Annotated in this window: 109 protein-coding genes, 1 pseudogene and 1 riboswitch (2 of these 111 running past the window's edge); of the genes and pseudogenes, 69 read left to right on the top strand and 41 right to left on the bottom strand. The window is 47.1% G+C overall.

Features of this window, described 5'->3' with window-relative positions; all coding sequences use genetic code 11:
- The 3 genes from L8G48_RS09390 to hslU all read left to right on the top strand — a co-directional run.
- Positions 1–401: the 3' portion of an SPOR domain-containing protein gene (locus tag L8G48_RS09390; RefSeq protein ID WP_248264351.1), read on the top strand. Its footprint begins 166 nt before the window's first position; the window shows 401 of its 567 coding nt (coding positions 167–567); its start codon lies off the left edge, out of view; its stop codon occupies positions 399–401.
- A gap of 83 nt (positions 402–484) precedes the next feature.
- The gene (hslV, locus tag L8G48_RS09385) at positions 485–1042 is read left to right on the top strand and encodes an ATP-dependent protease subunit HslV (protein WP_248264350.1); all 558 of its coding nucleotides are present in this window, start codon (positions 485–487) and stop codon (positions 1040–1042) included.
- Between the two features lies 1 nt (position 1043).
- Positions 1044–2405: an ATP-dependent protease ATPase subunit HslU gene (hslU, locus tag L8G48_RS09380; RefSeq protein WP_248264349.1), complete on the top strand. Its 1362-nt coding sequence runs from the start codon at positions 1044–1046 to the stop codon at positions 2403–2405.
- 21 nt (positions 2406–2426) lie between these two features.
- On the opposite strand, the gene L8G48_RS09375 is transcribed toward hslU, so the two are convergent.
- The gene (locus L8G48_RS09375; RefSeq protein WP_248264348.1) at positions 2427–4496 is read right to left on the bottom strand and encodes a putative bifunctional diguanylate cyclase/phosphodiesterase; all 2070 of its coding nucleotides are present in this window, start codon (positions 4494–4496) and stop codon (positions 2427–2429) included.
- A 161-nt stretch (positions 4497–4657) separates the two neighbouring features.
- Between L8G48_RS09375 and rraA the strand changes: the two genes are divergently transcribed.
- Positions 4658–5143, top strand: coding sequence for a ribonuclease E activity regulator RraA (gene rraA / locus L8G48_RS09370; RefSeq protein WP_248264347.1), 486 nt, complete (start codon positions 4658–4660; stop codon positions 5141–5143).
- Positions 5143–6192, top strand: a complete 1050-nt coding sequence (locus tag L8G48_RS09365) for a formimidoylglutamase (RefSeq protein ID WP_248264346.1) — start codon at positions 5143–5145, stop codon at positions 6190–6192. Before rraA ends, L8G48_RS09365 begins: the two co-directional genes overlap by 1 nt.
- Here the strand turns inward: L8G48_RS09365 and hutI are convergent.
- Complete coding sequence (hutI, locus tag L8G48_RS09360; protein WP_248264345.1) at positions 6143–7381, bottom strand: imidazolonepropionase; 1239 nt, start codon at positions 7379–7381, stop codon at positions 6143–6145. The genes L8G48_RS09365 and hutI overlap by 50 nt on opposite strands.
- 122 nt (positions 7382–7503) lie before the next feature.
- Here hutI and hutC point away from each other — a divergent pair, with 122 nt between their 5' ends.
- Genes hutC through hutH form a run of 3 tightly spaced genes read left to right on the top strand, consistent with a single transcriptional unit; the run spans position 7504 to position 11424 of the window.
- Positions 7504–8205, top strand: a complete 702-nt coding sequence (gene hutC, locus L8G48_RS09355) for a histidine utilization transcriptional repressor HutC (protein WP_248264344.1) — start codon at positions 7504–7506, stop codon at positions 8203–8205.
- A gap of 3 nt (positions 8206–8208) precedes the next feature.
- On the top strand, positions 8209–9885 hold the full coding sequence (hutU, locus tag L8G48_RS09350) for a urocanate hydratase (RefSeq protein ID WP_248264343.1): 1677 nt from the start codon (positions 8209–8211) through the stop codon (positions 9883–9885).
- Between the two features lie 9 nt (positions 9886–9894).
- A complete protein-coding gene (hutH, locus tag L8G48_RS09345) occupies positions 9895–11424 on the top strand; it encodes a histidine ammonia-lyase (protein ID WP_248264342.1) in 1530 nt (509 codons plus the stop codon).
- 30 nt (positions 11425–11454) lie between these two features.
- On the opposite strand, the gene L8G48_RS09340 is transcribed toward hutH, so the two are convergent.
- The 3 genes from L8G48_RS09340 to L8G48_RS09330 are packed head-to-tail and all read right to left on the bottom strand — an operon-like array spanning position 11455 to position 13709.
- Positions 11455–12357, bottom strand: coding sequence for a bifunctional GNAT family N-acetyltransferase/hotdog fold thioesterase (locus L8G48_RS09340; protein WP_248264341.1), 903 nt, complete (start codon positions 12355–12357; stop codon positions 11455–11457).
- 5 nt (positions 12358–12362) lie between these two features.
- Positions 12363–12800 carry a D-aminoacyl-tRNA deacylase gene (gene dtd, locus L8G48_RS09335; RefSeq protein WP_248264340.1) on the bottom strand — a complete coding sequence of 146 codons (438 nt, stop codon included), beginning with the start codon at positions 12798–12800 and terminating at the stop codon, positions 12363–12365.
- Between the two features lie 54 nt (positions 12801–12854).
- Complete coding sequence (locus L8G48_RS09330; RefSeq protein WP_248264339.1) at positions 12855–13709, bottom strand: virulence factor BrkB family protein; 855 nt, start codon at positions 13707–13709, stop codon at positions 12855–12857.
- Positions 13710–13778: 69 nt separating this feature from the next.
- On the opposite strand from L8G48_RS09330, the gene L8G48_RS09325 reads away from it, so the two are divergent.
- Positions 13779–14498 carry an SDR family NAD(P)-dependent oxidoreductase gene (locus tag L8G48_RS09325; RefSeq protein WP_248264338.1) on the top strand — a complete coding sequence of 240 codons (720 nt, stop codon included), beginning with the start codon at positions 13779–13781 and terminating at the stop codon, positions 14496–14498.
- Between the two features lie 106 nt (positions 14499–14604).
- Positions 14605–15111 (top strand): NADPH-dependent FMN reductase, encoded by a 507-nt coding sequence (locus tag L8G48_RS09320; RefSeq protein WP_248264337.1) that lies wholly within the window; start codon positions 14605–14607, stop codon positions 15109–15111.
- Here the strand turns inward: L8G48_RS09320 and L8G48_RS09315 are convergent.
- Positions 15100–15729 carry a TetR family transcriptional regulator gene (locus L8G48_RS09315; RefSeq protein ID WP_248264336.1) on the bottom strand — a complete coding sequence of 210 codons (630 nt, stop codon included), beginning with the start codon at positions 15727–15729 and terminating at the stop codon, positions 15100–15102. The genes L8G48_RS09320 and L8G48_RS09315 overlap by 12 nt on opposite strands.
- Positions 15730–15912: 183 nt before the next feature.
- On the opposite strand from L8G48_RS09315, the gene L8G48_RS09310 reads away from it, so the two are divergent.
- Together L8G48_RS09310 and trhA are read left to right on the top strand one after the other, a co-directional pair.
- The gene (locus L8G48_RS09310) at positions 15913–16194 is read left to right on the top strand and encodes a DUF3081 domain-containing protein (RefSeq protein ID WP_153850151.1); all 282 of its coding nucleotides are present in this window, start codon (positions 15913–15915) and stop codon (positions 16192–16194) included.
- Positions 16191–16856, top strand: coding sequence for a PAQR family membrane homeostasis protein TrhA (gene trhA / locus L8G48_RS09305; RefSeq protein WP_248264335.1), 666 nt, complete (start codon positions 16191–16193; stop codon positions 16854–16856). The genes L8G48_RS09310 and trhA overlap by 4 nt, the downstream gene beginning before the upstream one ends.
- An 80-nt stretch (positions 16857–16936) precedes the next feature.
- Here trhA and typA read toward each other — a convergent pair whose 3' ends face one another.
- Entirely contained in the window at positions 16937–18778 is a 1842-nt protein-coding gene (gene typA / locus L8G48_RS09300) for a translational GTPase TypA (RefSeq protein WP_248264334.1), read from the bottom strand.
- A 304-nt stretch (positions 18779–19082) separates the two neighbouring features.
- Here typA and glnA point away from each other — a divergent pair, with 304 nt between their 5' ends.
- From glnA to L8G48_RS09270, 6 genes are all read left to right on the top strand, one after another.
- Positions 19083–20492 (top strand): glutamate--ammonia ligase, encoded by a 1410-nt coding sequence (glnA, locus tag L8G48_RS09295; RefSeq protein ID WP_248264333.1) that lies wholly within the window; start codon positions 19083–19085, stop codon positions 20490–20492.
- Positions 20493–20516: 24 nt separating this feature from the next.
- Entirely contained in the window at positions 20517–21635 is a 1119-nt protein-coding gene (gene glnL / locus L8G48_RS09290) for a nitrogen regulation protein NR(II) (RefSeq protein ID WP_248264332.1), read from the top strand.
- A complete protein-coding gene (gene ntrC / locus L8G48_RS09285; RefSeq protein ID WP_248264331.1) occupies positions 21625–23031 on the top strand; it encodes a nitrogen regulation protein NR(I) in 1407 nt (468 codons plus the stop codon). The genes glnL and ntrC overlap by 11 nt, the downstream gene beginning before the upstream one ends.
- A 75-nt stretch (positions 23032–23106) precedes the next feature.
- Positions 23107–23787, top strand: coding sequence for a response regulator transcription factor (locus L8G48_RS09280; RefSeq protein WP_248264330.1), 681 nt, complete (start codon positions 23107–23109; stop codon positions 23785–23787).
- Positions 23784–25145: a sensor histidine kinase gene (locus L8G48_RS09275; protein WP_248264329.1), complete on the top strand. Its 1362-nt coding sequence runs from the start codon at positions 23784–23786 to the stop codon at positions 25143–25145. The genes L8G48_RS09280 and L8G48_RS09275 overlap by 4 nt, the downstream gene beginning before the upstream one ends.
- A complete protein-coding gene (locus L8G48_RS09270; protein ID WP_248264328.1) occupies positions 25142–26143 on the top strand; it encodes an alpha/beta hydrolase in 1002 nt (333 codons plus the stop codon). Before L8G48_RS09275 ends, L8G48_RS09270 begins: the two co-directional genes overlap by 4 nt.
- Here the strand turns inward: L8G48_RS09270 and fieF are convergent.
- A complete protein-coding gene (gene fieF / locus L8G48_RS09265; protein WP_248264327.1) occupies positions 26133–27062 on the bottom strand; it encodes a cation efflux pump FieF in 930 nt (309 codons plus the stop codon). The two genes, L8G48_RS09270 and fieF, sit on opposite strands and share 11 nt — an antisense overlap.
- Positions 27063–27116: 54 nt before the next feature.
- On the opposite strand from fieF, the gene trmL reads away from it, so the two are divergent.
- Positions 27117–27581 carry a tRNA (uridine(34)/cytosine(34)/5-carboxymethylaminomethyluridine(34)-2'-O)-methyltransferase TrmL gene (gene trmL / locus L8G48_RS09260; protein WP_248264326.1) on the top strand — a complete coding sequence of 155 codons (465 nt, stop codon included), beginning with the start codon at positions 27117–27119 and terminating at the stop codon, positions 27579–27581.
- On the opposite strand, the gene L8G48_RS09255 is transcribed toward trmL, so the two are convergent.
- Complete coding sequence (locus L8G48_RS09255; RefSeq protein ID WP_248264325.1) at positions 27565–28869, bottom strand: transporter substrate-binding domain-containing protein; 1305 nt, start codon at positions 28867–28869, stop codon at positions 27565–27567. The two genes, trmL and L8G48_RS09255, sit on opposite strands and share 17 nt — an antisense overlap.
- 297 nt (positions 28870–29166) lie before the next feature.
- Between L8G48_RS09255 and L8G48_RS09250 the strand changes: the two genes are divergently transcribed.
- Complete coding sequence (locus L8G48_RS09250) at positions 29167–30843, top strand: cyanophycinase (protein WP_248264324.1); 1677 nt, start codon at positions 29167–29169, stop codon at positions 30841–30843.
- 193 nt (positions 30844–31036) lie between these two features.
- On the opposite strand, the gene pyrE is transcribed toward L8G48_RS09250, so the two are convergent.
- Together pyrE and rph are read right to left on the bottom strand one after the other, a co-directional pair.
- Positions 31037–31681 (bottom strand): orotate phosphoribosyltransferase, encoded by a 645-nt coding sequence (pyrE, locus tag L8G48_RS09245; RefSeq protein WP_248264323.1) that lies wholly within the window; start codon positions 31679–31681, stop codon positions 31037–31039.
- A gap of 36 nt (positions 31682–31717) precedes the next feature.
- Positions 31718–32431, bottom strand: a complete 714-nt coding sequence (rph, locus tag L8G48_RS09240; RefSeq protein ID WP_248264322.1) for a ribonuclease PH — start codon at positions 32429–32431, stop codon at positions 31718–31720.
- A gap of 136 nt (positions 32432–32567) precedes the next feature.
- Here rph and smrA point away from each other — a divergent pair, with 136 nt between their 5' ends.
- The 5 genes from smrA to L8G48_RS09220 all read left to right on the top strand — a co-directional run bounded on the left by smrA (position 32568) and on the right by L8G48_RS09220 (position 36705).
- Complete coding sequence (smrA, locus tag L8G48_RS09235; RefSeq protein ID WP_248264321.1) at positions 32568–33155, top strand: DNA endonuclease SmrA; 588 nt, start codon at positions 32568–32570, stop codon at positions 33153–33155.
- Between the two features lie 30 nt (positions 33156–33185).
- Positions 33186–34049 carry a YicC/YloC family endoribonuclease gene (locus L8G48_RS09230; protein ID WP_248264320.1) on the top strand — a complete coding sequence of 288 codons (864 nt, stop codon included), beginning with the start codon at positions 33186–33188 and terminating at the stop codon, positions 34047–34049.
- Positions 34050–34244: 195 nt separating this feature from the next.
- Positions 34245–34979 carry a tyrosine-type recombinase/integrase gene (locus L8G48_RS13630; RefSeq protein ID WP_443986720.1) on the top strand — a complete coding sequence of 245 codons (735 nt, stop codon included), beginning with the start codon at positions 34245–34247 and terminating at the stop codon, positions 34977–34979.
- A complete protein-coding gene (locus L8G48_RS13625) occupies positions 34864–35412 on the top strand; it encodes a tyrosine-type recombinase/integrase (RefSeq protein ID WP_443986719.1) in 549 nt (182 codons plus the stop codon). Before L8G48_RS13630 ends, L8G48_RS13625 begins: the two co-directional genes overlap by 116 nt.
- Before the next feature lie 141 nt (positions 35413–35553).
- Positions 35554–36705, top strand: coding sequence for a Fic family protein (locus L8G48_RS09220; protein WP_248264319.1), 1152 nt, complete (start codon positions 35554–35556; stop codon positions 36703–36705).
- Positions 36706–37444: 739 nt separating this feature from the next.
- Here the strand turns inward: L8G48_RS09220 and L8G48_RS09215 are convergent.
- The 3 genes and pseudogenes from L8G48_RS09215 to L8G48_RS13530 all read right to left on the bottom strand — a co-directional run.
- Positions 37445–38233 (bottom strand): hypothetical protein, encoded by a 789-nt coding sequence (locus tag L8G48_RS09215; RefSeq protein ID WP_248264318.1) that lies wholly within the window; start codon positions 38231–38233, stop codon positions 37445–37447.
- A 55-nt stretch (positions 38234–38288) separates the two neighbouring features.
- The gene (locus L8G48_RS13535; RefSeq protein WP_348983653.1) at positions 38289–38405 is read right to left on the bottom strand and encodes a hypothetical protein; all 117 of its coding nucleotides are present in this window, start codon (positions 38403–38405) and stop codon (positions 38289–38291) included.
- Positions 38406–38513: 108 nt separating this feature from the next.
- Positions 38514–38930 (bottom strand): annotated as a pseudogene (locus L8G48_RS13530) (Fic family protein); the annotation flags it as partial.
- 495 nt (positions 38931–39425) lie between these two features.
- On the opposite strand from L8G48_RS13530, the gene yjjJ reads away from it, so the two are divergent.
- Entirely contained in the window at positions 39426–40802 is a 1377-nt protein-coding gene (gene yjjJ, locus L8G48_RS09200; RefSeq protein WP_248264316.1) for a type II toxin-antitoxin system HipA family toxin YjjJ, read from the top strand.
- 84 nt (positions 40803–40886) lie between these two features.
- Here yjjJ and L8G48_RS09195 read toward each other — a convergent pair whose 3' ends face one another.
- On the bottom strand, positions 40887–41651 hold the full coding sequence (locus L8G48_RS09195) for a phytanoyl-CoA dioxygenase family protein (protein WP_248264315.1): 765 nt from the start codon (positions 41649–41651) through the stop codon (positions 40887–40889).
- 220 nt (positions 41652–41871) lie between these two features.
- Between L8G48_RS09195 and L8G48_RS09190 the strand changes: the two genes are divergently transcribed.
- From L8G48_RS09190 to L8G48_RS09180, 3 genes are all read left to right on the top strand, one after another.
- Positions 41872–42168: a hypothetical protein gene (locus L8G48_RS09190; protein WP_248264314.1), complete on the top strand. Its 297-nt coding sequence runs from the start codon at positions 41872–41874 to the stop codon at positions 42166–42168.
- 176 nt (positions 42169–42344) lie between these two features.
- Positions 42345–44213 (top strand): DUF885 domain-containing protein, encoded by a 1869-nt coding sequence (locus L8G48_RS09185; protein ID WP_248264313.1) that lies wholly within the window; start codon positions 42345–42347, stop codon positions 44211–44213.
- Between the two features lie 116 nt (positions 44214–44329).
- A complete protein-coding gene (locus L8G48_RS09180) occupies positions 44330–44566 on the top strand; it encodes a diguanylate cyclase domain-containing protein (RefSeq protein ID WP_282444825.1) in 237 nt (78 codons plus the stop codon).
- Here L8G48_RS09180 and L8G48_RS09175 read toward each other — a convergent pair.
- From L8G48_RS09175 to L8G48_RS09165, 3 genes are read right to left on the bottom strand one after another with little or no spacing between them, the layout of a single operon-like run.
- Complete coding sequence (locus L8G48_RS09175) at positions 44520–44663, bottom strand: DUF2256 domain-containing protein (RefSeq protein WP_248264311.1); 144 nt, start codon at positions 44661–44663, stop codon at positions 44520–44522. The genes L8G48_RS09180 and L8G48_RS09175 overlap by 47 nt on opposite strands.
- A gap of 35 nt (positions 44664–44698) precedes the next feature.
- Complete coding sequence (locus L8G48_RS09170; protein ID WP_248264310.1) at positions 44699–44977, bottom strand: peptidylprolyl isomerase; 279 nt, start codon at positions 44975–44977, stop codon at positions 44699–44701.
- A gap of 25 nt (positions 44978–45002) precedes the next feature.
- Positions 45003–45437: a nuclear transport factor 2 family protein gene (locus tag L8G48_RS09165; RefSeq protein ID WP_248264309.1), complete on the bottom strand. Its 435-nt coding sequence runs from the start codon at positions 45435–45437 to the stop codon at positions 45003–45005.
- Positions 45438–45752: 315 nt separating this feature from the next.
- Here L8G48_RS09165 and L8G48_RS09160 point away from each other — a divergent pair, with 315 nt between their 5' ends.
- Together L8G48_RS09160 and L8G48_RS09155 are read left to right on the top strand one after the other, a co-directional pair.
- Positions 45753–45956, top strand: coding sequence for a GNAT family N-acetyltransferase (locus L8G48_RS09160; protein WP_248264308.1), 204 nt, complete (start codon positions 45753–45755; stop codon positions 45954–45956).
- A gap of 77 nt (positions 45957–46033) precedes the next feature.
- The gene (locus L8G48_RS09155) at positions 46034–46924 is read left to right on the top strand and encodes an LOG family protein (RefSeq protein WP_248264307.1); all 891 of its coding nucleotides are present in this window, start codon (positions 46034–46036) and stop codon (positions 46922–46924) included.
- An 18-nt stretch (positions 46925–46942) separates the two neighbouring features.
- Here the strand turns inward: L8G48_RS09155 and pgsW are convergent, their stop codons facing one another.
- The 5 genes from pgsW to L8G48_RS09130 form a co-directional block, all read right to left on the bottom strand.
- The gene (gene pgsW / locus L8G48_RS09150) at positions 46943–48094 is read right to left on the bottom strand and encodes a poly-gamma-glutamate system protein (protein WP_248264306.1); all 1152 of its coding nucleotides are present in this window, start codon (positions 48092–48094) and stop codon (positions 46943–46945) included.
- A 14-nt stretch (positions 48095–48108) separates the two neighbouring features.
- Positions 48109–48684: a poly-gamma-glutamate biosynthesis protein PgsC gene (gene pgsC / locus L8G48_RS09145; RefSeq protein ID WP_248264305.1), complete on the bottom strand. Its 576-nt coding sequence runs from the start codon at positions 48682–48684 to the stop codon at positions 48109–48111.
- Positions 48681–49886, bottom strand: coding sequence for a poly-gamma-glutamate synthase PgsB (gene pgsB / locus L8G48_RS09140; protein ID WP_248264304.1), 1206 nt, complete (start codon positions 49884–49886; stop codon positions 48681–48683). Before pgsB ends, pgsC begins: the two co-directional genes overlap by 4 nt.
- Before the next feature lie 129 nt (positions 49887–50015).
- A complete protein-coding gene (locus tag L8G48_RS09135; RefSeq protein WP_248264303.1) occupies positions 50016–51224 on the bottom strand; it encodes an alkaline phosphatase family protein in 1209 nt (402 codons plus the stop codon).
- A 21-nt stretch (positions 51225–51245) separates the two neighbouring features.
- Positions 51246–51584 carry a zinc ribbon domain-containing protein YjdM gene (locus tag L8G48_RS09130; protein ID WP_248264302.1) on the bottom strand — a complete coding sequence of 113 codons (339 nt, stop codon included), beginning with the start codon at positions 51582–51584 and terminating at the stop codon, positions 51246–51248.
- A gap of 306 nt (positions 51585–51890) precedes the next feature.
- Between L8G48_RS09130 and L8G48_RS09125 the strand changes: the two genes are divergently transcribed.
- Positions 51891–52838, top strand: a complete 948-nt coding sequence (locus L8G48_RS09125; RefSeq protein ID WP_248264301.1) for an ATP-grasp domain-containing protein — start codon at positions 51891–51893, stop codon at positions 52836–52838.
- 62 nt (positions 52839–52900) lie between these two features.
- Here the strand turns inward: L8G48_RS09125 and L8G48_RS09120 are convergent, their stop codons facing one another.
- Entirely contained in the window at positions 52901–55039 is a 2139-nt protein-coding gene (locus tag L8G48_RS09120; protein WP_248264300.1) for a TonB-dependent receptor family protein, read from the bottom strand.
- Positions 55040–55332: 293 nt separating this feature from the next.
- Between L8G48_RS09120 and L8G48_RS09115 the strand changes: the two genes are divergently transcribed.
- Both L8G48_RS09115 and L8G48_RS09110 read left to right on the top strand, forming a co-directional pair.
- Positions 55333–56274 carry an META domain-containing protein gene (locus tag L8G48_RS09115; protein WP_248264299.1) on the top strand — a complete coding sequence of 314 codons (942 nt, stop codon included), beginning with the start codon at positions 55333–55335 and terminating at the stop codon, positions 56272–56274.
- Positions 56275–56452: 178 nt separating this feature from the next.
- On the top strand, positions 56453–57727 hold the full coding sequence (locus L8G48_RS09110) for a metal-dependent hydrolase family protein (RefSeq protein ID WP_248264298.1): 1275 nt from the start codon (positions 56453–56455) through the stop codon (positions 57725–57727).
- 13 nt (positions 57728–57740) lie between these two features.
- Here the strand turns inward: L8G48_RS09110 and L8G48_RS09105 are convergent, their stop codons facing one another.
- Both L8G48_RS09105 and L8G48_RS09100 read right to left on the bottom strand, forming a co-directional pair.
- Positions 57741–58631, bottom strand: a complete 891-nt coding sequence (locus tag L8G48_RS09105; RefSeq protein ID WP_248264297.1) for a MaoC family dehydratase — start codon at positions 58629–58631, stop codon at positions 57741–57743.
- A gap of 112 nt (positions 58632–58743) precedes the next feature.
- Entirely contained in the window at positions 58744–60786 is a 2043-nt protein-coding gene (locus tag L8G48_RS09100; protein WP_248264296.1) for a BCCT family transporter, read from the bottom strand.
- Positions 60787–60917: 131 nt separating this feature from the next.
- On the opposite strand from L8G48_RS09100, the gene L8G48_RS09095 reads away from it, so the two are divergent.
- A complete protein-coding gene (locus tag L8G48_RS09095; protein WP_248264295.1) occupies positions 60918–62105 on the top strand; it encodes a sensor domain-containing diguanylate cyclase in 1188 nt (395 codons plus the stop codon).
- Position 62106: 1 nt separating this feature from the next.
- On the opposite strand, the gene L8G48_RS09090 is transcribed toward L8G48_RS09095, so the two are convergent.
- Together L8G48_RS09090 and pyp are read right to left on the bottom strand one after the other, a co-directional pair.
- On the bottom strand, positions 62107–63360 hold the full coding sequence (locus L8G48_RS09090; protein WP_248264294.1) for an AMP-binding protein: 1254 nt from the start codon (positions 63358–63360) through the stop codon (positions 62107–62109).
- A 1-nt stretch (position 63361) separates the two neighbouring features.
- Entirely contained in the window at positions 63362–63739 is a 378-nt protein-coding gene (gene pyp, locus L8G48_RS09085; RefSeq protein ID WP_248264293.1) for a photoactive yellow protein, read from the bottom strand.
- Between the two features lie 143 nt (positions 63740–63882).
- On the opposite strand from pyp, the gene L8G48_RS09080 reads away from it, so the two are divergent.
- Positions 63883–64473, top strand: a complete 591-nt coding sequence (locus tag L8G48_RS09080) for a TetR/AcrR family transcriptional regulator (RefSeq protein WP_248264292.1) — start codon at positions 63883–63885, stop codon at positions 64471–64473.
- Here L8G48_RS09080 and L8G48_RS09075 read toward each other — a convergent pair.
- Positions 64457–65704, bottom strand: coding sequence for a cyanate transporter (locus L8G48_RS09075; RefSeq protein WP_248264291.1), 1248 nt, complete (start codon positions 65702–65704; stop codon positions 64457–64459). The genes L8G48_RS09080 and L8G48_RS09075 overlap by 17 nt on opposite strands.
- 77 nt (positions 65705–65781) lie before the next feature.
- Between L8G48_RS09075 and gmk the strand changes: the two genes are divergently transcribed.
- From gmk to L8G48_RS09055, 4 genes are all read left to right on the top strand, one after another.
- Positions 65782–66417, top strand: a complete 636-nt coding sequence (gene gmk / locus L8G48_RS09070) for a guanylate kinase (RefSeq protein WP_248264290.1) — start codon at positions 65782–65784, stop codon at positions 66415–66417.
- A 65-nt stretch (positions 66418–66482) separates the two neighbouring features.
- A complete protein-coding gene (gene rpoZ, locus L8G48_RS09065) occupies positions 66483–66752 on the top strand; it encodes a DNA-directed RNA polymerase subunit omega (RefSeq protein WP_248264289.1) in 270 nt (89 codons plus the stop codon).
- 103 nt (positions 66753–66855) lie between these two features.
- The gene (gene spoT, locus L8G48_RS09060) at positions 66856–68961 is read left to right on the top strand and encodes a bifunctional GTP diphosphokinase/guanosine-3',5'-bis pyrophosphate 3'-pyrophosphohydrolase (protein ID WP_248264288.1); all 2106 of its coding nucleotides are present in this window, start codon (positions 66856–66858) and stop codon (positions 68959–68961) included.
- A gap of 1 nt (position 68962) precedes the next feature.
- Positions 68963–69355 (top strand): RidA family protein, encoded by a 393-nt coding sequence (locus L8G48_RS09055; RefSeq protein WP_248264287.1) that lies wholly within the window; start codon positions 68963–68965, stop codon positions 69353–69355.
- Here the strand turns inward: L8G48_RS09055 and L8G48_RS09050 are convergent, their stop codons facing one another.
- Positions 69356–70696: a Na+/H+ antiporter NhaC family protein gene (locus tag L8G48_RS09050; RefSeq protein ID WP_248264286.1), complete on the bottom strand. Its 1341-nt coding sequence runs from the start codon at positions 70694–70696 to the stop codon at positions 69356–69358.
- Between the two features lie 122 nt (positions 70697–70818).
- Here L8G48_RS09050 and L8G48_RS09045 point away from each other — a divergent pair, with 122 nt between their 5' ends.
- From L8G48_RS09045 to hemB, 11 genes are all read left to right on the top strand, one after another.
- Entirely contained in the window at positions 70819–72348 is a 1530-nt protein-coding gene (locus tag L8G48_RS09045; RefSeq protein WP_248264285.1) for a bifunctional GNAT family N-acetyltransferase/carbon-nitrogen hydrolase family protein, read from the top strand.
- A 226-nt stretch (positions 72349–72574) separates the two neighbouring features.
- Positions 72575–74656 (top strand): ATP-dependent DNA helicase RecG, encoded by a 2082-nt coding sequence (recG, locus tag L8G48_RS09040; RefSeq protein ID WP_248264284.1) that lies wholly within the window; start codon positions 72575–72577, stop codon positions 74654–74656.
- Positions 74657–74697: 41 nt separating this feature from the next.
- Positions 74698–75453 carry a bifunctional demethylmenaquinone methyltransferase/2-methoxy-6-polyprenyl-1,4-benzoquinol methylase UbiE gene (gene ubiE / locus L8G48_RS09035; RefSeq protein WP_248264283.1) on the top strand — a complete coding sequence of 252 codons (756 nt, stop codon included), beginning with the start codon at positions 74698–74700 and terminating at the stop codon, positions 75451–75453.
- A complete protein-coding gene (locus L8G48_RS09030; RefSeq protein WP_248264282.1) occupies positions 75453–76058 on the top strand; it encodes a ubiquinone biosynthesis accessory factor UbiJ in 606 nt (201 codons plus the stop codon). Before ubiE ends, L8G48_RS09030 begins: the two co-directional genes overlap by 1 nt.
- A 2-nt stretch (positions 76059–76060) precedes the next feature.
- Positions 76061–77722 (top strand): ubiquinone biosynthesis regulatory protein kinase UbiB, encoded by a 1662-nt coding sequence (ubiB, locus tag L8G48_RS09025; protein WP_248264437.1) that lies wholly within the window; start codon positions 76061–76063, stop codon positions 77720–77722.
- Positions 77723–77742: 20 nt separating this feature from the next.
- Positions 77743–77967 carry a twin-arginine translocase TatA/TatE family subunit gene (gene tatA / locus L8G48_RS09020; protein WP_248264281.1) on the top strand — a complete coding sequence of 75 codons (225 nt, stop codon included), beginning with the start codon at positions 77743–77745 and terminating at the stop codon, positions 77965–77967.
- The gene (tatB, locus tag L8G48_RS09015; RefSeq protein WP_248264280.1) at positions 77968–78324 is read left to right on the top strand and encodes a Sec-independent protein translocase protein TatB; all 357 of its coding nucleotides are present in this window, start codon (positions 77968–77970) and stop codon (positions 78322–78324) included.
- Positions 78321–79055 (top strand): twin-arginine translocase subunit TatC, encoded by a 735-nt coding sequence (gene tatC, locus L8G48_RS09010; RefSeq protein WP_248264279.1) that lies wholly within the window; start codon positions 78321–78323, stop codon positions 79053–79055. The genes tatB and tatC overlap by 4 nt, the downstream gene beginning before the upstream one ends.
- Complete coding sequence (locus L8G48_RS09005) at positions 79045–79836, top strand: TatD family hydrolase (RefSeq protein WP_248264278.1); 792 nt, start codon at positions 79045–79047, stop codon at positions 79834–79836. Before tatC ends, L8G48_RS09005 begins: the two co-directional genes overlap by 11 nt.
- Positions 79829–81607 carry a sensor domain-containing diguanylate cyclase gene (locus L8G48_RS09000; RefSeq protein ID WP_248264277.1) on the top strand — a complete coding sequence of 593 codons (1779 nt, stop codon included), beginning with the start codon at positions 79829–79831 and terminating at the stop codon, positions 81605–81607. Before L8G48_RS09005 ends, L8G48_RS09000 begins: the two co-directional genes overlap by 8 nt.
- Positions 81608–81623: 16 nt before the next feature.
- The gene (gene hemB, locus L8G48_RS08995; RefSeq protein ID WP_248264276.1) at positions 81624–82631 is read left to right on the top strand and encodes a porphobilinogen synthase; all 1008 of its coding nucleotides are present in this window, start codon (positions 81624–81626) and stop codon (positions 82629–82631) included.
- On the opposite strand, the gene L8G48_RS08990 is transcribed toward hemB, so the two are convergent.
- Positions 82628–83554, bottom strand: a complete 927-nt coding sequence (locus L8G48_RS08990; protein ID WP_248264275.1) for a Ppx/GppA family phosphatase — start codon at positions 83552–83554, stop codon at positions 82628–82630. The genes hemB and L8G48_RS08990 overlap by 4 nt on opposite strands.
- 1 nt (position 83555) lies before the next feature.
- Positions 83556–84836, bottom strand: a complete 1281-nt coding sequence (gene rhlB / locus L8G48_RS08985) for an ATP-dependent RNA helicase RhlB (RefSeq protein ID WP_248264274.1) — start codon at positions 84834–84836, stop codon at positions 83556–83558.
- Between the two features lie 91 nt (positions 84837–84927).
- Here rhlB and trxA point away from each other — a divergent pair, with 91 nt between their 5' ends.
- The 9 genes from trxA (at position 84928) to L8G48_RS08940 (ending at position 94254) form a co-directional block, all read left to right on the top strand.
- The gene (trxA, locus tag L8G48_RS08980) at positions 84928–85257 is read left to right on the top strand and encodes a thioredoxin TrxA (protein WP_248264273.1); all 330 of its coding nucleotides are present in this window, start codon (positions 84928–84930) and stop codon (positions 85255–85257) included.
- 245 nt (positions 85258–85502) lie between these two features.
- The gene (gene rho, locus L8G48_RS08975; RefSeq protein ID WP_248264272.1) at positions 85503–86771 is read left to right on the top strand and encodes a transcription termination factor Rho; all 1269 of its coding nucleotides are present in this window, start codon (positions 85503–85505) and stop codon (positions 86769–86771) included.
- Between the two features lie 7 nt (positions 86772–86778).
- Positions 86779–88251, top strand: a complete 1473-nt coding sequence (gene ubiD / locus L8G48_RS08970) for a 4-hydroxy-3-polyprenylbenzoate decarboxylase (protein ID WP_248264271.1) — start codon at positions 86779–86781, stop codon at positions 88249–88251.
- On the top strand, positions 88252–88953 hold the full coding sequence (fre, locus tag L8G48_RS08965; protein ID WP_248264270.1) for an NAD(P)H-flavin reductase: 702 nt from the start codon (positions 88252–88254) through the stop codon (positions 88951–88953).
- Between the two features lie 65 nt (positions 88954–89018).
- Positions 89019–89117, top strand: a riboswitch (TPP riboswitch).
- Between the two features lie 49 nt (positions 89118–89166).
- On the top strand, positions 89167–91296 hold the full coding sequence (locus L8G48_RS08960; protein ID WP_248264269.1) for a TonB-dependent receptor: 2130 nt from the start codon (positions 89167–89169) through the stop codon (positions 91294–91296).
- Between the two features lie 11 nt (positions 91297–91307).
- Positions 91308–91565, top strand: coding sequence for a YkoF family thiamine/hydroxymethylpyrimidine-binding protein (locus L8G48_RS08955; protein ID WP_248264268.1), 258 nt, complete (start codon positions 91308–91310; stop codon positions 91563–91565).
- Positions 91558–92172, top strand: coding sequence for a nicotinamide riboside transporter PnuC (gene pnuC, locus L8G48_RS08950; RefSeq protein WP_248264267.1), 615 nt, complete (start codon positions 91558–91560; stop codon positions 92170–92172). Before L8G48_RS08955 ends, pnuC begins: the two co-directional genes overlap by 8 nt.
- On the top strand, positions 92169–92918 hold the full coding sequence (locus L8G48_RS08945) for a phosphotransferase (RefSeq protein ID WP_248264266.1): 750 nt from the start codon (positions 92169–92171) through the stop codon (positions 92916–92918). Before pnuC ends, L8G48_RS08945 begins: the two co-directional genes overlap by 4 nt.
- A gap of 10 nt (positions 92919–92928) precedes the next feature.
- On the top strand, positions 92929–94254 hold the full coding sequence (locus L8G48_RS08940) for an MFS transporter (RefSeq protein ID WP_248264265.1): 1326 nt from the start codon (positions 92929–92931) through the stop codon (positions 94252–94254).
- Positions 94255–94269: 15 nt separating this feature from the next.
- Here the strand turns inward: L8G48_RS08940 and L8G48_RS08935 are convergent, their stop codons facing one another.
- Complete coding sequence (locus tag L8G48_RS08935) at positions 94270–94467, bottom strand: DUF3185 family protein (protein WP_248264264.1); 198 nt, start codon at positions 94465–94467, stop codon at positions 94270–94272.
- Positions 94468–94645: 178 nt separating this feature from the next.
- On the opposite strand from L8G48_RS08935, the gene L8G48_RS08930 reads away from it, so the two are divergent.
- Positions 94646–97102 carry a TonB-dependent receptor plug domain-containing protein gene (locus L8G48_RS08930; protein WP_248264263.1) on the top strand — a complete coding sequence of 819 codons (2457 nt, stop codon included), beginning with the start codon at positions 94646–94648 and terminating at the stop codon, positions 97100–97102.
- Positions 97103–97181: 79 nt separating this feature from the next.
- Here L8G48_RS08930 and L8G48_RS08925 read toward each other — a convergent pair whose 3' ends face one another.
- The 4 genes from L8G48_RS08925 to L8G48_RS08910 all read right to left on the bottom strand — a co-directional run bounded on the left by L8G48_RS08925 (position 97182) and on the right by L8G48_RS08910 (position 100520).
- Positions 97182–97658 carry a Dps family protein gene (locus L8G48_RS08925; protein ID WP_248264262.1) on the bottom strand — a complete coding sequence of 159 codons (477 nt, stop codon included), beginning with the start codon at positions 97656–97658 and terminating at the stop codon, positions 97182–97184.
- A gap of 145 nt (positions 97659–97803) precedes the next feature.
- Positions 97804–98727: an oxygen-dependent tRNA uridine(34) hydroxylase TrhO gene (trhO, locus tag L8G48_RS08920; RefSeq protein ID WP_248264261.1), complete on the bottom strand. Its 924-nt coding sequence runs from the start codon at positions 98725–98727 to the stop codon at positions 97804–97806.
- Between the two features lie 137 nt (positions 98728–98864).
- Entirely contained in the window at positions 98865–99920 is a 1056-nt protein-coding gene (locus L8G48_RS08915; RefSeq protein ID WP_248264260.1) for a CNNM domain-containing protein, read from the bottom strand.
- Positions 99921–99935: 15 nt separating this feature from the next.
- Entirely contained in the window at positions 99936–100520 is a 585-nt protein-coding gene (locus L8G48_RS08910; protein WP_248264259.1) for a YqaA family protein, read from the bottom strand.
- Between the two features lie 133 nt (positions 100521–100653).
- On the opposite strand from L8G48_RS08910, the gene hemH reads away from it, so the two are divergent.
- Genes hemH through L8G48_RS08895 form a run of 3 tightly spaced genes read left to right on the top strand, consistent with a single transcriptional unit; the run spans position 100654 to position 102795 of the window.
- Positions 100654–101748: a ferrochelatase gene (gene hemH, locus L8G48_RS08905; protein WP_248264258.1), complete on the top strand. Its 1095-nt coding sequence runs from the start codon at positions 100654–100656 to the stop codon at positions 101746–101748.
- A gap of 44 nt (positions 101749–101792) precedes the next feature.
- Positions 101793–102263, top strand: coding sequence for a retropepsin-like aspartic protease family protein (locus tag L8G48_RS08900; RefSeq protein ID WP_248264257.1), 471 nt, complete (start codon positions 101793–101795; stop codon positions 102261–102263).
- 19 nt (positions 102264–102282) lie between these two features.
- On the top strand, positions 102283–102795 hold the full coding sequence (locus tag L8G48_RS08895) for a type VI secretion protein (RefSeq protein WP_248264256.1): 513 nt from the start codon (positions 102283–102285) through the stop codon (positions 102793–102795).
- 113 nt (positions 102796–102908) lie between these two features.
- On the opposite strand, the gene L8G48_RS08890 is transcribed toward L8G48_RS08895, so the two are convergent.
- Entirely contained in the window at positions 102909–103538 is a 630-nt protein-coding gene (locus L8G48_RS08890) for a peroxiredoxin (protein WP_248264255.1), read from the bottom strand.
- A 127-nt stretch (positions 103539–103665) separates the two neighbouring features.
- Between L8G48_RS08890 and L8G48_RS08885 the strand changes: the two genes are divergently transcribed.
- The 3 genes from L8G48_RS08885 to gdhA all read left to right on the top strand — a co-directional run bounded on the left by L8G48_RS08885 (position 103666) and on the right by gdhA (position 106741).
- Positions 103666–104109 carry a YaiI/YqxD family protein gene (locus L8G48_RS08885; protein ID WP_248264254.1) on the top strand — a complete coding sequence of 148 codons (444 nt, stop codon included), beginning with the start codon at positions 103666–103668 and terminating at the stop codon, positions 104107–104109.
- A gap of 2 nt (positions 104110–104111) precedes the next feature.
- A complete protein-coding gene (locus L8G48_RS08880) occupies positions 104112–105308 on the top strand; it encodes a GGDEF domain-containing protein (RefSeq protein ID WP_248264253.1) in 1197 nt (398 codons plus the stop codon).
- A gap of 80 nt (positions 105309–105388) precedes the next feature.
- Positions 105389–106741, top strand: coding sequence for an NADP-specific glutamate dehydrogenase (gene gdhA / locus L8G48_RS08875; protein WP_248264252.1), 1353 nt, complete (start codon positions 105389–105391; stop codon positions 106739–106741).
- Between the two features lie 54 nt (positions 106742–106795).
- Here the strand turns inward: gdhA and L8G48_RS08870 are convergent, their stop codons facing one another.
- Entirely contained in the window at positions 106796–109669 is a 2874-nt protein-coding gene (locus L8G48_RS08870; RefSeq protein WP_248264251.1) for an insulinase family protein, read from the bottom strand.
- 140 nt (positions 109670–109809) lie between these two features.
- On the opposite strand from L8G48_RS08870, the gene L8G48_RS08865 reads away from it, so the two are divergent.
- A complete protein-coding gene (locus tag L8G48_RS08865; RefSeq protein WP_248264250.1) occupies positions 109810–110484 on the top strand; it encodes a hypothetical protein in 675 nt (224 codons plus the stop codon).
- Between the two features lie 296 nt (positions 110485–110780).
- Here the strand turns inward: L8G48_RS08865 and L8G48_RS08860 are convergent, their stop codons facing one another.
- Positions 110781–112484: a putative bifunctional diguanylate cyclase/phosphodiesterase gene (locus L8G48_RS08860; RefSeq protein ID WP_248264249.1), complete on the bottom strand. Its 1704-nt coding sequence runs from the start codon at positions 112482–112484 to the stop codon at positions 110781–110783.
- Positions 112485–112834: 350 nt separating this feature from the next.
- Here L8G48_RS08860 and L8G48_RS08855 point away from each other — a divergent pair, with 350 nt between their 5' ends.
- Positions 112835–115150 (top strand): methyl-accepting chemotaxis protein, encoded by a 2316-nt coding sequence (locus L8G48_RS08855; protein ID WP_248264248.1) that lies wholly within the window; start codon positions 112835–112837, stop codon positions 115148–115150.
- A 143-nt stretch (positions 115151–115293) separates the two neighbouring features.
- Here the strand turns inward: L8G48_RS08855 and gorA are convergent, their stop codons facing one another.
- A protein-coding gene (gene gorA, locus L8G48_RS08850) for a glutathione-disulfide reductase (RefSeq protein ID WP_248264247.1) crosses the window boundary here: on the bottom strand, positions 115294–115343 show its final stretch. It continues 1303 nt past the right edge of the window; only the last 50 of its 1353 coding nucleotides appear in the window; its start codon lies off the right edge, out of view; its stop codon occupies positions 115294–115296.

The following is a 115343-nucleotide window of genomic DNA, read 5'->3' as shown; positions in this document are numbered from 1 at the left end:
TTCTGGTGCAAATTAGCGGTAAGTCTGAACAGGTTGAACAGCCACAGGTGCAACCACCACCGGCCGACTTACTTCCCGAAAAGTCGGCTGAACGCTGGCGTTACATTGAAGAGCTGAAAAGCAAAGAAGTACAAGTGGATGTACCCGAACTTGAAGTGGGCCCGCCAAAGCTTATGCAATGCGGTTCTTTTCGCCAGCAGTCCGACGCTGAAAGATTGCGCGCACAAATTGCTATGGCTGGTTTGGAATCTCAGGTGCGGGCAACCGAGGGCAGTAATAGTCTTTGGTACCGGGTTATTCTGGGTCCTTATGAAACCAAAAGGGATGCTGAACGTGACCGCCATAAACTGCAGCGGAATCAAGTATTTGGTTGCGCTATCTGGAATTGGAACATCGATTAGTCGGCACTCACCATTGAAAAATACAATAGAGACCCTCAAATACTTATCATTGACGTCACTAAGACAAACAAGAGGGTCTTGATTTGACTACTATCGTATCTGTTCGCCGCGGCGACAAAGTTGTAATTGGCGGGGATGGCCAGGTTTCTCTGGGTAACACCGTAATGAAAGGCAACGCGCGCAAAGTGCGTCGTTTATATCACGATAAAGTGCTGGCAGGCTTTGCCGGCGGAACCGCAGACGCTTTCACACTCTTCGAACGCTTTGAATCCAAACTTGAACAACATCAGGGAAACCTGATGCGCGCCGCCGTGGAGTTGGCTAAAGACTGGCGTACCGACCGCGCTTTACGCCGGTTAGAAGCACTGTTGGCGGTTGCTGACAAAGAAACGTCACTAATCATTACCGGTAATGGTGATGTGGTGCAGCCGGAAAATGACCTGATTGCAATTGGCTCCGGCGGGCCTTTTGCCCAATCAGCGGCAACAGTTTTGCTGGAAAATACCGATTTGAATGCTCGCGATATTGTGCAAAAAGCGCTGGCTATTGCGGGCGATATTTGCATATACACCAACGGCAACCAGACCATTGAAGAAGAAGAGTCGATTGCTGAAGACAAAACCAAGCAGGGGAAAAAATAAGATGTCTGAGATGACCCCAAGAGAAATTGTTGACGAATTAAATCGACACATTATTGGTCAGGATAAAGCAAAGCGTGCGGTTGCCGTTGCCCTGCGTAACCGTTGGCGTCGTATGCAGCTGGATGACGAGCTGCGTCAGGAAGTAACCCCTAAAAATATCTTAATGATAGGCCCAACCGGTGTTGGTAAAACAGAAATCGCCCGGCGTTTGGCAAAGTTAGCGAAAGCGCCTTTCATTAAAGTAGAAGCCTCTAAGTTCACGGAAGTGGGTTATGTCGGTAAAGAGGTTGAGTCCATTATTAAAGACTTAACCGACGTTGCCGTGAAACAGACCCGTGAAGAGATGATGCAAAAGGTACGTTACCGCGCTGAAGAAGCCGCAGAAGAGCGCATTTTGGATGTGTTGTTGCCACCGGCTAAAAAATCTTTTTCTGGCTGGGCTCAGCAGCAGCAGGAAGAAGGCGAAAGCAAAGGCAATGAAGACGAGCGCGGTACGCGTCAGATATTCCGTAAAAAATTACGTGAAGGTCAGCTGGATGATAAAGAAATTGAAATAGATTTAGCCCTGCCACAAATGGGCGTTGAAATTATGGCGCCGCCGGGCATGGAAGAAATGACCTCGCAGCTGCAGAATATGTTCCAGAACATGGGTAATGAAAAAACTAAGCCGCGGAAAATACGGATTAAAGACGCTTATAAGCAGCTAGTGGAAGAAGAAGCAGCGAAATTACTGAACCCCGACGAGGTGAAAGAAGCAGCGATTGAGTCGGTAGAACAAAACGGTATTGTTTTTTTGGACGAAATTGACAAAGTGTGTAAGCGCGGCGATACCAGCGGACCGGATGTTTCCCGCGAAGGTGTGCAGCGTGACTTACTGCCTTTGGTTGAAGGGACTACGGTAAATACGAAGCACGGTATGATCAAAACCGATCATATTCTGTTCATTGCTTCGGGCGCGTTCCAGATGAGCAAACCGTCGGATCTTATTCCTGAGTTGCAGGGGCGTTTGCCAATTCGGGTCGAGCTGGACGCGTTAACCAGCGGTGACTTTGTTCGTATCTTGACCGAGCCCAGTGCATCACTGACCACTCAGTACCATGCACTGTTAAATACAGAAGGGGTTGAGGTCAGCTTTACTGAAGAAGGCATTCAACGCATAGCCGAAGTGGCGTTTCATGTAAACGAGACCACCGAAAATATCGGTGCGCGTCGTTTACACACGGTACTGGAACGATTAATGGAAGAAATTTCGTTTCATGCAACCGACCACAATGGCGACAAGCTGAAGGTTGACGCTGATTATGTTAACGAGCATCTCGGCGAGTTGTCGCAGAACGAAGATTTAAGCCGCTTTATTCTGTAGCAGCGTTGTCCGTCAATAAAGCTAAGCCGTTGCGAACTCCCCCGGAGGCAACGGCTTTTTATTGTCCTGCATTTGACGCTCAATTAATTGCTCAGCAAATTGCAGTCTCATAGGTGGTGAGTAAAAGTAGCCTTGCATCATGTCGCAACCCAGTTTCTGCAGTATGTCTTGCTGTTCCTGAGTTTCGATACCTTCAGCAATAACCCGTTTCCCCAAACCATGTGATAGGCGGATCATGGCTTTTAATATGGTTACATCGTTATCGTTTTGCTGCAGTTCACTGACAAAACTGCGGTCTATTTTAATTTTGTTGATGGGCAGTGAGCGAAGATAAGCCAGTGAAGAATGGCCAGTGCCAAAATCGTCAATGGAGATACCAAAACCCATTTCCCGCAGTCGCTGGATAACACTCATGCCATTGTGTAAATCGGACATAGCAACGTTTTCGGTAATTTCCAGCTCCAGCCATTCGGGAGAAATGTTGTAGTCTTGCAGTAGCCGTTTCATTTTTTCAATAAGCTGAAAATGCTGAAATTGGGGTGCCGATAAATTAACGGCAACGGGCCAACAACATCCAAACTTTTCCTGCCACGAAGTCAGGATAGCGGCGGCATGGTCTAGTACCCAGTCATCTAACTCGGTGGAAAGTCCTAATTGCTCAATATAGGGTAAAAATTCCGCCGGTGTCAGTAAGCCTCGTTCCGGGTGCTGCCAACGAATGAGCGCTTCAAAACCACAAAGTTGCTGATGATCAAAATCGAATTGGGGTTGCAGATACAGGGTAAATTCATTTTCCCGCATGGCTTTACGTAACACTGGCTCCATATCAACCAGATAAGAGTACATCTCATCCATGCCCCGTTGATAAATGGTAACAATGGGCTGGTGCGACTGCTTAGCCTGAGTGAGTGCTATGGTTGCTTTATTGAGCAACACTTCGGAACGACTGCCGTGTTGAGGATACCGGGAAACTCCAATCCCGGCGGCAATATTCAGGCTCTTTTCACCAATGTCAATTGGCTTGCTGAGTGTATCCTGAAGTTGCGATGCGAGTTCTTCTATCAAACTTCGGCTTTTTAGGTGATCAAACGCAATGGCAAACACATCGCCGCTAATGCGTGCAACTGTCAACGGTTGTTTAGCGAAATTTTGCAGGCGTCGGGCTATTTCTTTCAGAACCTGGTCTCCCCCGCGAATGCCTATATTTTCGTTGATCACTTTAAAACGGCTGATACCAATGAGTACGATGGTTAAGTGGCGATTGTTACCGCGGCAATATTCAATAAACAGAGGGATTTTACTGACCAGCTGTTCGCGATTGGAAACGCCGGTGAGGGCATCGTGGGTGTGTAAATATTCGGCTCTCTGGATGGCGCGAACAGCGGTATTTCGTTCCGACTCTAACAACCAGATAATAATGCCGACGATAACCACCGCAACAATAATAACGGTTAACAGTGACTGAAAACTAAGGATCCAGTCAACGGCACTACCGGATAGTGAAAACATGGCGGCTAAGACCAGAAAATTCTTTAGGCCGATACTGAGGAAACCGGCCGAGACCAGTTTAGGTCCAACTCCCGCTCCCAGTTTCCGCCACATAATGAGACCAATGACTATCAGAGTAGCTCCGGTCACTAAAAAACGCATGAAGCCAGAACTAGGGGTGCTGCCTACAGAGCTAATGGCGGGATCCAGCCAAAAATAAGAAATAATGCCGGCTAAAAGTGAGATGCCATAAGCTAAGTATTGCCAGTATTGTTGCGGTTTACTATTGAAAATGGCACAAGTTGCACCTAACACAACGAAAGAAATTGCCAAATAATGAAAGGTTAATGATATACCCTGTAAACCGCTGGACCAGCTAAGGGCTGATTCCGGGGCTATTATCGCGCTGCCGGCCAGAAAGGCCCGGATCAGCTCACTGGGGCCAAAGGCAAAGCAGGCAAACGACCAGTATTGCAAGTACTCACGCCGATAGTAGCGATGGTAATACATGAGTAACAATGCGAAACCGATAAGGAAAACCGCCTGAATGGCGTGCGCAAAAGTCTCTATTGCCAGACTTGTTATTAGGTCAAGCTGAGGCATGAAAATAGCTATTCACTTTATTATTATTTTAGTTGGTTAGATTAAACGGGTTTTTATTCTATAATTCAAGGGTTTCGTTACTTCTGTCTGGCTTACTTTTGTCGACGCCGGATAGCAGGTATACTGCTTGTTACCGCTATAGCAACGTCAGGAACACAACCATGGAATACAACACTTCAGAACTTTGCGATTTATACCCCGATATGGTCGATGTGGTTGAACCTATGTTTGAGCCTTACGGAGGCCGCAGTTCTTTTGGCGGGCGTCTGGTTATTATTAAATGTCACGAAGACAAAGGCCTGATTGAAGAGACTGTTGCGGCAGATGGCGGTGGTAAGGTGCTATTAATTGACGGTGGCGGTTCCGCTCGTCGCGCGCTGGTTGATGCCGCCATTGCGGAACAAGCCATGGATAACGACTGGGAAGGTATTGTTTGCTACGGAGCCGTGCGTGAAGTCGACGCGCTGGAAGAGCTGGACATTGGTATTGTTGGGGTTGTCTCGATTCCTGTGGGAGCGACTAGCGACGGTGTCGGTGAACTGAATGTGCCGGTTAATTTTGGTGGTGTTACATTCTTGCAGGATGATCACCTCTACGTTGATACCACCGGTGTTATTTTGTCGCCGGAGCCATTAGATATTGAATAATGATGACTGAGATTTCATTTTTAGAATTAACCGACCCGGCAAAATGGGTAACGGTACGCGAACAGGAAACTAAAATTGGTCAGGCCATTCGAGGGCTCTCCGAGCAGGGAACTTACGAAGAGAGTGTGGCTGCGTCATGGGAAGACGGCCAACGGGTCGCGCTAGTGGGTATTCCGGAAAGTATTGGCGTGCGCGCTAATCTTGGTCGTGCCGGTGCGGATGATGGCTGGCAGTCATTTTTAAAGAGTTTTCTGAACTTGCAGAAAACCGGCTTACTGTCGACGCATGAACTCCTGCTGGTTGGTGCGGTGAACTGTGATGATCTAAATGCTGAGGCGGCTGAACTGGATGCGTCAAACGCGCATGACTTAGCCGCCTTAAGAGAACTTTGCGCACAGATTGATGCCCGGGTCGCAAAAGTTCTGACGCCATTATTTGAGCAAGGTTTTGAGGTTATTGTTATCGGAGGGGGGCACAATAACGCGTATCCGTTATTGAAGAGCTTGCATAATGTTACCGGTGAAGCCTGTGGTGCGGTTAACTTAGACCCGCATGCCGATTTTCGTCCGCGAGAAGGTCGCCATTCCGGTAACGGGTTTAGCTATGCTTATATGGAGGGTGCGCTGGAGTTTTACCATATTGTCGGCCTGCATCAGGGCAAAAACTCCGCCAGTAGTCTGCGCCAACTGCAGGATGCCGGCATGCGCTATCATACGCTTCATCGCTTGTATGAACGTCCATTTGCTGAAGTCATGGACGAAGTGGTGGCAAAAGCGGTTGCCTGGCAGCGACCATTAGGTATCGAAGTGGATGTGGATTCATTAAACGCGGTACCTGCCAGCGCAGTGAACTACGTTGGCTTGAGCCTTGCGCAAGGGTTTCAGTATGTTAAACGCCTGGCGGAGGAAAAAGAAGCGCGTTATCTGCACCTGGCCGAAGCCGCGCCGTCTTTATGCAGCGCTGGCTTCGACGAAGGCATGAAAATTTGCGGGCAGTTGCTTAGCGAGCTGACCACGGCTTACTTACACGGTCGTGAGCGACGCCGTTAAACCATAAGGTTTTGAGCGGGTTAACACCAAACTGGTAGGTTAACTCAGCGGCGTCCTGACATTGCCACAACGCTAAATCGGCATAGCAGCCTTTGGCAATAACCCCACGCTTGGTTTCACCTAAGGCTTTGGCCGCGTTTCTTGTTACCCCACGCAAACACTCTTCCGGCGTCATATGGAAAAAAGTGGCTGCCATTTGTAGCATTAACGGCAAGTTGTGGATAGGCGATGAACCCGGGTTAGCATCAGTGGCAATGGCCATGGGGACACCGTGTTTGCGAAGTAATTCAATTGGTGGTTTTTGCGTATCTCGCAGAAAATAAAAGGCGCCGGGTAGTAACACCGCCACAGTGCCACTTTCCGCCATAGCCATAACGCCTTCTTCATCTAGCTGCTCCAGGTGATCAGCCGATAACGCCTGGTATCCTGCTGCCAGTTTTGCGCCATGCTGGTTGGTAATTTGCTCCGCATGAAGCTTAATGGGTAAGCCCAGCTCTTTTGCCGCTTTAAACATTTTTTCGGTTTGTGCCGGGCTAAAGCCAATGCTTTCACAAAAGGCATCAACGGCGTCGACCAAACCTTCGTTTGTCAGGGTTGGCAAAATAGTCCGGATAATCTCATCAATGTAGCCGTCGGCGTTATTGTTGCCATTCTCGCTAAACTCCGGTGGCACCGCGTGCGCTGCCAGTAAGGTTGTCCTGATGTTGACCGGTAACTGCTCGGCTAACTGGCGTGCCACGGTTAACTGTTTACGTTCATTTTCTAAGTCCAGACCATAACCGGATTTTACTTCAATGCTGGTAACCCCTTGTGACATGAGTGCCTCTGCACGATTTAGGGCCAGTTCCAGTAATGTTTCTTGTGAGGCTTCGCGAGTGGCTTTTACCGTACTTTTTATGCCGCCGCCCTGTTCTGCAATTTGCTGATAACTGGCACCATGCAGGCGTTGCGCAAATTCGTTGGCACGAGAGCCTGCCCAGACTAAGTGTGTGTGGCAGTCGATGAGCCCGGGAGTTAACAAACCGCCGTTGCCATCAATGACTTCTGCAGTGGGAGTAGCGGGGGCATCAAAAGCGGCTCCGACAAACTCAATTTTTCCTTTACTAATAATGACTGTAGCGTTCTGGATAAGGCCATAACCTTTATCGTCGTTCATGGTCGCTGCGTTGATATTTTCTATACGTTGCATAACAGTCCTTAAATATTGGTTTTGATAAAAGAATAGCAAAAGCAACTTGTATAGACAATTGCTTTGCACTAAACTTTCACCCTCATAAGTATTGACTCATGTAACCTTTTATTGGGGTCGGGATGAATAAATTTTCAAAGATAAAACAGCATATTTATTTGAAGATTGAGTCCGGTGAGTGGCCTGAAAACCACCCCGTCAGTTCAGAAAATGCGTTATCAACACAGTTTTCGGTGAGTCGTATGACCGCGCGCAGAGCCTTGCAGGAACTGGCCGATGAAGGCCTGGTGATACGTACTCAGGGTTCCGGCACTTACGTTGCGCCCATTAAGTCACAGACCTCTTTTATGGCTATTCGCAATATTGCTGATGAAGTGCGTTCGCGCAGTAATTATTACCGCGCAAAAGTGCATTTGTTAAAAGAGCAAATTGCTACAGCTCAGATAGCGGAAGCGCTGGAGCTGGACGAAGGCAGCCCGGTTTTTCATTCGTTGATCACTCATTATGAAAACGACCTGCCAGTGCAACTGGAAGAGCGCTTCGTGAACCCCAAACTGGTGCCGGATTATCTTAAACAGGATTACACCAAAGTGACCCCACATGAGTATTTATGCGTGGTCAGCCCGCTAACCGAAGCCAGTCATCAAATTGAAGCCATTCTGCCGGTTAGTACTCTATGTCAGTACTTAAATATCGACCGTCACGAACCTTGTCTCAGAATTTTACGCCGCACCTGGAGTTCAGGTGGCGTGGTCACCTTTGCCACACTGACCCACCCGGGCTCCCGCTTTAAGTTGGGCGGCCATTTAACGTTTAAGGAGTAACCTATGTCATTTACTCGTCTGGATAAAAGCCGCAAGATAAGCGCGCCACATGGAACCGAACTAACCACTTGTAACTGGCAGGTGGAAGCTGCAAAGCGCATGCTGATGAACAACCTGGATGATGAAGTTGCGGAACACCCGCAGGCATTGGTTGTTTATGGCGGTATTGGCCGTGCAGCCCGCAGCTGGGAATGCTATGACAAAATTATTGAAACCTTAGAGCGTTTAAAACCCAACGAATCTCTACTGGTCCAGTCAGGCAAGCCGGTGGGTGTATTCCCGACTCATGAAGACGCACCACGCGTGTTGATTGCAAACTCGAACCTGGTGCCGGAATGGGCGAACTGGGAGCACTTTAACGAGCTGGATAAAAAAGGCCTGATGATGTACGGCCAGATGACCGCCGGTTCCTGGATTTACATTGGTTCGCAGGGCATTGTGCAGGGAACCTACGAAACTTTTGGCTCGGTGTCGCGACAGCACTTTAACGGCGACGCTAAAGGCAAGTGGGTGCTCACTGGCGGACTGGGTGGTATGGGCGGTGCTCAGCCATTGGCAGCTACCATGGCTGGCTTTTGTATGCTGGCGGTAGAGTGCGACGAGTCGCGTATCGACTTCCGGTCACGTACTGGCTATGTGGACCATAAAGCCACTAACTTAGATGATGCGTTAAAACTGATTAACGACGCCATGGCAAAAGGCGAAGCTATTTCAGTGGGTTTATTGGGTAATGCGGCTGATGTTTATGCGCAGCTGCAAGAGCTTGGCGTAACCCCAGATGTGGTGACTGATCAGACATCGGCGCACGACCCGCTACACGGTTACTTGCCCCAGGGTTGGACACTGGACGAATACAAAGCGAAGCAGGAAAGCGATGCCACCGGCACGGTAAAGGCGGCGAAAGAATCAATGGCGGTGCAGGTGCGCGCTATGCTGCACTTCCAGCAGGAAGGCGCAGCGGTACTGGATTATGGCAACAACATTCGCCAGATGGCGAAAGATATTGGTGTGACAAACGCTTTTGACTTCCCGGGCTTTGTGCCGGCTTATATTCGGCCATTGTTCTGCGAAGGCATTGGCCCATTCCGTTGGGTAGCGCTTTCCGGTGACCCGGAAGATATTTATAAAACCGACCAGAAAGTGAAAGAACTGATTCCCGATAACGAGCACTTACACAACTGGCTGGATATGGCCAAAGAGCGCATTAGCTTTCAGGGGTTACCGTCACGTATTTGCTGGATAGGCCTGAAAGACCGTGCCCGTATTGCCCGTGCGTTTAACGACATGGTCAAAAACGGCGAACTGAAAGCGCCGGTGGTTATTGGCCGTGATCATCTGGATTCTGGCTCAGTTGCCAGCCCTAACCGCGAAACTGAAGCCATGCAGGACGGTTCTGATGCGGTATCGGACTGGCCGCTGTTGAATGCGTTGTTAAACACTGCAGGCGGAGCCACCTGGGTCAGTCTGCACCACGGTGGTGGTGTGGGTATGGGCTACTCACAGCACGCCGGTGTGGTTATTGTTGCCGACGGTACTGAAGAAGCCGATAAGCGCTTAAGCCGGGTACTTTGGAACGACCCGGGTACGGGCGTTATGCGCCATGCCGACGCTGGCTATGATATTGCGAAAAACTGCGCCCGCGAACAAGGGCTCGATTTACCCATGCTGGATACGAAATAAGGAGGTTGCATGAGTCATTTTGGATTACAGCCAGGAAAATTGCAGCTAAGCGAACTGCGCCACTGGTTTTATCAGCATCAGACATTAAAGCTTTCTGATGAAGCTAAGGACAACATTGCGACCTCGGCGAAAACCGTTGCCGATGTGCTGCAACAGGGGAGTGTGGTTTACGGTATCAACACCGGTTTTGGGCTGTTAGCAAATACCCGTATTCCACCGGAACGTCTGACCGATTTACAACGTCGTATCGTATTGTCGCATGCCGCCGGCGTCGGCGATTATCTGGAAGATGCGGTGGTACGTTTAATGCTGCTGCTGAAAATTAATTCGTTATCGCGTGGTTATTCGGGTGTACGCCAAGTGCTGGTTGATGCGCTAATCAAGCTGTTAAATTCTGAAGTCTATCCGTGCATTCCCGAAAAGGGTTCTGTTGGCGCATCCGGTGATTTAGCGCCATTAGCGCACATGGTATTGCCTTTAGTCGGCGAAGGCTCTGTGCGCCATAACGGTGAGGTGCTTAGTGCTGAGGAAGGCCTGAAAATAGCAGGCATTGAGCCGTTTGAGCTGGCGCCGAAAGAGGGGCTGGCTTTATTGAACGGCACTCAGGCTTCTACCGCACTGGCGCTGGCGGGTTTGTTCCGTATTGAGCGTAACTATCACGCGGCCATTGTAGTAGGCGCAACGTCTGTAGAAGCTGCCATGGGCTCACGGGCGCCATTCGATGAACGGGTGCATGCGGTGCGCGGACAACCGGGGCAGATTAAAACAGCGGAAATGCTGCGCCATGTGCTGACTGACAGCTCAGAAATAGCTAAAGATCACGAAGACTGCGAAAAAGTTCAGGATCCCTATTCGCTGCGTTGTCAGCCTCAGGTTATGGGCGCGGTATTAGACCAAATTGAGCACGCGTCGGGTATTTTGGCGCGCGAAGCCAATGGCGTAACGGATAATCCGTTGGTGTTCAGTGAAGAACAGGACATTATTTCCGGTGGTAACTTTCATGCTGAGCCTGTGGCGATGGCGGCCGATATTCTGGCCATTGCAGCCAGTGAAATCGGTGCTTTGTCGGAGCGCCGCAGCGCATTATTGATAGACAGCCACTTAAGCAAACTGCCTGCATTCCTGGTAAACGATGGCGGTGTGAACTCGGGCTTTATGCTGGCGCAGGTGACCGCAGCTGCATTGGCGTCAGAGAACAAAACGCTGGCGCACCCGGCTTCGGTGGACAGCCTGCCGACTTCAGCAAACCAGGAAGACCATGTGTCAATGGCAACTTTTGCTGCCCGCCGATTAACCGACATTGCGAAAAATGTCAGCGACATTATTGCCATTGAATGGTTGGAAGCGGCGCAGGGTCTGGACTTCCGTCGTCCGTTGAAAGCTGCGCCGGCAGTGGAAACGGCATTTAACTGCTTACGTGAGCAAGTTGGGTATTATGCGGAAGACCGCTATTTTGCGCCCGACATAAAAGCAGCCAGCGACTTGATTCAAAATGGTGAATTAGCGGCAGTGGTGAAACTACCGCATATTTTATCTTAAGTGTCTTTGCCCGGCATCTCAGTGTCGGGTTTAATCCCGTTTAGCCAGCACTACAAAGCGGCCGGTAAATTCAGCGACCGGCCGCTCTTCGTCAAGAATTTGCGCTTTGATAGTCAGACGAGCATTTTTACCGTCTTTTAAAGCCGAAAAGTCACCCGTTACATCACTTAGGCGCGCTATCGCCCGGGGCTCTTGCGTTACTGGTTTGTGGTAGTGGATGTTGCCATCGCCTAACACAACCGAACCTTCTAACTCCCGCTCCAGTAATTGCAAATGCAAGAGTCCCCAGCAGGTCAGAGTGCCTAACGAGTATATACTGCCCGCAAACATGGTTCCGTGGACATTAATATTACGGGATAAAATTGCGCGGGTTTCAAACACACGCCCCGTGTATTGATGAATTTTAATGCCCATGGCATCGGAAATAGGAATGTCTTTCTGCCAGGTTTTCTGCAGTTCTGCACACCATTCGGGCCGATAAATAATGCGGTTATACTCAGTGAAAGACTTGCGTAAATGGTGTTCTGCCAATGGGTTATTAACGGTGTCGGCTTCTTCGTCAACCTCGTAGCCACACTTTTTATAAAAGCCAATGGTGTTGTCTCGTGAGTTGATCACGACATGTGTGGCACCTTCTTTGCGCGCAGCAAGCTCCAGCGCGTAGATAATAGCCACCCCGTGCCCCTCTCCCCGGTATTCAGGTGCAACCGCCATAAAACGGATTTGAGCCTCTTCCGGGCTGTTGAAATGAAGCCGGCCGACAGCAACAGCTTCCCCGGCTTCATTCACCACCATGCGGTGATGACCCACTTGATCGTATTCGTCTTGTTCAGAACCCAACGGACGTTGAAACGGCTCACGCAACACTCGCCAGCGAAGGTAATAATAATGCTCTAGCTGTTCGTCCGTTTCCGGTGTAATAACACGATACATGGCAGTTATACCTTTAATTCAAATGTGACCGGGCCGTCATTAACCAGCTCAACTTGCATATCTGCGGCAAAACGTCCGGTTTCTACCGGGACACCCTGGGCTGCCATCTTTTCGCAAAACACTTGGTAGAGATGTTGAGCCTGATCGGGCGTTGCGGCTGATGAAAAGCTGGGGCGGCGACCTTTACGGGTATCGGCCGCCAGGGTGAACTGAGAAACGACCAGTGCTTTGCCTTGTTGGTCAATGACGCTGTTATTCATTTTATCCTCAGCATCACTAAAAACACGATAATGAGCAATACGCCGGGCTAATTTCTCAGCACTGGCTTCGTTATCCTGATGCTCAACGCCCAGTAAAACCAACAGGCCGTGATCGATGGAGCCGACGATGTCATTGGCAACAGTTACCTTGGCACGGCTAACGCGCTGAATCAGTCCTATCATGCTACTTACCCTTCAAAAACAGAACGGCTATGGTCGGTGAAAAAGCAAAAGAGGTCAATCAGACTTTGGCTCACACTGTTGTAACTGATACTCCTCTAAGCTAACGGTTAAAACGGCTCCAATGAGCACAATCAGCCAGGAAAGATAAATCCAGACGATAAGTATCGGGACGGTCGCCAGCGCCCCGTAAATAGCCTGGTAGGTTGGAAAAAAGGTAATGTATAAAGAAAATAATTGTTTACTCAGCTCAAACAGGAGCGCTGCAATAACCGCACCAAAGCCGGCGTAACCAAACTTAACCTGACGATTAGGTACCAGCTGATACATAAGCACGAAAAATACAAAGGAACCGACGACCGGGACAAACCACAACATAAAGTTCTGGACGCCGGAAACATACTCATCAGCAAACTGGCTGAGTGAGATAAAATAGGACGTTGCCGCCAAACCAGAGCCTATTAAAATAGGACCTAAGGTGAGCAACATCCAGTAAACGGCAAAGGAGACCAACCAATGCCTTTTACTGGAATCCCGCCAAATGTTGTTGAGTGCCTTATCAATAGCTGACATGAGCATAATGGCAATAACAAACAAAAAGCCGATACCAATGGCGGTCATTTTTGAGGCGTTGGTGACAAATTCGTTAAGGTATTCTTCCAGTTGTTCGCTGGATGTCGGCAACAAGTTAGCAAACAGTGCCTGTTCGAGGTTTTCCCTTAGCTCGTTAAACATGGGAAAAGCGGAGAAAACCGTAAACATGACGACCAATAAAGGAACCAGAGACAACATGCTTACATAAGTCAGGTAACCGGCTGTGATGTTGGTATTGTCACTGTTAAACCTCTGGCCAAAGTATTTCAGAAAACCCAGGGTGTGGTCGAAGTACCATTTCCAGTCAAGTTGCATCATGGCGTATTGAGCTAATCCAGTTTTATTAACGTAGGTAAGTATAAACTATCATGATAGAGAGCAGCACAAATGGCAATAGTGGTATTAGGTGCCGGCGGTGGACTGGGCCGGGCGATCACTCAGGAATTAAAAAAACAGTTTCCTGAACAGAGAATAATGGCGTTATCGCGGCAGGCTGTGGAACCCTGCAATTCAGGCCAGATAACTTACTGTCAGATAGCGGATTACGATGAAAATTCGCTCAATGACTGGGTGAGTGACTTTAAGCAAAGCGATGAGAAGTTGACCGGGGTTATCTCAACCATAGGTATGCTGCATGACGATGAGACTTTTCCGGAAAAAAAGCTGTCGGATATTACGGCGGATAACCTGACTAAGTTATTTTCAGTTAATGCGGTAAAGCCGCTATTGATACTGAAGTCGTTTTTACCCATTCTTGACAGAAAGAACACGCATTTCTGGGTACAGTTATCAGCGAAAGTCGGCAGTATTGAAGATAATTATTTAGGCGGCTGGTACGCCTATCGGTCAAGCAAAGCCGCGTTAAATATGTTGCTGAAAACAGCGTCGATAGAATTAAAGCGTACGCATAAGAGTTTGGCTGTGGCGGCGATACACCCGGGCACAACGGACACCCGGTTATCGGCGCCTTTTCAGGAAAGAATTTCAGCCGACAAGCTGTATTCGCCTGAACTGTCCGCTGAACGAATTGTGGCAGTAGTGAAAAACTTAAAACCGGAGCAGTCAGGTAATTTATGGCACTGGGACGGTAGCCGCTTACCTTTCTGATGAAGTGGATGAGGTAGCGATTGAAGACATGGGAGCGGCGGTAACTGAATCAAACCGCTTTATTGAAGCAATGCAAAATGCTAACTTTTACTGTTAAGGAGAAACTATGACCGTTTTATTTATTGGTGGCAGCCGTCGTAAAGACTCGCTTAATGCCAAGCTCAAACAGCGTTTGGCAGAGGTCGCAGATAAACACGGTATTCGTTATGATTTAATGGATGCTGACGAACTGGATGCGCCTATTTACCATGGTGATCTGGAAGCGGCGGACGGTGTGCCTGAGTCGATGAGAAAGCTCGGTGACAAAATTAAATCCGCATCAAAAGTGGTATTAGTCAGCCCGGAGTATAATTCCTCGGTTTCGCCATTGATCAAAAATGCCATCGATTGGGTATCGCGCCTTGATAATAAAGCCTGGTCGGGTAAAACCGTGCTATTGGCTGCTGCGTCTCCCGGTGGTTTGGGTGGACTGCGTGCAGTAAGCCATCTGCGCGATATACTGGCTAATGTTCAGGCCTGGACGGCTCCTTTGTGCGCCAGTTGTCCCAACGCCAGCGACGAAGCTATTGCGGCAATGGATGAAAGCTTTTTAAAACAGTTTTTAGAACAATGAGCCTTCGCGTGTTAGCCCGTTAATGTAGCTGTCGATGGCCTGGTTGCCGTACTCTACTAATGGAAAATACTCTGGCGCGAGTAGCCAGTTGTAAATTAATCCGTCGACTAACGAGAAAAGACCAATCACGGCAATTCGGGCATTCAGGGTGGATGATAAATCCCCTTTTTCTACGGCAGACTGAAAAAGCTTTTCAATATCACAGATACATTCATTACGGCCGCTAACATGGCGTAGCTTAATGGGGTTTACTTCGTCAATATACTCGCATTTATGCAGTAATATACTGGCCAGAGAACGAACTTGGGAATCATTTTGAACGCGGCTGATAAATTCCTTCGAACGTTCTTTAATTTCGACCAGAGGGTCAAATTCACAGCCTTCAGCGATTTGCTCACGCATTTCGTCAATAGGCAGTTTGACCCGCCCCATCAACGATTCAATGAGATTCATCTTGTTCTCAAAGTGATGATAAATAGCACCGCGGGTGACACCTGCTTTTTCAGCCACCTGCATCATAGACGTTTGAGTCACACCATTTTCACTGAATAAAGCCTCAGCAGCATCTAATAGCTTGGCGCGGGTCTCCATTGCGTCTTCTTTTGTGCGTCGAACCATTTGGGGCTCCAGTTTCTTAACATTCGTTCATTATTATAACGGCTTTTGTTTAATCATGCATCAATGTATGTATATTCTAATACAAGGTTTTCAAAACAATTCGATAAAAGCGGTTGTGGAATGGCATTTCGACCCTAATAATAAGGGTATACATTTAGTTGCTAACAGACACTGAGGTGTGTGATGAAAAACGAACTTGATAACAAATTGATGTTGGATGCGTACGAGAAAATTCACACGCATGGTGAAGCCCGTCAGGGTCGCCATTATTTAGATGGTATCGAAGCTTATACTGATCACGACGGTTATACCGTCTTTTTGGAAGGGCATGGTGTTACGCTTACCCTGCAGTTCCATAATTCGTATAACCTGAAATACGATAATGAACGACAGTACGACCAATTTATACGGGCACTTAAAAACATCAGTAAAGGTTATGAAACACCAGGACTGGAAAGAGGATGAGCCAGCATAAAGCCTATACGGCAATGGAAGAAGTGGCCCACGCGCTGACTCATGGCGTTGGCGCAGTTTTAAGCATTGTTGCTTTGGTTATTATGCTGGTATGGACATCGGCATACGGTAATATATTTCATGTTGTCGCCGTCAGTGTTTACGGTGCAAGCCTTATTCTGCTGTATACCGCATCCACACTTTACCATGCGTTTCCGTGGCCAAGGGTCAAAGCGATGTTTCAGCAGCTTGATCATGCGGCTATTTATGTTTTGATTGCCGGTACCTATACCCCTTTTGCGCTCATTAATTTGCGCGGTCCCTGGGGTTGGACACTGTTGGGTGTTGCCTGGGGCATTGCCCTGGTGGGGGTAGTGGTTGAGCTTTCTATGAAAAAGCGGGCACAATGGCTATCGCTTAGCCTTTATCTTGGTATGGGATGGATGGCTGTTATTGCTATTAACCCGATGATCGATAACGTGGATACCGGTGGTTTAATGTTACTTGTCGCCGGCGGTTTAGCTTACACGTTTGGCGTTATTTTTTATGTCTGGAGTTCATTGCCGTATCACCATGCCATCTGGCATTTATTTGTTTTGGCTGGCAGTGTGTTCCATTTCTTTTCTATCTTTTATTTCGTTCTGCCGCAACCGGAGTTGCTTAGCGTAAGATGACTTTTTAATTAAGCTTCAGATATAAAAAAGCCCGCTTCGGTTATCAAAGCGGGCTTTTTTGATAAGAGTTTTTGAAACCCTTATGCGTTTTTCGGCTCACGGCCTAAACGTTTACGATCGTTTTCTGTTAAAGCACGTTTACGGATACGAATAGATTGTGGCGTTACCTCAACCAGTTCATCATCGTTGATAAATTCCAGTGCTTGTTCCAGAGTCAAACGAATCGGTGTACTTAAGGTTTGCGCTTCATCTGTACCAGAAGCACGAACGTTAGTCAGCTGCTTACCTTTCAGGCAGTTTACGGTCAGGTCATTTGAACGGTTATGAATACCGATAATCTGACCTTCATAAACTTCATCACCATGCGATGCAAATAACTTACCGCGTTCTTGCAGGTTAAATAACGAATAGGTCAGTGATTTACCCTGCGCGTTAGAAATCAGTACACCGTTGACGCGTTGGCCAATAGTGCCGCCTTTGTGCGGGCCGTAATGGTCAAAGGTGTGGTACATAAGGCCGGTACCTGAGGTCAGTGTCATGAACTCTGTCTGGAACCCAATCAAACCACGGCTCGGCACTTCAAAGTCAATGCGAACGCGGCCTTTGCCATCTGGCGTCATGTTGGTCATTTCAGCTTTACGAAGGCCTAATTTCTCCATGACAGAACCCTGATGCTGCTCTTCAATATCCACCGTCATCGTTTCGTAGGGCTCTAATTTCTGACCATCTTCTTCTTTCAGAATAACTTCTGGACGAGAAACGGCTAATTCAAAACCTTCACGACGCATGTTTTCAATAAGCACACCTAAGTGAAGCTCACCACGGCCAGATACACGGAAGCGATCCGGGTTGTCTGTTTCTTCAACGCGTAATGCCACGTTGTGAACCAGCTCTTGCTGTAAACGCTCAAGAATTTGGCGAGAGGTGACAAATTTACCTTCTTTACCGGCAAACGGCGAGGTGTTGACTTGGAAAGTCATAGTAACCGTAGGCTCGTCAACGGTCAGAGGCGTCATAGCTTCAGCTTCGCCCACGGCACAAACGGTGTCGGAGATTTTCAACTCACCCAGACCGGTAATAGCGCAGATATCACCTGCAGCAGCTTTGTCCGCTTCGATGCGATCCAGCCCTAAATAGCTGAAGACTTTACCGACTTTACCATTGCGCTCTTTGCCGTCGGCGCCAACAATAGTGACCGGCTGGTTAACTTTAACGCTACCGCGGGTAACACGGCCAATACCAATAACGCCTAAGTAGCTTGAGTAATCCAGCTGTGACACCTGCATTTGCAGGTCACTTTCAGGGTCTGCATCCGGGTGACTCACCTGGTTTACGATAGTTTCGAACAATGGCGTCATGTCGCCATCCTGATCTTCGATATCCAGAGATGCCCAGCCATTAAGCGCCGATGCGTAAACGACCGGAAAGTCCAGCTGTTCGTCAGTAGCGCCCAGATTATCAAATAAGTCGAACACCTGATCCATGACCCAGTCAGGACGAGCACCGGGACGGTCAACTTTGTTAATCACCAAAATAGGGTTCAAACCGTGAGAGAAAGCTTTTTGCGTGACAAATCGAGTTTGCGGCATAGGCCCGTCAACGGCGTCAACCACTAACAATACCGAGTCTGCCATAGAAAGTACGCGTTCAACCTCACCACCGAAATCGGCGTGTCCTGGCGTGTCCAGAATGTTAATGCGGTAATCCTGCCAGTTAACCGCTGTGTTTTTGGCGAGAATGGTAATACCACGTTCTTTTTCAAGATCGTTGGAATCCATAATACGATCTTCTATCTCACCACGGCTTTCTAACGTGCCGGATTGTTGTAACAGCTTGTCAACGAGGGTGGTTTTACCATGGTCAACGTGAGCGATGATCGCGATGTTGCGAAGTTTTTCTATATCAAATACCTGAATTGTCATTAAGAACTGCCTGTAGTTGTCCGGGAGTGAAACCCGTCCAAGGGGTTTTATGAAAAATAGCGGCGTATTCTACCTTTTTGAGTCGAATTAAGAAAGGCCTGATTGTTTTTTGTTCGCCGTACTCTTAATGTTACTCTTTTTAATAATGCACTAATTTTGTGCGCGATGCGCTATACTGGTGCATATTAATTTTAAAAATCCACAACTAATAAAATTAACCTTTTGAAATGTATAAGGAAAATTAGTTGGCACAGGCTTTGCTATACTTAGATTGTATTTTTAGACACTGTCTACGGAGGACAACATGTCAGTTAATAAGATTGTCGATACCATCAAAGAACACGACGTAAAATTCGTCGACTTACGTTTTACCGATACAAAAGGTAAAGAACAACACGTCACTATTCCGGTGTCGCAAATCGATGAAGACTTCTTTGAAGAAGGCAAAATGTTTGATGGTTCATCCATTTCCGGCTGGAAAGGTATTAACGAATCAGACATGGTGCTGATGCCAGACAATGAATCTGCTGTGCTGGATCCTTTTACCGATGAAATCACTCTGAATGTGCGTTGTGACATTCTCGAGCCCGAAACCATGCAAGGCTATAGCCGTGATCCGCGCTCAATTGCTAAACGCGCGGAAGATTTCCTGCGCTCGTCCGGCATTGCTGACGACGCCTACTTTGGGCCAGAACCTGAATTCTTCCTGTTTAATGATGTCCGTTTCCACACCGATATGAGCGGTTCGTTCTACAAAATTGATGCGGAAGAAGCAAAATGGAACTCTGGCCGTGAATATTCAGAAGGTAACCTGGCTCACCGTCCTGACGTAAAAGGCGGTTATTTCCCGGTACCTCCGGTTGATTCCGGCCATGATATTCGTGGCACTATGAGCCTGGTGATGGAAGATATGGGTATGGTGGTTGAAGCTCACCACCACGAAGTGGCAACGGCCGGCCAAAACGAAGTGGCTACCCGCTTTAACTGCCTGACGAAGAAAGCCGATGAGCTGCAAATGTATAAGTATGTTGTGCATAACGTTGCGCAATCTTATGGCATGACGGCAACCTTTATGCCGAAACCGCTGGTGGGTGATAACGGTTCCGGTATGCACGTACATATGTCACTGAATAAAGGTGGCGAGAACTTATTTGCCGGTGACCAGTACGCGGGCTTAAGCGAAACGGCGTTGTACTACATTGGCGGTATTATCAAGCATGCGCGTGCCATTAACGCTTTTGCTAACGCATCCACTAACTCGTACAAGCGTCTGGTTCCTGGTTTTGAAGCACCGGTTATGCTGGCTTATTCAGCCCGTAACCGCTCAGCGTCTATTCGTATTCCGTTGGTCTCCAGTGCGAAAGGGCGCCGTATTGAAGTACGTTTCCCTGACCCAAGTGCGAACCCATACCTGGCCTTTACGGCATTGTTAATGGCGGGCCTTGACGGAATTCGCAACAAGATCCACCCAGGCGATGCTATGGACAAAGATTTATACAATCTGCCGCCAGAAGAAGCGAAGGATATTCCTACCGTTTGTGACTCGTTAGAAATGGCGCTGGAAGCTCTGGACAAAGATCGCGAGTTTCTCAAGCAAGGCGGTGTTATGGATGACGACATGATTGATGCGTACATCGATCTTAAGTACAACGAAGTAGAAACACTGAAGAAGACTACCCACCCGGTAGAATTCGATATGTACTACAGCGTTTAATGGTTATTGGCCGGGTAAGGTGTCTTGCCTTACCCGGTTGCACCAACTTGGTGCGTAACTTATCCTGCCTTCGTGACCGATAGCGCGCTACTTAACCAACTACTCACAGGCATACTCATCCTTGATGATCGCCTGACCATTCGTTACGTCAACTCATCCGCTGAATCGTTACTGGATCACAGTGCAAAACGCTTGCTGGGTGAGCCTTTTACGGCGGCTTTTTACCAATGTTCTCTGGCCTCAGAAACACTGAAGGACTGTCTGAATAGTGAGCAAACCGTGCTAAATGCAGAGGTTCAGTTCGCCTTGCATTCGGGGCATGACATTCGGGCGGAGACCAGTATTCAGACGGTCGACAAGGAATTTGGGCGGGCGTTGCTACTGGAATTAAAACAAGTAGACCAGTTACGCCGCATAAACAAGGAAGATCAGCAACGTAATCAGTTGTTTGCGACTCAGCATTTGTTGCGCGGTATGGCGCATGAAATAAAGAATCCGCTGGGTGGTTTGCGCGGTGCGGCGCAGTTATTGGCAAGGCAGCTACCGGATAAAAGCTTAACCGAGTACACGGATCTTATTATCAGTCAGTCTGATCGGCTGCGTTATCTGGTTGATAGGTTATTAGGCCCCGCTAAACGGGGGGAGTCCCGGGAAACTAACATTCACGAGGTGCTGGAGCGAGTTGCCCGGACGTTGATGTATGAATACGGTGACTCACTGAAGCTTATCAGGGACTATGATCCGTCTTTGCCCGACATTGAGGTGGTTGCAGAAGCCTGTGAGCAGGTGTTCCTGAATATTGCGCAGAATGCAGCACAGGCAATGTCCGGCGAAGGAACTATTGTATTCAAAACACGGGTCGAGCATCAGCTAACGCTGTTTGGTCAGCGCTACCGGCAATGTGCAGTAGTGACAATAACGGATAATGGCCCGGGTATACCTGCGGAGCTGCATGACACATTATTTTATCCGTTGATCAGTGGGCGTGCCGAGGGCACCGGTCTGGGCTTGTCATTGGCACAAAATTTAGTGCATCAGCACAAAGGTAAAATTGATTTTGATTCCAGTCCTGGAAAGACGCAATTTTCAGTGTATTTGCCTTATATTTCAGAGAAGGGTTTTGAGGTGAACAATGACCAATAATGCTCAGTTATGGATCATTGACGACGATGATTCTATCCGTTGGGTGCTCGAAAAAGCATTTGCAGACAGTCGTTACCAAGTGCGCAGCTTTGAGCATGGAGAAGACTTTTTTGCAGCACTTAAACATGACAAACCCAGTGTGGTGTTGACTGATATTCGGATGCCGGGAAAAGATGGTCTGGCGGTGCTGGATAAACTGCAGCAGGAGCAGCCGCATCTGCCTGTGGTAGTGATGACAGCGCATTCTGACTTAGAAACCACCGTAAAAGCCTTTCAGGGCGGCGCGTTTGAGTATCTGGCAAAACCTTTTGATATTGATGAGGCCATAACCGCGGTTGACCGGGCTCTACAGCATGGCAGGCAAAGTGATTCTTTGCCTGCTGAAACTGAGCAAGACTCAGTACCTGAGCTTATTGGTGAAGCCGCCCCCATGCAGGATGTTTTCCGTGCCATCGGGCGGCTGTCTGGTTCCAGCGTCAGTGTATTACTGACCGGAGAAACCGGTACCGGTAAAGAAGTTGTCGCACGCGCTTTGCATAAGCACAGCCCCCGTTCCGATAAGCCATTTATTGCACTTAATATGGCGGCTATTCCGGCTGATTTAATTGAATCGGAGTTGTTTGGGCATGAGCGCGGCGCATTTACCGGAGCTGACCGTAAACGCATCGGTCGTTTTCAACAGGCGGATGGCGGAACTTTGTTCTTAGACGAAATTGGCGATATGCCATTATCGGTTCAAACGCGTCTGTTAAGAGTTTTAGCCGAAGGACAGTTTTATTCGGTGGGGGCGCATCAGCCGATCAAGGTTGATGTTCGTGTTATTGCCGCTACTCACAGGGAGCTTGAAGCATTAGTGAATCAGGGCAAGTTCAGGGACGACCTCTATCACCGTTTAAACGTGATTCGATTAAGGCTGCCTCCGTTGCGGGAACGTAAGGAAGATATTTCGACTCTGGCAAAGCATTTCCTTAAAAAATCAGCTGAAGAGTTAGAAGTGACGCCAAAAGCACTATTAAATGAATCAGTTAGCCAATTAAAAAGTTACACCTGGCCGGGTAATGTCAGACAATTGGAAAACACCTGTCGTTGGTTAACCGTAATGGCTCCCGGACAACAAATCCGTGTTAATGAGTTGCCTGAAGATATCTTACTGCCAGCTGAGTCCGTTTCGACACAGGCGGGCGATGGAACTAACTGGCTGTACTGTTTCCAAACAGAGCTGGAACAGCAGCCGCTCGCATCTCAGGATGTCTTGCAGCGTTATCAGCAACAGCTGGAGAAAATTGCACTGCAAACCGCCTTAAATCGCTTTTCCGGACATAAGCAAAAAGCAGCGGCTTGGTTGGGCTGGGGAAGGAATACCTTAACCAGAAAATTGAAAATTCTGCTACAGTAAAAGTTGTGTAAAGAAGGTCGTATCCAATCCCGGCTTTTTGGATCATGGATTTATTTCAAAAGAGAACAACAAGTTATGAGACATTCCGTACTACTCATTGACGACGATACTGAAATGTCTGTCATGCTGACAGAATTATTTAAACGTGAATCTGTGGACCTAAGTGTTGCTGAAGATGGTGTGACCGGCCTTGATAAAGCGCTTAATGGCGATTATGAGTTAATTTTGCTGGACGTTATGTTGCCGGGTATTGACGGCATGCAACTGTTACAACGGTTACGTCAGCAACACCGGGATACCGCTGTGCTTATGCTGACAGCCCGGGGCGACGATGACGACCGCGTTATGGGTCTGGAACTGGGCGCCGATGATTACCTTCCCAAGCCTTTTAACCCGCGGGAACTGATTGCCCGGGTAAGAGCTTTACTGCGCCGTACCCCTAATACCACCATGCAAAACGAAAGTTTAACCGTGTGCGGTATTGTATTGGATCCGGCGACAACCGATGTAAAGTGCGATGATGCTGAACTGATACTGACACCAACCGAGTTCGATATTTTGCGTTGTTTAATGCAGCAAGCGGGTCAAATGGTCAGTAAAGATCAACTGTCAGTTGCAGCACTGGGACGTAAAATGGAGCCTTTTGATCGCAGCTTAGACGTTCACATTAGTAACATCCGCAAGAAGTTTCCGACTAAACCTGACCGTATTCAAACCATACGTGGTCGTGGCTACAGACTGATTGCAAGTTTATGAAGCAGCGGCGTACGCGATGGTATCGATCGCTTACCCTAAGATTACTTTTTATTTTCTGGGCGTTGTTGTTGGTCACAGCGGCCAGCGGCTATTTACTGGCGGTGTGGAATAAACCAAAAGCAGAGTTAAAGCCGCTGGAGCCGGAAATTTATCAAATATTGCAGCCATTATTGAGCGATGCAACAACCTTCCTGTCGTTGCAGCCCGGCCGGCTAATTGCCGGTAACTACCGCGTTGCGGCGCAGTTATCTGTTCAAGGCAACGAAAAGCTACTAATGGATGAGATGCTACGCGTCAGTCATGGTTCCACCTTGCTTCGTATGCTGAGTCAGAAGTCCCCCCAACAAATTCCTCTTGATGAACGTTTATTAATGGGCCCGTTTGAACTGGATGGGAATAAAATACTGGTCACTAAACCCTTAGGCATTGAAGAGCAAGTTGACCGTGAACAGCGGGAAAGAGAATCAACACATGCGCGTATACTGACTTTGCTGGTCGGCAGCGGATTACTTGCCGTGCTGTTGGGTATATGGCTAATTCGACCTATACGCAGGATGACTCTGGCCATGCGGGAAGTGGCTGAGGGCAGCGCGACACCTGAACTAAAACGCTTACCTAAGCGCGGTGATGAAATTGGTGAGCTGGCACGGGCTTTAGCGCAGGGAGCCTTTGACTTAGCGACGTCCCGTGATGCCCAGCGACGTTTATTAAGCGATGTGTCGCATGAGTTACGTTCACCTATGGCCCGTATGCAGGTTGCATTAGATTTAAGCGACTGCAGCGAAGATGACCCCAACTGGCAGCAATTACGGCGGGACACTGAACGTCTCAGCGTGATTATTGAACGTATTTTGTCGTTGTCACGGTTGGAAAATGGTTTAGTTGAACTGAATCATGAAAGTTTAGACAGTGGTGAGCTCGTGCAGCAGCTTATCGGTGATATGTGCTACCAGGAACCTGCAGTCAGCGAACGGCTGGTGCAAGAAGGCAGTAACTGGCCTGTTATTGATACCGATGCGGAATTGCTCAGGCTGGTATTGGAGAATATTGTTCGTAACGCACTACATTACACCGATGGTGACGTTGAATTGTCATATGATGACTATGGTGATAAGTGTCAAATTTACATTCGGGACCATGGTCCCGGCGTTGATGAAAGCACCCTGGATACACTTTTTGTGCCATTTTACCGTGGCGACCCGGCGCGTCACCATAAAGCAGGTGTTGGTCTGGGGCTGGCTTTGAGCCATCGCACCGCCGCTGTTTTAGGGGGTGAGTTAAAAGCCAGTAATCATTCTGAAGGGGGGCTGGAAGTCGTGTTAGACTTACCCAAAAGTCAGCCTGAGCAGACAGAATGAAGCAACCAGACAAACAACAGCGACCTGCCGATGACACCCCTGAGTGGCAGACGTTTTTCAAAACCCAGGTAAAACTCTTCTGGGAACAGCATGTTATTTCTGAGTATTTCACCGCATTCGATGGCATTCAGCTGCACTATGCCTACTATCAGCATAGCGCTGAAGCACCGCTGGTCGTTATTGCTCCGGGCCGGATTGAATCCGCGCTTAAATATGAGGAATTGTTCTTGGAACTGGCGCAACAGGGTTTTTCTGTTGCTGCACTGGACCATCGCGGCCAGGGGTTATCCGCACGCTTAACGCAAAACCCTCATCAGGGACACGTAGAAAATTTTAACGATTTTGTCAGAGATTTTGCGGACTTTAGCGACCAGTTAACGAGGTTATTGGGCACCGTACCCAAAACTCTGTTTTCTCATTCTATGGGTGGCACTATAGCGACTATTTACTGCGCTACTTACCAACACCCTTACCGTAAACTGATACTTTCCGCGCCGATGTTTTCGATTGAGACGGGGGCGGTACCTTATTGGCTGGCGCGAGGGGTTGTGGCAGTGGGAGCCTGGCTTAACCGCTATGTAGCAAAGCCCTGGTATTTTTTCGGTATGGGTGACTATCAGGCTGTTCCCTTTTCAGACAATGTTCTGACCCACAGCCAACAACGTTATCAAGCCTTTCGTAGCGCATACGATAATATGACCGAGATGCAATTAGGAGGCCCTACCTTCAACTGGTTGTATGAGGCCGTTAGTGCGGCAATGAAAGCGCAGAAGCTGGCTAATGACATCAGCATTCCGGTTCTCCTGTTTCAGGCGGGTAACGATAAAGTCGTGTCTGCTTCCGGGCAGAAAAAAGTGCTCGAAATGGTAACCCGGGATGACTTTAAATACGAAAAAATTGAGGGTGCTTATCACGAGCTGATGATGGAAGCGGATAAGTTTCGTCAGCCGGTGCTGGATGCCATTATTCAGGAAACTCGTGAACTGGCTAACGTTTAAGTGACCCCTCAACTACCGCGACTATTTCAGGATCCATGTGAACAATAATGTCCGCTCCCGGAAAAGCCTTCATAAGCTGAGCCTCAACATCGTCGGCAATGGCGTGAGCGCGTAATAAGGATAACTCGTTAGCCAGTTCAATGTGTAATTGAATAAACCGCACCGGGCCCGCTTCTCTCGTACGCAGACCATGAAAACCTCTGACACCTTCCACTGCCATAGTGAGATTACCAATTTGCTCTTGTAGCTCTTCTGATAACTCGCGATCCATGAGTGCCTGAAAAGCACTCCAGCCAATACGAATAGCACCGATGATAAGATATACCGCAATGCCCATAGCAAAAATGCTGTCAGCCCAAAGCCAACCGTAGCTGCTGAGAACCAAGGCAACAATAACGGCTAAATTCAGTAAAATGTCAGATTGATAATGAAGGTTGTCGGCCTGAACAGCCTGCGAGTTGGTGCGTCGTATTGCCATGCGCTGAATAACAATCAACACAAAGGTAATGACAATAGCAATGGCGGAAACAGCAATACCATAACCCACTTTAGGTACGCTGCCACCTTGTATAAACTGTTGTACGCTGTGAAAAATGAGCAACATGCTGGAACCGGAAATAAAAGCGCTTTGCGCTAAAGCAGCCAGTGATTCTGCTTTGCCATGTCCAAACCGATGTTCTTCGTCGGCTGGTTGTAAGGCATAACGAATAGCAAAAAAGCTGAATATGGAAGCACCGCTGTCTAATATTGAATCCGTTAAAGAGGCAAGCATACTGGCCGATTCAGTCTGGAACCAGGCAAACAGCTTAATGCTGATAAGGATCACAGCTACGACAACCGATGCCATACTGGCCAGCCTCACCCAAAAAGCATAATTTTGTTGATAGTTTTTCTGGTTTACCACAGCACCGATACACATTTATAAAATATATTCTGCTATTCTACCGCTTTTACTGAAACGATGAAAACGGCCATGTTGCACCTCGTATTGTTTGAACCCGAAATTCCCCCTAATACCGGTAACGTTATTCGTCTGGCGGCTAACACCGGAATGTCTCTGCATTTAATCGAACCGCTGGGGTTTGAGCTGGATGAAAAAAAAGTGCGCCGTGCGGGCCTCGATTACCACGATTTAGCGTCAGTGAAAATCCATAAAAACTGGCAGAGCTTTCTGGATAACACGGAAGTTAATCGTATTTTTGCGTGCACAACCAAAGGTCAAACCAGGTATTCAGAAGTGAGCTATCAACAAGGGGACGTGCTGCTGTTTGGCCCTGAGACTCGGGGTTTACCTATGGCGGTGCTGGAAACTTTTCCAAAAGACAATTGGTTGAGACTTCCCATGGCAGATCGCAGTCGTAGCCTGAACTTATCAAACTCGGTCGCTATTTTTGCTTATGAAGCCTGGCGGCAGAACGACTTTAAAGGGGCGTTTTAACCATTGTATTGTCAAACAGATGCCGTAACACGTGGCCTCGGCTGTTGTCCGGAAAAGCCATGAACAAAGGCTGAGGGTCTGAAAGTTTCTTTTTCTTATAAGGCTGCTCGGTCCAGTCCGGTAGATTCGCTTTATAATCGATAACCGCACTAACTCTGCCCATATCTAAGAGCGCAAAGCAGTCCAGTGAGTCCGATGTGCGGTAGAAAGGCCGTTCGGAATTAACCAGAGTTTGCATAAAACGCGGACCGGATATACAGATAGGCCCCTCATGATCCGGTTCAAGACTGAACAGGAAAATACTGTCATCGTAAGCAATATGGTATTTCGACAAAATAATATTCTCTATTTTTTGATCGGACCTTATGCCGATTAAAGCGTCCGCTCTACCTTCTTGCAGTAACTGAATACTGCGTTGCCAACTGCTGACCACGGTATTGAGTTGTTCGGTAAACGCTGGAAAAACGGATTTAGCCACGTTCCACAGCGTGCCGGTACCGTCTGCATTGAGTAAGCCGGGGTGTATGGCTCCGACCACGGTCAGTTGTTCAGGTGGGGCAATCGGCTCTATCGGTGTTTCCGGTTTAATGCCATGGTGTACCCGCAACTGTTGCATACGGCCACTTTCGTGCATTCCCTGCAAGTGATAAGTCAGTTGAGGAATAAGTCGTGCATGTTCCTCGTTGAGATAATGAAATCCTACTTCAGTTGATAGTTTATGGGTAATCAAATGGGGATTATCACTGAGTTCAGAGCTTTTGAACTGGAAGTCGGTCATGAATGCGAACTGAACTCTTCCTGAAGCCAGTAATTTTAAGACTTGTTCGAGATCAATAGGCGTTACAACGGATGGTTCTTGAGGAAGTTCAGTAACGGCTTTGGTAATAGAGTCCATGCCATCGACATAAGCCAGGCTCTCTATTTTCGACAGGTTGCAGAAACCACAGTCGCGTCGGTCAGCAATGGCAATAATATCGAAGGTAAACAGGGGGAACGGAACGCGGCGGAGATCTCGACGCTTTTCTTCCAGCAGTGCGGTGCGGCCTAATTCGCCAGCTATGGTTCCTTCGGTCGCTAATTGTTCACCTCGTACCCGGGGCAGTTCGATGTACTCAAGCTTAATACCCAATTTAGCATAAGCTTCTTCAAGCACCGCTGTTACGTATTGTGTAAAAGGACCTTCATCGGGCGCTCGAAAAACGAGCTTCTGTTGTAAGACAGCCTGGCTGGTTATTGGCATTAAACCGAACAGCAGTAGTAAGGCGCAAAGGCGCAACGATGACTTCATAACAAAAGCGGGATCTTAATTTGCGAAACAAAAGCTAGTATAGCAGTGTTATAATAGCTATCACGAGCCCTAAAAGTTTTTTATTTTCATAGTGTTATCTATATTAACAGTGGTGCTACTAGTGGTTATTACATACGTTAATACAGTGAGGTTTTTAGGTTTACCGACAATAAATACGTTAATCTATTGTCTGATATTTAACAGCCGCGTCGTTAAAGCTCTAGCGTTGTGGCTTCTCGGTTCTAAGAATTGAAATAATTTAGCGGTAAAAGCCGTCGGTAACTAGGGGTTCTATTTATGGTTAAGTCGTTGTTTTCATTGATCTCATTGGCGGTGATGTCATCCGTGCTTTCAGCGCCGTCTAACGCTGCCGCTGAGGATACTTACCGGCATTTATTGCTGGCGGGCGGCGGATTAAAGGTCTGCTCAAGTTTCGCATCCGATAATTGTGATGATGTTGACTGGATAGATAAAGACACCATGCGTACCGACCGGTATTTGAATTTGTCGAAAAAGTTTCGTTCCAGGGCAACAGCTGAATCTGTCTGGCCGACTTATCGCGAGGAAACGCGTAAAAAAGTCGCTGATGCGCTGGAGTTAATTCATGACCGCTTAAAAGAAGACATTGTACCGGAGCGAGTATTCTTGCGTGAATTTACTCGTCGTGCCACGCAAAAGCTCTACAACTCGCTGTCAGATGCAGAGTGGAACCGGATTATCGACATCATTGAGCTTCCCGTTCCGGATGCTGCTCGCGAAGTCGCTAATCTGGATGAAAACCTGAACGACGAATCTAAGGTGATTTTCAAGCGTTTCGTTGAAATGGCTCAATCGGTTGCTGATAATAAGCAAAAACCGACAATTTACTTCCTGACCTCAGCATCGCGTAACCCTTACGATGCTATCGACTTTTACAACAGTGTTTTTGAGCAGTTAGGTGCCGAAGCACATTGGCTGCCGCTGGATTCGGCATTGGTTAAAGCACAGCGTGAAGGTCGCTGTGATGAACTGGCGAAAGTGCAGCAAGAAGAGCGGGGTACCTACGAGCGTGATCGGGTTCACAGAGAGCGTTATCAGCAGCAAGTGGCATTTTGCAAAGATTCCGATGCAGCCGCAGAAATGATAGCCGATGCCGATGGACTATTTTTTAACGGCGGTGACCAGAACTTAACCCGTTCAACCTTTGTGAAAGCGAACAATGAACCCAGCGATGTGCTCAAAACTATTATTGCAGCGGTTCAGCAAAAAGAAGTGGTTGTTGGCGGAACCAGCGCGGGTACTGCGGTGATGACCTCTAAGCCTATGATTTCTAATGGTACTACCGCGCAGGCTATAAAAGAAGGGGCTCTGGCTTCTGATCCGCCGCCGTTTGGTTGTGACCTGGATACTACTTGTCCGCCTAATGTTGAACCGGATAGCCTGACTTACCATCCGTTAGGTGGACTCAGCCTGTTTCATTACGCCACTTTGGATACACATTTTTCTGAACGTGGACGGCAGGGGCGCTTAATGCGCCTGGCGGCGTCCAGTTCAACGCCGTTGTCTATTGGTATTGATGAAAATACGGCAATGGAAGTGAACCTTGAAAGTGGCGCATTTAACGTTATTGGTGAGCGTGGCGCGTTCTTTTTAGAAGATGCACAGGGAACCGAGAGTGCTGTAGCCGGCACCTTCCATTATCTGGTTGCAGGCGCTTCAGGTGTTATTTCGCCTTACGGGTTACAAACGGCGGAATTTGCGGAAGGCGATGACGTAGTACAAACCGAACCGACAACAAATTTCCTGACTGATCGTGGCTTTATCGATTCCATGCGGATTCTTTGCGGTGAGCGTCAGCAAGTCAACTTGCTGAATAAGGATTATCGGTTAATTGCTCAGCGCGGCGAGTCCAGCCGAGTGCAGTCTTCAGGCGGAGAATGTCAGATTATAAATGGCAGTATTGGTATTGCCTGGCAACCACAGGAAAAGCTGTAATTTGGTAGGGAAAGCGGAGAAACGAGCGCTGAGGCTACAAGGCGTCTTTTGGAGGACGCCCGTGAATACATCCATGTAGGGCTTGGGCAGCGCCATCCATGGCGCTGCACACCTCCATAAGACGCCTCGCAACCGTCGGCGCGCTCTTATTCTCCGCTACCTACAAGATGGTATCCACGCTCGCTAAATTGAATTAAGCGACACCAAATGTGGCGCGGTAAGCTTCAACTTTGGGCAGATACTCTTTGAAGGTATCGTCATCTTTCAAGAAGTTGATGACATCGTTCAAGCTGACAATACTCACTACCTGAGCGCCAAAATCGCGTTCGACTTCCTGAATAGCGGATAACTCACCCTGACCTTTCTCCTGACGGTCTAGCGCAATCAGCACGCCGGACAGTTCTGCGCCGTTTGCCTTGACGATATCCATGGCTTCGCGAATAGCGGTGCCGGCGGTTATCACGTCGTCGACCAGCATGACTTTGCCCTTTAATGCAGAGCCTACTAAATTACCGCCTTCACCATGGTCTTTCTTTTCTTTACGGTTAAAGCAGTATGGTGTGTCCTGATTGTGCTGATCGTACAAAGCAACAGCGGTAGCGGTGGCAATAGGAATGCCTTTGTAAGCGGGACCAAACAGCACGTCGAAATGAATACCGGAGTCAACCAGCGCGGCGGCGTAAAAACGGCCTAAACGGGCAAGGTCAGAGCCTTTATTAAACAACCCGGCATTAAAAAAGTACGGGCTGGTGCGGCCGGATTTTAAGGTAAATTCACCAAACTTTAATACGCCACGCTCTATGGCAAACTCAATAAACTCTTTTTGATACGCTTTCATTACTGGAGGGTTCCTCGCTTACTGTTTTAACTAAACTTACGCTAGCGCTTGCTTCTGAATATCAATTAACTCACGAATACTGTGACGCGCCATATCGACCAGGCTGTTCATTTCTTCCAGACTGAAGGCTTCGCCTTCGGCAGTGCCCTGTATTTCGATGAACTTGCCGGCTTCGGTCATAACAATGTTCATGTCAGTGTCAGCCTTTGAGTCTTCAACGTATTCCAAATCGCTGACCGGTTCACCGTCTAAAATACCGACTGAAATGGCTGCGACCATTTCTTTTAGTGGGTTCACTTTAACCATGCCTTTACCGCGCATCCAGTTCAGGGCGTCAACTAATGCCACACATGCACCTGTAATTGAGGCTGTGCGGGTGCCGCCGTCGGCCTGAATGACGTCACAGTCGATAGTAATGGTGTGTTCACCTAATGCGCTCATATCAATGCAGGTACGCAATGAGCGGCCAATTAGGCGCTGAATTTCTAAGGTACGACCGCCTTGCTTGCCGCGAGACGCTTCACGAGCAGAACGGGTGTGTGTAGCGCGGGGTAACATGCTGTATTCAGCGGTGACCCAACCCTGGCCTTTACCTTTTAAAAAGCGCGGAACGCCGCGTTCTACTGACGCATTACAAAGCACTTTCGTTTCGCCAAACTCAATTAACACTGAGCCTTCGGCGTGTTTGGTGAAATTACGGGTAATGGTTACCGGTCGAATTTGTTGTGCCGTACGGCCACTTGGACGCATGTCATCTCCTTACTGAGTGAATGTCGCAATGTATAAATTGAGCGTAATTGTAGCAGAATTGCACAATGAATGGATCGCGATTCGCGCGCTAACGTATTACACTAAACCCAATAGCAAAATATGGACGGGAGGCAGTATGTCGCGTTCAGATGATGAAGAGTTTGAGTTGTTTCGTCAGGAAATGACGGACGTTACACCATTAGCCGGTGAAGACGTTGCTGATATTAAGCAGGCATTTGAGCCGACGCTGGCACAAAAAGAGCGTCGCCGTGTTGCTGAAGCGGAGGAAGAAGAAAATGCGAACTTCCTGTCCACAGAATATGTGGATTTGGTTGAGCCTAACGATGTTATTGAGTTTCAACGTGACGGGGTTCAGGCTGGTGTATTTAAGCGCCTGAAGCAGGGTCGCTATACTATGGAAGCTAGTCTGAATTTGCATCAGCATAGCCTGGTAGAGGCGCGCACGGCTTTGTTTAATTTTGTGCAAGACTGTCATAGTGCCGGAGTACGCACCGCTTTAATTATTCATGGTATGGGCAAGCACTCAAAGCCGCACCCTGCGTTAATTAAAAGCTATGTGAATAAATGGCTGCGGGAGCTGGCGCCGGTACTGGCGTTTCACAGCGCGCAAAGACCTCATGGTGGTCGTGGGGCAGTTTATATCATGATGAAGAAGAACGCAGAACAGAAACAAAAGAACCGTGAAAAGCACGCCAAGCGGTAACTGAGAAACGATTCGTTGAAAGGAACTGACATGATTCAAAGTATGACTGGCTATGCACGTTACGAACAAAAAGCCGACTGGGGCACCGCCGTTTGGGAAATTCGCTCAGTTAACCAGCGTTATCTGGAAACCTATTTCCGTTTGCCGGAAACCTTCCGCTCGCTGGAAAACTCATTACGTGAGCAGTTTCGTAAAAAGCTGCAACGCGGCAAAGTGGAATGCAAACTGAGCCTGCAGGTAGACGAAGCCCAGCAAAGCGCCTTGTCGATTAACGAAGATCTCGCAAAAAGCGTGATTGCCAGCGCCAAATGGGTGAGCCAGCATTCGGCCGCCGGTCAGTTAAATCCTATTGATGTTCTAAAATGGCCCGGCGTGGTTGCCGCGCAGGACGAGGACATGGATAAGCTGCAAAAAGACGTTCTGGCCGCATTAGAGCAGACCACCAGCGACTTTATTGAAAACCGCAAAAGCGAAGGCGCCGCCATTGATAAAATGTTGCAGGAGCGCCTGGACGGTGTAAGTACGCAAGTCGCTTTTGTACGTGAACGCATGCCAGACGTTATGAAGTGGCAACGTGAGCGCTTACTGACCCGATTTGAAGAAGCGAAAGTAGAGCTTGACCCACAACGCGTAGAGCAGGAAATGGTCATGCTGGCACAAAAAACCGACGTAGCCGAAGAGCTTGACCGTCTCGACGCCCACGTAGAAGAAGCCCGCAAAATACTAAAAAAAGGCGGCCCCTGCGGACGTCGCCTGGACTTTATGATGCAGGAGTTCAACCGCGAAGCGAATACTCTGGCCTCTAAGTCAATTAACGCTGATATCACCTCAGCGTCGGTGGAGCTAAAGGTTTTGATAGAGCAGATGAGGGAGCAGATCCAAAACATCGAGTAAATTTCTCTACCCTATCTGATATTTTCCTGATGCTTCCAAAGTCCTTTTAAATAAAGGACTTTGTTGTTTCTGGAGCTTCCTGGTTTTCCTATACGTTGCAAAATTCTGGGGAGTGCTGCGGTGAGTTTGAAACAGTTGTGCAAAACCAGAATGGTGAGTACCTTTCTACCCATAGACTGAATAAAGGTACACACCATGGCAGCGCTTACCGCAACAAAAGTTGCTTCACTGGATCGTTCAAAGCAAAACGGTAAATACGCCGATGGACTAGGGCTTTACTTTGTCGTGCCGAAGAAAGGCCATTCTTACTGGTCCTATCGTTACACCGTCCACGGCAAGCGTCGTGAAATGACGTTGGGTAAGTACCCGTTTATGGGGCTTGCAGATGCGCGTGGCGAATTGATGCTGAAGAAGCGCGAACTGATGAGTGGATTAGACCCTTTGGTTGCGCGCAAAAAGGAAGCCTGGTCGGGGATTGAAACCATGAACCACCTGTTCGAGGACTGGTTTACGAATGACATTCAGCCAAGATTGAAACACCCGAACATTCCTGCTCGGTTGTATCGAAAAGAAATAAAGCCGGTTATGGGTGATATGCGTATTGAGCAGGTGAATGCACGTGACGTGCGCGAAGTGTTGCAGCGAATTAAGTTAAGCGGTCGACCGAGTATCGCCAATGATGTGTTGATGTATATGAAGCAGCTTTTCCGCCATGCGGTGAAGTTGGATTTGACGCTAAATAACCCCGCAGCTGCATTTGGTACAAATGATGCGGGCGGTGTGGAGAAATCACGCGACAGAGCGTTATCGCTCGATGAAGTCAAAGGTGCGACCGCGATTTTCCGAAAGCATATGGATCGCTTCGGTATGGATAATTACCTTTCTGTTTGCTTATATCTGGTGCTTGGAGTGCGTAAGGGAGCTTGCTGAGGCCCCTTGGTCTGAATTTGACCTCGTTAAGGCTGAATGGGAAATTCCAGACCACCGTGTGAAAAAGGGTAAAGGTATTATCATACCGCTACCAACTCAGGCCGTTGAATGGTTGCACATGCTTAAAGCACGTTCTTTCGGTTCAGAGTATGTACTGCCTGCACGGAGAGGTTCAACGAAGCCATATATCGGTTCCGATACAATAAACCGCGCCATCAATAAAATGTTCGGCATTGAGCAGGGCCGCAAGAAACCCGGACCGAATTACATGGGTGATATCGCGCATTTTACCGTACACGATCTGCGTCGCACGTTTCGTAGCCAAGTATCTGCTTTAGGTTTCAGTGGTGCCGTTGGCGAACGGGCTATAAATCATAGCCTGAAAGGCGTAGAAGGTATTTATGACCGGTATGACTACTATGATGAGCGGTAGCAGGCGCATCAGAAGGTTGCGGATGTGATTGAGCCGCTGGTTTGGATTGGTTTTTAATTGTCTCAGGCGATTCTGGTCAATAGTAAACGCAAAGGTTAAAGTAAGTTCATTAGCGAGATTCCCTCGGAAGGAAGTCAATCAATGAAATTTGAAGAATTTACAAGTGGTGAGAAAAAGCAGCAATACCAATACAAAAGCTTTTCACCGGTCACTGTAAACCGGGAATGGACTTGGGAAGATCCCGTAATTAACACTTTGCTCGAACGAGCGTCGCGTGCATTGGCAGAGCTAGATGCCTTTACGCTTATTGTGCCTGATGTGGATCTTTTCATTCAGATGCATATTACAAAGGAAGCTAATAACTCATCGCGTATTGAAGGCACTCAAACTCAAATTGACGAAGCAGTATTGGATGCCGAACAGATATCGCCAGAAAAAAGAGATGACTGGGGCGAGGTACGCAATTATGTTCAGGCCATTAATGAGGCGATAACAGAGCTTGAGCAAACTCCATTATCTAACCGGCTTTTGAAGCATACCCATGCTATTTTGATGCAAGGAGTTCGAGGTGAAAACAAATCACCGGGTGAGTTTAGAACAAGCCAAAACTGGATTGGTGGTAGCGGTTTAACCGACGCAGCATTTATACCGCCGCATCAAAGCGAGGTAGTCGACTTGATGAGCGATCTTGAAATGTTCTGGCACAATGAAAATGTCAATGTGCCTGAGCTGATTCGAATTGCTTTGAGCCACTACCAGTTTGAGACGATTCACCCGTTTTTAGATGGTAACGGACGTATTGGACGGCTTTTAATTACTCTTTACCTGGTGAATAAGGGATTACTAAGAAAACCATCACTATATCTCTCAGAGTTTTTTGAGCGAAACAGGGGCAGTTACTACGATGCGTTGACACGCGTTAGGGTGTCCAGCGATATCATCCATTGGGTAAAGTTTTTTCTCTCCGCAGTTATTGAGACAGCCAATAGAAGTAAAAAAACGTTTGAAAATATTCTTGTACTCAGGCAAGAGCTCGATGCACTGATGTTTACGTATGGTCGACGTGCGGAAAATGCTCAGACGATCATCAGACAACTCTATCGTAAGCCAGCGATTACAGTGAATGAAGCAGCCAAGATCTTGGGATTAACTCACACCGCAGCAAATGAGCTTTTGAGAAAAATGGTTGCCGATAGTGTTCTTGAAGAAATTACAGGTTATCAAAGAAACCGTGTATTTATGTTCACACGATATCTTCGTTTGTTTGCTGATCACGTTAGTGATGATCGTTAAGTAGCCTTATGATTTTCATAAAATCGCGTGAGAATGGTAATTTCCTTTGATGTGGTGTGTTCTATGCGTGATTTACTTCCATAACTTTGTATACAGGTAATATATCAAAGTTTGAGACGCTCAATCTTGCATAAGAAGTGTCTTAAGGAGTTTTAAAGGTCTGGGAGCATGATTTAGAGAAGACTTTAGAGCGCTAAGAAACTTGCACACAAATATTTATATGCAAGTTTAGGTAGCTTTAATTTGCATATGGATTTTTTAATGCAAGTTTTAAAGACCAAAAATTTTATAAGCTTACCCGCAAAGCCTTCGACAAAACATTGCATATTAGCAACTTGAGCGTAAAATATAACGCAACATAGCCGCCACGCTTAGTGCTCGAGAGGGTAACGCGAAACCTTGGCGGTTTTTCTTTTATAGACTTACCATTAAACGCAATGAAACTCAGATTCAGTATCTCAAATCAACTCACCAAGCTATGTAAGCTGGACTTGCCCCGGTTTACTGATGTGAACGGCGAAAATCCCGGCGTACAGCCAGTGGTAACAAATAGCGTGCCGGGTAATCGTTGTGGGCTCAATCCCCACTGACTCTACAAAGTGAACGAACATCAGATCAGCAAAGCTGCTGTATATGACCCAACTTAAATCGCTATTACAATGCAGGGCTTTAAGAAGTGGGGTTAGTTTTGCTCTGGGGTGATTGATTTTTTTAGTGAGTAATAGTTCTATAGCATCCTTTATATCCGCACCTTGATGAACCAGTTTATTTCGAATCTCGATGAAGACTCTGCAGTTGTTTGAGATACACCCAAAACCTTACTTACTTTGTCTTTTTGCAAAGTTCTATCATCGAGTAGAGCTTCGAGAGCAACGAAACCATTTAAAAGTCGATCATCGATAGTGCCGCTGTTTCCCACCATTTCAATCAAAAACCGTAAATATGTTCGAGATTCAGGATTTTTCTGAACGAAGGCCTTTATATTTATGAGTGAATGACTAGCGTTTGAATTTAGCGCACTGTAACTAACAGTTGAGTGGTCTATGAGGTTGATAGTGGCTTTGTTAGCACTCAATTCAGCTACAAAACTAACTTTCTGTCGAAGATAAAGCTCAATAGTTAATCTAAGTGCTTCCTGATGTTCTAGAGAAATTGGCATAGCGGAGTCGACAACGATAATTCCCGCTAGAGATGGATGTGATTGACCATACGAATGAACTTTTATGTTCTGATTATCGAGCGATAGACTCGTCTGGAAACGTTGATTGCTTTGAGCTGCCCCAATAAACATCAATTGATAGTTCTGAATGGGTTCAGAGGGTGTAAAGTCGAACGTTAAACTCGATTCGCTTAAATTGAGGTAACTAGTTTCAAAAGTTAGCGTATGTTGCTTTCCCGGCTGCCGTGCAAGCTGAGTAATTAATAGCGGTCCATCGTCGTTGAATGAAGATTGATAGTTTAAATGCACATTGGCTAAGTGCTGAGCAGACAATGTTCCCGCCGCGCTTTCGATTTTAACATTTTTCAATGCAGGACTCTGCGCACTATGAGCCAAGTGATATAAGCGAACGAGTTGACCCGCATCAACCGGTGAGCAATGAATACGTGTTCGTGTAGGGATGGTGAAACATATTGTTCAGTAAATCTTGGCGATAGATCTTGGGTAATTGTTGTCGCATGCGGTGTTTTACGTCTGTCATCAACACCTTCATTTCTGAAATTAAGGCTATTGTGTTTTTAGCGGTATCAATGATGCCGTCCAGTATGTAGAGAAGCCAAGACTCCCAGGTTCCGGTTTCTCGACCTGTCCGGCCGTTACCATCGTAAAACGGATGAATACTTTCGAACTGGTGGTGGACAATCGCCATTTTTACCAGTGGATCTGCGTCGCAGAGTTCTTCGTCGTTAATGTACTGAACAAGATTGTCCATTAACGATGAAATTTCATCGGCTTTTTGTGGTGGCGTGTAGACGACTTCGCCAGTATTAACGTTTTTTAATTCGGTCCCGGGTAAACGTCGCAGGCCTGCATTGTTGTGCTCAAGATGCTGTTGCACGACCAGAATATCATGTAGCCGAATAGTTTTTGTCTTGTGTATCGTTGCGAAAGCTTGTTTTAACGCAATAGCGTAGTCTTGAACTTCTTTAGTGGCAGGGTTAACGAGTGCGTCCTCGAAAAGGTTCGCTTTATAGAGTTCATCGTGAGTGGTTACAATATTTTCGACTTCAGAGCTGTCATATAGATATTAGCCTTTTCTATGTATTCGATTCGATATATGTATAAAAAATCGTGAATATTATATTAAAAACTATTTATGTATAGAAAAGTTTATTTTTTATACATAATTTAGACTAGTTTCAGCGGCGATGCTGTTTCTGCCCACGGCCTTAAGAAAAAAGGCACCCTATCAGAATAAGCTTTTGTGACTTCAAAATAACGAATTACCTTGCAGGTATTTTGGTATGGGGCGCATAAAAAAATCAAAGATTGTCAATCTTGGATAGTAGCGAAGGCAATAGGTGCTGACAAACTGACTATTACCTGCTATAACATATAAACAGATACATTAAATCACTGCATGAAAGCCTGCAATAAGCTGCTGTTTTCCATGAATAATTGTTTTTTAACAATGCATTAAGTTTAATTTAATCCCTGCATTTCTTATGCGGTTTTTAGGTTTTCACTGCTTTTTCACCAATTAACGAGAGCAATGTAGTCCATGTCTGAGCTTGCTGATAACATAATTTCATCATTGAAATCTGGGCCGATGTCGGCGGCTGAACTTGCTCGTGGTTTGCGGGTTGATGCAACAACGGTTACACGGCAGATGAGTCGCTTGGGTTCACAAGTTATTAAAGCAGGCAAGGGGCGTGCTACGAGCTGGCTATTAAGGCGTAATTTACCCCTGCTGCCGAAGCAAACTGTGCTGCCAATTTATCGTATTAATGGTGAGGGGCAGGCGGAGAAAATGGCGCTGCTAAATATCGTGTATCCCGATGATAGTTATTTGGTGGAGTATTTTCGGGCGGATGACGCCAGCGGTGAAGTGGTCTCGGAGTGGAAGTTTTATGATTCCTTGCCATGGTGGTTGTCCGATATGAGACCACAAGGGTTTTTGGGGCGTTCTTTTGCTCAACAGCTAAGAAATCAAGGCGAGCCACTTGATTCTGACCCTAATAAATGGTCGGAAGATACGGTACTTGCTGTGCTGGCGAAGTTTCCGCAAGATCATGTTGGCAACCTCATAGTGGGCGATGCGGCTTACACCCGGTGGTTGGAAACTCCTCAAGAAGCAGTGATTAGCGAGGAGCAGGCCGGCATTAAGGCCGAAGCTATTGCGCGTGGTGAGCATTTCGATTCATCGGCTAAAGGTGAACAGCCTAAATTCACTGCAACGCTTGGTGAGGGGGAATGTATCGTTAAGTTCTCTGGCCGGGTGACGCAAACTGAGGTTGATTCAGTGGCGAATCGTTGGGCGGATTTACTCCACGCAGAAGCGCTTGCTGCTGAGGCATTGAATACTGTGATTCCCGAAGAGGCTGCCCATAACCGAAGTTTTAATGTTGATGGACGAACGTTGCTTGCTTCAATGCGGTTTGACCGAACCCAGAGGGGTGGGCGAGTGGGTGTCATATCGTTTGCGAGTTTGGATTTAGAATTTGTGGGGAAAGCTAATGGGCATTGGCCTGAAATTGCAGATGCCTTATATCAGGAAGGTGTTATTACTGAAAAGGCAGTGACGCGTTGCAAGGTTGCCCGGGCTTTCGGCCAACTTATCGCAAATTCCGACATGCATTTAGGTAACGTCTCCGCACTTAATATTGGGGGGCGACCTTATGAGTTGGCTCCGGTTTATGACATGCTGCCGATGCATTATTCACCAACTAGCGCGGGTGACTTGCCATCGGAAACTTTCAATATACGTGTTCACCCGAATGTTCCACAAATATGTTGGCAAACAGCTTATGTTGCGGCACATGAGTTTTGGGAAAGCGTGCTGGAAAGTACCGTTATTAGTCGTCATTTTAAAAGTTTGGCAAGCCAGCAGCTGCAAGTAGTTAAGGACTATGAAGCTACGATAGCAAAGATGGCTTAGGGTGCCTTCAAAAAAATAATAAGGGCTGGCCAAACATGGTATGGCAGCAACAGCAGTTGGTACCGCCAATCACTTTGCTATGATTTAAATAGCGTCAGGGTAATGCTCTTTCAGTAACTCATTGACAACAGGCAGGTTTTGTCCGAGTTTCTTTAGCCCAAGCAGACGAGTTTTGCTGAACCTGGCATCTTTGGGCACAAGACGCATGATATAGGCCGAGCGTTTGCCCTGGTGTACATCCTCTGACTTGTGGAAAAAGGCGTTACAAAAAAGAAGCGCATCGCCGGCGTCGACTGAAGGCGTAACCTTGGTTCGCTCTAAGTAGTCATACTCTTGCTGAGTTATTTGAAACGGCATGTGTTCGGGCACTGATGAGTCGACGACGCGCACCAGAGAGTGCAATTGGTTTGCTTCCCGAATGAGAGATAATCGAACGGCTCCCTCCTCCATGACAATGGATAGCTGTCCGGAGCCTTCCTCTTTGACCGGCGTTAAAGGAATCCAAACTGTCAGCATGTCTTCCGGATGCTCCATAAAGCCGATAGAGTCAAAGTCGGTGTGGAAGGGGAACCCTTGGTCATCGGGTGTCTTCTCCAGGTAAAGATCGGTCAAAATACGGTAATTGGGTAAGAGCTCCTCAATGGTCTCGATGATGCTTAACTCTTGGTCGCGGAACACCATAGGCCCATAGATAGCCTTCTGGTAAATATCGGCGTACCACGTCTTCCCGTTTGGCATCGCATCCAGCTTGGTGGCCAATGCCGCTTGTGTTTCTTTGCTTAGCACGTTGTGTAACACCTCACCATGATGCGGAGAAATGTTCTTCAGAAAATCGGGACGATTGTGCACATGAACTCCTTACTGGATGACTGAGGAGAATAAATAACAACAAACATAGTTTAGCAATTAGGAAAATACTTGGCTAAAATTTAGCTGAGCAACAACTAGACCCTACCAACATAAAGCATCGTAATAAGTACGCTTTCAACGTACTTTCGGTCATGGTGTGATAGATTGATCCGTCGCAATGTGTGCCTTGAAAAGAACACCTCTATTTAGGGAGATTCCAATGCGAAAAACGGACAAGAAGCTAGAGCGTGAAATTATCCGCGAACTCACTCAGGTTTGCGAAACGGCCAAGTTTGAGCATGAAGGCTTTAGTTGGCTGACCCACGAGGTGGATTACCAGCGCTTTCCACAAAGCTTAAAGGTAACGCTGGTTTTTAATGAACAGGTGAGTGAAAACGTTATGCGGTCAGAGTTCAAAAGCCTGATTCCAGAAGTGCAGTCTGCGCTTAGACCAATAATTGGTGCTATGCTACCGGTTGAACAAATTGAAGCTCGCTGTGAACATAGGCTTCAGTAAACCGTGTCTGCAAAAAGTCTGGTGGTTTATGAGCTTGCCGATAACGTTATCCGACGAGTTTATTACTCGCCTGCAGATTAGCGCGTTTAGCGCAGCTCTGGCTTCTGCTATCGCTCTTGCGTTGACATCTAACCCCGTAACCGTTATCAAGTTAACAAAACAACAGGAGACAAGTAATGTTTGAATATAAGAAAATTGCACTGGCAGTTTCGCTAGTACTAATGACAACGGCGTGCTCTGACGCATCCAAAGAAGAAGCAACCAAAACCACTGCTGAGGCTCAAAACGCAACCGCACAAAATGGTACCCAGCATACGGCGCAAACCGAATCGGAAAAGGCCAATAAACTGTTTGAAGACATTTTTATGGAAAATGTCATGCGCAGCCCAATGTACCAGTCTTATCTCGGTATTAAGGAAGATCAGGACAAATGGGATGATATTTCTGAAGCCGCTGCTCAGGAAGAACTTGAGCTGCAAAAAAAGCAGCTTGACCGCGTAAAGGCACTTGATGAGTCAGAGCTTAATAAGCAGACCAAAATAAGCTTTATGCTGATGAAGCAGAAGCTGGAAAATGATATTGCTGATTTTAAATGGCGTCATCATAACTACCCGGTCAATCAAATGTTTGGCATGCATTCGAGCGTGGCATCGCTACTGATTAACCAGCATGGTATTAGCAGTGTAGATGATGCGGAAGACTACATTTCACGTCTCAACGGCCTGCCGGGATTATTCGATCAGTTGGCAGAAAACTTAGAACTGCGCGCCGAAAAAGGCATTATCGCACCTAAATTCGTTTACCCATACGTAATAAGCGACAGCGAAAATATCATTACTGGGGCACCATTTGATGACGGCGAAGCCAGCGCTTTATGGGCGGACTTTTCAAAGAAAGTCGATGAATTAGATGTTGACGATAGTCAGCGCGATGAGCTGTTAAATTCAGCTAAGAAAGCCTTGCTGGAGTCAGTACAACCGGCTTATGAAAACTTAATTACCGCCGTAGAGGGTATTGCTGAGCAGGCCACTACTAAAGACGGTGCGTGGAAACTTCCGAACGGCAAAAAATTCTATAATAATGCATTAAAACGTACCACCACGACCGACCTGACTGCTGATGAAATTCACCAGATTGGCTTAGATGAGGTCGATCGTATTCATGAAGAAATGCGCGGCATTATGAAAGAAGTTGAATTTGATGGCACGCTGCAAGAATTCTTTGTACACATGCGCAACAGTGAAGAGTTTATTTACCCGAGCACCGAAGAAGGCCGCAAGCGCTATTTAGATGAAGCGACTGCCTACATCGACAATATGCGCGGGCGTCTGGATGAGTTGTTCATTAACAAACCCGAAGCGGGCTTAATTGTAAAAGCAGTAGAACCTTTCCGTGAGAAATCGGCCGGTAAAGCCTTCTATCAGCAGCCATCAATGGACGGCACGCGTCCGGGTACCTACTACGCCAACCTGTATGATATGTCCTCAATGCCAACCTACCAGATGGAGGCATTGGCTTATCACGAAGGTATTCCCGGGCATCACATGCAAATTGCTATTCAGCAAGAACTGGAAGGTATTCCTAAGTTCAGACGTTTCGGGCGTTACACCGCTTACAGCGAGGGCTGGGGACTTTACACCGAGAAACTGCCAAAAGAGATTGGTCTTTACGAAGACCCGTACTCTGACTTCGGTCGCTTAGCTATGGAACTGTGGCGTGCGGTCCGCCTGGTGGTTGATACCGGTATTCATGACAAAAAATGGACGCGCGAAGAAGGTATTGATTTTTATGTCAACAATACGCCAAACGCGAAAGCCGACGCTGTGAAGATGGTTGAGCGACACGTTGTTATGCCAAGTCAGGCGACTGCCTACAAAATTGGCATGATGAAGATTCTGGAGTTACGTGAAAAAGCGAAGACAGAACTTGGCGATGCTTTTGATATTCGTGAATTCCACGATGTTGTCTTAGGCAGTGGCCCGGTACCGCTTAATATTCTGGAGCAATTCGTTAACGACTATATTAAAGAGACGAAAAACTCTTAACGGCGAGTCGGCAAGAACGACAAGATCAGTGAAATATTCAGCGCATCACCTTTTAACAAGGTGGTGCGTTTTTATAGAAACCATTCATTCAGTCCTCTCTATAGAAGTTCCAATCTCTGCAAAACCGCGCTAGCATAAGAAAAAAGCAGAAAAAGCGATTTATGAAATATTGGCGTAAATATCACCCTACTATTGGTATTGCGACCGCATCAGGTAAGAATGAAAGTCCTAGTGCGGAGCTGCTCTTGCAAGCGGCTGATAAAAATCTTTATCAGGCCAAAGCGGATGGCAGGAATACGGTTGTGACTAGCTGTGACGACCTTGCTTTCGGCACCGCTCAGAGCAGTATTTAACCTCTTCCCAGCAATTTTTCCATTTTTTACGCCAGGTAAACGGGCGTTGGCAAACTGCGCACACTTTACTTGGCAAGTGGGGTTTTTGATGCGCCAATTGAAATACTCCTATCTGAAGTAATGCAGAGCGTTTTAACTGCGCGACAACGTCTTAATTAAATGCCAGCCAAATTGAGTTTTTACCGGACCATGTACTTCCAGCGTGGGTTTACCGAACACCACTTTGTCAAAAGCAGGAACCATTTGTCCGCGGCCAAATTCGCCTAAATCACCACCCTTCTTGCCTGAGGGGCAAACTGAGTGCTTACGGGCTAAATCGGCAAATTTAGCGCCTTCTGCCAGTTTTTGTTTTAGCTTCCCGGCTTCATCTTTGGTTTTTACCAGAATATGTACTGCGTGTGCTTTTGCCATTCTTACCTCCGTTGGCTTGTCGACCTTATTCATGGATTTTGGTCGCGGTCCAGTTAACGGCTTGCCAGAGACCATCGCGCTCAATTAAAACACCGGTATTGTAATAGTATTGAGTGACTTTTCCCTCTTCTTCTGCGGTGAGCGTGAAATTAAATACCACAGTGTCGCCGAACGGTTTTACTTCGATATCTTCTGCCCCGTACCAAACGTTAACCTCTCCAGGATCTTTCGGTCCAGCACCGTCTAACTCTGACATCAGATACGCTTTGCCGAAGCGATTTCCGCTGGAGCTGGTGTAAGTTAAGTCTTCTGCCCAGAAACGCTCATGAGCTTCAGGGTCATTAATGCTGGCGCCATACAAGAAATCTTCAACCGCCTTAGTTGTCGCTTCTTCAACGCTTTCTTGCGCAAAGGCGGAGGTGCTGAATAACAGAATAAAAGCCAGTATTAGGTAGCGCATATCATCATTCCTTTAAGTTGGTCGATTGTTTTAAGTATGCTGTAAGCATATGGCAAGCTTTCATGCACAGCAAACAGGTTTACAATGCTTATCAAACAAACGGAACTTCAACTAAAAGCGCAGCCGCATGGCTTTCACTTGACCTAAAGCGACTAATAAGAAAGGTAAGACGTGCTGGTGTTGTCTCATGGGCATGACGTTACTCCAGTTAATGAACTAACACGACGTTGAGGTTTATTTTGTGATAATTTATTTTCAAAACCTATTGTCAGAAAAAAGCGATGTTAAAAAAAGCGGTAATAGACGAGTTGAAAATTGCGTTATTCTCGAGGTCAAGGGTTTGGCAGAGCGTTTGTAGTAGCTCTACTGGAACAGGCCTGGGTTCAGGAGCACCTACAATTTATTACGTTAAATGTGTACCCCGAAAACGCACCCGCCAGAGGGCTTTATCGAAGCCTGGGTTTTCACGAAGTCGGTGAAAATCAGGGGATGGTCGCCATGCGGTTAGAGAAAAAATAATGCAACGAACTTTGCTTTGTACTTGGTATAAACGAGCCGTTATCGGCTGCCATTAAACCCATTCATACGGACTTCCCATGACAGATAATGAGTTGCATCGGCGTCGCTTAATTTCAGCAACACAGTCGGAAGAATCTATTGCAAAAATAGAGGGGCAAGGCTCGTTTAAGCTGGCATTTGCCGATAATGAATTCTTACTGCAAGACAATTTGCGAGCGGTACGCTTGCAACTGGAGTATCTAAAGCCTGAGCTGACCCTGGAAAAGCACCAGATAGACGCCACAATTGTCGTGTTTGGAAGTGCTCGGTTTTTATCCCCTGAGCAGGCTCAGCACGACCTTAGTATTGCGGAACAAGCTTTAGCAGCAGAGCCGAATAACGACAGCTTAAAAGACAAGCTAAAAAACGCTCAGCGGGCATTGAAAAATAGCGCTTACTATCAGCAGGCTATGGACTTTTCGCGTATAGCGACGGAGCATAATCTTCGGCATCATGAGGAGAACCTGATGATTGTCAGTGGTGGTGGTCCGGGCATTATGGAAGCCGCTAACCGCGGAGCTATGGAGGCCGGTGGTAAGAGTATCGGGCTTAATATTGTCTTACCTCGCGAGCAAAAACCGAACCCTTACATAACGCCGGAATACTGCTTTCAGTTTCATTATTTTGCTATCCGCAAAATGCATTTTTTACAACGTGCCCGTGCGTTAGTTGCCTTTCCCGGTGGTTTTGGCACGCTCGATGAGTTGTTTGAAACCTTAACTCTGGTACAAACCAAAAAGTCAGAGCCGGTACCCATTGTGCTGGTTGGCTCTGAGTTTTGGAGCAGACTGATAGACTTTGACTTGCTGGTAGAAGAGGGCACGATTGCCGAGCAGGACTTAGCTTTGTTCCAAATATTGGATACCGCTGAAGAAGCCTGGCAGGCTATTTGCCATTATTATGACTTAAAAAATGGGAGCAAGACTTAACTTGCTCCCAACATGGAGTTAAACCATAGGCTTTGTGCTTTTACCGCTCTCACCGGTGCGGCGCCACAAGCTGGTGATACGCGCTGAGCGAACGATAAGCCAGGTCATGGCGAACAATCCGACACCTAAGCCAAGCGCTAACCAACGGTTATAAATAGTGGCCGAATAAACGCCGCCGTTACCAACAGGAACGACTTCGGGGGGCATTAACGGCAGCCCGTGGCGCTCGGCCATGGTTTTAATACCAATGAAATGAATGCCCGGAATATCTTCCTGTAAGAAATAACCCATTACGGTATCCACAGCAAAAGCGCGTGAAGGGGCGTCTTCCTGTAAGCCTGACTTGAACAGGTCATCAATACCCGGAGGACCGACAATGGTCGCGCCACCGCCCGCGTTGACGAACGCTTTGTACTGACGATCGGCCGAATACTCACGGAAGATGGCAATACGATCAGCAACCGCTTCTTGATAGTTGGCTGGCTCAATTAAGTTAATGCCAGCATTCTCAATACTATTACGTATTGAATTAATACCGTCTTCAGGGATACCAATGCCACGGTCTTCAATACCGCCGATAGACGCATAAACCGGCTTTAAAGAGAGCACTCCGGCGTTGCGAAGCTCGCGCTCCATATCCAGCCACAGGAAATTGGGTACGTTAGCCCCCCATTGTGACGATGATGCGGATGCAATAATTACGGCTTCGGCTTCCATTGCCTCAATGGCAGAGTAAACGGCAAGGTTCAGGGCAGGGAAAGAGCCTGATACGGTAACGGCAACTAAATCTCCCTGTTTTACGCCGGCGTCTGCCATCAGTTTAACGGCTACAGCGGCCCAGTTGGGATTAACGGTGGTTTGTTTTGATTCGCGTCCGCCATGATTGGTCGTAACAATACTGTTTTCTAAACCAACGAAACCAGAGCGTTGCGGATCAAATTCAGGGTTAATGGGGGCTATTTGCGCTCGCAGTGGCTTTAGAACCTGCATGCCTTCGCGCATAATTTTTGCAGCGTTAACCATGGTTGCGTAGTTGTCATCTACTACCGGGTCACGTTGTTTTACGTTTTCCGCGGCAACCATAACAATGACCGACAGCACGATGAGAAAAATTAACCCCCAGGTTGGTACGCCCGAAGAACGCCAGTAAATCTTTGTGAAACTACTCATAATTGGTCCTCCTGTTACCAGCCCGGCATCTGAAAGGCTTGGCTTGCTTCGTACATTTGTAATGATTCCGGCATAATCACAATAAGTGCCAGTCGAACCAATACGGCGGTTACCGCGAGTCCACATAAGGTTTGTAGAACGCCTTGCCGGTCAAACCAAATAGCAATAAGCCCGGGAATAATATAACCAATGATGCTGCTTTCCATAATTGACATCATAAAGCTGGATTCCAGCGTGGCGATTTGAGCCTGAGCATCATCGCCGCCTGCAATCATTTGCAAATCTACCCAATTAACGAGGTTGCCAAGGAAAAAATCCATCAAGCCGGCAATGAGATACCCGGTAAGAATCATAATAATAGTTTGGCGACGGCCATAGATAATAGCGAAGCTGGCAATAATTCTGACAATGAGATAGGTGATTAGCGCAGCAACAAGCGTGATAGCCAAGCTTAAAGGGTCAGTCAGCTGTAATGCAACATAACCAGGGACAACCAAGCCGCCAGCGGCCAAGCCCAAGGTTTGAGTCAGTAATAAGGTAAAAAATAAGCCGACCCCAATGGCAACGGCCAGAATGTTTAATGCAATCATAGATCTTCCTCCTTGATTGCCCGGTTCTGGAAGAAGCGAGCGACTTCTTCGCCACCGCCATGAATATTGCACATGCCAACAACTAATGCGCTGCTGCCGGACTCTTCTAAAATTGTTTCGGTTATTTCGGTCATATGAGCATTTTCCATGACTAATAATTTTTCTGGGTCCATGCCATATTTCACGGCATTACGGACAAAGATAAAGGTGCCGGAGCCCATCAGCAGATACTTGTCAGCCTGGCTCCAGTTGACGGCGTCTTCGGCCATTTGCTGAGAACGATGAGGGCGGTCGGCGCGGCAGTTAATCAAGACGATTTTGCGGCGGCCTTGGCCATATTTCTCCAGCATGTTTTCCCAGATACGACCGGTAGATTCAGGGTCGTTGGCAGCAAAAGCGTTAACAAACACAATTTCGCGTTTGAAATAATTAACATGAAGAACCTGCATAGCACCGGCCTCGGGTTCTAGTGCAACCATGCCGTCTAAGGCTTTTTCCCGGTTTACGCCAAGGTGTTCGCAAACATTGAGTGCCAGTGCCACATTCTCCGCATGCTCTGCATAGCGGAAACGCTTCATGGTTTCTTCAGTGATACCATTCACTTCGTCTTCTGTTACGCCATGCAACTGGCTTTTACGGTCTTTGCAGGAGTGTTTAAATACATCGAGTAAGTCGCGTTCGGCGGTGAATAAGTCGCCTTTAATGGGGGTGCTGCCTGCCAAAGCTAAGGCTACGTCGTTTTCTCCCGGACCCATAACATCTAAATGGTCCGCGCGAGCGTTGGTAATGACACCAACTGTTGAACGCACCATGCGTAATTCGCTGAGCGACTGGTACTGGGGCTGCAGTGCCATACATTCTATAACCACAATTTCAGGTTTTAATGCAGCCATTCTTTTTAGGGTACGCATTTGTTCAATAATATTGGCACCGCTAATGCGGTAAATAGGAAATTCCCGGCCTTCGGGGTCGGTAATAGCGGCTGCTGAGCCGGTTGTTTTGGCGCAGATTCGTTTCCCGCCACTACGCAATCCGGCAGCGATTAACCGGGTAACGCTGGTTTTTCCGCGGGTACCATTAACATGAACCCGAACCGGAATTTTCCGAACCAACGCCCAGTGCCGAACGGCCTCGAAAAAGCCGGCAATGACAAGAACAACCCATAGTGCAGCGACAATGGTCAGCATATTGGGTATTTCCACAGTCCCTCCTCCTGAAGAAAGTTGCTTAAAACAGGACTATAGTTACAGGGAACGCCTGGCGCTATTGTTTTTAGAGATCTTTACAAACGGACAATAAGAAAAGCCTAAAACACCGCAACTTGACGATAATTAATCGGTTTCAAGAATTGGCTGAAGCACGTCTGCCCGCCCATCAATTTCGGTAAGAAGTTCTAAGCCAAGCAGCCCGGCAAGCATGGGGTAAATATGGATGTTCTCAAAACGCTCAATTTTTTTGTTGTTATCCAACGCAGGACCCGTCGCAACGAAAAAACCATCCATCTCCCGCGTACCGTAATAGCCGTGGGTACCGCCATCTGAGCGCTGCTCTGCTGGTCGGGTGGCAAAGGTATCAGGGGCTTTAGTGCCTAATACAATAGCCGGTACGCGAGGGCCGTCGGTAAAGTGTCTTTTTGCCAACTGTTTTTCTGACTCTACATGAAACGCCATATTTGTCATCTCAGTAAGGCGTGTGCGTAGCGACTTAACCTGTTGCTCAGAGGTTCCTTGGTTGGCGTAAATAAGCAGACGAGTCTGAGCATTAATAACAGTGAATAAATTGTCGTCAATGCTCAGCTCGTCAACTTCCATCATTTTATCGGCGAGAATAGGTGCCATGCCGTGATCGGAAACCAGCACCAGGTTTACTGATGGGTCTACTTCAGTTTGCAGACGTTGCCATAACTCGCCAATAAGCTCATCAACATGTTTTACCGCGCCTTTAACCTGTTTAGAGTCCGGACCAAAACGGTGTCCCATACTGTCAACCACTGAAAAATACCCGGTGACAAGTCTGGGACGAGCTTGTTCCGGTAATTGTAACCATTCAATAATTTGATCGACTCGCTGGCGATTAGGAACGGGAGTACTGTAATGATAGAAATAACTGGGCGTCCGACCATTAATACGAGCATCAGATTCAGGCCAAAAGAAAGTCGCTGCTTTAACACCTTGGAATTCCGCAAGGTTCCACAAAGGTAACGCGGTTATCCAGCTGCTGTCTTCTAAACCATCACCCATACTGTATTTTTGCTGGCGCTCGGTGTCGTAAAAATTATTATCGACCAGACCGTGGTTCGTGGGATAACGCCCAGTAATAATAGATAAATGATTAGGAAAGGTCTTTGACGGATAAACCGGAATAAGGCCTTCACTTCGAACGCCCTGTTCGGCCAGCTTAGCGATGTTCTTAGCATCGTGCTTTTCAATGTAGTCATGACGAAAGCCGTCAATTGAAATAAGCACCACAGTTTGCTCATTACTTTTACCGAAGGTAAAGGAAGAAAAAACGACGAGACAAACTGCCAACAGTATTTTCATAATAAATTCCAGTATCCGATTTTAGACCTTTTTAACAAATTCAGATTTCAGTTTCATGGCACCAATACCATCAATTTTACAATCGATGTCATGATCACCTTCAATTAAACGGATATTTTTAACTTTCGTGCCGACTTTAACGACTGAAGAAGAACCTTTAATTTTAAGATCTTTAATAACAGTGACTGTATCGCCGTCTTCGAGCGGTGTGCCGTTAGCATCACGAAAAGAGGGGGCGTCATTGGTGGTTTTCGGCTCATTTTCAGACCATTCATGTCCGCATTCGGGGCAAATTAATAAGTTACCATCATGGTAGGTGAAGCTTGAATTGCATTCAGGACAGGCCGGAAAACTGCTCATATCAGATCCTTTAGAGGCGATGAAAGAGGGCGGATTATAGCCTGTCACAGTTGCTGGCCGCAATTGGCGCTATAAAGACCGCATGGTCGTTCAGTGCCTTCACTGTTTTATGTATTATGGCATTACCAATCTGGCAGCGCTGAAAGTCACAAAAAGTGATCGTTTTGTGCCGAAATGGGTACCCGTAATAGGTTTGGTCAATTGTTTTGGGTTGGCCGTTTTTTGCCGTGGCAGGTGTTTTTGTCGGGCGTTATTTTTATTGTCTTGATTCTGCTGATACATCAGCTGAGACGTTAAGAGGTCTACATGCGAGATATTGTTATTCTGCACGAAAATGAAGAGTGGCTGGTACCGCTCAGAGCAGAGTTTAAAAAGTGTGGCGTAGAAGCGAAAGAATGGTTTCTGGACAGCGGAGTTGTTCCTTTTTCCGAGCTTCCGGAAGATGCGGTTTACTACAACCGCATGAGTGCTTCGTCGCATACCCGAGGACACCGGTTTGCACCGGAGCTGACTCGTATGGCATTAACCTGGTTAGAAAATAATAACCGAACGGTGGTGAATGGTACCCGAGTGCTGGCGCTGGAGGTCTGTAAGCTGTCGCAGTATGCCGCGCTGCAAAAAGCAGGGCTCAACGTACCTAAAACTCAGGCCGTAGTTGGCAAAGAGCTACTTGCTCAAGCGGCTGAAAAATTTGCTCAGTGGCCGTTAATTTTAAAACCTAACCGTGGCGGTAAAGGTTTAGGGGTTATTAAGTTTGATGATGTTTCTGGTCTGGAAAGTTACCTCGATAGCGATGATTATGAAGAACCTTTAGACGGTATCTGGCTTTTACAAGAGTACATTCAGCCGAAACAGCCGCACATTACCCGCAGTGAGTTTGTTGGTCAAAAGTTTGTTTACGCGGTTAACGTTAATACAGAACAGGGCTTTGAGTTATGCCCGGCCGATGTATGCAGCGTGGATGATGCGTTTTGTCCAACCGACGAAACTCCGGCTGAAGACAATCAACCCAATAAATTCACTATTACGCAGCGCTTTAATGACCACGAAATTGTTTACGCGCTGGAAGCTTTTCTAAAAGCCAATGACATTGATGTGGCAGGTATTGAATTTATCGAAGACGCCAAAGGCGAGCTTTACGTTTACGATGTGAATACCAACACCAATTATAACCAAAGTGCTGAGCGTGAAGCCGGTGTTAAGAAAACCGGAATGGGTGCGTTGGCCGATTATTTGGTGAACTTAGCTAAATAAGAGTTGGCAAAAAAATAGCCCCATAAAAATGGGGCTATAAAGAACCAGGGAGAGACTGGTTTTTAGAACGAGTATTCTACGCCCAGAGACGCGGTTTGAGGTTTGTTTGGACGCGCACCGTGAGGTAAGCGAGCAACAATTTTCTGCTGATCGAACAAGTTCTCAACTTTGAAATAAACCGCCATGTTGCTGTCAACTTCATAACGGCTGACAAAATCAGTCACAAACAGTGATTCGGTTTTGTTAAAGCGATTGTTGTCACGGTTACAGCCAATATCAACGCACATTTCGTCAGCGTATTTGGCAACGACATAGTTTACCCAGCCGTTGTTGTTGTCCAGAGCAACGCGAACGCTGAAGATGTTTTGCGGAATATCACTTAACTCATCGCCGTCGATAAAGCCTTTTACCGCATTATCTTCACTGATTTCACCCTTAGTGTAGGTATAAGCAAAATCAACGGGCATAAGGAACTGGCCGACTTCAAATGTGTTACTTGCCTGCAATTCCAGACCGGTTACCGTTGATTCACCCAGCACAAAAGAACCGGACTCAGCACCGTTATCACACGGGGTAGAAATTGAGCATTGCTGCGTTTTGTTACTGAAGTCACTGTAGAACCCTATAGCTTCTGCAAAGAACGAGCCTTGATTAAAGCGAAGGCCGGCTTCGTAGTTGTTGCTGGTTTCTGGCTCCTGGAAATTTTTTGCGCCGCCACCTAACGGTGAGAATCCTTTGTGCGCGCCAGCCAGTACTTGCCAGTTGTCGTTCACGTCATAAGTGAATGAAACACCCGGTAACCATTCGTCGCTGTCGTTTGAACGAGTGCCGTCAAGTTCTGTACGTGAAGCATTGGCAAACTGATTGCGAAAGGACTCGACGTCTTCGTAGCGCAGTGCGAAGTGCACGTTAAGATCTTCGGTTGCCTGCCATTGGTCAGTGATCCACAAGCTTGTTGCATCAGCACCTTCTAAACGGTTATTGCCACCGCTTGGCATAACTTCGCCTTGAAAAACGAGGCTGCCGTTAACCTGGTCATAAATTTCAACCGGCTGGAAGCGATCCATTTCGTCGGTATGATCACGAACCCCCACTTCCAGATTATGAGTGCCTAAAGCGAACTGCGCGTTGGCTTCAACACCTTTAGACTCATAAGCTCGGTTATTGTTTTTGTAGTTTAAGCCTGCTTCGTCCTGCACGCCGTGTAAGATAGCTAAAGCATCCGCGTCGCCCTTATTTGCGTTGTTGATGTATGCATTGCCACCATCGAGTTTGAACCAGTTACGGGCAAATTCGTTGTAGTAACCCAAAATATTGATGGTTAGGTTATCGGTTGCGTCAAAGGCATAGTTTAAGCTGTAACCGGTATGCGAGTTATCCATCTGATCAATTTCAGACAGCCCATAACGGCGATTTTCATTCTGAGCAAAATCGGCGTCTGTTAAACCGAGGTAAGTTTCATTGGAGATTTCTTCTGAATACTGCACTTTAGCCAGCAGGCTTTGGCGATCACCGGTCCACTGAAGCTTGGCTACGTAGTCTTCAATATCAAAGCCAGTATCACGACTGCTGCGGTCAATGTTTTTAAAGCCGTCGCTGCTGCGCTGAACGGTTTCTAGTAAAAAGCCCCACTGGCCTTCAGTTCCGCCAACATGAGCGTGAATGTCACGACTGCTGTTCTCGCCAAACTGAGTCAAAACCTGACCGCTGAAGTCTTCAGGAATCGGCGTTGAAACTAAGTTTAAAACACCACCGGTTGTTTGTGGGCCATGGCGTAATAACGGCGCGCCTTTTAGGACTTCAACCGATGACATGCGGAAAGTCGTTGGGAAGTAATAAGCCGCCGGGTTGGAATAAGGAGCCGGCGCCATCATAACGCCGTCTTCCATCAGAGTGACCTTTTCGACACGCTTTGCAGTTGCTGCACGAATACCAATGTTTGGACGCAGGCCTTGGCCATCCTCTTCACGTACGTAAATACCCGGGATAGTTTTCATCAATTGATTAATATCGCTGGGTACTTCAATACGCATTTGTTCTTCATCGACAACAGCGCCAGAGCCTGCGATTTGGCGGGAATCGGCTTTATTGCCAATGATTTTGATTTGCTCAATTTCAGTATCGACAACAGCGGCGTTATTTGCCAATGCCGGAGCCGCAAGAGCGGTAAGTATGGTGCTAGCTAAAATTGTTTTTTTCATATTGGGGTCAACTTATTTTTTGAAAAGTGATTTAAGTTTTCGTGAATTAGGTGACAAGAATGATAATTAAAACAAGAATGATTCGCAATAAAGATTTTTATTATTTTTTTAATTTAAAGTATCGTTTTTTAGAATAGTTATGCGCCAAGCACATTCATTTAATCAAATGATCGAAGGGCAAGACTGTCTTCTTTCAAAACCAATTCATCAAAAAGAATTTGAGGAGCTCGTGCAATTACCTGCACATTCTATAGAATCCTACCTTAACAGCTAACAATAACAGGATGGCAAGTATGCCCGGTATGACTATTAAAGGAAGTGTCTCTACTTTCGCTGCAATGCTGCTGTCAGGTTGTGCACTTTTATCGCCAGCAGAGAACGCGGAAACCTATTATCAATGTGGTGCCAGTGAATTCAGTGTGTTGCAACAAGAGCAAACCGTTCTGCTCAACTATGGCTCTGAGCTGGAAACACTTTCTCAGGCGGTCAGCGGTTCCGGCGCTCGTTACTCGAATGAGAAAGAGCCTGTTACTCAGTATTGGAGCAAAGGGAATGAAGCGGATATCACCTGGCGTGGCCAGGAAATGCCGTTATGCGTTGAGCGCGGTACCTTACCCAAACATTTTACCGCCAGAGGGAACGAGCCGTTTTGGCAAGTTGCAGTAAACCCACAACATATGGCGCTGACGACCCCGGCAAGTGAAGCTATTATTGATTTACAACCAGCCGAAGTTGTGTCAGAACAGCCTTATGAGTGGCGCATTGAATCGACTACCGATAAACACTTAATTGTTATTGATAGACTCTGTCGCGATTCAATGAGTGGTCGTTTGTATCCATACCAAGTGGATTTGCAAGAGTCTGATCGTATGTATTCTGGTTGTGGTGGTGATAGCGAATGGTTGCTGCAGGGAGCTAACTGGGAACTGGTTGAATTTGAAGACTATGCACTCAACTCGAAGCCTGCAACCATTCAGTTTTTAGAAAACAGTCAACTCGCCGGTTTTAATGGCTGTAATCGCTATTTCGGCAGCTACAATATGGGCGGTGAACTGGCTCAGCTCAGAATAACCGGTAGTACTAAAATGGCTTGCAGCAATGCAGCAGATAAGCTTTCCAGACAGTTTAGTGAGGTACTGGAGCGTGTTTATCACGTTAATATTGATGACAACGGTCGCTTGGTACTGAGTACCCGGGGAGGTCGTAAAATGGTGTTTAAGCAAAAAAACGACTAACGGTTAGGGTCTCATTACTGACAAACGACGCACAAATCAGAGAGCTTTGGGGAACACCCGTTCAGGTAACTGTCGATAAAGACTAACCTTTGGTCGCAATGGCACTTGCTATCGTTGCAATTGGTTTCGGTTCGGAGTATTAAAGATAGAAAGAGTCGAACGAATATTTGGGGTCAGTATGTTAAAAAAAATAGCGATGGGTTTAACAGTAGCCTTGGCGGGGCATTCGGCACAAGCGGGCGAGTGGCTGCATTGTGGAAATGTTTTTGATAGTGACAGCGGACGCCTGGCAGGTGAACGTTATATTGAAGTGACCGATAACAAGATTACCGCTATAAAGGTGAATGGGCCAGGTGGCGACGCCTCAGTAACCGATTTAAGCACGCATACTTGCTTACCGGGCTTTATTGATCTTCACGTGCATCTCGACGGGCAGTCGGGCCCTGATTCTTATATCAAGCAGTTTACTGAAAACCCGGCCGATTTAGCCTTAAAAGCCCAGCACTATGGTTTGAAAACCTTAAACGCCGGGTTTACCACCGTAAGAAACCCGGGAGGTTCCGACAACGTGACAATTGCGCTGCGTAATGCGGTGAATGCGGGTGTCGTTGAGGGCCCAAGAATTTATTCGGCGGGAAAGTCTCTGGCAACTACGGGCGGTCATGCTGACCCGACTAATGGCTGGAAAGAAGAGTTAATGGGGCGGCCTACCGCTAAAGATGGTGTAATTAACAGTGCCGCCGATGCACGTGAAGCTGTGCGTCAGCATTACAAAGATGGTGCTGATTTTATCAAAATCACCGCAACTGGTGGAGTTTTGAGTATGGCCAGCAGCGGCGACAATCCTCAGTTTACGGATGACGAGCTCAAGGCATTGGTTGATATAGCTGACGACTACAACTTTCATGTTGCCGCACACGCTCATGGTAAAGCCGGTATGTTGCGCGCTGTTAAGGCTGGAATTGCATCGGTTGAACATGGCACCTATATGGACGATGAAGTGATAGCGGCAATGAAAGAACGTGGCACTTATCTGATTCCTACTATTACGGCCGGAAAGTTTGTTGCCGAAAAAGCTGAGATTGATGGCTACTTCCCGGAGGTTGTCAGACCCAAGGCGCGTGCAATAGGTCCTCAAATTCAGGATACTTTTGCAAAAGCTTATAAAGCGGGAGTGAACTTTGCCTTTGGTACAGACAGTGGTGTATCAGCGCATGGTGACAACGCCCTGGAGTTTCAATATATGGTTGAGGCCGGTGTACCGGAAGCTGAGGCCATTCAGTCCGCAACATCAATTGCAGCGACGTTTCTTAAAAACAACAACATTGGTCATCTTGAACAGGGTAAGCTGGCGGATATTGTCGCGGTAAAAGGTAATCCTTTAGATGATATTACGTTATTGCAGAATCTTAGCTTTGTGATGAAAGACGGTCAGGTTTATAAGCACCAGTAATAAGTGGTCAGGGTCAGTCAAAGCGGACTGACCCTTCTAATTTTAACGACGTATGGTCGCTACTGCGAACCTCATACTTTGTTTTGTCAGCTTCTTCGCATGCCCATAACTGCACTCGTGCAGGCAGAATAACCGGACGTTTGAAAGCCACTTCAATATAAGTCACCGCTTTTTGCTGACGCTTTTCCAGCTCAGCCTGAGCTCTTGCCATCATGTACATGCCATGAATAATCGGTGTTTTAAATCCAAACCAACGCGAAACCAGTGGATGTAAATGAATCGGGTTAAAGTCACCAGAGACGCGTGCATAGCGCCTGCCCATGCCACTACCCAATTGCCAGTGGCTCAGGTTTTTCCAGCCTGTTTCCGGCTTAAATGATTTTATTGGGGGCGCTGTCTTTTTGGCCGGGCCCGGGTTTTGACCATTCATAACCTGGTAGACACTCGAGCAGGTTGCTACCTTTTCGTTATTCTGCCAAAACTCAACCACAAACCGCGGGCGTAAACGTCGTGGCGAAACATCCGGGCCACGTTTGGGAACTGTGACGGTCGAAACAAGTTGAAAAGGTGCTTGTGTAGAAATAATCTGGTGACGTTCTATTTTATTACTAACGTGAACTAATCCGGGTGCTGGCCAGGGGAAACTGTCATCCAGCATTTGCGATAAGTGTGCTCTTTGAGCGATGCAATACAGCATAGCTAAAGGAATATCGCTAACGAAACCGTTGAATGCTTGATGGTAATGGCTCAGGTGCTTAGCGGTAGGAGCCGCAATGGAGTACTCTTTAAGCAAAGTCTCTGACTCTGTTTGAGCGTTATCTCTGCGTTTCAAGGTCAGTAAAGAACGTAGCAGCATGCCCGGCATCGGGGCGAGCTTCTGTGGGCTGGTATCAACACGTTCCATAGTGATCGTTAAACTCCATACTGACAATACGGTAATTCTCGCACATGTCTGAAGCTATCAACAGTCCGACCACTAAAAAGCCGCTCCGGTGGAGCGGCCTTTTACTGCGCGTTTACTTTTTTGTATCGAGGTTTTCGTTTAAATCTTCGTCGTGTTTTTCAAGGTCCCAGGGCAAGACGCCCGGACTGTGATGACGGAAATGAAGATAGTTTTCAAACTGATTAATAACGTCATTGATAATATCAGTTGGCTCATAGCCGAACAGATCGTATGACTGACCGCCCTGTCTAAGGAAAACTTCCGCTCGATAATACACTTCTCTGTTCTTGTCGTTACTTAAAGCGAATTCCGGCAATAGATAGTCTCTTAAACGAATTTCGTAAGAAAAATCAATATCATCATTTCGTTTAACATTGAGAATAATGCGGCTATGCTCCTCGTCGGTTTTAAATTCAGCCGGCCAGTCCTGAGTTTTTAATTCGTCCCGGACATTCTTCATACTTTCTGTGGCTGGCTCATTGATAAACTCAAGCACCGATGCTTTATTCGGAAAGTCAACTAAACCGGCCAGGCGTTTCTTCCAGTAATCGGGGCCTTCATTAACCCCTTGGCGATGAGAGTGACGGTGGCTTTGAAGACTATTAGATTGATACCCTTCAATGACTAAAGCGCGCCACATACCTGCCGCTGAGATCAAAATAATGATGGCAAAAGGTAACGCACTGGTAATTGCAGCCGTCTGCAGCGCCCCTAAACCCCCGGCAATCAGCAGCACTGAAGCAACAATTCCTTCTGTGCTTGCCCAAAAAACACGTTGCCAAACCGGGGTTTCCATCATACCGCCCGAGGATAAAGAATCGATAACCAAGGAGCCGGAATCTGACGAGGTAACGAAAAAGGTAATGATTAATAATACCGTCAGAAAGCTTAAAATACTGGTCATTGGTAAGTTTTCGTACAGTTTAAACAGCGCTATTGCCTGATTATCCTGAACTTCAGTAATTAGTGCGCTATAACCTTGGTTCATGATCATGCTTAAAGCTGTATCACCGAATACGGCAAACCAAAAGAAGGTAAAGATAGTCGGTACCAGCATAACGCCGAACACAAACTGACGAATAGTACGTCCGCGACTGATTTTGGCAATAAACAGCCCCACAAACGGAGCCCATGCAATGGTCCAGCCAAAGATAAACAGAGTCCAGTTACCAATCCAGTCACTGCGCTCATAGGCTTGCAAATTAAAGGTTCGTTCTACAATGTTACTTAAATATGCTCCGGTGTTTTGCAGGAAAGTTTCTAAAATATGAATGGTCGGGCCAACGATAAAAACAAACAGGAGTAGAAAAATAACCAGGGTCATGTTGAGTAGTGATAGTCGTTTTATCCCTTTATCCATACCCGCGACCACTGAAGCTATTGCAGCTAAGGTAATGAGACCAATGGAAACAACCTGAATCATTGTTCCGACAGGAATGTCTTCCCATAAGTAATTGAGGCCGGCGTTAATTTGAATAACGGAAAGCCCAAGCGTGGTGGCGATACCAAACATGGTGCTGAGAATGGCAAAAGTATCTATTGTGTGACCAATTGGGCCGTTGATTTTGTCGCCGATAAGTGGGTAAAGAGTAGAGCGCATAGTAAGCGGTAACCCATGGCGAAATGAAAAATAAGCCAGAACCAACCCCACCAGTCCATAAATTGCCCAAATGTGGAACCCCCAGTGGAAATAGGCAATTTGCATAGCTTGTTTAGCCGAACCGACGGTTTCAGCGGCTCCTGCAGGAGGCTCGGCGTAATGCAATATGGGTTCGGATACGCCAAAAAAGAGTAAAGCAATACCGTAACCTGCGGAAAAAAGCATGGCAAACCAGGACGTGAAGCTGTATTCCGGTTCACAATGATCAGGACCCAGCTTAATTTTCCCCCAGTTTGATACGGCCACGCCAACAATGAACATAAGAAACAGCGCGACCGCTAACATATAGAACCAACCGAAGTTGTCGGTGATACCGGCTAGTGTCCAGTCAAATAGATCACCGGCTTTCTGCGGTGCACTCAGAGTGCCTATAACCAGCAGAGCTATGACAATAACCGCAGGAAGAAATACCGGGAATAAAATTGCAGAATGCCATTTGCGCTTTTCGGCTGACATAAAAGCTCCTGTTTTTATTATAGTTTGTCTATATATAGCCTACTTAGAACGGTTTGTAATGGGTCACTTTCTATTTATTGGCTGTTTACTTTCTGGGCGCTGGGGTATCATTGGAATTGTTGTAGCAGTAAATGATGAGTGACTTAGTGGTTATGAGTGCGGACAAAAATTCGGTCAATTTAGAGCTGTTAGCAAATGCTGTTCCTGGTGCGCTGTATCAGCTGGAGCGCTCGCCTGACGGTGAATTAAAATTTAATTATGCGAGTCAAGGCGTAGAAGCCATTTACGGCTGTTCTGCCGATGCATTAGCAAATGATATCCGTTTGTTAACCCACATTATTCATCCTGACGATTTACAATCCGTATTAACCAGCATGCACGAGTCTGCACGTTACCAGTATTTGTGGGTAAAAGAGTACCGGGTCATTCGAAACGGCAAAGAAGCCTGGATATACGGACATGCGGTAACTAACAAACAGGAAGACGGAAGCACTCTGTGGAATGGACAGATGCTGGATATTACCGAAAGAAAGCTGCTGGAACTAAAAGCTGAAGAACAGCAGCGTAATCTGATGCAGGCGGAACGAGTGGGCAGACTCGGTCATTGGCAGTTGGATTTGGAAACGGGGCTGTCGCAATGGTCAGACACTATGTATGGCTTGCATGGTCTGAAGAAAGCAACCACCGAGCCTTCGTTAGCTTTGGTTTTAGAGAAGACTCACCCCCAGGACCGAGATGTTTTAACCGAAGCCATTGAAGCCGTTAAACAAGCCGGAGCACGAGATGTTGAACACCGGGTGATGCTAGATGATGGTGAAATCCGGTGGCTAAGAGAATCGGGTATCTACCGCATTAATCAAGCGGGCCGCGAGGTTATTTTTGGTATCACACAAGATATTACGGATTATAAAGAACTGGAGCTTAAGCTAAGGCAAACGGGGGGTAACGATGAGTATACCGGGTTTTATAACCGTCGGCTTATGCTGCAGTCCTTGCAAAGGCGTTTTAGCCTATTTCAGGCGCATTCAGAGTATCAATATTATGTATTGGTCGTGCATGTTGCCGATAATGCAACAACGTTAAAAGTGGCGAGTCAAATTGTGCGTGAGAATATTCGCGACTACGATACTCCGGGTAGCTTAGGTAATGGGCTCATCGTGGTGTTGATGTCGACGCTGTCGGCAGAACAGAACACAGACTGTCTGGAGTCTATTCGGGAGCAACTGAATCAGCATGGTGTTGAACATAAAACTGCTCTGGAGTGTGCTCAGGTAACGGATCTTCGGTTCGATGATATTTTGATACGAGCGCTGCGTTAATTTAGCGATTTATCGGCTTATCGATAGGCCAGTCACACGCTTTACCCATGGCGTTAAGAGGCAGTTGCTCACCGAAACTGATGTGCTCGGGTATTTCCGCAGGCGCCAGACGTTCAGCCAGCCAATTTCTAATGCTTTGCGCGGTCTCTTCAGTATCATTGCGCAGAACAATAAAAGCTTTTAATCCACTACCCTCATCGGGCGTCATTGGTCTTACATCGGTATCGATAATGGCGGGATGTTGGCGTAAAGACTCGGCAATCCGTGCCGGAAAGACATTGATTCCCCGTATTGATATCGCCTTATCGAGTCGTCCGGCAATTTTAAATTCATTGGCCGTTTGCCACTGCGCTTTATCGGGTATTTCGTAGACGGTCTGACTTTGTTTTTCAATTAACTGCTGTGGGTTATTCGTGTCACTGCGCCAACGCGGCAGTAAGTGATAGTTATTTTCTGGTTCACAGCGATAGCCGATACCCGCGGTTTCAGAGCTTCCGTAAATTTCAACGGCTCGCGCGGCACCCATGGCATACAATTGGTGCAGTGTACGCGGTGGGCAGTACCCGGTAGAGCTAATAAAAAGCATTGCTGGCGGTAGTGGTGGAATTTCTGTCGCAATTTGAGTTAAAAGCTCAGGAAACCCGACAACAATGTCTCCGGTCTGTAATCCACCGTTACGCACATGGCTGTAGGCTTTAAAGCCTCGTAAAACCGGAACATCAATCACATTAGGCAATAACACCGTGAACAGAAAACCATAGATATGGTGACTGGGTACTAAGGCTACAATGCGACTGGGAGATATTTCATACTCATTATTAAAAATATGGATAAATTCATTCACTTCCTCAACCAAACAACTCCATGAGTGTTCACAAGGTTTTGGCTGGCCGGTCGTACCAGAGGTTGTCACTGTTATATTCCGGGAATGAACTTCCCGTGATTTGATAACAATGTCAGCCCATTCAGAGAGGCTATGGCGGCGTAACAAGTAGTCTTCGACACCGCTGTCTCCCATATCGAAGAATTGAACCACGCGACCTGCCAGTGCCAGTCTTTCCAGTGAATCAACCGCTACTGCATCTGCTTTGTCATCATCTTTTGAGGCTTGGTTTTTGGGGATTAAACAATCATCTTCATGCCACTGACGACGCTTCCACTGCTCACTTTCGGAGGGCCTCATTCGCGCAAGTTCATCGGCGATAAGATCGCCGATGACGGTTACGATAAACTGATGCTTAAGTGTCTGTGTCACGTTACAGGCGCTTGACAAACACCCAGTAGCTGTCACCGGCCAAGGCTTTTTTCATATGAACTTTAACCTTGGTCGGCTTCATTTCGTAGTCAAAAACGTACTCAAACATGGTGTTTAAATTACCATTTTTGACACCTTCGTCGAAACGACCTTTAAATTCAGGGCTATTGGTGCAAGGTGCAACTTCGTTGAAGAAGCTTTTACCGACTACGGCACTCGGATCGCGGCCGGTGATATCACCTTCGGCTGCGTTGTACTGAATGATTTTGCCATTGCCGTCTAACTGTATAGCGCCAAAGGCAATGTCATTTAATTTATCATCTGACATGTTAGCTAAGCTGTTTTCGATATCACTGGAACCAAATTGAACGATTTCCATACTGCTTTCCTCATTTTTAAATGTACCACTTAGTAGTGCGGTAAAAAGTATTTAGATCATCTTTTTTCTTAACACTTCTTAAAGTGAAATTGAAAGCCAGCAGGTCTATACTGGTTATCAGGTACTCAGCTAAGGATAAAATAATGCCCAGAACGCCTAAATTTCACCGGGAAACGGCGCTTAATAATGCGCTAAAGCTTTTCTGGCGCAAGGGATACCATGCGACCTCAATGAAAGACATTGAAGAAGAAATGGACATGAGGCCGGGAAGTATCTATGCGGCATTTGGTAATAAAGAAACCTTGTTTAAGGAAACGCTTGAAGAGTATTCAGTGCTTGCAACCAATGACTTTAAGCAGACTTTAGCGCAACGGTCTTCAATTTTGCAGGGGCTCAGTTTATACCTGCGTCATTTAACGGCAGAAGACCCCAGCTGTGAGCCAACTAAAGCCTGCATGCTGGTGAAAACTTTGCTGGAGTTTACCCCCGAAGATAGAGCTTTTAGTGAGCCTGCCCGTACTTATTTGAAAAAGTTTGAAGAGCTTCTTACAGAAAGCTTTGAATTGGCACAGCGGCGTGGAGAAATTGGTCGCTCTCAATCGCCGGGACGTCTTGCGCGCTTATTGCAAACCAATATTATCGGTTTAAGGACAATGTCCAGGCGAGGGCTTTCGCAGCATGAGCTGGAAAACTTAGCCGACGATATTATTGCGAGAATTATTCCCGCAAGTTAAATAAACCTTTGTAAGCTTTAGGGTCAAAGCGCCAGGTAATCAGTAAAATTAATACACCGATAATGATGTGTAATTGCCAGCCTAAACTGTAGTCGCCTGAGACATCTCTGAACCAGCCGGTTAAAAGCGGCATCAGGCTGGCAAACGTAAAACCAATACCCTGCATAAAGGAAACCAGGCGGCCGGCCTGCACCGGGTTATCGATGTGATCCAGTGCAATGACAATACATAAAGGGAAGGCACCACCTAAACCAAAACCGCATAGCGCTGACCATAACCAGGGGGCGTCTGTCGGGAACCAGCTTAACCCGGCAAAACCAACCATTTGTGTCAGCACGGCTGCCATTAGCCAGAATCGTCTGTCTTGTGTTCGTGATAAAGCGGGCAGTAACAAAGCGCCGATAACCTGAACTAGAGAAAACAGTGCCAATAAGTTGCCGGCTTTTTGAGCGGGCCAGTCAAACTCTGCGTAGAACGGCGCTACCCAGGCAATAAACCCCGCATAACCGGCATTGACCAACGCAAAATAAATACCCAGCAGCCACGCTCTGGGGTATCGATGAGCACGCAATAGCAGGTGTCTTGGCGGAATACTGGCTATCGGCACGCGGTTAAACGGAAGGTACCAAATAACGAGCACCAGTAAAGCCAGTAAAGACCAGCTTCCCAGAGCCTGAAACCGCTCAGGTAATAAATTGGCAACCCACGGGGTAGCAACGGCACCCAATGCAGCTCCACCCATTAGGGCCGCAGACCAAAGGCCGGTTACCCTACCTAAACGGTTCAAATATTTCTGCTTGGTCAGTTCAGGAATGACAATATGAAGCAGAGCAATACCGACACCGCCAATCAGAGCGCTGCTAATCAAACTCACGTTTGTTGGTTCAAATAAGCGTGTTATTAATCCGGCGCAAAGTATCAGCAAACCAAGGCCTATTCCCTGCTTATAACCTAAAGCAGTGGTCACGCGACCGGCAAATAAAGCCATTAAGCCAATCATTAGAATGGGGAGCGTAGTAAGTAACGAGACTTCACTAAAAGACAGCCTGGTGATGGTTTGAAGTTCCTCGGTGAGAGGACCGACCGAAGTCAGTAACGGACGCAGGTTAAGCCCCAGCAATACTAAAACCAATAAGCCCAAAAGCAGAGGAAGTTTTGAACGTTGCGTCTCAGGCGTTGATGGAGTCTGCAAATTATTACCACGAGTTTGTAAAAACCATACTTTACTCAATTTTCATCGCAGTGTGAAACCGTGTTATTATTTCGCGCCAACAGTGAATGTTCGTTTCTTAGAAAAGAGAACCCGTTATGACCGCGTCTCCGGTGTTAGGGAATTTGTTTATCATTGCGGCCCCCAGTGGCGCAGGCAAGTCGAGCCTGATACGAGCTTTGTTGGAAAAACACCCTGATCAATCTATGCAGGTATCTGTGTCCTCTACGACACGCGCCCCGCGCACCGGTGAAGTGCAGGGAGTCCATTACCACTTTCTCAATACTGAAGAGTTTGAGCAGCGGATTGATGCGGGCGAGTTCTATGAATGGGCGTGCGTGTTCGGAAATTATTATGGTACTTCGCGCAAAGTGGTCGAGTCGTTATTAGCACAAGGCAAAGATGTGTTTCTGGATATAGACTGGCAGGGCGCTCAGCAAGTTCGGGAGCACCACCCCGATGTTCGCTCGGTTTTTATTGTGCCACCAAGCTTAGAAATTCTGGAACAGCGTTTGCGTTTTCGTGGCCAGGATTCGGACTCGGTTATTGCCGAACGTATGGCCAAAGCACAGAGTGAAATGTCGCATTATCATGAGTTTGACTACCTACTGGTTAATGATGATTTTGACCGTACTTTGGCATTGCTGGAGCATATTGTTTTAGCACAGCGGCAAAAAATGCCGCATCAACAAATAAGATATTCAAAGGTATTGAAGGAATTGCTTGGATCATAGGCTTTAATTCCGTATAATTCTTAGCCTTTCGAAAAATACGACTCACGCTTTATTGGGAGTAAACCATGGCTCGCGTAACTGTAGAAGATGCTGTAGACCGTGTTGGTAACCGTTTTGATTTAATTTTGTTAGCCTCACGCCGCGCGCGTCAATTGGCTAATGGTAAAGAGCCACTCGTTGAAACAAAAAACGAAAAACCAACTGTTATTGCTTTGCGTGAAATTGAGCAAGGTTTAATCGATAATGATCGTTTAGACATTGAAGATCAGGCCGCTCAAAAACGACAAGACGCCGAAGAACTGCGAGCGGTAGACGCGCTGCGCGGTATTGAATAAAAAATTCTGTTCGCCAACGGTATCAATGCCGTTGGCAATTCCGTTAAATCCCCTTATTCTGAGAGTATATTCATAAGTCCGGTGTGACCCGGGGAGTTATCTGGTGTACTTATTTGAAGGCTTAAAGGCTCAAATTAGTGAGTATCTTCCATCTGAACAGGTGGAACGTATTGGCAATGCCTTTGTGGTAGCAAACCAAGCCCACAGTTCGCAAAAACGCAGTAGTGGTGAGCCTTATATTACTCACCCGGTTGCTGTGGCCAGTTTGCTTGCTGATATGAAGCTGGATTGTGAAACGCTGATGGCGGCTCTACTGCATGATGTTATTGAAGACACCGAAACTAACCGGGAAGATTTAGCCGAGCGCTTTGGTGCAACGGTTGCCAGCCTGGTAGAAGGTGTTTCTAAACTGGATAAGCTGCAGTTTAATTCCAAAAAAGAAGCTCAGGCTGAAAACTATCGCAAGATGATCATGGCGATGGTGCAGGATATTCGGGTTATTCTGATTAAGCTGGCTGATCGTACCCACAACATGCGTACTATTCAGCACCTCCGGCCCGACAAACGTCGCCGCATTGCCCGCGAAACATTAGAAATTTACGCTCCATTAGCACACCGTTTAGGCATGCACGACATTAAAAACGAGTTGGAACAACTCGGTTTTTGGGCACTTTATCCGTGGCGGGGTAAATTACTGGAATCGGAAGTTAAACGGGCACGGGGCAACCGTCGTGAGTTTACCGAGCGGGTTCAAAGTGAGATCAGCTCAAGGCTCGAAGGCAATAACATTAAAGCGCGGGTGTTCGGCCGCGAGAAACACCTGCATAGCATTTATCGTAAAATGCAGACGAAAGAAGTCAAATTTGAGCAGGTGATGGACATCTATGCGTTCCGCGTTATTGTCGACAGTGTGGATACCTGCTACCGAGTTCTGGGGGCACTGCATAATTTGTATAAGCCCATTGAAACGCGCTTTAAAGATTATATTGCGATACCGAAATCTAATGGCTACCAGTCCTTGCATACCTCATTGAAGGGCCCGCATGGGGTGCCGGTTGAAATTCAGATACGTACCGAAGAGATGGACCTCATGGCCGATCGCGGTGTTGCAGCACATTGGATGTACAAGCAATCTGATGACTCGAGTACAACCGCCCAGGTGCGTGCGCGTAAGTGGATGCAAAGCCTGCTTGAGCTGCAGCAAAGTGCTGGTAATTCCTTTGAATTTATTGAAAACGTCAAATCAGATTTGTTCCCCGATGAAATCTATGTATTCAGTCCGGACGGCGGCATTACTGAATTACCTCAGGGCGCTACGGCTGTAGACTTTGCTTACGCCGTGCACACTGATATCGGTAATACCTGTATTGGTGCCCGGGTGAATCATCGCACTTATTCATTGAGTAAGCCCTTAGAAACCGGACAAACGGTAGAAATAAAAACAGCGCCAAACTCGCGCCCTAATATTGCCTGGCTTAATTTTGTGGTTACCGGTAAGGCGCGGGCTAAAATTCGTCAGTACCTCAAAAGTCAGGAGGCAGACGAAGCGCAACAGTTAGGCGAACGTTTACTGCGCTCGGCGTTGGGTCAGGTCAGTTACGACGAAATTCCTGAATCTGAGTTTGCCCGGGTGCTGCGGGAAACGAAGATGGACACTCGTGAAAATTTATTGAAGCAAATTGGTCTGGGCAACATGATGTCAATTGCCATTGCTAAGCGTTTGTTGGGTGATTTACAACCCATTAAAGACGATAACGCCTCGCATAAAAGCCTTTCCATTAAAGGTGCTGAAGGTTTATTGGTGAGTTTTGCAAAATGCTGCCGGCCTATTCCGGGTGATGACATTATTGCTCATGTCAGCCCGGGTAAAGGGTTGGTGATCCATCGTCGTGAGTGTAAAAACGTACGTGGACACGAAGATGACCCGGGTCGTTACTTTCCGGTTGAATGGGATAATAAACCCGAGGCTGAGTTTATTTCAGAAATTCGCATTGAAATAGTTAACAATCAGGGAGTATTGGCTAAGTTAACGTCGTCAATTGCGACCACGGGTTGTAATATTGATGGTCTTCAGACCGAAGAGATTGATGCCAACATTTATTTTATTGATGTGGCCTTAACCATAAAAAACCGTAAGCATCTAGCGGACGTGATCCGTCACATTCGTAAGATGCCGGATGTTCAGCGTGTGACGCGCTTAAGGAAGTAAGATGTCTAAAGTCATTATTTCAACAGAGAAAGCGCCTGCTGCCATAGGCACTTATTCGCAAGCCGTACAGATTGGTACCACCGTGTATCTTTCTGGGCAGATCCCTTTGGTCCCTGAAACCATGGAACTTGTCAGTGAGGATTTTACCGCTCAGGCCGAACAGGTGTTTAAAAACCTGACTGCGGTTTGTGAAGCCTCGGGCGCAGAGCTACAAGATATGGTGAAAGTGCAAATCTACCTGACCGACTTGGGTCAGTTCGCCATTGTGAACGAAGTGATGGCCAAACATTTTAAAGAGCCGTATCCAGCTCGCGCGGCTATCGGCGTAAGGCAATTGCCGAAAGGCGCGCAAATTGAAATAGACGGTGTTATGGAGCTGCCCAGCACCAACTAATTAAGCGGATTCTGGTGTCGGTTCCCTGTCTTCCAGGGGCCGACGCCAGATAATAATAGCAATGGCCACTGCCGCCAGAATAAAGCAATACCCCGTGTGCAGACTGACCGATAACGGCGATATTTTGAAGCTGGCGCCCATCAACAGCGCTTGCGCTCCATAGGGCAGCGCACCTTGTACAACACAGGCAAAAATATCCAATAGACTGGCACTCTGGCGCGGCGCTAAGTTACCCACCTTGGCTAAACGCTTGCTGACCTCACCGGCTAATAAAATGCTGACGGTGTTATTGGCGACACAGAAGTTGGTCAAAGCAGTCAGTGCGGCAACACCAATGGCCGATGCGCGCTGTTTGTGCTTACTGACCTTGTTGGCGGCGCTTTCGACAAAAGCCGCTAAGAAAGCCAGTCCGCCTTGTTGGCGAATTAACGCCGATAAACCACCAATTAGCAACGACAGTAAGAAAATCTCCTGCATACTGGCAAAGCCGTCGTAAATATCCTGACTAAAAGCCACCCACTCATAGCCAACCGAGAACATGCCAAAAGCGGCGGCTAAAACAATACCAAGCCCCAGCACGGCAAAAACATTAAGCCCTATAATTGCCAGCACAATAATGGCGAAGTAAGGCAGAGACAGCCAGAGGTTGGCTTCAGGTATCTCTAAAGGTACCTTACTGGTGTCGTAAGTAATGAGCCAAATAACGGTAAAAACAGCCGCTGGTATCGCAATTTTTAAGTTGGCGCGAAATTTATCCCGCATGGTACAGCCCTGCGTACGAGTAGCTGCAATAGTGGTGTCCGAGATGATTGATAAGTTATCGCCAAACATCGCGCCGCTGACCAGCACCCCGGCAAGTAACGGCAAGCTAATGTCAGTCGCCTCGCCAATGCCCAGCACCACCGGAGCCAGGGCGGCGAGTGTGCCCATAGAGGTGCCCATGGCTGTGGAGATGACACCGGCAATAATAAACAGCCCCGGTAACAGGAACGACGCGGGAATAATGTTCAGGCCTAAAGCGACCATGGCGTCAACGCCGCCGGTTGCCTCTGCTACCGTAGAAAAGGCACCCGCCAGCAAATAAATCAAACACATGGTAATAATATTATTGTCGCCAACGCCGCCAACAAAGGTTTCAATACGTTGTTCAAACTGTTGCTTACTGAGCAATATGCCCAGCACTATCGCCGGTAAAATAGCAACCGGACTGGGTAATTGATAAAACGCGTACTCGACCCCTTCGCTTTGAAAGTACAGTCCGGTTCCTAAAAACAGAACTAAGAATAGCGCGAGAGGTAATAGCGCTTTAGCGCTAGCCGGTTGTGGCGAAGCATCGGTCATGTGTCAGCCTTTTGTGTTTGTTTGGACGTCCAGAAGTTTATACAGCTAATTATCCTGATGCAACCTTATTCCAATTACGTGTAGACTGTCGGCTAAGTTGTTTTAGATCAGGATATACAGATATGAGCCCCGATGAACTGCATTTACAAATACGAAACTTGCGCTTAGAAGATTACGACCAATTAAAAGCGCTAATGGACACTGTTTATAAAGATATAGGCGGTTCCTGGACTCAGTTTACGATAGAAAAACTGATAAAAGACTTTTCTGAGGGGCAGTTTTGCTTAGAGGATAACGGACGTATCGTTGGCGTGGCGCTAACGGTAAAAGTGGCTTATACCAAGTTCTCTAACCCCCATACTTATGATGATTTACTGGGGCATAAAGAAGCGATTCTCAATAATAAAAAAGGTGATGCGCTTTATGGGCTGGATGTTTTAATACATCCTGAGTATCGCGGTTATCGTTTGGGTCGCCGCTTGTACGATGCGCGAAAAGAGTTGTGCCGACAGGCTAATTTGCGGGCTATTCTAGCGGGGGGGCGTATTGTTAATTACTATAAATACTCAAATGAGCTGACGCCCAGCCAATATCTGGATAAAGTACAGCGCCGCGAAATTTACGATCCTATTCTGACCTTCCAGCTGGCGAACGACTTTAGCGTCAAACGTTTGTTAGGGAAATATTTGCCCGAAGACGAAAAATCACGAGGCTTTGCGACCTTACTGGAATGGAATAATTTCTTGTACGAACCGTCGGACAACATTCTGACCACCCGAATTCAAAACGTGCGGGTAGGCGCAGTGCAATGGCAAATGCGGCCGGTTAGTTCGGTAGAAGAGCTGTTAAAGCAAGTTGAGTATTTTGTTGATGCTCTGTCGGGTTATCAAAGTGATTTTGCGGTATTCCCGGAGTTTTTCAATGCGCCTTTAATGGGGCTAACTGATCAAAGTCAGCAAATGGATGCTATCCGCTTTTTGGCCGGATACACCGAGCTTTTCAAGCGCGAAATGTCGCAAATGGCGGTAAGTTATAACATCAATATCATTACCGGTTCGATGCCGCTTCAGGATGGCGAGAGTATTTATAATGTATCGTATTTGTGCCGTCGCGATGGCTCTGTGGAAGAACAATCTAAGCTGCACATAACCCCGCATGAAAAGCGCGACTGGGTTATTGAAGGCGGTAATGAGGTTAAGGTGTTTGATACCGACGCCGGGCGTATTGGTATTTTGATTTGCTATGACGTCGAGTTTCCTGAGTTGAGCCGTATAATGGCCGATGAAGGCCTGGAAATTTTGTTTGTCCCATTCTGGACGGATACGCGCAATGCTTATTTGCGTGTACGCCATTGTGCTCAGGCTCGTGCGGTAGAGAACGAATGCTATGTGGTTATTTGTGGCAGTGTGGGTAACTTGCCGGAAGTCGAAAGCCTGGATGTGCAATACGCGCAGTCAGCGGTCTTTTCACCTTCCGACTTTGCTTTCCCGCACGACGCTATTATGTCGGAGACAACGCCGAACACAGAAATGCTGATGTTTTCAGACTTAAATCTGGATGAGTTGCGTTATTTGCATCACGAAGGCTCGGTGACGAATAAAAAAGACCGTCGTACTGACATTTATGAGGTGTCGCGTAAGCTCTCGCTTTAGATCCGCATTAAAACAAGGCTAAACGGCATCATTGGCTGGCATCAATATAGAGTTGGGCAATGTCGCTGCCGTTTAATTTTTGTTTCAAAGGGTGCTGGATAAACGTCAGTCAGGCCTGACGGCAGTTATGGAAAACCGGGATAAAAATCATAATTTTCCTGCGGTGATCCGTTCGGCAGATGCGATAGGTGTTCATGAAATGCGCGCAAAAAATTAAGGAGCCGATGTGGCGGTAAAAGGACTGCAACACATTCCACTGACCGTACTTAAAGGTGTTGGTGAAAAGGTGGCCATTAAGCTGCGTAAGCTGGGCCTGGCCTCTGTTAGTGATGCTCTGTTGCACCTGCCGCTGCGCTACGAAGACCGCACAAAAGTAACCCCGGTTGCAGATTTACACGCGGGTGTCGCCACCAATGTGCTGGTAACTGTGCGGCATGCCGATATTAAATATGGACGTAAGCGCATGCTTATCTGTCAGGCCAGCGACGAAACTGGCAGTATCAGTTTGCGCTTTTTTCAGTTTAGTGCTGTCCAGTTGAAGCAGTTTGCGCAGGGTACGCAGATTTTAGCTTTTGGTGAAGTGCGCCGCGGCATGACCGGCTGGGAGATCATCCACCCGGAGTATCGGGTCGTAAAAGCCGGTGAGCCACTGAACATGCAGGAAACCCTGACACCGGTTTACCCGATGACCGAAGGTGTCACTCAGGGGCTATTGCGTAAAATTATTGCGCAGGTACTGACTTATTTACAGCCGGGCTCGTTACCGGAACTGCTGCCCGAAAATTTAAGACCCCATCAACTCTCTTTAGAGCAAGCTATTTCAACCTTACACCGGCCACCGGTAGACGTGTCCTTGCAGCAATTAGAACAAGGTGAGCATCCGGCACAGCAGCGGCTGGCATCGGAAGAGCTTATTGCACACCAGTTAAGTCTGCTGCAATTACGCCAGTCCCGACAGGCTCAGGCGGGCTTTACCATTAAAGGGAATGGCCGGTTACAAACGTCATTCTTACAGCAACTGCCTTTTTCTCCTACTGGTGCACAGGAAAGAGTTGTTAAGGAAGTTACAGCCGACATGGCGCAAGGCCAGCCAATGATGCGTCTGGTGCAGGGCGATGTTGGCTCGGGTAAAACTTTGGTTGCTGCGCTCAGTGCTTTGGCTGCAATTGAAGCCGGCTATCAGGTGGCCCTGATGGCTCCTACTGAATTGCTTTCCGAACAGCATGCAATTACCTTCAGTCAGTGGCTAATGCCGTTAGGCATTAATGTCGCCTGGTTAAGTGGAAAGTCCAAAGGCAAGTCCCGGCAGCAGTTACTGGGGCATCTACAGCAAGGTGATATTCAGCTGTTGGTGGGCACTCATGCGTTGTTTCAGGCGGATGTTGCGTATCAACGGCTGGCACTGGTTATTATTGACGAGCAGCACCGTTTTGGTGTTCATCAACGGTTACAATTACGTGAAAAAGGGGTTCAGGCCGGTGTGCATCCGCACCAGCTAATCATGACCGCAACACCAATTCCGCGAACTTTAGCTATGACAGCCTATGCAGACTTGGCTACCTCGGTTATTGATGAATTACCGCCGGGCAGAACACCCGTTACCACAGTGGCTATACCGGATACCCGCCGGCAGCAGATAGTGGAGCGCGTGCGTGAGGTTTGTTCGACCGAGGGCCGTCAGGCTTATTGGGTGTGCACGCTAATTGAAGAGTCGGATGTACTGGAGTGTCAGGCAGCAGAAGATACCGCCAACGATTTGCAGCAACAATTGTCGGAGTTGAGTATTGGTTTAGTGCATGGGCGGCTTAAGCACGAGCAAAAAGAGCAAGTCATGCAGGCCTTTAAAGCCGGAGATATTGATCTATTGGTGGCTACGACGGTTATTGAAGTGGGTGTGGATGTTCCAAATGCGTCGTTAATGATTATTGAAAACCCGGAGCGACTGGGGCTGGCGCAGTTGCATCAGTTACGCGGGCGAGTCGGACGGGGCTCGGTCGCCAGTCATTGTGTGCTGCTTTATCACAGCCCCTTGTCGCAGACTGCGCAACAGCGGCTGAGTGTTTTACGGCAAAGTAACGACGGTTTCGTGATTGCGCAGCGAGATTTAGAAATTAGAGGGCCGGGTGAGTTACTGGGTCACCGGCAAACCGGGTTAGCCGAATTAAAAGTGGCAGACTTAGAACGCGATCAAGCTTTAATTCCAGAAGCCCAAAATATTGCGGAGCACGTATTAAAGTATTACCCGCAAAGTGCGGAGGCATTAGTTGAGCGTTGGTTACCACGTCGTGATCACTATGCTCAGGTGTGATCATCAAGTACACTAGTAAAAAATCAGTTCGGGATAGTTAAATGAACGATAAAAACCAAGAGTCTATTGATTTCGGTTACCAAAAAGTAGCTCGTCACCAGAAGAAAAATCTGGTCGCTGACGTTTTTCAGTCAGTAGCAGCAAAATACGATGTGATGAACGACTTAATGTCCTTTGGTGTCCACCGTTTGTGGAAGCGTTATACCATTGACTGCAGTGGTGTTCGCCGTGGTATGAAAGTACTGGATATCGCGGGTGGAACCGGCGATTTAACCGCTCAGTTCTCGCGCCGTGTTGGTAAAGAAGGTGACGTTGTGCTGGCGGATATTAACGATGCCATGTTGAAAGTGGGTCGCGATAAACTGCGCGACAGTGGGGTTGTCGGCAATGTCCGTTATGTGCAGGCAGATGCCGAAGAGTTGCCATTTGATGACAATACTTTTGATGTTATTACCATTGCTTTTGGTTTGCGCAATGTGACCGACAAAGACAAAGCGCTGCGTTCTATGCTGCGGGTACTCAAACCGGGTGGGCGAGTATTGATACTTGAGTTTTCTAAACCGGTATCGGCAGCGCTGAATCAGGTGTATGACTTTTATTCGTTCAATATCCTGCCAAAAATGGGGCAGGCCGTAGCTAACGACGCCGGTAGCTATCAGTATTTGGCGGAATCTATCCGCATGCATCCCGATCAGGAAACACTGAAAACTATGATGACCGCGGCCGGCTATGAAAAAGTCGATTACCAGAATATGACCGGCGGTGTGGTTGCGTTGCACCGAGGGTATAAATTCTGATGACGTTATTACCGCTTATTCCTATTTTATTGGTCGAGAAGTTAGCAAACAACGTGCTGCACCGTGACCCGGAGTCAGCAGAGCGGTTGCAACGGCTGGATGGTAAACGCCTGCGTTTTCACCTGAAAGAATTACCGTTTGAAGTCACCGTGAGTGTCGATGCGTATGGCGTTCAATTAAGCACCTCGGACGACAACGAGGTCGACTGCCGTATTGCTACAGAGCTGGGTGTATTGCCAGAGCTTCAGGATACCGCTAACCTGACCCGGTTAATAAAAGCGGATTTACTGGATATTGATGGTGACCCTGTGTTGGCGCAACAGGTTATCAGCCTGTTTAAGTCACTGAATGTCGATTGGGAAGCCGAACTGGCTAAAACCATAGGTGATGTTCCGGCGCATTGGTTAGGTAAGCTTTGGCGACGCAGCCGTGAGCGGGTTGAGGCTCAATGGCAACAACAACAGCGCTGGGTTCATGGTGTGTTAACCGAAGAAAAGAAATTATTACCGGTAAGAGCTGAATTTGACCAGTTTAAAACCGATTTACAACAACTGCGGGCTCAAATTGAACGCCTTGAACGCCAGTGTCGTGAGAAGAAGGGTTAATGATGCGGACGCGTCGCTTTTACAAAATTACCAAAACCTTACTAAGCTACGGATTAGATGACTTGATTCCGGCACGCTGGTTACCCTGGACTATTCGTCTGGGTCGCCACACTTTGTTCTGGTTGCCGAATAAACATAAAGACAAGCCCGCGGGTGTGCGTTTACGATTGGCTCTGGAAGAGTTGGGGCCGGTTTGGGTTAAGTTTGGTCAGATGCTTTCAACTCGCAGAGATTTACTGCCGCCCGACATTGCGATTGAACTGGCGCGCCTGCAAGACAAAGTGCCTCCTTTTGATGGTCACGCAGCGCAGCGTATTATCGAAAAATCTTTAGGTTTACAGAACATCAATGAGTGTTTTACCGATTTTGACACCACGCCTCTGGCCTCTGCATCAATAGCTCAGGTACATACCGGTAAACTTAAAAAGCGAGACGGTGAGTTAACGGATATCGTTATAAAGGTTATTCGTCCGGATATTCGTGAAACCATTAACGCCGATCTGCAATTAATGGAAACCCTGGCGTCGGTAGCAGCGCATCATTTACCCGACGGACGGCGCTTAAAACCTAAAGAAGTGGTTAGAGAGTATCGAAAAACTTTGCTCGATGAGCTGGATTTAATGCGTGAAGCGGGTAATGCGATACAGCTTAAGCGTAACTTTGAAAACTCCGACATGCTCTATATTCCGGTCGTTTACAGTGATTACAGTCGCCATAACGTGATGGTGATGGAGCGTATCGATGGCATTCCGGTGAGTGATATTGCCACTTTAAAAGCTCGTGGCGTGGATATGAAAAAGCTGGCTGAACGCGGGGTTGAAGTCTTTTTCACCCAGGTATTCCGCGATAGCTTCTTTCATGCTGACATGCATCCGGGCAATATTTTCGTAGCTAAAGATGATCCGCTGCATCCGCGCTATATCGGTATTGATTTTGGCATTGTCGGCACCCTGAATCGTGATGATAAACGTTATTTGGCCGAAAACTTTTTGGCGTTCTTTAATCGTGATTACCGCAAAGTTGCGGAGTTGCATGTCGATTCAGGCTGGGTGCCCAAGCATACCAACATTGAAGAATTTGAGTCGGCTATAAGAACCGTCTGCGAGCCTATTTTTGAAAAACCTTTGGCAGACATCTCTTTCGGGCACGTGCTTGTTAATTTATTTAATACGGCCCGGCGCTTTGAGATGGAAGTTCAGCCGCAGTTGGTGTTGCTACAAAAGACGTTATTGTACATTGAGGGATTAGGCCGCCAGTTATACCCGGAACTGGACTTGTGGAAAACAGCGAAGCCGTTCCTTGAGCGTTGGATGAAAGAACAATTGGGGTGGCGTGCTATTGTTCGCTCTGTGAAGGAAAATGCACCTTACTGGGCGGAGAAGATGCCTGAAATGCCAATGATGCTGTATGAAAATCTGCGTCAACAACATAATATTGATGAACGCGAGAGACAGTTGCGAAAACAACAGTTGTTAACGCAAAAGCAGGCATCGACGTCGCTATTCTGGACCGTGCTAACCGGCAGTGGCTTAATTTGTACTACCTTGCTTTGGAATCAGGCGGAATTATCTGAGGTTACTGTTGGCTCGGGCATTGTCACCGTTGTGCTGGGTATTATGGCTTGGCGAACACGTCCTAAAACAACAAATAGTGAACTTATTTAACGTAAACGATAGGAAAAAAAATGGGTATATCACCTTGGCAGCTACTTATACTGTTGGTCATCGTTGTCTTGCTGTTCGGCACCAAGCGTATTCGTAACCTGGGCTCAGACTTAGGCAATGCGGTAAAAGGCTTTAAAAAATCAATGGGTGACGAAGCCGACAGTAAAGATAAAGACGATGACTCGCTACAACATAAAGAAAAGCATGACGACCCGTCAGATACGGATAAGTCCGGGAAGTCGTAAATGTTTGATATCGGTTTCTGGGAGTTATTGCTTATAGCGATAGTTGGCTTATTAGTGCTTGGACCCGAGCGCTTACCAGGAGCTATTCGTGGTTTCCAGAGAACCGTGTCCGGTGTTAAACAGTATTCGCAAAAAGTGCAAAGTGAACTGGATAGTGAGCTGCGCATAAAAGAGTTGCATGAACATTTAAAACAGGCGGAGAGTCAGGACCTTGAAAATTTAAGCCCGGAGCTGCAACGTTCTCTGGTTGAGCTAAGAAATGCCGCCGCCGATGTTCAGCGCCCGTATTCTAAACCTGCTCCGGAATCTGAAGAAAAGACAAAGGCGGATACGAATAAAGATAAAGGTGTGGAATGAGTGACTCACCTTTATTAGATCATTTACTGGAATTAAGAAACCGACTGTTACGATCCGTGCTGGTTATTCTGGTGGTGTTTGCGGCACTGGCTTATTTTGCCAATGACATTTACCATTTTGTGGCACAACCATTGTTGATTAACCTACCGCTGGGAACGCAAATGATAGCGACAGATGTCGCTGCTCCTTTTTTCACTCCGTTTAAATTAACTTTGGTGGTAGCGTTAGCCTTAGCCGTTCCTTATTTATTGTGGCAAATGTGGGGGTTTATTGCGCCGGGTTTGTATGGACGTGAGAAGCGTTTAGTCATTCCGCTTTTGGCCACCAGTACATTGCTTTTTTATGCGGGTATTGCTTTTGCTTATTTTGTGGTTCTGCCAATTGCTATGGCATTCTTTACCGGATCGGCTCCGGAAGGCGTTACGGTAGCCACGGATATCTCACGTTATCTCGACTTTGTTTTAGCGATCTTCATTGCTTTTGGTATTGCGTTTGAAACCCCGGTTGCCATTATGCTGCTTATTTGGACCGGAACCTGTAGTCGGGAATCGCTGGCGAAAAAACGGCCTTATATTATCGTTGGCGCCTTTGCTATCGGAATGTTGTTGACACCTCCGGATGTTATCTCTCAAACGTTGTTGGCCGTACCCATGTGGCTGCTGTTCGAGTTAGGCCTGCAAGTCAGTCGTTGGTACACGCCCGGTAACAAGGAAGAAGACGATGTGGTTTGACGCCGGAGTCAACTTAACCAATAAGCGACTGTTAAATGATCTGGACGGTGTGATGCAACGCGCTCGGCAGGCTGAGGTGCGCAAGCAACTGATCATCTCAACCTCTATTGAAGAAGCCGAACAGGCGCTTGAGTTGTGTCAGCAGTATCCGGACCAGCTGGTAATGACGGTGGGTATTCATCCGCATGATGCCGGTGAGGCACCGGCGGACTATAAAGAAAAGTTACGGGAATTGGCTCAGGCCCCCGCTGTAGTTGCTATTGGCGAATGCGGCCTGGATTTTAATCGAAACTACTCTGCACGCGCCGCGCAGGAAGCGATTTTTGTGGCGCAAATTGAGCTGGCTAATGAGTTAAAACTTCCGCTCTATTTGCACGAGCGTGATGCCATTGAACGGCAAATTCAATTACTGAACCAGTATTGTGCGGACTCAACCCCGTGCTTAACGCATTGTTTTACCGGTGGTGTTGAAGCCCTTGCTCGTTATGCCGAGCGAGGTCACTGGTTTGGTATTACCGGGTGGGTCTGTGACGACAGGCGCAATCATGAATTATTAGAGGCGTTGCCAAATTTACCACTGGACAGACTGGTTCTGGAAACCGATGCGCCGTTTTTATTACCCCGGGGAATTAAGCCGCGGCCTAAAATGAATGAGCCCGGGCTGTTACCGGTAATTGGTGAAACCTTAGCGGGCTACCTGGGGCTGTCAGCACAGAAATTGGCAGATCTCACCTACGCAAATACCACTCGTTTTTTTGGACGGGGAGAAAACTGTGACTAAAGCTTTTTCGCTGAACGTGTCGAAGTGGTTAGTGACAGTTTTCACCGTCTTATTTTTTCTGGCGCCTGCAGCTCAGGCAGAGTTATCGCCGACAAGTCAGTCGAAACTGACAATTGAGTATACTGACAGCGAACAAAATCTGGATTTAGAAACCGCCAGGAATTTACCTGCTGCCCGATGGTTATCGTTGAAAACCGATCGCGCATCCTTTGGTTACACCAGCGACGAGTACTGGTTTCGTTTTAAACTTGAAAGTAAGCCGTACGGCCGTATTCTGCATATTGCCTATCCGCTACTCGACGAATTGACAATTTACGTGGTTCAGCCGGAGGGAATAAGAACCTATCACATGGGCGATACCCTTCCTTTTAGTGAGAGGCCGATACCAACTTCAGAATTTGCGGTGTCATTACCTGAAAATACCCGTGGTGAGATTTATATAAAAACCAATACGACCAGCTCTATGCGGTTACCTATTGCGGTAAGAACTGAAGTTGGCTTTTTTGAAACACAGATGAGCCGCCGTATCGCCGAGGGGATCTACTTTGGTGTTTTGCTCTGTATGGCCGTTTATAACTTTTTTGGATTTATTGCTTCACGAGAATCTGAATTCGGACTTTACTCGCTTTATACGCTATTTTTTGCCGGACTGATGTTGTCCTTAGAAGGTCTCGGTTTCCATTATTTATGGCCTAATTCTTTATATTTACAAGATAAGGGCATTCCCATATTCGGGAGTTTAACCTTTCTGACGGGTGCCTTATTCGCTTATCAGTTACTTGAGCTGAAACGTTACCGATACACTTGGGGTCGTGGACTGATGGTCATGGCTTTTCTTTCGGCTATCAGTTTATTAATTGCAATTTTTGCCAGTTATAGAATCAGTATTCATGTCTTATTAAGTCTTGCTGCGCCTGGTTGTCTGTTCTTGTTACTGGTAGGCGCTTATATGTGGCGTAAGGGCTTCATTTACGCCCGTATCTTTACGCTCGCCTGGTGCAGTCTGTTGATCTCTGTAGTCGCTAACTCACTGGGTTATCTTGGCATTATCGATAGTATGTTTATTCAGCGCCATGCCATTATGATAGGCTCCGGTATCGAAATACTGTTGTTGTCCTGGGTGCTGGCGGTGCGTTACAGCGAGCAACGTACAGAGCGTCTGAAGGCAGAACAGCGCTATAATCGCGAGCTGGAAGAAAACGTTGATGAACGGACGTTTGAGCTTCAGATTGCCTTGCGGGAACTGCAGGATGTGAATACTGAGCTGGAGCAGAAGAACACGGAAGACCCATTAACCGGTCTATACAACCGCGGTTATTTTCAGCAGCATCTGGAACGCGAATTAAGGCGAACCCTGCGCCGTGAATTGCCGCTGGCGTTATTAATGATAGACGTTGATCACTTTAAACCGGTTAACGATACACACGGGCATTTAGCCGGCGACCAAATTTTGCAGCAGTTGGCAAAATTAATGCAGCGTCATGCAAAAAGAGCCGCAGATATTGTCTGTCGATACGGCGGTGAAGAATTTGCCATTATTTTGCCGGAAACTGACGTTGAAGAGGCTGAAACCTTTGCGAAGCAGCTACTGCAACAGGTTCGTGATACTGAGTTTAAAACCGATTCTGGTTTGCTTAAGATTACTATTAGTATTGGCGTTATTTCGACCAGTGTGCGTATTTTTGACAATGTTGATGAACTCTTTAAAGCCGCAGATGACGCCTTATACTCAGCAAAAAATACAGGCCGTGACCGAATTGCGGTGCAGTAACTAACCAGGAGTCAATATGAGCAACAAAGGTACTTTTCCAGGCAGACGACTACGACGTTTACGCCGTCATGATTTTAGCCGGCGGCTGGTGGCAGAAAACCAGCTGAGTGTCGATGATCTGATATACCCTATGTTTGTATTAGAAGGTGAAAATCAGCGTGAAAAAGTTGATTCTATGCCGGGAGTTGAGCGGGTCAGTATTGATCTATTGCTCGAGGAATGTGCGCAGCTGTTTAAGCTGGGTATACCAATGGTTGCGTTGTTTCCGGTGACTCCGGCGTCAGCAAAGTCTGAAATGGCAGAAGCGGCGTATGACGATGATGGTTTGGCTCAGCGTGCGGTGAAAGCCATAAAATCTGAGTTTCCTGAGTTAGGCGTTTTAACCGATGTTGCACTGGATCCGTTTACCATTCACGGGCAGGACGGTATTCTCGATGACAGCGGTTATGTATTGAACGATGTCACCACCGAAGTTTTGGTCAAGCAGGCTTTGTCACATGCGCGGGCCGGGGTAGACGTTGTTGCCCCTTCGGACATGATGGACGGTCGGATTGGTGCTATTCGTAACGCTTTGGAAGCCGACGGCTTTATTAACACTCAGATTATGGCGTATTCCGCTAAATACGCCAGCGCGTTTTACGGCCCGTTCCGCGATGCTGTCGGCTCTGCCGGTAATTTGAAAGGCGCCGATAAAAAGACCTATCAGATGGACCCGGCTAATTCCAATGAAGCCTTGCATGAAATAGCGCTGGATATTGAGGAAGGTGCTGATATGGTGATGGTTAAGCCGGGCATGCCTTATTTAGATATTGTACGCCGTGCTAAAGATTCCTTTGGAGTGCCCACTTTTGCTTACCAGGTCAGTGGTGAATACGCCATGCTGCAGGCTGCTATTGAAAACGGCTGGCTGGGTCAGGATGTCGTTGAAGAAAGTTTGCTGGGTTTTAAGCGGGCCGGCGCTGACGGTATTTTGACTTACTTTGCAAAATCGGTTGCTGAACGTCTGGCAGAGAAAAAACGCTAAGCGGTTATCTGATTGGCAAGCTGCGCGAGTAAGCCCTCGCGTAGTGCGCCTGTAGTAACTTCAAATTCATCCACGTTCAGCGTCTTCAACAACGCAAAAAGTATGGTAATTCCGCCCATTAAAACAGCGCGGCGGTCGTCGCGTAACCCTGCAAAATTAAGGTGTTCAACCTTTCCTTGTTGAATACAGCGCTGAATAAGCTCACCTAACCAGCTTTGGGTGAGCGCTGGTTGTTTTTCTGCCGTTGCAATCTCGTTAAGTGCACGAAAAGTACCTGACGCCCCCAGTACCCGTAACCAACCATGCTGCTGGTAGTCCTTAGCGTAGGGTTCAATAAGCGTTGCTGCTGTCTGAATAGCTTGCTCTGTGTTATCGGGGTGAATTGCTCCACGCTTAAAGAAACGGTTTTGGAATACCACACACCCCATATCCAGACTATTAAGCACGTTGGCCTGTGTTCCGTTACCGGCAATGATTTCCGTGCTGGCTCCGCCAATATCGATAACCAGTACATCATCCCGACATTGAGAAGCACTGCAGACTCCCGCATAAATTAACTCAGCCTCACGTTCACCGGTAATAATTTCAATGGGTAATCCCAGTGTGGACTCGAATGTTTCCAGAAGTTCTTTTTGATTACTGGCTTTACGAAGCGCAGCTGTCGCCACAACTTTTACGGAATAAGCCTGAAAACGCTCGAGCTCTTTTGCGAATAAGTTCAGGCAATCTATGCCGCGTGAAATAGCTGCATCATCTATGTGGTCATTGTCATCCAGTCCGTCAGCTAAACGAACTTTCTGTTTATGACGAGCGATAATACGGGGCTTAGGAAAAAAACCGGTCATAGAAACTTCTGCCATCAACAAATGGAAACTGTTGGATCCCATGTCGATGGCAGCAAGTTTACGCTTTTTTGCAGACATATTACGAAGCGTTGCGCGGTGGCCCCGAACGACGGCCTCGCGGTTTACCCTTATTACCACCACCGGAATTATGGCGGCGCCGGCGCTGAATAGGACGCGGCCGTCTTAAATCAGACAGTAACGCGTCGGGGTCGTATTTAGTAACCGGAATAGTATGGCCAATGTAGTCTTCAATAGCGGGTAAGTTGTAAACGTACTCTTCGCACGCCAGACTAATAGCAGCGCCACTGGCTCCTGCGCGCCCGGTACGACCGATACGGTGAACATAGTCTTCACAGTCATCGGGTAAGTCAAAGTTAAACACATGAGTGACTTCAGGAATATGCAGACCGCGCGCAGCGACATCGGTTGCGACTAAAAAGTCGAGCTTGCCTTCGGCAAAGTCTTCTAAAATACGTAAGCGCTTTTTCTGCGGCACATCGCCGGTTAGAAGACCCGCGCGGTGCTCGTTGGCAACCAGCCAGCCATGAACCTTCTCGCAACCGTGCTTAGTATTAGCGAAAACAATGGCTTTATCCGGCCAGTCTTCTTCAATCAGCGTAAGCAGTAACGGAAACTTTTCGGGTTTGGAAGGATAAAACAACTCTTCAGTAACACGAGTCGCGGTTTTTTGCGTCGGTTCAACTTCCAGTTTTGTCGGCGCGTTCATGTGCTCGTAAGCAAGTTCCTGGACGCGATAAGACAGCGTTGCAGAGAACAATAAGTTTAAGCGCTTGGTAGGCTCCGGCATTTTCTGCAGTAAATAACGAATGTCATCAATAAAGCCAAGATCAAACATACGATCAGCTTCGTCCAGTACCACTACTTCTATGTCGTTAAGGCCGAATAAACCTTGTTTATAAAAGTCGATAAGCCGACCGGTTGTGCCAACCAGGATATCGGGTTGTGCAGCCAGTTGCTCTTTTTGACCTTCATAGCCCTCGCCGCCGTAAATAACCCCCATTTTCAAACCACAATGCTCAATAAGGGGGCGTGCGTCGTCAGCAATCTGAATAGCCAATTCGCGAGTCGGAGCCATAATTAAAGCTCGTGGCCCGGATTCGGTTTTTTCGGACGATTCGTTCTGCATTAAGCGGTTGAAAGTAGCCAGCAGAAATGCCAAAGTTTTGCCTGTACCTGTCTGGGCTTGACCAGCAACATCGCGCTCAGATAGAGCGACGGGCAGACTTAACGCCTGAATTGGAGTACAATACTCAAATCCGGCACTGGATATTGCCTGCTGGATTTTGGGATGAAGCGCCAAATCAGCAAAGCGAGTTTCAGAAAGATGTGTTTTAGTCATAAGTTATAAGCATATCAGTTTGCGCTTGTATTCAAAAACAGAAATAATAGCAATCTAATATTTCCACGCGAAGAAAGTAGCGGAGAGTACCATGAGTGACGTAATAGTTCAGCTAAGTGATGACAGTTTTGATACGGATGTCATAAATTCCGATAAACCCGTATTAGTCGATTTTTGGGCTGAGTGGTGTGGTCCCTGTAAAATGGTAGCGCCTATCCTTGATGACATTGCTAGTGAATACGCTGACAAATTAGTTATTGGTAAGCTGAACGTTGACCATAATGAGCAGACACCCCCTAAATACAATATTCGTGGCATTCCAACGTTATTGTTATTTAAAGGCGGTGAAGTTGTTGGAACCAAAGTGGGCGCATTATCACGAGCTCAATTAACAGAGTTTTTAGACCAGCACGTTGAATGATTGTCAAAAAGCGGCGCGTTATGCGCCGTTTTTGTTGAGAAAACTGGACGAATCGTTTTTTTGGTGATAAATTCTGCTCATTAACTGTTCATGCGGGTTTGCCAAATCCACCGGTTAATCTGTTTTTAAATGAAACTTCTGTTTCTGGCTTCGCAGGTCGCGAATTCCGAAAGTTCCAATTGTTTTACTTTCTAGAGTCAAATTAAAAAAGGCTTTGTGTTCAATCGATAACTCGAAACCCCCCTATGAATCTAACAGAACTTAAAGATAAACCCGTAAACGAGCTAGTGCAGCTCGCGGACTCAATGGGTCTTGAAAATATGGCCCGCTTACGCAAGCAAGACATCATTTTTGCTATCTTAAAAGCGCATGCTAAAAGTGGTGAAGATATTCACGGTGGCGGTGTGCTGGAAATTTTGCAGGATGGCTTTGGCTTCTTGCGTTCAGCAGACTCCTCTTATTTGGCCGGCCCGGACGATATTTATGTTTCGCCCAGTCAAATTCGTCGCTTTAACCTGCGCACGGGTGATACTATCGGCGGGAAGATTCGCCCCCCGAAAGACAGCGAACGTTACTTTGCTCTCCTTAAAATTCGTGAAGTGAACTTCGACAAGCCTGAAAACTCCCGCAATAAAATCTTATTTGAAAACTTAACACCGCTGCATGCGGAAGAACGTTTTCACTTAGAGCGTGGAAACGGCAGTAAAGAAGATATCACGGCACGGGTGCTGGACTTATCGGCGCCAATAGGTAAAGGCCAGCGTGGTCTGATTGTTGCTCCGCCGAAAGCCGGTAAAACCTTGCTATTGCAGAATATCGCGACGTCTATCGCTGCGAACCACCCTGATGCAGAATTGATTGTTCTGTTGATTGACGAACGTCCGGAAGAAGTTACCGAGATGCATCGTCTGGTGCACGGTGAGGTGGTTGCTTCTACCTTTGATGAACCGGCCAGCCGCCACGTTCAGGTGGCAGAAATGGTTATCGAAAAGGCCAAGCGCTTGGTTGAGCACAAAAAGGATGTGGTCATTCTGCTTGACTCGATTACTCGTTTAGCGCGTGCTTATAACACCGTTATTCCAAGCTCAGGCAAAGTGTTAACCGGTGGTGTGGATGCCAACGCATTACATAAGCCTAAACGTTTCTTTGGTGCGGCGCGTAATGTGGAAGAAGGCGGTAGCTTAACCATTATTGCAACGGCACTTATCGATACTGGCTCGAAAATGGATGAAGTCATTTACGAAGAGTTTAAAGGTACCGGTAACATGGAACTGCATCTGAACCGTAAGTTGGCTGAACGCCGCGTGTTCCCGGCTATAGACTTTAATCGGTCCGGTACGCGTCGCGAAGAGTTGTTAACAACTCCAGACGAGCTTCAGAAAATGTGGATCCTGCGTAAAATCATGCATCCTATGGGCGAAGTTGAAGCCATGGAATTTTTGATCGATCGCCTGGTAATGACCAAAACCAATGACGAATTCTTCGAATCGATGAAACGTCAACGCAACAGTTAAGTGGCGTATGAAATATCAAGATCTGCGTGATTTCATTGCGCTCCTGGAGGAGCGCGGTGAACTTAAACGCATTCAACAGCCTATTGACCCCTACCTTGAAATTACTGAAATATCAGACCGCACATTAAAAGCAGAAGGCCCTGCCTTATTGTTTGAGAACGTGAAAGGTCATGATATGCCGGTGTTGGCAAACCTATTTGGTACACCGGATCGGGTGGCTTTAGGCATGGGGCAGGAATCGGTGACAGCGTTACGGGACGTGGGCAAATTGCTGGCGTTTTTAAAAGAACCTGAGCCACCGAAAGGGTTCCGTGACGCGCTAAATTTACTGCCAAAGTACAAAAAAGTACTGAGCATGTCGCCAAAAAGCATCAAAAAAGCGCCTTGTCAGCAAGTGATCATGAGTGGCAATGACGTCGACTTAACAAAATTACCCATTCAGCACTGCTGGCCGGGTGATGTTGCGCCATTAGTGACCTGGGGGCTTACGGTAACTCGCGGTCCGCATAAAGAGCGTCAGAACCTGGGCATTTATCGCCAGCAACTGTTAGGCCCCAATAAGTTGATTATGCGTTGGTTATCACACCGCGGTGGCGCGCTGGATTTCCAGGAGTGGTGTCAGCAGCATCCGGGTGAGAAATTTCCTGTGTCTGTAGCTTTAGGTGCCGACCCTGCAACCATTCTCGGTGCGGTAACACCGGTGCCGGACAGTTTGTCTGAATACGCTTTTGCCGGCTTGTTGCGTGACAGCAAAACCGAAGTGACGTCGTGTGTGAGTAATGACTTACAAGTACCGGCTCACGCAGAGATGATTCTTGAAGGTTATATTGAACCCGGGGAAATGGCGCCGGAAGGGCCTTATGGCGATCATACCGGTTACTATAATGAGGTCGACGAGTTTCCGGTATTTACGGTAACTCATATCACCCACCGTAAAGACCCAATTTATCACAGCACCTATACCGGGCGACCGCCAGATGAACCGGCTGTATTGGGTGTTGCGTTGAACGAAGTTTTTATTCCGTTGCTGCAAAAACAGTTTCCGGAAATTGTCGATTTTTATTTACCACCAGAAGGCTGTTCGTACCGTTTGGCCGTAGTGACTATGAAGAAGCAGTACCCCGGTCATGCAAAACGCGTGATGATGGGTGTCTGGTCCTTCTTGCGTCAGTTTATGTACACCAAGTTTGTGATTGTGTGCGACGACGACGTCAACGCGCGTGACTGGAAGGATGTTATCTGGGCCATGACGACCCGTATGGATCCGGCGCGCGATACGACCCTGGTTGAAAATACGCCGATTGATTACCTTGATTTTGCCTCACCGGTTTCCGGGCTGGGCTCAAAAATGGGAATGGATGCGACCAATAAGTGGCCGGGCGAAACCGACCGCGAATGGGGCGAACCTATTGTCATGAGTGACGAGGTTAAGCAACGTATTGACGATTTGTGGGATGAACTGAATATTATGGAGCCGTGAATGAGTCAACAGATGACCTGTAAAGCCGATGTATCACGTCAATTGGCGGATGCTGTTTGGGAAGTGCGTTTGCAACTGCCAAATCCGGTAGAATTTAAAGCCGGGCAGTACCTGATGGTGGTGATGGGTGAGCGAGATAAACGACCTTTCAGTATCGCCTCATGCCCTTCCAGTAAAAGTGAGTGGTTACTTCATATTGGTGCTACACCGGATAACAGCTACGCAATGGAAGTGTTGGATAAGGTGCGTGCCGACGGGGAGTTAGAAATCGATGCGCCGGATGGTATTGCTTATTATCGTCAGGAAAATACCCAGCCCGTAGTTTTAATTGCTGGTGGCACCGGGTTTTCTTACACCTATTCTATTTTACAGCAGCACTTACGGTTGTCACCAGAACGACCCTTAACACTTTACTGGGGCTCAAAAAGCTTAGCTGATCTTTATTTGCATGAAGAGTTAGAACGTTTAGCCGACGAGTATGAGCAGTTTGACTATCATCCGGTGGTTGAAGACGCATCTGGCAACTGGCCATATTCTATTGGTCTGGTGCATCATGCGGTAATGGCTCGCGAACAAAATTTAGCGGACTGTGAAATATACGCGGCCGGACGTTTTGAAATGGTACGGGTTATTCGCGACGACTTTGTTGCTAGAAATGTACCGTTAGAAAATCTTTACGGCGACGCTTTGTCGTTTATTTAATTTCTGAATTAAGAGAGTAACCGAAAGTAAATTTGTTTAATGAAAGAGCTGCGTTATACTGACGCCGCTTTACCAAGGGGTGCCGGCAACGGCTGAGATGCAATAGCGAACCCTTAAAACCTGATCCGGTTAATACTGGCGTAGGGATGGTAGAAAACCCGTCTAATACAGCCTTACCGGATCGTTTCTGACTTTGTTTTGAGGAAATGATCCATGAATAAAATTCATTCATATTTAGCCGCCAGCATAGCAATCGCGCTATCGGGTACAACCGCATTCGCTTATGCTGAGGCTGACACCGAAAACACAAAAGACATCGAAATTATTGAAGTGAGTGGTGACTTTCATCGCCGCACTTTAAATGAAACCACCAGCAGCGTTTCTATTATCGACAAAGACGCAATGCAACAGCGTCATTCTCAGCATTTACAAGATACCCTCAACAGCTTTGCCAATGTGAACTTTTCCGGTGGTACGTCAACAGCCCGCTTTATTCAAATTCGCGGTATTGGTGAGCGCTCGCAGTTTGTTGATCCGGTCACACCGTCAGTGGGGTTATTGATTGATGGCATTGATTACAGTGGGTTAGGCAGCGCAGCTTCGCTTTTCGATATTAATCAGGTAGAGGTTTTCCGGGGCCCACAAAGCGGGCGCTTCGGTGTGAATGCCATGGCGGGCTTATTGTTGCTGGACAGCACGGCACCAAGCAGCGATTTTAACGGTGAGTTTCAGTTGTCCGCAGGAAATTACTCCGAAGCGATGGGCGGTCTTGCTATGGGCGGAAACCTTGGGGTGTTAGGTAATGCCCGCTTCTCGGTGAGTCAGTTTCAGCAGGACGGTTACATGGAAAATACTTACCTGAACCGAGATGATACCGAACAGCGTGACGAATTAAGCGCTCGCTTTTTACTGGATACGGAATTGAATAAAGATTGGCTGCTGCAAACGGTGTTGCATTATAACGATGTCGATAACGGTTATGACGCCTTCAGTCTGGATAACACCCGCGAGACTTTATCAGATGAGCCGGGCTTTGACCGCATAGAAAGTCAGGCTCTGCGGTTGCAACTGAGCTACCTGGGTTTTGATAACAGCCGCGTGGAAATGTCGGTTAACCGTCTGGATGCCGATACCGGTTATGCCTTCGATGAAGACTGGACCTATGAAGGTATTGCTCCGGGCTGGGAATATTCCTCGTTTGATTCTTACTTTCGCGACCGTGATGATAAAACGGCCGAAGTTCGTTGGCTGTCGGATGAACCCGAAGCTTTGTTTGGCATTGAGAGTGAATGGGTGTTTGGTCTCTATTACTACGATAAATCGGTACAGTTGACCCGCGATTATTTTAACTGGGACTTGGGTCAGCCCAGTATTTTCCAGAGTGACTATGATAGCCAGCACACGGCAGTTTACGGTGAATTAACTCAGCATTGGAGCGAACGTGTCACTACTATAACGGGCTTACGGGCAGAGCGTTATAATAACGATTATCTGGACAGCCGCGATATTACTGAACAACCTGAAGATACTATGATCGGTGGTAATTTTAGCCTGCGCTATCAGGCATCTGACCAAAGCTATCTGTATGCAAGCGTCGCGCGTGGTTATAAAGCCGGTGGGGTTAACGGTGAAGCTTTGGGTAAAGCCGATGATAAGGGACTGGAAGAATTGGAAAGTTTTTTACTGGAACGTTCAACATTTGCGCCTGAAAAGCTCTGGAGTACCGAGTTTGGCGTTAAAGGCAGCAGCCAGGATGGTCGCTTAACCTCAAGAGTAAGCGCGTTTTATCATTGGCGGGACGATGTTCAGCTAAAAAGCTGGGTAAACCGCGATCAGTCTTTTGTCGGCTACATTGAAAACGCCGCTGAAGGCAACGGTTATGGCCTGGAAGTTGAAATTCGTAACCAGTTTACCGACGGCTTGACCTTTTTTGCTTCGGCCAGCTGGTTAAAAACCGAAATTGAAGGCTTTTTGACCGAAGACGGCATTGATATGACCGGACGCGAGCAGGCGCAGGCGCCCAATTATCAGTTTAATATTGGCTTTGAAGGCTGGTTAGGCGAGAACTTCCAGTGGGTAATTCAGGCTGATGGCAAAGATGAGTTCTATTTCTCCGATTCGCACAACCAAAAAGCTGACAGCATGGCGGTGTTGCATCTGGCGCTAAATTATCATTATCAGGACTGGCGCGTCAGTTTGTGGGGGCGTAATTTAACCGATGAAGACTATGAAATTCGTGGTTTTTACTTTGGTAATGACCCTCGTAAAGAGTACGTACCAGAAACCTATGTTCAATATGGTGAACCGCGCCGGTTTGGTATTACTGTCAGTAAATCGTTTTAAGGAGGGGATATATGCAAATCTCTGTCGAAATGTCGCTGTACCCACTAGCGGATAACTATTTAGAGACGATTCAAGATTTTATTGAGCGCTTAAATCAGCATTCAGAATTAACGGTTATAACCAACACTATGAGTACGCAAGTGTTTGGTGAAATGCAGGAGGTTATGCGCATTTTAGGCGAAGAAATGGAACGGCTTTATCAAAATGTGCCGGCTAATGTTTTGGTCTGTAAATTTATTAACAAAGACTTAAGGCCCGGTGATGCTTGAGTCCTGGCTTGAACAGCTGATGGTCAGTTCCCCCTGGGAGCTGACTGCTTTAATTCTGGCTCTCGGCTACCTGATACTGGCCGCGCATCAGCGACAATGGTGCTGGGCCGCTGCGGCGATCAGCTGTACTATTTATGCTGTGCTATTTTGGCAGGGCAGGCTGTATATGGAATCTGTGTTACAGGCCATATACATCGCTCTGGCAGGATACGGTTGGTGGCAGTGGCAGCGTCAGCAAAGCGCTGTTAGAGAGAGTCCCGACGGTGCAAAGTATTCGCTGCGGTGGCACCTTATGCAATGGGCGTGGCTGGTTCCTCTGGCTGCAGTTATTGCGTATCTGTTGTCGATTTATACAGATGCGAATGCCGTGTGGCTGGATACTTACACGACAGTATTCAGTTTGCTGGCCACTTGGCTGGTTACCAAAAAAGCCTACGAAACCTGGTGGTACTGGTTAGTCATAGACAGCGTTTATGTTTACCTGTATGCCAGCAAAGGCTTTGTTGCGACGGCATTGTTATTTGTGATTTATCTGATTCTGGTCATTTATGCGATGTGGCGCTGGCGTTATGACACTCAGTTGAAATCAGTGAGTGAAGCCGGGTGATTGGTCAACCACGCAAAGTACAGGTTTTAACTTCTGGCCAGTCTAACCAAACCTTACGGTTAATAACGGACACCCAAGACTATGTCTTAAAACGCTGGCAGCACCAGCGACTCTTTGCGGTTGACAGAGAGCTTGAAGTGACTGTGCAAAAGCAACTGGCAAAGAAAGCTCTTGCGCCGGAAATTATCGACTATCATTTAGAACAGGGTTGGCTTTTGCAGCCCTATTATGCAGCGCCGTCTTTGCAGCAAGTCACCTTATCCCCTTCAATTAAAGCCACCGTTTTGGCTGAAATGTTATCGAAAATTCATAGTACGCCTATTGATATTCCTGCTTGGTCTATGGCTGAACGGGTAGAGCATTATTTACAGCAGTTGCAGTTGGTGGACTCATCACTGGCAACAACGTTGCGCGAACAGTTGTTACCCATGAAGCCTCTTTTAGAGGACTGGCTTAGTTATCCTGTGCTGTGTCATAACGATTTGTCTATGAACCATATTCTAATGACCGACCCGATACGAGTAATTGACTGGGAGTATGCCGGTATTGGGCATCCACTGTTCGATATTGCCAGCACCATAAAAATTAATCAGCTCAGTCATGAAATGGCCGAACGTTTAATAGCGGACTACGAACAGCTGACTCACTATCAGATTGACCAGGCCCATTTGGCGCAATGGTGTGAGTTTGTAGAATGGCTGAATGAAGTATGGCAGCATTTGTTCCGACACGCCTCGTTAAAGTGAATTCATTGCTATGACTGATAAAAAATTGATGAACCGCGTTTACGGCTATTTAGCTGAAGACGAAGACGCGCGTGTGTGCAAAGACATTCCTGAATCTGCATGCAACGAACAACCGCGATCCTTTGTTCTGATGTTGTTATCGCTAATGCTGACTAAACTGGGTGACAGCCTTGTCAGTGCCCGCCTGGTCTTGCCCTGGATGCTGAGCTCACTGGGGGCGCCTGCAATGTTTATCAGCGCGCTGGTACCGCTACGGGAGTCACTGGCTTTATTACCCCAATTGTTCGTTGCTCAACAACTCCGGCAGCAGCCAGTGCGCAAATGGTTCTGGGTTGCAGGCAGTATAGGTCAGGCTCTGTCACTGCTCGCTGTGCTTTTTTCTGTTGCGACCTTTGATGGCTCCATGCTGGGCTGGTCGGTGATAATTTTGTTGGCAGTATTCAGTTTGTCGCGGGGTATCTGTTCCGTTGCTAACAAGGATGTGACTGGAAAAACGGTGTCTAAAACCCGTCGGGGGCGGTTGTCGGGCGTGGCCGCTTCAGCTGCTGGGTTGCTGACACTGCTAACCGCTTTAGTGATCATTTTTGCCCCTGATATGGGCGGCCAGAGAGGGCTGTTTGTTGGACTCTTAGGAATGGGTGTAGTGCTCTGGTTCGCGGCAGCTTTGCTCTATGCGGGTATCCCTGAGGTTGCTGGCGCAACCGAAGGCGGCGGCAATGCGTTAACCGAAGCATTAAAGTCAATGTCATTATTGTGGCGCAACCGACAATTTGGCCATTTTGTTGTTTCACGGGCGCTACTGGTGGCTGCCGCCTTCGCTATTCCTTATATCGTCGTTTTAATTCAGCGAGAGGGGGAGTCGCAGTTAACCAGTTTAGGTAGCTTAATGCTGGCCAGCGGACTGGCCGGTCTTCTCGCCGGGCGCTTTTGGGGGCGTTGGTCGGATTCAGCCAGCCATCGTGTTATGGCGGCCGCCTCGGTGATGTCGACGATAGTGATGGGCGTTGCCTTGGCGCTTTATTACTGGCTACCAGATGCCCTGGGAGTGCAGTGGGTTGCGGCGCTGATCTTGTTTAGTTCCGCTGTTGCTCATCACGGGGCTCGGGTTGGCAGAAAAACCTATCTGGTAGATATGGCAACGCACGACAACCGGGCACAACTGACGGCGGTATCGAATACTGTGATGGGTGTTGTCTTGTTAGCAGGGTTACTGCTCGGCTGGGTGGATGCTGTCTATGGTGTTGCCGCTGTTTTATGGGTATTAGCGGCTGTTGGCGTACTAGCCACTATAACGGCATTACGATTGCCAGACGTATCAGGCGACATATCTGGCTAACCGCGGTGTCTATTTCTATTTTCCCCGAATAACGGCGTAAAGACCAATAATGACCGCCGCCACACCACCAATTAAATACCAAATGGTGTTGTTGGTTGGCTCATTTGTCGCCATTTGTGACACTTCAGAGGCCAGTGACTGCGAAGCTTCATAAGAAAAATACAGCAAAATAACACCAACAACCAACAGAACAACACCTACGATACGAGTCATAACGTTTTCCTTTTATTGTGATAATAATTTATTAATATAAAGCAGCGGGAAAGAACTTCAAGCTTCCTTACTTATTTTTGAACTATGTCATCTGGTATATTTCCAAACCAAAAAATATCGTCAATTGTTAAGAGGCGGGTCAAATTTAAGATGACAATAACAAAAGTAAGGCAAAATTATGAGCAAAGCATCATTCAAGCTGGGGTATTTAGCGCTTTCACTGTCTGCAGCGTTAGCCATGCCGAACACCGTCTTAGCTCAACAAGCGGACGTTAATGCCGAATCCGATGAGTCGATGGAGCGTATCGTAACACTAGGCTCACGAGTAAACGGTCGCACCGCAACGGAGTCGGCATCGCCTATTGACATTATTTCTTCGGAACAGCTGGTTAAAACAGGGGCGACAGAATTAGGTAAAGCTTTGCAAATGAGTGCGCCTTCTTTTAACTTTTCCAGCACGACCATTTCTGATGGTTCGGACATTATTCGTCCAGCGACACTGCGCGGACTCAACCCCGATCAGGTTTTGGTGTTGGTTAATGGCAAGCGGCGGCATCAGCAGGCGTTGGTAAATGTTCAGGAAACTATTGGTAAAGGTTCTGCTGGTTACGACATCAATGCTATTCCTATTACAGCTGTGGCGCGTGTTGAAATTTTGCGTGACGGAGCTGCTGCTCAATATGGTTCTGACGCTATAGCCGGAGTTATCAATATCACCCTGAAAAGCTCCGACGGTGGCAGTGTTTCAGCTGAAATAGGCCAAACCTACGAAGGGGACGGAGAAGTCAATACCCTGGGTCTTAACTACGGTGTAACATCGAAAAACGGGTACTTTAACGGCACGCTGGAATATCGTGACCGTGGTAAGACAAACCGGGCGTCGCCGGCCGAAGCGTCGTTAATCGGTGACTGGTTGTCATCCGACGGAGAGCCTGTCGTTAGACTGCATATTGGTGATGCTGATTCAGAAAACTTATATGCCTGGTTTAATTCGGGCTATAACCTAGGCTCAACCACCGAACTTTATGCTTTTGGTGGTGTTTCCAGCCGTGATGGCGAGTCGTCTGGCTTTTTCCGCGGTCGCGGCCATCCAAGAACCATCGAAGCGATTTACCCCGATGGTTTTTTACCCACATTAGAAACTGAAGCGGATGATCAATCTCTTGCTGTCGGTATTCGCGGTGACTTGCCCAATGCCTGGTTGTGGGATGCCAGTGTCGTGTACGGGAAGAATGAGTTTGGTTTTAATTCCTCGAATTCAGCTAACGTAAGCTGGTATTACGAACCACGCCAAGAGGGCGGAATTTTCGGTGAAACACCGACGTCAGCCTTTGCTGGTGAGTTGGTTTTTGAACAAACCACATTCAACTTAGACTTTAACGGGACGGTTGATGTTGCTAACGAACTGCTTTATTTAGCGGTGGGTTTAGAAATGCGTCGGGATGGCTATGAAATTAACCCGGGCGACCCGGTGTCCTGGGCTTATGGTCGGGCAAATGATCCCAGCGTTGAAATTTTAACCCCATCGGGAGCGGGCGCTGAAGCCGGCATACAAGGTTTTCCTGGCTTTAGTCCAAGCCAGGCTGTAGATGCTGACCGTGACAGCTATGGTGTTTATGCGGATGCCGAATATTACGTTACTCCTGACTTCTTGTTAGCCGGGGCGATACGTTATGAAGACTACGATATTGCAGGCGATAATATCTCTGGTAAGTTATCGGCGCGTTATGATGTTAACAGCGACTTTTCTCTGCGTGGTACGGTGTCGACAGGTTTCCGCGCACCAGGGGTGCAACAAATCTACTACAGTCAGGTCTCGACTAACATCGTTAACGGCACCTTGGTGGAAACTGGAACCATTGCTAATAACGATGAAGTAGCACGCCAATTTGGTATTAACGAACTGGAAGAAGAAACATCTGAAAGTCTGAGTTTAGGTCTAATTAAGCGCTTTGACAGTGGCTTTGATCTGACTATGGACTTCTATCAAATTAATATTGATGATCGGATTGTTTTGTCGGAATCACTGACTGCCGATGTAGGCGCAGAATTTGGGCAAATCCTGGAAGATAATAATCTGGGAGCTGCGCAGTTCTTTACTAACTCGGTAAATACTAAAACTACGGGTCTGGATATTATTGCGTCTTACCCGACAGAACTTCTGGATGGCAGCCTGAACTTAACCGCTGCTATGAGCTTTATGAATACAGAGGTAGATCAGGTTAATTCTGTGTCGTCATTAATTCCGGGAGAGAAAATCTTTAACGATACTCAGGTTCTTCGTCTTGAAGAAGGTCAACCCAGCGAAAAAGCTACCTTAAGTGGTGACTGGACGCGCGATGCCTGGAGCGCCAACGTAGCCTTTAATTATTTTGGTGCGGTTGAAGGACAAGCTTTTACAGGCGTTCGTCATGAATGGGGCGCTAAGTGGCTAACGGATCTCTCGGTTGGTTATGACTTTACCGATAGCCTGAATGTGCGCATTGGTGCAAATAATCTGTTTGATACATACCCCGATAAATGGGGCAGTGCCGGTTCACCATTTTCTGACGCTGGCTTTGAATACGGTTGGGAAACCTTCCCGTTCGGCATTAACGGTGGTTATTACTACGCCCGGTTGAACTACACGTTCTAACCATCATTGGCATAAAAAAGCGCCCCAATAACTTGGGGCGCTTTTGTCGTTACTTAAAGGGAAAATTAAGCCGTGAAAATTAATCACCCATGTAAGAAGTCAGCATCCAGGCGGTTTTTTCCTGCTCTTTGATATAATCACTCATTAACGCGTTAGTACCTTCATCGCCAGCTTCGTCAGACAGCTCAAGAATCTGACGCTGTAAACGAATGGTTGTCTGGTAGCTGTCCAGAATATTTGCAACGCAGGCACGTCCTTCGTGCACATCTTTTACTTCTTCAATTTCGCTGTTCTTAATGTAAGTTGAGTAAGCGTGCTGTGGGCGCTGACCTAAGGTCAGAATACGCTCTGCAATTTCATCAATTTTCAGTAACAGGTCATCGTAAGTTTCTTCAAATTTAGCGTGTAATTCAAAAAAATGTTCACCTTTAATATTCCAGTGAAAGCCGCGAACATTCATGTAGAACATTTGATAATTTGAAAGTAACTCATTGAGTTTATCGCCAAGTTGCTCTGCTTTTTTCTGGTCTAAACCAATTACGCTTAACTGTTTCATAGAAATCTCCTCTGTCATTGATATCCCCCAATCATAGTTGAATCATAGAGTTAAAGAAAGCGATGAAAACCGATAAAACTGACAGTCAAAGGCGATAGCTGTCAGTTAATGCTTACATAAAAAATAGGGGGAGTTGTGAGTTAAATCAATTCAGGCTTTCAACTTTACCGTCGCGGATATGCTTTTCACCGCGGGCTTTAGCCAATTGAATTTGGCGCTCGCGTTCGGCAAAACGCTCTTTTTGTTCGCTAGAGGTTTGGTCGTAGCAATGAGGGCAGCTTACCCCTTTTTGGTAGTGTTCTGACCGCATTTCTTCCTGGGTTATTGGCATCCGACAGGCGTAGCACTGATCGTATTCACCAGGCTCCAGACCGTGTTTAACTGTTACGCGTTGATCAAAGACAAAGCATTCGCCATTCCAGCGGCTGTTGTCTTCCGGCATCATTTCCAGGTATTTCAGAATTCCGCCTTTTAGGTGATAAACCTCGTCAAACCCCTGCTCTTTTAAGTAGGCTGTTGATTTTTCACAACGAATACCACCCGTACAGAACATCGCCACTTTTTTATGTTTCTGCGGGTTCAGGTGTTCTTTTACGTACTCCGGAAATTCACGGAAGGTATCGGTTTTTGGGTTAATCGCCCCTTCAAAGGTACCTACGGCGTACTCGTACTCGTTACGAGTATCAATGACCAAAACTTCAGGATCGGCAATAAGGTCGTTCCATTTTTCCGGATCCACGTAAGTGCCAACCGAGCTTTTTGGGTCAACCCAGTCTACGCCTAAGGTTACAATTTCTTTTTTCAGTTTTACTTTGGTACGGTAAAACGCTTGTTCGTCGCTGGGGGATTCTTTGTGTTCAATGTCCGCAAAACGTTCATCGGAGCGGAGGTAATCCAACACATTATCAATGCCTTCGCGAGTACCGCAAATGGTCCCGTTAATGCCCTCACGGGCTAACAGCAAAGTGCCTTTTACATCGTTTGTAATTAGCGTTTGATAAAGTGGTTGACGAAGCTCTTTATAGTCATTGAGCTCAACAAATTTATACAATGCCGCACAAATATACATATTATGTTACCTTTTTCAGCGGTTCGGAACGTAAATCCGAGGCCTTTATTTAAAATCGCGCGGATTATACCGTTTTGGCCGCAACAAGCGCAAATAAGCAATTCAGAGTGTTGTCACAACCACAACGTTTTGATCAATTATTCCGGCTTATCATTACCTTGTTGTCCCTGTGCTTGTTTTGGGTCGCGCTTGAGGCGTTTGTCCCAGCGTTGTCGAGCGTAACGACGTAAGCTGGCAATGCTATCGGTTTCATCCATGATAGGCGTACCCAGTATGGTTTCAATAATATCCTCCAGAGTAATAAGTCCCAGCCAGCTGCCATGCTCATCGTAAACCAGGGCCATGTGTTGTCGCTCTTTTATGAGATGGCTCATCAAGGCTTCAACGCTGACGGTTTCAGTGACAATTTCAACCGGCCGGACAATGTCTTTCAGTAAGTCGGCCTCGTCAGCATCAAGCACGTCACTGCGAAAAACGATGCCTTGAGGCTCTTCATCGTTGTCAATAACCGGGTAACGGGAAAAAGGCAGCTCCCGAATCCTTTCGCTAACCTCGCTCATATTTAAATCAGGTCGTATCGATTCGCAGACCGTTCGCGGCGTCATGACCTGACGAACCCTAATTTCATGTAAATCCAGAATATTTAAAATGACCCGACGCTCGTCATCATCTAAGGCATTTTCTTCGTGACCGATGGTGGCCATGGCTTTAATTTCAGAACGGACATCAATGTCGGCTTCTTCACTGCCGATACGCTTTGTGATTTGATCAGACAGCCAGACAAAGGGTTTAAGCGATAAAATCAAAAAGTTCAATATGAGCGGTAACACAGGGGCAATGGGACGCCAGAATTTGGCACCAATAGTTTTCGGAATAATTTCTGAAAGGATAAGAATAAGCAGTGTCATTACGGCTGAGGCGATACCCAGATAACCGTCACCAAAAACAATTCCAACCTGGGCACCAACACCGGCAGCACCCGCCGTATGAGCGATGGTGTTAAGCGTTAAAATAGCAGCCAGTGGCTTATCGATAGAATCTTTTAATTTTCGCAATTGTTGGTGAGTTTTAGGTCGGCTTTCTTTTAATTGCGCAATGTAGCTGGGTGTTACTGACAAAATAGCCGCTTCTAAAACCGAGCAAACAAAAGATACACCTATAGCGATAACAGCAAAAACAATCAGTAGGAACATTGGTACCTTTAATACTTACAGAAATTGCATGAGTAATAACACAGTGCCGGCCAGAATGAGAATTGACCAGCCGACAGGACCTGCGTATTTACCCCATAAGTTTTCAGTATAAGGCCCCAGCCATAAAACGATAAGAGCTAATAAATAATAACGTAAGGCGCGAGCGATACCGGCTGCTAATAAAAATAGTGACATCGGGTAATCGGCGGCGCCTGCGGCAAGCATAGCGACCTGAAATGGCACCGGGGTCACGCCAACCAGAAAAATAGCGGTGAAGCCATCTTGTTTGAGTGTTTCCTGAAACGTTTGATAATAATCCTGAACGGATAAATAATTGATGAACCATTCACCGGCAGTGTCAAATAACGCAAAGCCAATGCAATAACCGCCAACAGCACCGGCGAGGAACCCCGCCATGGCAACGGTTGCAACCAGCCAGATACGTTTCCGTTCAAGCACCATGTAAGGTACCAGCACCAATTCTAATGCGATAGGAAGTACCGTGGCCTCCAAAGCTGAGAGAAAAAAGAGCATGACCAGTGCATGGGGCGAACTGACCAATTTCTGATACCATTGTTGTGTTTTGGTGTTTTCTCTCATTGGCTCGTCTATACGTTATTTTCGATAGTATTTATCGGCGCAGTGTAACGTGATTTTTTTGCAAATAGGGATCAAAGCCGTTAAAACTTACGTAAACTTTGTCATCAAGTTCGTTGTTAAAAGGTAACTCAGAATGAAATATCGCGGAAGTCCGGCATTTACTCATGAGCAGGCAGATAAAGTCGGCGTGCTGGTCACTAACCTTGGAACTCCCGAAGCGCCGACGAAAAAGGCGCTAAAACCCTATTTAAAAGAATTTCTGTCTGACCCCAGAGTGGTCGAAGTGCCACGTTTACTGTGGTTTTTCATACTGAATGGCGTGATCCTTCGTTTTCGGCCTAAGCGTTCAGCCGCCGCTTATAAAACGGTCTGGACGGATCGTGGTTCTCCTTTGTTATTTCATACACAAGACCAGGCTACCGCAATTGAAGAAAAGCTAAAAGAGACCTGGGGCGACAATATTGTGGTCGATTTTGCGATGCGTTATGGAAACCCGGCACTCGGCGATGTGGTCGATAAGATGATGCAGCAGGGGGTCCGTAAGTTACTGGTACTGCCCTTATACCCACAGTACTCAGCTTCAACAACTGCCTCAACGTTCGACGCACTGGCTAAAAACTTTACCAAACGTCGTTGGTTACCTGAGTTGCGTTTTCTCACGCATTATCATGACTTCTCGCCGTTTATTGAGGCGGCGGCAAAACGTATTGAAAGACACTGGGAGCAGCACGGTCGCGCCGACAAGTTACTCTTTTCTTATCATGGTATTCCGCTGCGTTACTTAAAAAATGGTGACCCCTATCATTGCGAGTGCTACAAAACATCACGGTTATTGGCTGAGCGCCTGGGCCTTGGAAAAGATGATTATCTGACCACCTTCCAGTCTCGTTTCGGTCGTGAACAATGGCTGCAGCCTTATACCGATATGACCATGAAAGCATTACCGGATAAAGGGGTTAAGTCGGTACAGGTGTTCTGTCCCGGGTTCTCGTCTGATTGTTTAGAAACGGTTGAAGAGATTGGTGAAGAAAACCGGGAATACTTTATGGACAGTGGTGGTGAACGGTATGAATATATCTCTGCATTAAATGCGGAAAGTGAACACATTAATGCACTGTCTCAGCTAGTAGAGCAAAATTTACAAGGCTGGTCGGTTGAAGAGGTCTCAGGCGACCGCCAGCACAGAGCTGATGCTGTTAAAAAGCAAAGCTTACCTTATGATAATTAAAGGGGAAGACCTTGGCTCGCACTAGTTCATTTGGCAAGCCTTTCATGTTTATAGCATGGGGGCTTGCTATTGTTATGCTGGTTTGGTTTTTCGAAGACAAACTGCAGCAACAGTTTAACCCCAATACACAAGTTCAAAGTCGTATCGACAATGGACAAGTGACGGTTGTGCTCGAGCAAAACCGGATGGGCCATTATGTTGCTCAGGGAAAAGTGAACGGGCAGCCTGTTACTTTTTTACTGGATACTGGGGCGACTCTGGTTGCTGTGCCAGAAAATTTGGCCCAAAAACTGGGACTGCGTAAAGGCCGACAGGGCATGTCTCAAACCGCTAATGGTCGTGTTATCACTTACCGCACGCAAATTAACCGGTTAGAGCTGGGTGATATTCAGATGACTAATGTAGCAGCATCTATTACTCCCGGTATGGATGGCGATGTCATACTTTTGGGGATGAGTGCTCTGAAAGAATTTGAGTTAACGCAAAAAGGCGATACTCTTACTTTACGTTATTAAAAATAAAGCAGGATGATGTATGTATAAAACACTACTAGGTGCAACGTTATTGATTATTGCTGGTGGGGCCGGAGCCCAACAGGAAACGCTGAAACAATGCGCAGAAATTGAAGATTCGTTAGAACGACTGGTCTGTTACGACAATATTGCTAAGCAACAACGAGGTCAGTCACAACAGATGAAAAGAAAAGCTAAAGGAAAAATGTCGGCCGAAAAACAAAGGCAGGCTCAGCAATCGACTCAGCGTCATGGTAACGCCTCTTTAGAACAAAGCTTTGGTATGGAGCACAAGGACAGAGAGGAAGGGCAGCTGGACAAAGTTGAGATTGAGGTGGCTGCTAAAGAGCAAGGACCCTACGATAAGTGGCGGATAACTTTAGTCAATGGTCAACTCTGGAAGCAGACTGACAGTGGTGGCTATTTTTCGTGGGACGATAACGACACCTATTATATCGAACGTGGCGCATTAAACTCATTTTTCTTCGGGCGGGAAGGTTCAAACCGGCGCATGCGGGTGAAGCGCGTCAAATAAGAGGTATTGAGCATGGTTGCCACTTTATGTGGGGCCCTCTTGTGCAGAGCGAAACCGCCGGGCGAACTGCTCAAATGGGCAGTTCGCCTGCAGTTTAAAGAAAAAAGTTAAAGCTATTTAATATCGGTCAGCCTTAAGTAAGGACGAAGTGTTTTCCAACCTTGTGGAAATTTCTGTTTTGCGTCTTCATCGCTGACAGTTGGACGAATAATTACTGAGTCGCCGGGTACCCAGTCTGCCGGGCAGGCAACTTCTTCGCGGTCGGTAGTTTGCAGAGCATCAATAACCCGTAAAATCTCATTAAAATTGCGGCCTACTGTCATAGGGTAAGTCATGATCAGCCGGATTTTTTGGTTGGGATCAATAATAAAGACTGACCGAACGGTTGCTGTGGCACTTTCGTTGGGGTGGAGCATGTCGTAAAGTTCAGCAACTTTGCGTTCCTTATCAGCAACGATAGGAAACTCCAGCGTGGTATTTTGAGTGTCATTCACATCGTTGATCCAACCTTTGTGGGCGTCTACCGTGTCAGTGGATAAACCAAGAGGTTTTACATTGCGCTTCTCAAACTCCGGCGCCAATTGTGCGGTTCTTCCCATTTCGGTGGTGCAAACCGGCGTATAATCAGCCGGGTGACTGAAAAAGAATACCCAGGAACCTTTCGCCCAGTCATGAAATTTGATCGAACCCTGAGTGGTATCAATGGTAAAGTCTGGTGCAGTATCGCCAATACGTAATGTCATAAAGTTACTCCTGAAATAAGTGTTGATAACCTTTATTGGTAACCGTTAAATGATAGCTCACTGAACACATTACAAGGCAATAGGCTTAGAACCTTTTACTCTAATATAGATGCATGGATTATCAGCAATGAACTTATTTATTGACGCCGACGCATGCCCGGTGGCGATTCGGGAAATTCTGTTTCGCGCGGCACAGCGTAAACAACTGCCGCTTTATTTAGTGGCGAATCAGCGTATCCAAACCCCTAAGTCTAAGTTCATTCATATGATTCAAGTGGGTAGTGGCTTTGATGTCGCGGATCATGAAATTGTTCGCCGTTGTGAGGCTAATGATTTAGTCATAACCAGCGATATTCCTCTGGCTTCCGAAGTGATCGACAAAGGCGCTAAGGCGCTGAGCCCTCGCGGAGAATTATTTACTCCGGACAATATTCGGCAACGACTGAATATACGCGACTTTATGGACACCATGCGAAGCAGCGGTATTCAGTCGGGCGGACCGCCACCGCTATCCAATGTTGATCGCAAAAACTTTGCGGATCATTTAGACAGACTGCTGGCAGGGAGCTAAGCGTGGCTTTTTTTGCTGCATTACCGGCTATCGTCTGGGCTCTGGCTATTTGGATCTTTCCTGAATGGCTGACAACGATTTCATTACCGGTCCCCGAAGCTGTTTTTGCTGCGTTAGGGCTCGTCTTTTTAGTCGCAGCTTTTTTTCGACAATGGTATTGGTTCTACTGGTGCGCCTGGATTGGTGGTAGTTACGCAACCATCCAACTCGGTTTGCAGCAGCCATTAGCGCAAAAAGAAGTTTCGCTGCTTTATGAAGCGTTGCCGGTATGGCTATCTATTAGTGCGTTGCTCTTAGCTTTTGTAAATAAGCCGTTATTATTGAGCGGCAAAGGTATTCTGACAGTTATGGTTGTGGGAGGTTTGCCTTTAGCGTTGCTGTTGCCTCAGGTGGCTGGCATTGTTGTTTTGCTCAGCCCGGCGGATATTTTAACCTTACCAGACTGGCAACAAGGCTCATTTCCTATGGGCTTACTGCTATGGACCATAGCAATGGCTGGTATCTGGGCAACCTATTTATTGTACAAGACTGCCTCATCCTTTGCCTGGAGCCAATGGGCAGCCTGGCTGGCAATGATGATATTTTTGCTGGTGGTTCAGCATGAATATGCTTCCACCTGGGCTGCGTTAGCCGCCGCTACGGGGTTATTGCTGGCGCTGGCTGACCAAATGGTAAAGCTGGCTTACATTGATGAGCTTACCGGACTCCCGCAACGGCGGGCACTAATAAGCCAATTGCAGCATTTACGCAAACGCAGTGCCGTTTGTATGCTCGATGTGGACTATTTCAAAAAGTTTAATGACCGTTATGGGCATGAGGTTGGTGATCAGGTATTGCGGCTGCTGGGCAGTATTTTGAAAAACCACGGAGGCTTTAAAGCATATCGTTACGGTGGTGAAGAATTCACGTTAGTGTTTGCTCATAACAACGAAGATAAGCTGAAAAATGCGCTAGAAAGTGTGCGCCGTGAAATTGCTAACTACCCTCTTAAATTACGGGAGCCATCGCGACCTAAGAATAAGAGCAAAGGTAAAGAAGAACGCGGTAAAAAAGATGAAGCAAAAACTGTCAAAGTGACAATTAGTTTAGGCGCAACATTAAAAGAGCCTGACGACACACCCGATAGCATTTTAAAGCGTGCCGACGAAAACCTTTACTCTGCCAAGGAAGCCGGGCGTAACCGGGTTGTTCTTAAGTAGTGGCGATCTAAACACTCTGGTATACGTTATTAGTAGGTACAAATATTAAGTCATGCGTTATAAACAAAACAGGCAGGTCAATGAGCTACATTAAAGAAACGATTGAAAAGTTAAAGCAGACCAGTCCCGCACAAGTTGAATTTTATCAAGCGGTAGAAGATGTACTTGAGTCGATAGAACCACTGCTTGAAGAACGCCCCAAATATCGTGAGCACGCCATTATTGAGCGTTTAGTTGAGCCCGAGCGTCAGATTATGTTTCGGGTTCCCTGGATGGATGACAAGGGTAACATTCAGGTGAACAAAGGTTATCGGGTGGAGTTTAACTCGGCACTGGGGCCTTATAAAGGTGGGCTACGTTTTCACCCCAGCGTCAACGCCGGCATTATTAAGTTTCTCGGTTTTGAGCAAATTTTTAAGAACGCATTAACCGGTTTGCCGATTGGTGGCGGTAAAGGTGGTGCCAACTTCAACCCGAAAGGAAAATCTGATGCTGAAATTATGCGGTTTTGTCAGTCTTTTATGAGTGAGCTGTACCGACATATTGGATCGAATACCGATGTTCCGGCCGGCGACATTGGTGTGGGTTCACGCGAAATTGGTTACTTATTCGGGCAGTATAAACGGCTGGCGAACCGCTTTGATGGTGTGTTGACGGGTAAAAGCTTGTTGTGGGGTGGATCGCACGCCAGAAAAGAGGCAACAGGATACGGTGCCGTCTATTTCGCACAATGTATGATGGACGATAAAGGCGATTCACTGGAAGGGAAACGCTGTTTAATTTCAGGATCCGGGAATGTTGCTATTTATGCCATGGAAAAGTTGTATGAACTGGGCGCAAAACCGATCAGTTGCAGTGACTCCAGCGGTACGATTTATCATGAGCAAGGCATTAATCTGGACTTGGTTAAGCGTATCAAAGAAGAGCAAAAAGGGCGATTGAAAGAGTATCTTGAGACTCATAACAACGCAGAGTATACGCCCAGAGATGATTATCCTAAAGACGGCCATACCGTCTGGCGTTATAAGGCCGATTTAGCCTTCCCTTGTGCAACTCAGAATGAACTGACTGAAAAAGATGCGCAGTCACTATTAGAGAATGGCTGTCAATGCATTGTGGAAGGGGCGAATATGCCTTCAACGCAGGCGGCAGTTGATCTCTTCATTGAGAGTGGTGCGGCTTATGGTCCGGGGAAAGCGGCTAATGCCGGCGGTGTAGCAACAAGCCAGTTAGAAATGGTGCAAAACGCCAGCATGTTGCGTTGGGACTTTGAAGAAGTGGATGAAAAGCTCAAAGATATCATGCGCAATATTTATCAGGATGCTAAACGCACGGCGGAAGATTTTGGTCACCCGTCAAACTTAGTTCTTGGTGCAAACATTGCAGGCTTCCGTAAGGTAGCCGATGCCATGATAGAGCAAGGCGTGGTCTGAATACTTGATTAAGAGCAACCTCTTTATTGAGGTTGCTCTTAAGTTTCGCCACTATTACTGCTTTTTCATCTCCTGCTGAAACTCTGCCAAGTCAGAAATTACCTTCTGATTCGGAAGGTCCGCGTATGGCTTATCAGCAAACTTGGTACCGCGTAACTGCACCGAAATACGTGCCGCATCGGGGTTTAATAGCGTTTCCTGATAAAAAGCTTTGGCATCTTCAAGAGTCACACCTTCAACTGCCTCAATGAGCTGTTCTTTACTGTCGAATTCAAACCGCTGAAGGCTCAAGTCTGCCAGTAAGGGCGAGGCTTCTTCACTGAGGTTTTTTGGTTTCTCGTTCAACGTAATTAACGTACTTTGCTTAATTTGCTTGAACTCTTCCGGGGTCATTTTCTGCAGCTCTTTCCAGTATTCTTGCTTAAAGCTGTTAAAACGCGCTTGCATATCAGCAACATTTTTTACTGGTGTCTGAATATATAGGCCAAAACCGGCGTAATTATCCAGACTGGGTGCAAATGCTCCTACAGCATAGGCTAACTGCTCTTCGGTACGCAGCGTATCGAAAGCTACGGTACGGAAGTGGCTTTGTAGTACGCTGCCAGCAGCTAACGGCTCAAAACCCGGTTCAGGGTGAATGTGCGCGTCAACCACCGCGACGTCAGCAACGTCTAAGTCACGCCGCAATACAATCGATTTCCCGGGCGCTGGCTTCCAGAACTGGGGAGCTTCAAAGTCAGTGACCTTGCGGTTTGCTGGTAAGCTATCTTTAATGCGTTCAACAGACTCTCCCAGGTCAGCCTGGTCATAATTACCGAAAGCAAATATGCGAATAGCATTATTGCTGAGCAAGGTACCCATGAAGCTGGATAAATCCGCTGGAGTAAGCGCTTTTGCTGTCTCAATCAAGTCGTCCTGATTAAATCCGCCTTCACGAATAACTTGCCCGTAGGCATCAAAACTTTGATAAATTGGGAATTGCTGGCCTTTGTTCTGAAGGTCTCTGACATAGCGGTCAACGGCTTGCTTAAAAGCTTGTTCTTCAACGTCAAAACTTAAGTTCTCAATAGCGCGCTCAAGCAACTGAGGTTGTTTATCGGTAAAGCCGGATACCGTAAGGGTGAGCCCGGTACTGTCGCTCAGATTAAGGTTCATGCCGGCAATATTAGCTTCTGTATCCAGAGCGCTGATATTCATATTATATAAGTCGCGCCAGATGGCGGTCAGAACATCTGCTTTTACGCTCTCAAGCGGTGCGGCATTGTTAATTTGTATATTGAAGACACCGCGAGGCTGGTCGCTGTATAACTGGCTTGGGTATTGCCATACCTGAATACCGTTGTCTTCAATAACCACTTTGGGCTTATCAAAGGCTTCATTTTGCTTAATGGCAAAGTTTTCAGGCAGTAGTGTATTGACTTTAGGCAAGTTAATAGCCATTTGAGGCTCTTGATCCCAGCTGGCAATTTCCTCTTGCGGAATATCAGCAACTTTGTATTTACCCTCATAAAAATCAAGCTGACTGTCGTGTGGTTCGTCCTGGCTTATGTACCAAATGCGGAGCCGTTGCGGTGTCAGCTGTGACAATACCGAGCGGACGGCTTCAGGATCAAACGCCTGGTATTCATAAGGCGCGCTGATAGCGTATTCCGCAGGGAAGTTTTGCATCGTTTGAGCTAAGTTAGAAACGTAGCTGAATTCATCGCCTTTTTCTAAGAAGCGGAAGCGGTTACTCAGGCTGGTTTTTATTTCGTTAAAGTACTTCTCATCTACGCCTTCAGCACGGACTTTATCAATGTACTGCATAACAAGCGCAACAATATCTTCACGCTGTTGCATACCAGCATTGGTTAGCTCAATGTTCAATGTCAGCGTGCCGTAGTTGCCGTAAAAGGTCGGCTGGGCAGAGGCCTTCAAATTGGCAATCAGGCCTGCGTCTTTTAGTTGTTGCGCTGGCGTACCCGGCATCTCTGAACCAAGCAGGTAGCTGACATAACGGTTAGGCTTAACGGCAAACTGGTCCTGATTATCGTTAATGATAAATTCCAGCTTCAGCTGTTTGACGTCTTCGTTGGGTACGTAATGAATGCGTTTTTTGCCTACATCATCAAAGTTAATCTGTGCAGTGACTTCCGGCTCGTCAATGCTGTCATCCTCAATACTGGCAAAGTGTTTACGGGCAAGCGCTTCCATGTCTTCTAACGAACGGTTGCTGATCATGGCAACCTTCATGATATTAGACGAATAAAAACGGTTATAAAAATCGACCGTTTCTTCATGCAACTTGCTGTTTTCTTTGTCGCTCAAGCTATCCAGGTTGCCGATAAGGAAGCGGTTAGAGGGATGTTCACCTAACAGTAAACGGCCTAATTTAAACTGACCAAAAAAGTCCATTTCGCGGCGCATAGACCATTCAGCGTTAACAGCATTACGTTCTTTGTCCACGTACTCAGGGTACAGCTTAGGGGCTTTAAAAAAGTCTGAAAAACGATCGAGTCCTTCGTTGTAGGCATCGTTATTCACTTTAAACATGTAGTTGGTAATGTCCAGCCAGGTAGAAGCGTTCTGGCTGCCGCCATTATTACTCATAAATTCGCTGTATTCGTTTGTATCGGGGTATTTTTCAGTTCCCAAAAACAACATATGCTCAAGATAGTGCGCCATCCCCTGTTGAGCTTCCGGGTCCTGCAACAAACCAACACCTACACTTAAAGCGGCTGCCGACTTGTCCGTATTAGGATCAGATACCAGCATAATTTCAATATTGTTATCCAGAGTCACCACGCGGTATTCGCGTTGGTCGTTCGGACTTTTAATTACCTCACCGGCTACCGCCGGTTGTACTGTGCTGGTCTCTGTTGCCGGTTGACTGCAACCTGCGGCTAATAAAGCACTACTAATAGCGCTTGCGAGTAATAACTTCTTCATAAAATATCCTTTAAAAAATGACTCTAATATAATAACGGGGACTATCCTGCCTGTTGAGGGTAGTCTTTAATTATTTGTTGACTAATTTGTAACAGATTGTGAAAGTAAAATCATTAAGATGGATACAGGGATGTCGAAAAATGAAATGGTTTCTTTTACTCAGTGCGTTTTCTTTATTAATAGGTTGTTCCTCACCGACTGTATTTTTAACAACGGAACGGTTGTCGCAATATGACCGGGAAAAATTGATAACGGCTTTATCGGATAATGGATTCAAAGTTAAAACCACCTCAGGTGTAATGATCCCCGAAGCGTTCCCGGATGTTGTGGTGGCAACGAACCCGGCAAATGAAAACCTCAAGTTTTTTAATCAACTTGAGCAAGTTATTCGGCAACAAAAACTGGGTTCGATAAGCTATCAAAAACTTTATCAGCAAAAGCATTATTATAAAGGCCGGAATGTTGGACTCTATGTGCGAGGTAACGCGCCTGAATTAAAGCTTCCGCCTGTTCTTCGTGGAAATGCCCAGACCTGCAATAATCAACGTATGATCCTTGAATTTAAAAGCAATAAGCGACTCAATATTGATGTAGAGGCTGAGAAAATCACTTCTTACACTGGAAGCTATAAATCTGTTTTACCTGACACTATTTATGCCAATTTCGAGAGTTTAGAAAGCCCCGTTACGTTGAGGCTTGCCAAAGTATCCGTAAAAACCTACGCAGGTATGAAAACGGCGGACAAAATTGTTGTCACTAAAAGCAGTAATAAAATGCTAACCGAAGGGTGCGAATTTATGATCATTCATTATTAAGCATGGTAATGAACCGAGCTCATTTTTCCTCAGTGCATCCGGCGTAAACGTCGGCATAAGGCTGATCAAAGCAACGAATAAAGTTATCAACTACCGGTAAGTTTGGTGGCCACTGTATTTCAATAGGGTTGCCATTTGCATCTTTTGGATTAAAACCTCCGTATCGATATCTTTGGCTACGGAAAACGAGGAAGCAATAATTATTGAAAGGAAGCTCGTTTAAGCTCTATTACTTCTTTACTTTAATCAATAGCCGCAGGCTGCTCGCTCGCATCACAATCTTGCTCAGATGGAAGCTATCGGGGTAAATAGTCCTCAACCTCCGCTTGTGGCTTGCCAAACAGATAGCCCTGGAAATATTCGCACCCCATATTCTGCAGTCGTTCAAATTGTTTGTTTGTTTCAACACCTTCTGCGATAACGGACAGGTTCATACTACGACCCAGGCTAATAATGGTCTCGGCTAACAATGCACCTTTACTCTGTTGCTCCAGGTTATCAACGAATGCGCGGTCTATTTTAAGTTCGTCGAGAGGCAACCGGGTGAGATAAGCTAAGGACGCATAGCCCGTACCAAAGTCGTCTAAAGAAATCGATATACCCAGCCGGCGCAAACTCTGCATTTGCGTAACAATAAAGTCGATGTTGTCAGCTATTAGACTCTCTGTCAGTTCAAAACGTAAATTGCTGGGGTTTGCACCTGTGCGCTCGAGAGTGCTCTGTACGCGTTTGATAAAATCACCCAGACGAAACTGCACAGGACTTACATTGACTGAAATTTTCAGGTGTTTGCAGGTGCTACGGGCTTCCCATTGAACAAGTGTTTCACAGCTTTTCTCCAGAACCCAGTCACCAATATCTATAATACTGCCAGTCGCCTCGGCTATAGGAATAAAATCATTAGGTGATATTGCCCCGAGGGTAGGGTGTTGCCAACGAAGTAGTGCTTCAAAGCCGATAACTTGCTGTTGTGCATCTACCTGTGGTTGCAGGGCTAGAGCAAACTCTTGATGTTCAACGGCATGATTGAGCGCCTGAGAAAGTTGTAAGCGCTCTTTGACTGTAGATTCCATTTCCCGGTCGAAGAAGCTAATAACCTTGGTATTAGAGCTTTTCGCCATTTGCAGTGCTATATCTGCCTGGCGGACTAACTCATCACTGGGTAAGCTGCTGGGGCACTGAAATAAAGTAATACCAACGCAAGCACCCAATTGATGAGTGTTATTCTCCAGCATTAATGGTGTTTCCAGCTCTGCAATAATCTGAGTTGCCAATTGTTCTGCTTCTGCTGCAGCGGCATCGAATGACGGTGCGGTGCATGGCAATAAAATAACAAATTCATCCTTACCGAGGCGAGCAAGATCATCGGCAGAAGAGGCAAACTGTTGTAATGATTTTGCGCAATGCACAAGAACGCGATCGCCACTGCTGTAACCAAGACTCTCGTTGATACTATGAAAATTAACAATATCGATAATGAGCAATGCGGCGACTGAATGTTCGCCTTTAACGCTACGCATCATACTCGCTATGCGTTCAAGCATTAGACGCCGGTTGGGTAGATCAGTGAGCGGATCATAATATGAGAGACGTTGCACTTCGGCCTCGGCCATTTCCAATGAGCGCGTATCAGCGTCCATGCAAAACATAATAGGCTCGTCATTCGGGAGTGCCACCACCGTGTGGCTCGAGTAAACGGGAACCATACTGCCATCTTTATGTTTGAGGTTAAGTCGAGCCGGCGGAATGCCTTGTTGATGCTCGAACATCCAGGCTACTGCCTGCTCTACTTCATTGTGCATGTTATGAGGAATGATTAAGTCATAAATACTGCGACCCAGTGCTTCACTAGTGGAGTAACCGTAGATTTTTTCTGAGGCAGCATTCCAATAGACTACCGCGCCATCGGCGCTATAGCCTTGAATAGACATAGTTTGCGTGTCATCAAACAGCTTGCGGAACCGTGCTTCGCTGATTTTGTTGTAGCGGCTTTTTGTCATGAAATTGAGCCGTTGGTTGAAATTAGGGGGAACGGGTTAACTTAAAGTACTAAGTATAGAACATAGTTGAATTGCGGCTCGTTTGCTAAACATCCATGGCTAGAGTATTTAGCCTCAAATCTCACCACGACTGAGCGATAATTGTTATCTAGAAGTGTCCAGCAGATAATTGCGTTTGTAGCGGCTGATGCGAGGGTCTTTCAGACTAATGAAATGTTGTATGAAGTGGGCGGCTAAAATCACCTATCCCATTGCCATGATTAAGGAGGTGTAAAAAAATCGCAGTTCGCTTGATTATTTTCTAGTCTGTTCCAGACTTATTAGCATGATCATATAAGAATGGAGCTTTTATGCGTATCTCGTCGAATCTTTTGATGGGTGGCTTTATCTTGATATTTTCAGCGATCGGCATTACCAGCACGGTTTTGTGGTATCAAGCTTCGAGTAAAAGCACCAATGCACTGACCGAAGCCGCCCGAGAACGGCTCACACTGACTCGTCGAATGCTGGGAAGGGAATTGACTTCCACCCAGACGCGTATTGAGGATCAGGTCCGTACAATGTCTGATAGCTTCACCACGCGACAGGCTCTCAGAGCCTTTTCCGACGGCTTCGCTGACTACCCAAAAAAGGATCCCAGCGAAGCCGGCACCTTGTCCGACTACTACAACAATCAGTTCATGGGGCGTTACGAACAGACGAATCCCAGCAAAGGCTTTTCCGCATCCGATGTTTTTAATGGCTTAACTGATACCGCCCGCGCTATGCAAATAGATTATATAGTGAATAACTCCGCACCATCCGGCCACAGAGAACAAATGAATTCAGCGGATAACGGCACTGCCTACGATGAGGCCCATAAACAGTGGCACAGTACCTTTCGAAAATTCCAGCAAGAATTCGGTTATTACGATGTGTTTCTGGTAGATGCGGAGACGGACACCATCGTATATTCCGTCTTTAAAGAAGTGGATTTCGGAACTTCGCTGAGCGACGGTCCTTTCTCGGATTCTGGGGTTGCCAAAGCGTACCGACGAGCCATGGGTAGCAATAAGGTCGACGCTGTACCACTAACGGAATTCGCTGTTTATACGCCCTCTTACGAAGCGCCGGCCTCGTTTATCGCCTCACCGATTCACATCAATGGGGAAACCGCCGGTGTGCTTATTTTCCAAATGCCGCTTGAAGTCATCACCGGTATCATGACGTTTGACGAGAATTGGGAGGATTTTGGACTCGGCGACTCTGGAGAGAGTTACCTGGTGGGACCCGACAGTAAATTGCGCAGCGAGAGCCGTTTTATACTGGAGGACAAAGAGGCGTTTATCGACACATTAAAGCGACGTGGCAAATCGGATTCCATGATCGATCGTATTGACAGTTCCGGTTCAGCCATCGGACGGTTGGTGATTGACTCACCGGCGGTCAACGCTGCACTCGAGGGGGAAACAGGCTTTCTGTCTTTTCAGGATTATCGCGGCACGCAAGTGTTTTCCTTGTATCAGCCATTCGACTACGGCGAGAGCCGCTGGGCTTTGATCAGCGAGATCGATCGCTCCGAAGCACTTCAACCAGCAACTGATTTACGTACGAGTCTTTTGCAATCCGTAGTGTTCTGGACGGTCATTGTTTTGCTCGCCGCAGGCGCTGCCATCATTGTGTTTGCTCGAACTCTGGTCAGGCCATTGATAGTTACAGAAAAGGCAATGGCCAATATCGCTGAGGGCGAGGGTGATCTCACCCGTCGTCTGGACGATCAACGCAATGACGAAATCGGTGCGATTGGCGCGCGGTTTAATCAGTTTATGGGCAAACTGCAGGATAACCTCAAGTCGCTTGAAGAACCGGTCCAGACCCTAAACTCGGCCGCCAGCGATTTCAGCAGTATATCCGAATTGAATCGCTCGGCGGCGGACGAGCAGATGAAAAGAGTGGAATCCGCTGCCAGTGCCACTACCCAAATGACATCCTCTTTCTCGGAAGTTGCTCAGAACGCCCAGAATACCTCTTCGGAAACAGACGCAATGGTAGATACCTGTGAAACGAACCGCAAAAGCATGGAGGATCTTAACGGCGAGATAGAAAGCCTTGCCGATAACGTCGCCAACGCGGCTGAGGTCGTAGGCAGAGCTGATAATCGATCGAAACGCATCGAAGATGTTCTTAAGGTTATCACCGACATTGCCGACCAGACCAATCTGCTGGCACTGAACGCGGCGATCGAAGCTGCCCGCGCTGGTGAGCACGGGCGTGGATTTGCTGTGGTGGCTGATGAGGTGCGTAACCTTTCCCATAGCACTCAGCAGTCAACAGAGGAGATCCGCGGGATCATCGACGAGCTGCTGCCTGAAACCCATCGAGCCGCCAACACGATGCAGGATATTGAGGTTGGCATGAGGTCAGCTACTGAAGCGGTGAGCATATCCCTTGAACGGTTTGGCACTATCACCGAAAAAGTGGACTCCGTTCGGAGCATGAATATGCAGGTCGCGAGTGCCACCGAACAGCAGAGTCAGGTGTCGGAAGACATTGACCGGAGCCTCCAGACCATCCGTGAACAGAGCCAGTCAATCAGTCAGGGAACGGAGGGGATGATCCGCACCAGCGACCAGCTCAGCGAGGTCTCAGAATCTATCAAACGGGTGTTGGGTAATTTCCGGTTTTGAGAGTAGCTCCGAATTTGGCACCTTAAATCCGCTGGGTAATTTTTTTGAGCATTTCGGAGGCAACGTTCAACTGAGGAATTTCTCGTTGTCAGTTACCTTCGAACTGCTCTAAAAAGCTTACTTTGAAATCAGTTTGAAATTCCCTATTTCAGGGTAACAAACTCCTCGGCACTAGTAGGATGCAGCGCAACCG

Source organism: Idiomarina aminovorans (assembly GCF_023155095.1).
GTDB classification, from domain to species: Bacteria; Pseudomonadota; Gammaproteobacteria; order Enterobacterales; family Alteromonadaceae; genus Idiomarina; species Idiomarina aminovorans.
This window is presented reverse-complemented; position numbering and strand designations above follow the sequence as displayed.

Coding starts and splice junctions, on each gene's coding strand:
- hslU (WP_248264349.1), top strand. CDS start 1,044: ATGTCTGAGATGACCCCAAGAGAAATTGTTGACGAATTAAATCGACAC.
- L8G48_RS09375 (WP_248264348.1), bottom strand. CDS start 4,496: ATGCCTCAGCTTGACCTAATAACAAGTCTGGCAATAGAGACTTTTGCG.
- rraA (WP_248264347.1), top strand. CDS start 4,658: ATGGAATACAACACTTCAGAACTTTGCGATTTATACCCCGATATGGTC.
- L8G48_RS09365 (WP_248264346.1), top strand. CDS start 5,143: ATGATGACTGAGATTTCATTTTTAGAATTAACCGACCCGGCAAAATGG.
- hutI (WP_248264345.1), bottom strand. CDS start 7,381: ATGCAACGTATAGAAAATATCAACGCAGCGACCATGAACGACGATAAA.
- hutC (WP_248264344.1), top strand. CDS start 7,504: ATGAATAAATTTTCAAAGATAAAACAGCATATTTATTTGAAGATTGAG.
- hutU (WP_248264343.1), top strand. CDS start 8,209: ATGTCATTTACTCGTCTGGATAAAAGCCGCAAGATAAGCGCGCCACAT.
- hutH (WP_248264342.1), top strand. CDS start 9,895: ATGAGTCATTTTGGATTACAGCCAGGAAAATTGCAGCTAAGCGAACTG.
- L8G48_RS09340 (WP_248264341.1), bottom strand. CDS start 12,357: ATGTATCGTGTTATTACACCGGAAACGGACGAACAGCTAGAGCATTAT.
- dtd (WP_248264340.1), bottom strand. CDS start 12,800: ATGATAGGACTGATTCAGCGCGTTAGCCGTGCCAAGGTAACTGTTGCC.
- L8G48_RS09330 (WP_248264339.1), bottom strand. CDS start 13,709: ATGATGCAACTTGACTGGAAATGGTACTTCGACCACACCCTGGGTTTT.
- L8G48_RS09325 (WP_248264338.1), top strand. CDS start 13,779: ATGGCAATAGTGGTATTAGGTGCCGGCGGTGGACTGGGCCGGGCGATC.
- L8G48_RS09320 (WP_248264337.1), top strand. CDS start 14,605: ATGACCGTTTTATTTATTGGTGGCAGCCGTCGTAAAGACTCGCTTAAT.
- L8G48_RS09315 (WP_248264336.1), bottom strand. CDS start 15,729: ATGGTTCGACGCACAAAAGAAGACGCAATGGAGACCCGCGCCAAGCTA.
- L8G48_RS09310 (WP_153850151.1), top strand. CDS start 15,913: ATGAAAAACGAACTTGATAACAAATTGATGTTGGATGCGTACGAGAAA.
- trhA (WP_248264335.1), top strand. CDS start 16,191: ATGAGCCAGCATAAAGCCTATACGGCAATGGAAGAAGTGGCCCACGCG.
- typA (WP_248264334.1), bottom strand. CDS start 18,778: ATGACAATTCAGGTATTTGATATAGAAAAACTTCGCAACATCGCGATC.
- glnA (WP_248264333.1), top strand. CDS start 19,083: ATGTCAGTTAATAAGATTGTCGATACCATCAAAGAACACGACGTAAAA.
- ntrC (WP_248264331.1), top strand. CDS start 21,625: ATGACCAATAATGCTCAGTTATGGATCATTGACGACGATGATTCTATC.
- L8G48_RS09280 (WP_248264330.1), top strand. CDS start 23,107: ATGAGACATTCCGTACTACTCATTGACGACGATACTGAAATGTCTGTC.
- L8G48_RS09275 (WP_248264329.1), top strand. CDS start 23,784: ATGAAGCAGCGGCGTACGCGATGGTATCGATCGCTTACCCTAAGATTA.
- L8G48_RS09270 (WP_248264328.1), top strand. CDS start 25,142: ATGAAGCAACCAGACAAACAACAGCGACCTGCCGATGACACCCCTGAG.
- fieF (WP_248264327.1), bottom strand. CDS start 27,062: ATGTGTATCGGTGCTGTGGTAAACCAGAAAAACTATCAACAAAATTAT.
- trmL (WP_248264326.1), top strand. CDS start 27,117: ATGTTGCACCTCGTATTGTTTGAACCCGAAATTCCCCCTAATACCGGT.
- L8G48_RS09255 (WP_248264325.1), bottom strand. CDS start 28,869: ATGAAGTCATCGTTGCGCCTTTGCGCCTTACTACTGCTGTTCGGTTTA.
- L8G48_RS09250 (WP_248264324.1), top strand. CDS start 29,167: ATGGTTAAGTCGTTGTTTTCATTGATCTCATTGGCGGTGATGTCATCC.
- pyrE (WP_248264323.1), bottom strand. CDS start 31,681: ATGAAAGCGTATCAAAAAGAGTTTATTGAGTTTGCCATAGAGCGTGGC.
- rph (WP_248264322.1), bottom strand. CDS start 32,431: ATGCGTCCAAGTGGCCGTACGGCACAACAAATTCGACCGGTAACCATT.
- smrA (WP_248264321.1), top strand. CDS start 32,568: ATGTCGCGTTCAGATGATGAAGAGTTTGAGTTGTTTCGTCAGGAAATG.
- L8G48_RS09230 (WP_248264320.1), top strand. CDS start 33,186: ATGATTCAAAGTATGACTGGCTATGCACGTTACGAACAAAAAGCCGAC.
- L8G48_RS13630 (WP_443986720.1), top strand. CDS start 34,245: ATGGCAGCGCTTACCGCAACAAAAGTTGCTTCACTGGATCGTTCAAAG.
- L8G48_RS13625 (WP_443986719.1), top strand. CDS start 34,864: ATGAAGTCAAAGGTGCGACCGCGATTTTCCGAAAGCATATGGATCGCT.
- L8G48_RS09220 (WP_248264319.1), top strand. CDS start 35,554: ATGAAATTTGAAGAATTTACAAGTGGTGAGAAAAAGCAGCAATACCAA.
- L8G48_RS13535 (WP_348983653.1), bottom strand. CDS start 38,405: ATGACAGACGTAAAACACCGCATGCGACAACAATTACCCAAGATCTAT.
- yjjJ (WP_248264316.1), top strand. CDS start 39,426: ATGTCTGAGCTTGCTGATAACATAATTTCATCATTGAAATCTGGGCCG.
- L8G48_RS09190 (WP_248264314.1), top strand. CDS start 41,872: ATGCGAAAAACGGACAAGAAGCTAGAGCGTGAAATTATCCGCGAACTC.
- L8G48_RS09185 (WP_248264313.1), top strand. CDS start 42,345: ATGTTTGAATATAAGAAAATTGCACTGGCAGTTTCGCTAGTACTAATG.
- L8G48_RS09170 (WP_248264310.1), bottom strand. CDS start 44,977: ATGGCAAAAGCACACGCAGTACATATTCTGGTAAAAACCAAAGATGAA.
- L8G48_RS09165 (WP_248264309.1), bottom strand. CDS start 45,437: ATGCGCTACCTAATACTGGCTTTTATTCTGTTATTCAGCACCTCCGCC.
- L8G48_RS09155 (WP_248264307.1), top strand. CDS start 46,034: ATGACAGATAATGAGTTGCATCGGCGTCGCTTAATTTCAGCAACACAG.
- pgsW (WP_248264306.1), bottom strand. CDS start 48,094: ATGAGTAGTTTCACAAAGATTTACTGGCGTTCTTCGGGCGTACCAACC.
- pgsC (WP_248264305.1), bottom strand. CDS start 48,684: ATGATTGCATTAAACATTCTGGCCGTTGCCATTGGGGTCGGCTTATTT.
- L8G48_RS09135 (WP_248264303.1), bottom strand. CDS start 51,224: ATGAAAATACTGTTGGCAGTTTGTCTCGTCGTTTTTTCTTCCTTTACC.
- L8G48_RS09130 (WP_248264302.1), bottom strand. CDS start 51,584: ATGAGCAGTTTTCCGGCCTGTCCTGAATGCAATTCAAGCTTCACCTAC.
- L8G48_RS09125 (WP_248264301.1), top strand. CDS start 51,891: ATGCGAGATATTGTTATTCTGCACGAAAATGAAGAGTGGCTGGTACCG.
- L8G48_RS09120 (WP_248264300.1), bottom strand. CDS start 55,039: ATGAAAAAAACAATTTTAGCTAGCACCATACTTACCGCTCTTGCGGCT.
- L8G48_RS09115 (WP_248264299.1), top strand. CDS start 55,333: ATGCCCGGTATGACTATTAAAGGAAGTGTCTCTACTTTCGCTGCAATG.
- L8G48_RS09110 (WP_248264298.1), top strand. CDS start 56,453: ATGTTAAAAAAAATAGCGATGGGTTTAACAGTAGCCTTGGCGGGGCAT.
- L8G48_RS09105 (WP_248264297.1), bottom strand. CDS start 58,631: ATGGAACGTGTTGATACCAGCCCACAGAAGCTCGCCCCGATGCCGGGC.
- L8G48_RS09100 (WP_248264296.1), bottom strand. CDS start 60,786: ATGTCAGCCGAAAAGCGCAAATGGCATTCTGCAATTTTATTCCCGGTA.
- L8G48_RS09095 (WP_248264295.1), top strand. CDS start 60,918: ATGATGAGTGACTTAGTGGTTATGAGTGCGGACAAAAATTCGGTCAAT.
- pyp (WP_248264293.1), bottom strand. CDS start 63,739: ATGGAAATCGTTCAATTTGGTTCCAGTGATATCGAAAACAGCTTAGCT.
- L8G48_RS09080 (WP_248264292.1), top strand. CDS start 63,883: ATGCCCAGAACGCCTAAATTTCACCGGGAAACGGCGCTTAATAATGCG.
- gmk (WP_248264290.1), top strand. CDS start 65,782: ATGACCGCGTCTCCGGTGTTAGGGAATTTGTTTATCATTGCGGCCCCC.
- rpoZ (WP_248264289.1), top strand. CDS start 66,483: ATGGCTCGCGTAACTGTAGAAGATGCTGTAGACCGTGTTGGTAACCGT.
- L8G48_RS09055 (WP_248264287.1), top strand. CDS start 68,963: ATGTCTAAAGTCATTATTTCAACAGAGAAAGCGCCTGCTGCCATAGGC.
- L8G48_RS09050 (WP_248264286.1), bottom strand. CDS start 70,696: ATGACCGATGCTTCGCCACAACCGGCTAGCGCTAAAGCGCTATTACCT.
- L8G48_RS09045 (WP_248264285.1), top strand. CDS start 70,819: ATGAGCCCCGATGAACTGCATTTACAAATACGAAACTTGCGCTTAGAA.
- ubiE (WP_248264283.1), top strand. CDS start 74,698: ATGAACGATAAAAACCAAGAGTCTATTGATTTCGGTTACCAAAAAGTA.
- L8G48_RS09030 (WP_248264282.1), top strand. CDS start 75,453: ATGACGTTATTACCGCTTATTCCTATTTTATTGGTCGAGAAGTTAGCA.
- ubiB (WP_248264437.1), top strand. CDS start 76,061: ATGCGGACGCGTCGCTTTTACAAAATTACCAAAACCTTACTAAGCTAC.
- tatA (WP_248264281.1), top strand. CDS start 77,743: ATGGGTATATCACCTTGGCAGCTACTTATACTGTTGGTCATCGTTGTC.
- tatB (WP_248264280.1), top strand. CDS start 77,968: ATGTTTGATATCGGTTTCTGGGAGTTATTGCTTATAGCGATAGTTGGC.
- tatC (WP_248264279.1), top strand. CDS start 78,321: ATGAGTGACTCACCTTTATTAGATCATTTACTGGAATTAAGAAACCGA.
- L8G48_RS09005 (WP_248264278.1), top strand. CDS start 79,045: ATGTGGTTTGACGCCGGAGTCAACTTAACCAATAAGCGACTGTTAAAT.
- hemB (WP_248264276.1), top strand. CDS start 81,624: ATGAGCAACAAAGGTACTTTTCCAGGCAGACGACTACGACGTTTACGC.
- L8G48_RS08990 (WP_248264275.1), bottom strand. CDS start 83,554: ATGTCTGCAAAAAAGCGTAAACTTGCTGCCATCGACATGGGATCCAAC.
- rhlB (WP_248264274.1), bottom strand. CDS start 84,836: ATGACTAAAACACATCTTTCTGAAACTCGCTTTGCTGATTTGGCGCTT.
- trxA (WP_248264273.1), top strand. CDS start 84,928: ATGAGTGACGTAATAGTTCAGCTAAGTGATGACAGTTTTGATACGGAT.
- rho (WP_248264272.1), top strand. CDS start 85,503: ATGAATCTAACAGAACTTAAAGATAAACCCGTAAACGAGCTAGTGCAG.
- ubiD (WP_248264271.1), top strand. CDS start 86,779: ATGAAATATCAAGATCTGCGTGATTTCATTGCGCTCCTGGAGGAGCGC.
- fre (WP_248264270.1), top strand. CDS start 88,252: ATGAGTCAACAGATGACCTGTAAAGCCGATGTATCACGTCAATTGGCG.
- L8G48_RS08960 (WP_248264269.1), top strand. CDS start 89,167: ATGAATAAAATTCATTCATATTTAGCCGCCAGCATAGCAATCGCGCTA.
- L8G48_RS08955 (WP_248264268.1), top strand. CDS start 91,308: ATGCAAATCTCTGTCGAAATGTCGCTGTACCCACTAGCGGATAACTAT.
- pnuC (WP_248264267.1), top strand. CDS start 91,558: ATGCTTGAGTCCTGGCTTGAACAGCTGATGGTCAGTTCCCCCTGGGAG.
- L8G48_RS08940 (WP_248264265.1), top strand. CDS start 92,929: ATGACTGATAAAAAATTGATGAACCGCGTTTACGGCTATTTAGCTGAA.
- L8G48_RS08935 (WP_248264264.1), bottom strand. CDS start 94,467: ATGACTCGTATCGTAGGTGTTGTTCTGTTGGTTGTTGGTGTTATTTTG.
- L8G48_RS08930 (WP_248264263.1), top strand. CDS start 94,646: ATGAGCAAAGCATCATTCAAGCTGGGGTATTTAGCGCTTTCACTGTCT.
- L8G48_RS08925 (WP_248264262.1), bottom strand. CDS start 97,658: ATGAAACAGTTAAGCGTAATTGGTTTAGACCAGAAAAAAGCAGAGCAA.
- trhO (WP_248264261.1), bottom strand. CDS start 98,727: ATGTATATTTGTGCGGCATTGTATAAATTTGTTGAGCTCAATGACTAT.
- L8G48_RS08915 (WP_248264260.1), bottom strand. CDS start 99,920: ATGTTCCTACTGATTGTTTTTGCTGTTATCGCTATAGGTGTATCTTTT.
- L8G48_RS08910 (WP_248264259.1), bottom strand. CDS start 100,520: ATGAGAGAAAACACCAAAACACAACAATGGTATCAGAAATTGGTCAGT.
- hemH (WP_248264258.1), top strand. CDS start 100,654: ATGAAATATCGCGGAAGTCCGGCATTTACTCATGAGCAGGCAGATAAA.
- L8G48_RS08900 (WP_248264257.1), top strand. CDS start 101,793: ATGTTTATAGCATGGGGGCTTGCTATTGTTATGCTGGTTTGGTTTTTC.
- L8G48_RS08895 (WP_248264256.1), top strand. CDS start 102,283: ATGTATAAAACACTACTAGGTGCAACGTTATTGATTATTGCTGGTGGG.
- L8G48_RS08890 (WP_248264255.1), bottom strand. CDS start 103,538: ATGACATTACGTATTGGCGATACTGCACCAGACTTTACCATTGATACC.
- L8G48_RS08885 (WP_248264254.1), top strand. CDS start 103,666: ATGAACTTATTTATTGACGCCGACGCATGCCCGGTGGCGATTCGGGAA.
- gdhA (WP_248264252.1), top strand. CDS start 105,389: ATGAGCTACATTAAAGAAACGATTGAAAAGTTAAAGCAGACCAGTCCC.
- L8G48_RS08870 (WP_248264251.1), bottom strand. CDS start 109,669: ATGAAGAAGTTATTACTCGCAAGCGCTATTAGTAGTGCTTTATTAGCC.
- L8G48_RS08865 (WP_248264250.1), top strand. CDS start 109,810: ATGAAATGGTTTCTTTTACTCAGTGCGTTTTCTTTATTAATAGGTTGT.
- L8G48_RS08860 (WP_248264249.1), bottom strand. CDS start 112,484: ATGACAAAAAGCCGCTACAACAAAATCAGCGAAGCACGGTTCCGCAAG.
- L8G48_RS08855 (WP_248264248.1), top strand. CDS start 112,835: ATGCGTATCTCGTCGAATCTTTTGATGGGTGGCTTTATCTTGATATTT.